The organism is Streptomyces sp. NPDC001549 (assembly GCF_042894025.1).
GTDB classification, from domain to species: domain Bacteria; phylum Actinomycetota; class Actinomycetes; order Streptomycetales; family Streptomycetaceae; genus Streptomyces; species Streptomyces kutzneri.
In genome coordinates this window covers 334,485-444,921 of the sequence record NZ_JBIAVJ010000005.1, presented here as the reverse complement: position 1 = coordinate 444,921, position 110,437 = coordinate 334,485, and the positions used below count along the sequence as shown (strand labels likewise).

Here is a 110,437-nt window from a genome sequence, read left to right as displayed (position 1 = left end):
ACCCTGCGACGCACCGCGGACGTTGCCACAGTCACCACCAGGGCTACGAGCGTCGTCCCGCTGTTCGGGCACGGCGGTCACGGAGCCGGCGACGAGCGGCCCGGTATGACGCTGCCGCGCGGTTCCGCCGGCTCGTGCAGGAACGGGGTTCGGCGTGGTGTGACTGGTGCCTAGGCGACTTCCCCGCGGACGAGGTGGACGTGGACCACGTGCGCCCGCTGTCCCTCGGTGGCGAGGACACCGACGGCAACGTGCAGGTGCTGTGTCACGGCTGCCACCAGTTGAAGACTGCAACGGACTTCGGGGTGCGTCGCCATTGACGCCGCCCTAGACCTGCCTAACCCGGCTCGCCTTGGTGCAGTGTGTAAATGTGCACTCTGCGCTACTCGGGCTCGGTTGGATTACGCCGAATCTCTTGCGCGTGACTAGGTACGCGGCGTATGGCGCTGAGTTAATCCCATAGAACTACCTTGACGGTTACTGAGCTGGGTAGTGGAAGACCTTCGGCTGAGACGATCTCAAAAGCTGCCAAGCGTCCCTCTGTGGTTAGCATGCAGTAGGCGCCCCCGATCTGGTTGCCTACATAAATGCTTACCGCTGCCGGCGTGTTGGCCACACCAGACGACTTTGCGTTCTCGCACGACGCGCGCCGATCAATATCCCCTATGGCATAGGCGACTCGACCGCTCATGACCATGATTTTCGCAGATGAACTGAAGTCGCCTCGGAGGTCATCGCCAGCTGGCACCAACTTCCCCGGATTAGCGCCATCGAGTTCAGCCCCTGCGTTTGAATTCATATTAAGGGAAAAGGGGAGGGTTGCAACCCCCACCCAATGAGCCTTCGGGGCTGCCACCTTGGGTGGAGTGGCCGGATCTGTTGTGGCCGGCCGGCTGACGGGGGGCTCGGACGGGGGCGTCGACCCCCGTGCGCTAGATTCCGTCGTGACTTTAGGGTCTGGGTCTGGTGCTGGGTCCACATCCTTAATTAGAACCCCTGCGAGCGCGATGATAGCCGCAACGATTACGGCCAGCGCACCAATTAGTGCTGCGGCATGGCGACTCGCCCAGCTGTCCCGATCTCCACTAGGTGCGTTCGCTGATGGTTCATTAGGTGGGCTACTCATGAATCCCCCGAGTCGCAATAGAGCGCACCAAGCATAACTCTCTACCCCCCATGCGCAACCCGCATGCAGCGAAGTAGATAGGCCGCCGGTCGGCGAATCGATTCTGCAATCGCCGCATACGCAACTACAGCATCACTGGTTTCACCGCAGGCCGTTGGTTGGCCCCGACTTCATGAGATCCCCCTCCTAGGGAGTTATCCATGCCCCGCAAGCCCCGCCCCCCTTGCTCCATACCCGGGTGCCCGGAGCTGACCGCCCATGGTGGCCGCTGCGTCAAGCACGAGCGCGAGGCGACTGCACAGCGGGTCACACCAGGCACGAGCGCGTACGGGCCTCGATGGCTTTACATCCGGCGCGCGTACCTGTATCGGAATCCGTGGTGTGTGCTGTGCGGGAAGACCGCGACGGTCGCGGACCACTTCCCCGAGTCGCGCCGGTCGCTGCTGGCTCGGGGTGTTGCCGATGCGGACGTTGCCTCTCGTCTGCGTCCGCTGTGCACGTCGTGCCACAGCAGGGAGACCGCGAGGCATCAGCCGGGCGGATTCGCTGCCGAAGCGCGGTCACGGCGTGAAGCGCTGGAACGTCCGCCGTTCTGACCCAGGGGGGTGACCCCTGCCCCTCCCGAGGCCGCACGGCAGGGAGGCAAAAAACTCGCACGGCTGATTAGGCCGTTTCTGTGGATGCCTGACACTGGCCCGGTACTTTGCTCGCTCCTGCGAGAGGTGCCGGGCCTTTCGTCGTCCTGCGGAACGATTCTGCGTCCGCGAATTTGTTCACCGAATAGAGTTCGCGAAGTCGCCTTAGTGGGGCATCAATTGTGAAGGGGTCACCAATCGCGCCCGCTCAAAGAGGTCTCGGGCCGCGCTATTCTTGAGGTAGGGCCGAATGTGACTGTGCATGGCCTTGATGCGCTCGTCTGCTCGACCGGATTGAAGGCTGGGGTAATCTTCCAGTGCGAGAATCCATGTTTCGCACGCCGCCTCAAGGTGACCTAGGTCGAGCTGCCGTTCAGCTAGGGTGCAGCGATGGCGGACACGTGCTCGCCGGTAGACGCTCTGGCGGATTTTGTCCGACTGTTGCATTGCCGAGATTGATCCGGCTACATCACCCAGCTCGAATTTCACCTGGCTCGTGTGGTAGAGCAATGATGACGGGTCGTATGAGCCGAATGCCTTGGATTGTGACTCGGCCTTTTCCATGGCGACTTCAGCTTCGCTCAAATAGGATTGCGCGGAAATTCGGTCCCCGATTTGAGCTGCTGCATGGGCTTGTTGGCCAGCGAGGAAAGCGCGCATTCGTGGGCCCGCTTTCGGTGAGGCGGCGGCAGCGGCATCCGCAAGCCGCATAGCCTCTGCGCCGTGTCCCAAATCGACTGCCTGAACACTCATCCCCCGAAGCGTCGTGCAGAAAGTCAAGTGATCTTCGGAGGCTCCGGCGAGTTCCAATGCCTTGAGGTAATAGCGCTGCGCCAATCCGTGCAGACCCTCGTCTACTGCCATATAGCCAGTGAGGTAGCAGAGATCCGAAACAGCGCCCATCATCGCTTTGCGTACGCTGTCGGGTGCTTCTGCGCGCAGGTATGGGGTCGCAGTGTTCACGAGGAACGCGGCAGCCATGGGGCGCGCAGTTCGTCCGCCGAACTGGTCGTCAAGATCAGAAATTCGCTCGGTCATTGCGGCGACGGTCTGGACGTCCGCCATTCCTATGCGCTGAACGTGGCCCTTCTGGACGGCTTCCATTCGACCCACCACATCTGGCCAGTTGGGAACAGTCAGTGCAACAGCGAATAGGCCGACCCCGAGAATGCTTCGGCGTGATGGGTCCATGTCTTGCCTCCCCAGGTCTAGCAACCCTTCAACCGTACTGGGGTGGTCGGGTTCCTGATCTCCGGGAGCCTGTGGAAAGCCTGCCTCACTGTGCGTGATGGGACGGAGCAGTCTCCGGGCAAGCACTTCGAGAATCAGTGGCCGGACGGATTCCTTCGGCAGGTGGCCGCTCAACCACTGGTGCACCGAGGGCTGTTGGTACTTCAGGGGGGTTCCGCGTTCGGTCCCGATGCGGTTGACCTCTTGGGCGAACTGCCGCAGGGTCCACCCGCTCTCGCGATACAGCCGCTCCAGTCCGGCGTTCGGCTGTCGTGTCGTCACTGGCCCCAACTCCCGTGCTCTGACCGCTTAACGCTCTTAACTCCTGCCCGCTTCCCAACGGTACCGCTGTGCGTGGTCGAGCGGTTGCCTAGTGCGAGCACGGACACCAAGGGATGTGACGAGGGTGGGCGGACTCGGCACCGCGTGACGAACGGGGCGGAGTCGAGCACCCCCACCCAATCGCGAAACACGACCGAAGGAGCACAGCCATGCACACCCTTCCCCATGTTGAGCGCGTTGCGGAGCGCGCACGGGAAATCCTGGCGGCCGTAGAGGCCGACCCCGAGTTCACCGCGTTCAAGGCGGCAAGCCTCCGGTACGACGAGGACTGGACTTGCTTTTCCGGCGGTCCGGTCATCAGCGAGTACGACCAGGCGACCGACGCGGCCCCGCTTTTCACCGAGGGGCTGCGGGCGCTCTGCCTCAAGGCCGCCGTGTTCGAGATGACCGGCGACGAGCGCGCGGCGGAAATCCCTGTCGCCGTGCCCGTGGACGAGATGACGCACGCCATGATCGCTCAGCCGCAGATCCTCGCCCGGATCACGGCCAGGGTCGGCGCGCAGATCATCCACCAGACCGACCAGGAACACACCGACTGGACACGGGACGACTACACCCACCAGGCGTACCGCGCCGCGTGGGGCGAGCCGCCCGCCCGGTACTGGATCACGCATGACGAGGTGGCTCGCCGGCTCGGCATCCTGCGAGCGAAGTACGAGGCGGCGGGATTCCGCCGCATGGGGCTCGCGCACAGCATCACGTTCGAGCCCGTAGCCGCGTAGGGCTACCCGAGTGCCTGCCGCATGATCGCAAGCGGGTCCAGCTCCGGGAAGTGCTGCCGGATCTGCTGCTGTGCCTGAGAGATCAGGTCATCAAGTAGGACCGGGGCCGCGCCGTACAGCACGTCATGCAGGTACGGCGCCACCGCGGAAGGGTCGGGCGGTAGTTGCAACTCGACAGTCAGCGGGGCGTTCTCGCTCTTGTAGCGCCTCGCGGGCAGTCCAACCTTTTCGGGGTGGACACAGACCGGTGTCCCATCGCTCAAGTACCGGTGCCCGTCCGCCTTGTTGAACGGGCATTCCGGTGTTGGGCGCTCGAACACGTCGAACTCGCCAACAACGTGGACGCGGGACGGACAGATACCGCACGCGCGGTGATGTACGTCGCCGTTCACGAAAGGCTCGGGCATGACCGGAGCCTAGCTCTCACCAGCACCACAGACGCCCGTTTCCGACCGCACCGCCCCCTCACGGGGGACGAGCGCCGAAGAACGGGTTGCATGACCCGTTGCCGGGCCGCTGGGCGTGTTCAGCAACGGATGAGGAACCCACCCACGGTGCGCACCGTGCAGGGTTCCGCCCGCCCCGCCCCTGCGCTACCACCGTGGCACATGGGCGGGGCAGTCCTCTGACTCTGACGCAGAAAGATCATCCGTGCGCATTCCTATTCCCTACGTAGCGGCCTACAGCAATGAGTCCGGGCCCTACGTATCTGAGCTGTGCATCGAGGTACCGGCCAACGGAAAGCCGCATCTCGCCTACCGCCATCCCCGACCAGAGGACCGGGACTCACACGGCAACTTGTGGGCCCGGATGACCAACCCGAGCGAGGGCGAGCGGGGGCGCGTCCTCTACGACTGCATGCACCCGCTGCGGCAGCGCGAGTGCATGAACCGGCTCCTGTGTCAGGTGTGCGCGAAGCCGGCAGAGACGAGTACCGGCACGATGTTCCTCGAGTGGCAGCGCCCCGGCGAGGGACCGAAAGATCCGACCCGGATCACCACCGACATGCCGCCCGTGTGCTCGCCGTGCCTCCCCTTGTCGCTGCGACACTGCCCGTTCCTGCCGGATGAGAAGACTGCCGTTCTGCTACTCGTCCGTAAGTCGGTCCTGAGTGGAGTGTCCGGCACCCTCTACCGCATAGGCGCGAACGGGAACGGGTGGACTACCTCAGAGCGCGACGTGTATTCCAGCTTCAACAAGCCCCGCTACCCCGGCATGCTCGCCCAGCGGCTGCACCGCAAGTTGCGAGGGGTAACAGTGATGGATCCCGATTCCCTACCCGCCGAAGTGCACCCGACCCACGACCAACGACGAGTCACCTGAGGACAGCCAGTCGCGCTCACGCGCTGGCAGGAAGTCATCTCGCGCCTCGCCCTAGTGGTCGCCATCGGCAACAAAAGAACCCATGCCGGGTGTGGTCGTGATCCGGCCCGACTCCCGCAGTGCTCGGGTCGCCTTCCGCATGGTGTCTCGGTTCACGCCGAACTCGGCCGCTAGCCGGACTTCGGACAGCTGAAATCCGGGCGGGTACTGCCCGCCGTCAATGCGGCAGGTGATCTCGTCTGCGATCTGCTGCCACTTCGGGCGCCGAGGGTCGAACTCCACGCTCGGACAGTACCCATGAACCCACGAGTACGCACAGCGGCCCATATCCGCCCCGAGGGGTGGACAGGGATGGACAGGATCGCTACTTTCGACAACGAAAACGCCCCGACCAACCGCGGGAACGGTCGGACGGGGCTCCGCCGAACAGCTAGTTGGAGCTGAACGACATGCGCGAGCTTATCGCCCTCACGACAATCGGACTGTCTGTCTTAGCCCTGATTCTCTGCGTGCTGCCGAGCCGGCGAAAGCCCGGAAAGCACGCAGCGGGACGAACCCCCGCCCGCATCCCCGTACCTCTCTCGCCGCGCATCCACATGACCCCGTGGCCTACCCCCGAGCCCGAGCACGTTGCCGCTCGGCGGGCATGGATGAGCGAGGAGCGGACCGACTCGCCCCTGTCGTACCGGGCAGCGTCGGTAACGAATGACCCGTGGGCCGACGGAGCGACCATGGAACTGCGCGCCATCAAGGAGCGTCGGCTAGCCGTGGCGCTCGCGGAACTCGGTATTGACTACCCGTACACGTACGAGAGTGCCCCGTTCGGTGCCGCTGCGTTCGCTGCTGCGGGGGTGTCGGCATGACCGCCGAAACATTCACCAGTGAGCCCGCCGTAAGCACTGTGTGCGGGCACCTGTCCGGCGCCCCGGTGTCCATCCGGCTCATTCCGCGCACCAGCGGAGCCGGGGTGACCCTATACACCTGTCCGGACTGCGTGCACCAGTACAGCCCCGGCCCGCAATGGGACGATGAGCTACCCGCCTACCGCAGAAACTGACCAGCCTGACAGACGAAATTGCCCCGCTCGGCACGTGCCGGACGGGGCTCTTTCCTGCGCTGACCTGGTGTTCTTCCGAGTTCCCAGGGTGTAGGGTCCACCGGGGCGGCGCCCCAGGAAACCCGGCTCCGCCGGGCACCGGGCTCCGCCCGGACCCTCCCCCAGCTATCGCTGGGAGGTGCCCCCTGCTCAAACGCCGGCGAGGCTGAAATGCGGACCGGCGAAGCCGGAATGGGCCCGGCGGGCTACCAGCCCTCCAGGGGTGGGGAGATGCCGCTCGGGGGTGTGGCCCACGGGCGGGTCAGGGAGGCCCACACCGCGAAGGCCACCGCCGCGGCGAAGAGCACGGCCCAGCCGAACCTGCGCAGGGCCCGGCGCCAGCGCAGGAGGCGGTCGCCCCGGGCCGCGGCGCCCGCCGCGAGCCCCGTCGGCACCGGCGGGTACGGGCCCTCCAGGAGCCGTCTGACCTGCGCTTCCTTCCGGTCGGGGAGCCCGCTCACGCCGCCTCCCGGTTCCTCAGCGCCTCCACGGCCCGGTTGCACAGCACCCGTACCCGCTCCACCGGCATCCCGAGCTGCGCCGCCGTGACCTCCTCCGCGACCCCTTCGTAGAGCCGCAGGACGAGTACGAGCCGCTCCGGCGGGCTCAGCCGCGCCAGCACACCGGCGCCACCGTGATGGCGCCAGCCGGTCCGGGCGAAGGCCGTGCACAGCTCCTGGCGGGTGAAGTCGTACGGATCGTCCCCGCGCAGGCGCCGCCAGTTCGCGTACGTACGGGCCAGCGCGCCCGCCAGCAGCCGCCGGGCCGACTCCGGTTCACCGGTCAGCAGAAGCGCGACATGCAGGAGACGCCCGGCCGCGCCCGCGACGAAGGCTTCGAACTCCGCGTAGGAGCCCGCCTGTTGATCAACCACCCGCATAGTCCACATAGTGCGGGCAGCGGGGCCGCCCGGGTCAAGAGGACGGACGGACTCCGCTCAGGAGGCGGGGCCGGCTTCGGCCACGGCCGCCATGAGCTCCGACAGCGACAGGTTGAAGCGCGTCAGCAGACCGGTGAAGGATTCCCGCTCGCCCTCGCTCCAGCCCTCCGTCACCCGGGCCATCAGTTCGCGCCGCGAGGAGCGGACCTCCTCCAGCCGGGCCAGCCCCCGCGGGGACAGCGCGAGCACCACGGCCCGTCCGTCCTCGGGGTGCGAGGTCCGCTTGACCAGACCGCTGTCGACCAGCGGTGCGACCTGCCGGGTCACCGTGGAGGAGTCGATGCCCATGCCGCCGGCGAGCGCCTTCACACCCATCGGGCCTTCCAGGTCGAGCCGGTTCAGCAGCAGGTAGGCGGCGCGGTCCATCGAGTTGCGGGCCTGGCCCACACCGCCCAGACGGGTCTGCTCGGCACGGCGGGCGAAGACCGCCACCTGGTGCTGGAGCGCGTCGAGGAGACCGGCTCCGGCGGGCGCGCCGGGCGCCGCGGGCAGATCGGAATTGGCCGGGGTGGAAGGCATGGCCGTGGGCTCTCTTCGCGTGGGTCCGACAAGGATGGGGGACAGAGTACGCGGCCGTGCGGCGGCTCGTACGCCGCGTACGAGAACTGATGCGGCCGGTTCGGGCCCCCGCCCCGCAGGTGTCCCGGATGGCGAGATATCGCCCCTCGCGCAGGCGCTCCCGCAGGCCCTCCCGCGGCTCCTCCCGCAGGCCCTCCCGCGGCCCGGAGCCGGCTCCCGCCCGGGCTGCGAGACTGGCGGCATGAACTACCGCGTGCCCCAGCCCGTCCCCCAGGTCATCCTCGACGACGTCCGGGGGGCCCAGAAGATGCTGTCCGGCGTCTCGCGGGTCACCGCCATGGAGGGCAGCCGGCACCTCTCCGCGCTCACCGGCTCCCCGGTCCACCTCAAGTGCGAGAACCTCCAGCGCACCGGCTCCTTCAAGCTCCGCGGCGCCTACGTGCGCATCGCCGGCCTGCGCCCCGAGCAGCGGGCCGCCGGTGTCGTCGCCGCGAGCGCGGGCAACCACGCGCAGGGCGTGGCGCTGGCCTCTTCCCTCCTCGGGGTCCGCTCGACCGTGTTCATGCCGGTCGGGGCTCCGCTGCCGAAGGTGGCCGCGACCCAGGAGTACGGCGCCGACGTGCGTCTGCACGGGCAGGTCGTCGACGAGACCTTCCTGGCCGCCCAGGAGTACGCGGACCGCACGGGCGCGGTGTTCATCCACCCCTTCGACCACCGCGACATCATCGCGGGCCAGGGCACGGTCGGCCTGGAGATCCTGGAGCAGTGCCCGGAGGTGCGGACCATCCTCGTCGGGATCGGCGGCGGCGGTCTCGCGGCCGGTGTCGCGGTCGCCGTGAAGGCGCTGCGGCCGGACGTGCGGGTCATCGGGGTGCAGGCGGCGGGCGCGGCCGCGTACCCGCCCTCGCTCAAGGCCGGACATCCGATCTCGATCGACGAACCGGTCACGATGGCCGACGGGATCAAGGTCGGCCGCCCCGGAGACGTCCCCTTCAAAATCATCGCCGAGCTCGTCGACGACGTGCGTACAGTCTCCGAGGACGCCCTCTCCAGTGCCCTGCTGCTCTGCCTGGAGCGGGCCAAACTGGTGGTCGAACCGGCCGGGTGCAGCACGGTCGCGGCCCTGCTCAGCGAGCCCGAACTGTACGGCGGCGGCCCGGTGGTGGCCGTCCTGTCCGGCGGGAACGTCGATCCGCTGCTGCTCCAGCGGATCCTGCGCCACGGCATGGCGGCGGCGGGCCGGTACCTGTCCCTGCGGCTGCGCGTGGCCGACCGGCCCGGCGCCCTGGCCGGGCTCCTGGCGGTGTTGTCAGTGGTGGATGCGAACGTGTTGGACGTGAGCCACGTGCGGACGGACCCGCGGCTGGGGCTCACGGAGGTGGAGGTGGAGCTGCACCTGGAGACGAAGGGCCCGGAGCACTGCGCGGAAGTCGCGCGTTCCCTGCACGGCGCGGGATACAAGGTGATGAGCTAGGCGATGAGCTGGGGGTGTCCCCGGCCGCCCCGGCTGTCCCCGACCGTCCGGTCGCATCCGACCCCCGGACATCCCCCGTTCGGCCGAGCGGGACCTGCCCGGCGCTCATAGGATTTGCGTAGAAATGCCCTGAATATCCTGATTCTACTGGCCCGATTCACTGGGAGAATCCATATGCCAGGCGCTATCTACGCCGAAGGTCTGGTCAAGACCTTCGGCGATGTACGGGCTCTCGACGGCGTGGACCTCGATGTCCCCGAAGGCACCGTCCTGGGTCTCCTCGGCCCGAACGGCGCGGGCAAGACCACGACCGTACGTGTCCTGACCACCTCCTGCGGCCCGACAGCGGCAAGGCCGTCGTCGCCGGCATGGACGTGCTCAGGCACCCCAACGAAGTCCGCCGGTCCATCGGCCTGTCCGGCCAGTTCGCGGCCGTCGACGAGTACCTGACCGGCCGCGAGAACCTCCAGATGGTCGGCCAGCTCTACCAGATGAAGGCCAAGGCGGCCAAAGCCCGGGCCACCGAACTCCTCGAACGCTTCAACCTCTCCGACGCCGCGGACCGCACGGCCAAGACGTACTCCGGAGGCATGCGCAGGCGCCTGGACCTCGCGGCCGCCCTCGTCGTCAGCCCACCCGTGATGTTCATGGACGAGCCGACCACCGGACTCGCCCCCCGCAACCGCCAGCAGCTGTGGGGCATCATCCAGGAACTGGTCGCCGGCGGCACCACCCTGCTCCTCACCACCCAGTACCTGGAGGAGGCCGACCACCTCGCGCACGACATCTGCGTGGTCGACCACGGCAAGGTCATCGCCCGCGGCACCTCCGACCAGCTCAAGGCCCGTACCGGCGGCGAGCGCGTGGAGGTCGTCGTCCACGAGCGGCAGCACATCACCACCGCGCGCGAGGTGCTCGCCGGCTTCGGCAAGGGTGAGACCACGGTCGAGGAGCACACCCGCAAACTGACCGTGTCCGTGTCGGGCGGCGCCAAGCTGCTCGCCGAGGTCATCCGAGAACTCGACGGCCGGGGCATCGAGATCGACGACATAGGCCTGCGCCGCCCCACCCTCGACGACGTGTTCATCTCCCTGACCGGGCACGCCGCCGAACGGGCCGCGGAAGAGAACGGGAACGGCGACGCGCCGGCCGCTCCCGCCGCCGAGGACCGCAAGACGACCCGGAGGGAGGTGGCGACGTGACCCTTACCTCCCCGAACCCGGGCGCCTCCCCGCACCGCGAACTCACGGCGTCCCGTCCGCGCGGCGGCGTCGCCCAGAGCGTGAACGACTCCCTCGTGATCGCCAAGCGGAACGTCATCCGCCTCAGCAGGATTCCCGAGATGCTGATCTTCGGGCTGATCCAGCCCGTCATGTTCGTGGTGCTGTTCAGCTTCGTCTTCGGCGGCTCGATGATGATCGGCGGCTCGACCAGCGCCAGCGACTACCGGAACTTCCTGATGGCCGGCATCTTCGCCCAGACCGTCACCTTCGCCACCGCAGGTGCCGGCGCGGGCATCGCCGACGACATGCACAAGGGGCTGATCGACCGCTTCCGCTCGCTGCCCATGGCGCGCGGCGCCGTCCTGACCGGCCGCACCCTGGCGGACCTGATGCAGACGGCGCTGACCATGGTGGTGCTGGCGATGGTCGCCCTCCTCGTCGGCTGGCGCACCCACACGAGCGCCGGCGAGGTGCTGGCCGGCTTCGCCCTGCTGCTCCTGCTCGGGTACGCGTTCTCCTGGATCGGCGCCCTGATCGGGCTGTCCGTACGCACTCCGGAGGCGGCCACCTCGGGCGGGCTGATCTGGCTGTTCCCCGTCACGTTCATCTCCAACGCGTTCGTCCCCACGGAGAACATGGCGAGCTGGCTCCAGCCCATCGCCGAGTGGAATCCGTTCAGCGCCACCGTCCAGGCCTGCCGCGAGCTCTTCGGGAACCCGGGTGTCTCCCGGTCCGACGCCTGGCCGATGGTCCACCCGGTATGGGCCTCGCTGATCTGGTCGGCCCTGATCATCCTGCTCTTCCGCACACTCGCGGTCCGCAAGTACCGCGGGGCGGACGGCTGAGATCCGGAAGGACGCCCGTACCCGCAGCAACGCGCGATGCCCGGCCGGGAGAGTCCGGCCGGGCATCGCGCGTTGTCACTCAGGAAGAAAACGGTGACCGAGGGTGATCAGCCGGTGAAGGGCTTGACGTCCAGGATCTTGACCGAGGCCTTCTTGCCGTTCGGCAGCTCGTACTCGGCGTCCTCGCCGATCGACTTGCCCAGCACGCCGCTGCCCAGCGGGGACTGCGGGGAGTACGTCTCGAAGTCCGAGGACGCGTACTCGCGCGAGGCCAGCAGGAACTCCATGGTGTCGTCCTCGTCGCCGTCGAAGGCGATCTTCACGAGCGTGCCGGGGGCCACCACGCCGTCGGACGCGGGCGCGGTGCCGACCTTGGCGTTCTCCAGGAGCTGCGTGAGCTGGCGGACCCGGAGCTCCTGCTTGCCCTGCTCCTCCTTCGCCGCGTGGTAACCACCGTTCTCACGCAGGTCGCCCTCCTCGCGGGCGGCTGCGATCTTCGTGGCGATCTCCGTGCGGGCGGGACCAGAGAGGTAGTCCAGCTCCGCCTTCAGCTGGTCGTACGCCGCCTGGGTCAGCCAGGTGACGCTTTCGCTCGTCTGGGTCACGGGTGCTCCTCGTCGGTACAGGGGACTACTGGCCGCCGTCGGCGGACGAAACCACGAGCCTAACAATTCGGGAAGAAAAGGGGGAGGACCCCAGAGGCTCATTGCCTCGTGGGGCGCCACTTCAATCCTCTTCGGACCTCAGTGGGCGGAAGGCGCCGACTGGCAGCCGACCAGCTCGATCATCGTCGCCCGGCCGGTGGTCTTCAGGGTGACGATCTCGTCCACCCGCGACCGGTTCTGCGCGAAGGTGAAGTCCGCGCGGCCCACCTCGGCGTGCTCCGTGTTCTGGGAGCTCAGCGAACAGACCCCGGTGACCGAGGCGTCCTTGCGGACCTCCAGGTGCACCTTCACCTCGGTGTCCGAAATCACCTGGAATTTGATCACCTCGGCGCTCACGCTCTGTCCCGCGACGTAGTCCCAGCCGATCCAGCCGACCACGCCCAGCAGCGCCGCACCCAGCACCGATCCGATGATCTTGAGCTTCCGGTCCGCACGCTCGTCCGCCGACCGGCCGTACCGGCCCTCGGGCAGTCCCTCGCGCACCGCGCTCATGATCGTTCCTCTCGCCGGGGACGGCTCGGTCACCCCTGGAATTTTCCGCCCCCCAGTTCGGTCACTATAGGAGCTGAGTGTCGCGCCGAATCGCAGAGGATCCTGTTTTGACCGAGCAGCTTCGACTGATGGCCGTCCACGCCCACCCCGACGACGAGTCGAGCAAGGGCGCGGCCACCATGGCCAAGTACGTGTCCGAGGGGATTCCCGTGCTGGTCGTCACCTGCACCGGTGGCGAGCGCGGCTCGGTCCTGAACCCCAAGCTCCAGGGCGACAAGTACATCGAGGAGAACATCCACGAGGTACGCGCCAGGGAGATGGACGAGGCGCGCGACATCCTCGGCATCGAGCAGGAATGGCTCGGCTACGTGGACTCCGGCCTCCCCGAGGGCGACCCGCTGCCCCCGCTGCCCGAGGGCTGCTTCGCCCTCGCGGACGCCCACGAGGCCGCCGGCGAGCTGGTGAAGAAGATCCGCGCCTTCAAGCCGCAGGTCATCACCACCTACGACGAGAACGGGGGCTACCCGCACCCCGACCACATCATGACCCACACGATCTCCATGCTGGCCTTCGAGAGCGCGGCCGACACCGAGAAGTACCCGGAGAGCGAGTACGGCCCGGCCTACCAGCCGCAGAAGCTCTACTACAACCAGGGCTTCAACAAGCCGCGCACCGTCGCCCTCCACGAGGCGCTGCTCGCGCGCGGCCTGGAGTCCCCCTACGGGGAGTGGCTGGAGCGGTGGAAGGAGTTCGAGCGCAAGGAGCGGACCCTGACCACCCACGTGCCCTGCGCCGACTTCTTCGAGATCCGTGACAAGGCGCTCATCGCGCACGCCACCCAGATCGACCCGGACGGCGGCTGGTTCCGCGTCCCGATGGACATCCAGAAGGAGGTCTGGCCCACCGAGGAGTACGAGCTCGCGAAGTCGCTCGTCGACACCTCCCTCCCCGAGTCCGACCTCTTCGCGGGCATCCGGGAGAATGCGTAGCTATGAGCGCTACGCAGGCAGCACTGACCCAGCTCCTTCCGCTGGCGGGTGACACCTTCGACAAGAACAAGGTGACGCCCGGCCTCCTCGGCTTCATCGTGTTCGCGGCCCTCGCCGTCGGCGTGTGGGCCCTGATGAAGTCCATGAACCGGCACATGGGCCGGGTGAACTTCGAGGAGGCCCCGGAGCCGGCCGCCTCCGGCGGGGACGGCACCCGGGCCCCGTAAGGCCGGTCCGGGAGCGGTTCGGCGCTGCGGGGGCCTTCGCGTGCATGCCGCCGCCCCGGCCGGGAAGCCGGCGGCCGGGGGCTTCCGCGCGTGCGCGATCCGGCTGCCGGGTCCGCCGCGGGGCGCTTCCCGCGGTTTCCCTCCGCCCCCGGTCCGCTTCCGGCCTGCGGCCCTCGGCGGGTTCCCGCCGCTTCCGGTCCCCGGGCCACCACGGAGCCGCCCGTCGGGCCGGTGGCCGGCCGGGGAGCGCGCCCGGGACGCGCCGTGACCCACCCTGCCCGTCGGGACGCGAGCGTCAGGCCCGCGGGACCCCCATGACCTCCCGCGAGTGCAGGTTCGGGACCAGGCCGAGCCGCCACGCCTGCCAGCCCTCCGCCGGATCCACCCCCCGGCCCAGGATCACCCCGTAGGTCTCCAGGCAGTCCTCCAGCCGGCCGTCCCGCGCCGGATGCGGCGCCTGCGCGAGGCGCCCCAGCTCGGCCCGCGCCTCCTCCGGCGCCGCCGGCACCGCGTACGGCAGCATCGTGCACCGCAGGAAACGCGCCCAGTCCTCCCCGCGCCGGTCCCCGTACGCGATGAACAGCCGCACCGCCTCCTCGCACAGACCCAGCGCCTGCGACAGCCGGCCGTTGCCCGCGTCGATCACCGCCAGCTCCAGACACGTCCACGCCTCGCCGTGCGCCAGCCCGATCCGCCGGAAGTCCGCCCGCGCGTCCACCAGCAGCTGACGGGCGAAGCCGGAGTTCCGCAGGTTCCCCGTCTGCGCCGCCCGCTGGTCCCGCGTCACCCGGCCCGAATGGTGGCGCGCGTACGCCAGCCCGTACACGTCCCGCATCCGCGAGAACATCGTCCGCGCCCGCTCCAGCTCCCGTACCGCCTCGTCGCGCGCGCCGCCCACCTCCAGCGCCTGCCCGAGGTAGTACTGCGTCCACGCCTCCCCCCGCGCGTCCTCCGCCTCCCGGTGCCGGGCCAGCGCCTCCCGCAGCCCGTCCACCGCCGGCCCCGGATCCCCGTCCACCACCCGGGCCCGGCCCAGCTGCGTCAGCGCCCAGGCCTCACCACGGTCGTCGCGGGTACGCCCGTACAGGTCCAGGGCCAGCCGCAGCTCCGCCTCCGCCCGCTCCACGTCCCCGAACCGCAGGTGCACCTGACCCAGCTGGAAATGCGCCCAGGCCTCCCCGTGCACGCTCTCGCTCTCCCGGTGCAGCGCCAGCGAGGTCTCCAGCAGCCGCGCCGCCTCCGCCAGCCGCGCCCGGTCCCGCTCCACCGCCGCCAGCGCGTGCAGCCCCCACGCCCGGTCACCCGCCAGCTCCGGCGGTTCCTGCAGCACCAGCGCCTCGCGGATACGCACCGCCGCCTCCGGAAGATTGCCCTGGTGGTGCAAGGTGATCCCGAGCGAGACCAGGGCCATCGCGGCCGCCGCCTCCTGATCGGCCTCCATGTACTGGTCCACCACCGACGCCAGCGTGGTGCGGGCCTTGTCCAGCTCGCCCAGCTGGCGCGCCGCGATACCCGTACGCCACTGCACCGACCGCACCAGCCGCCCCTGCTGATCCTTCAGTCCGTTCTGGCCCGCCGCCACCACCTGTGTCAGCTCATCGATCTCACCCAGCCGGTACAGGTCCCCGCGCAGCAGACAGAAATCGCACAGCGCACCCAGCAGATCCAGCACCGCCTGCTGATCCACCCCCTCCGAATGCCGCAGCGCCGCCGTGATGAAGCTCGACTCGTCGTCCAGCCAGCGCAGCGCCGCATCCAGCGAGGTGAAACCATGGCCGCCGACCGGCCCCTTGAGGAACGTGTTCGCCCGCGTCGACATCTTCCCGTCGACCATCCGGATCACCGAGTCCGCGAGCCGCGCGTAATCGCGGATCAGCCGCTCGTGCGCCGCCGCGGCCTGCGCCCGGTCCTCGTCCGCCACCGACCGCGCCGCCGCGTACGAACGCACCGCGTCGTGCATCCGGAACCGCTGGCCGCGCACCCGCTCGATCAGCCCGGCCTCCCACAGCTCCTCCAGCGTGCGCAGCGCCGCCGTCTCCGGTACGTCCGCCAGCGCGGCCGCCGCCGCACCGCCCAGCGACGCCCGCCCGGCCAGCGGCAACCGCCGCAGCAGCTGCCGGGCGGGTTCGGCCAGCCGCGCGTCCGCCGCACGCAGCGCCGCCTCCACCGGGTGCGCCGCCGCACCGCCGGCCGGGGCCCGGCCCTCGTCGGCCAGGGCGGCCCGGCCCTCGCCCGCCAGCGGAGCCAGCAACCGCAGCGCGAGCGGCAGCCCGCCGCTCAGCTCCACCACCGCGGCCACGTCCTCCTCCGCGACACCCGGCAGAGCCGCCGCACCCGCCTGCGGCGCCCGGAGCAGCTCCACCGCCTCCTCCGGCGCCAACCGCTCCACCGGCAGCTGGTACACCCACGCCGCCAGATCCGCGGGCAGCTCCAACGGCTCCCGCGCCGTCACCAGCACCAGGCTCTCGGAACGCTCCGGAATCAGCATCCGCACCTGCGCCGCGTCCACCGCGTCGTCCAGCAGCACCGTCACCGGCAGCCCCTGCAGATGCTGGTGGTACAGCTCGCCCAGGCGCCGCACCTGCTGTTCCGCCGACGCGCCCTCGCGGAACAGCAACTGCTCGCGGGGCGCACCCAGCCGGTTCATCAGGTGCAGCAGCGCCTCCCGGGTGGCCAGCGGCGCCTCCCCGGACGCCTCCCCGGCCGAACCGCCGCGCAGGTCCACCACGCACGCACCCCGGAACTGATCCCGCAGACCGTGCGCCGCCCGCAGCGCCAGCGCCGTACGGCCCACCCCCGGCTCACCGTGCAGCACCACCACCACCGGCCGGGTCTCCGTACTGGCCCGGGCCGCCTGAACCCACTGCGCGATCCGCGTCAGCTCGGACCGCCGCCCCGCGAACACCTCCGCCGGAGCCGGCAGCTGCCCGAAGGAATGCTCCAGAGCACTGCGCCGCCGCGCCTCCGCGCTGCGGTCCGCACCCCGCAACCGCGGAGCCGGCCGCGCGGCGGGCGGGGCCGCGGCGGGCCGGGCCGCCCGGGCCGCCGCGGCCACCGCACGCTGCTGCTCCAGGAACGGCCGTATCCCGCGCACCTCCAGCGCCGACAGCCACTGCAGCTTCAACTGCTCCGGCCCGCCCGGCCGGCCCCGCTCCCCGGCCCGCCGGTTCGCGGCCGGCAGGTGCAGCGCCGTCACCTTCACCACCGTCGCCACCGCACCGGAGATCCCCACCACGGCCCCCGCGGTCAGCGCCGTACCGGCCGCGACACCCAGCGACAGGTCCGCTCCCACGGCCGTGGCCGCCGCGACCGCCGTCACCAGCAACGCCGTGGAATGGTTGCCCCGCCGGAAGGCCTCACCGAGCGACTGGTCCCCGGCCGCAGCCTCGTCCAGAGCCCGCACGTACGCCTCGTACTCCGGCGCCGCACTCGCGGCGAGCGCGTCCAGCGCCTCCCGGCCCCGGGCCAGCAGCGTCGCCCGGTCGATGCCCGCACCCGTTCCCCGCTGCGCCGCGTCGTCCACGGCCCGCTCCAACAGCCGCTCGGCCTCACCGCGATGGCTGTCCCGCATCGGCATCCCCCTCAGAGAGCTCCGGCAACGAGCCCCAAGTGTCCTGCGGGACTCCTCCGAGCGCGAGGGAATCTGAGCTAGTTCAGAGGGAACTGCGCACTCTCTCCTACAGTCGGGTCGAAATCAGTCAACTGGCATATTCGGAGGGCAACATGACGCTACGTCGCTTACGCACCGCTCTGGTGTCGGTCCTGTGCGCGACGGCACTGCTGCCGGCTCTGGCCGGATGCGAACCCCAGCCGGCCGCAGGGGGGTTCGTCGCACGCCACGAGAAACCGGCCGCAGCCGACCGCGAGAGCGCCGGCTTCCTGAAGCGGTGGAAGCTCGTCGAGCTCGTCACCGCCGACCTCGACGCCTACCTCGACGTCCCCCACCGGATCACGGTCGTCGCCCGCTCCTGCGCGGGCGAGGGCAGTGGCTACGACCCCGGGACCCACCGGATCGAGCTCTGCTACGACGACCTGACGGAGGACCGGAAGCTGTTCGAGGAAGCCGACCGCCGCCCAGCGGACGAACCCCTCTCCGAGGTCGTCCGGGAGACCCTCCACCACGAGGCGGGCCACGCCCTCATCGACGCCCTCGGCCTCCCCGTCCGCGACGAGGGCCGCGCCGAGGAGGACGCCGCCGACCGCTTCGCGCAGCTGATGCTCCTGCGCGCCCCGGGGGGCGACCACGCCCTGCTGACGGCCGCCCGGGCCTATGACCTCGCGGCTGCGGCCGGCCCCACCCCGGCCCCCGACGACGAACACGCCCCGGACCCGGCCCGCGCGGAGTCCCACCGCTGCGCGGCCTACGGCCACGACCCGGCCCGCCACCCGGACCTCGCGACCCCGGCCCGTGCGGCCTGCCCGGCGACCTGGGCAGCCACCCGCGACACCTGGACCCACGACCTGACACCGCTCCTGCGGTGAGCGGGCGAGGGCCGATACAAAGGCGGGACGGGGCCGGCCGGATTCGAACCGGCGTCCTCCCACATGCGGTGAAGGCGCGACAGCCACTGCGCTACGAGCCCCGTCCCGCTCGCGATGATATGGGCCGCCCGCCCTCCGCCGCCCCCGAATATGCGACGCCCGGCGGGCCGCACCCCCGCATTCGGGCCGGTCCCCACCGGGTGCGCGAGGATGGGGGCATGCCCAACCGACTTGCGCACGCCACGTCCCCGTACCTTCTCCAGCACGCGGACAACCCCGTCGACTGGTGGCAGTGGGAGCCCGCTGCCTTCGACGAGGCGCGCAGGCGCGGCGTGCCCGTATTCCTGAGCGTGGGATACAGCAGCTGCCACTGGTGTCATGTCCTCGCGCACGAGTCCTTCGAGGACGAGCTGACCGCCGAGTACATGAACGAACACTTCGTCAACATCAAGGTGGACCGCGAAGAACGCCCCGACGTGGACGCCGTCTACATGGAGGCCGTGCAGGCAGCCACGGGGCAAGGCGGCTGGCCCATGTCGGTCTTCATGACGGCCGAGGCCGAGCCCTTCTACTTCGGTACCTATTTCCCGCCCGAGCCCCGGCACGGCATGCCCTCCTTCATGCAGGTCCTGGAAGGCGTCCATGCGGCGTGGACCGGTCGTCGCGAAGAGGTGGGAGAGGTCGCGCAGAAGATCACAAGGGACCTGGCCGGCCGCGCGTTCAGTACCGAAGGCACGGGGAGGCCGACCGAGGAGTCCCAGGCCAACGCCCTGCTCGCCCTGACCCGGGACTACGACCCTGCCAGCGGATGGTTCGGAGGCGGTGACACGAAGTTCCCGCCGAGCATGATCGTGGAGTTCCTGCTCCGTCACCATGCCCGGACCGGGGCCGAGGGGGCCCGCGAGATGGCCGAAGGGGCGTGCGGGGCCATGGCCCACGCAAGCTTGTTCGACCAGATTGGAGGCGGGTTCCATCGGTACGTGCTGCGTCAGCATGCCGGTGGCGCTTTGGTACCGCACTTCGAGAAGATGCTCTACGACAACGCGCTGCTGTGCCGGGTGTACGCGCACCTGTGGCGCGCCACCGGGTCCGGTCTCGCGCGCCGGGTCGCGCTGGAGACCGCCGATTTCATGGTCCGGGAGCTGCGCACCGACCAGGGCGGCTTCGCCTCCGCGCTCGACGCCGACAGCGAGGATCCGCTGACCGGGGAGCACGTCGAGGGGGCCTACTACGCCTGGACGCCTGCCCAGCTGCGCGAGGTGCTGGGGGAGGACGACGGGGATCTGGCCGCCGGGTACTTCGGGGTGACCGAGGAGGGGACCTTCGAGCACGGCGCGTCCGTGCTGCAGCTGCCCCAGGACGGGCCCGCGGTGGAGGCGGGCAGGCTCGCCGGGATCAAGGAGCGGCTGCTGGCCGCGCGCGGGCGGCGGCCCGCGCCCGGGCGGGACGACAAGATCGTCGCCGCGTGGAACGGGCTGGCGATCGCCGCGCTCGCCGAGTGCGGGGCGTACTTCGAGCGGCCCGACCTGGTGGAGCGGGCGACCGAGGCGGCCGATCTGCTGGTGCGCGTGCACATGGACGGCCGGGCGCGGCTGTCGCGCACCAGCAAGGACGGGCAGGTCGGCACCAACGACGGGGTGCTGGAGGACTACGGCGACGTCGCGGACGGCTTCCTCGCGCTGGCGTCCGTGACCGGCGAGGGGGTCTGGCTGGAGTTCGCCGGGTTCCTCGTCGACCTGGTCATGGACCGGTTCACCGCCGAGGACGGGTCGCTGTACGACACGGCGCACGACGCGGAGAAGCTCATCCGCAGGCCGCAGGATCCAACGGACACGGCCGCCCCGTCGGGGTGGACGGCCGCCGCGGGCGCGTTGCTCTCGTACGCGGCGCACACCGGATCGGAGGCGCACCGGACGGCGGCGGAGCGGGCGCTCGGGGTGGTGCACGCGCTCGGGCCGCGGGTGCCGCGCTTCATCGGGCACGGGCTGTCGGTCGCCGAGGCGCTCCTCGACGGCCCGCGTGAGGTGGCGGTCGTCGGCCATCCGGAGGATCCGGCGCTGGCGCTGCTGCACCGGACCGCGTTGCTGGGGACGGCTCCCGGGGCGGTGGTGGCGGTCGGTCTTCCGCGTACGGCGGACGGTGCCGGCGGTGAGTTCCCCCTTCTTGCCGAGCGCACACTCGTCCACGACCTTCCGACGGCGTATGTGTGTCGACATTTCGTCTGCGCGCGGCCTACGACGGAACCGGTCGAACTGGCCGAGCAGTTGGGTGGGATTCGCCCCTGAAGTTACCGGAGTACCGTCAATTCCGGTTGCGCGTATATGAGTTGAGAAACGCGCTTTTTATCTGCGATGCAGCTGAGTGTCATGTTCACTGCCTAATCTCTTAGCTTCGGGAGTCACCGAGACGGCGCACTGGGGGGTGCGCGCAAGGGGGAAGCGGGGGCGGCGGGCCGGGGGGCCCGCCGTGAGCCCCCGGGGGGTTTGCTGATCGCCGCCGGGGGGCGGCGGGTCTGTGGGGGGCCTGTTGTACACATCTGTGTTCATCGCTGTCATTTCCCTGGCGCTCTTCTGGATGGCCGCATTCACGCTCTGGTGGCAGATGCACGCGTGGCGGACCCCCGAGGTGCTCGCCTCCACGCGTTTCGACCGCCCCGACGGGGAGGGCCGCCTCGCCTTCTCGCTGCTGCTGCCCGCCCGCCACGAGCAGGCGGTCCTGGAGCACACCATCGACCGGCTGCTGGAGTCGAGCCACACCGACTACGAGATCATCGTGATCGTCGGACACGACGACCCCGAGACGGCCGCCGTCGCCGAACGGGCTGCCGCCCGCGCACCGGCCCGCGTACGGGTCGTGGTCGACCACCACGAGACGAAGAACAAGCCGAAGGCCCTCAACACCGCCCTCCCGTCCTGCCGCGGTGACATCGTCGGAGTCTTCGACGCCGAGGACCAGGTCCACCCCGAGCTGCTCGCCCACGTCGACCACGCCTTCCGCTCCACCGGCGCCGACGTGGTCCAGGGCGGGGTCCAGCTCATCAACTTCCACTCCAGCTGGTACAGCCTGCGCAACTGCCTGGAGTACTTCTTCTGGTTCCGCTCCCGGCTGCACCTGCACGCCGAGAAGGGCTTCATCCCGCTCGGCGGCAACACCGTCTTCGTGCGCACCGAAGTGCTGCGCGAGGCCGGCGGCTGGGACCAGAACTGCCTCGCCGAGGACTGCGACCTCGGGGTGCGGCTGTCGTCGGTCGGCAAGAAGGTGGTCGTCGCCTACGACTCCGACATGGTCACCCGCGAGGAGACGCCCGGCTCGCTGGTGAGCCTGCTCAAGCAGCGCACCCGCTGGAACCAGGGGTTCCTTCAGGTGTACCGGAAGAAGGACTGGCAGCAGCTGCCCGGGCGCGGCCAGCGCTGGCTGGCCCGCTACACACTGATGACGCCCTTCATGCAGGCGGCGTCGGGAGTGATCATTCCGCTCAACTTCGCCGTCGCGGTCCTCCTCGACGTGCCGGTCGGCATCGCGATCATCACCTTCCTCCCCATGATCACGGCGATGGTGACGTTCGTGTTCGAGATCGTCGGCCTGCACGACTTCGGCCGCCAGTACGGTCTGCGCGTCCGTTTCGTGCACTACGTCAAGCTCGTCGTCGGCGGCCCGTTCTACCAGGTGATGCTCGCGGGGGCCGCGATCCGTGCGGTCTGGCGCGAGCAGCGCGGCCGCAACGAGTGGGAGCTGACCAGCCACACCGGCGCCCACCTGACCGCGACCGCCACCGCGACCCCGACCGCCGCCACCGCGACCCCGACCGCCGCCACCGCGACCCCGACCGCCGCCGGCGCGCCCGCGCACGCCACCGCGCCCGTACCCGCCACCGCCGCACCCGGTGCCGTCTCCGCTTCCACCGCGATCCGAGAGGACAGCCGCCGGTGACCGCCACCCTGCCCACGGCCACTGATCCCCAGCCAGAGACCCGCACCGTCCCGGACCGGCGGACGCCCGTCGCCGGCGGCCTCGGGGTGCGCCCGGCCGCGCCCGCCCGGCCGCTCGTGCGCTTCCGCTCCTCCCGCCCCGACCTGCTGCTGTGCGGCGCCCTGCTGCTGGTGATCGTGCTGGTCCAGGGCTGGAACATCACGAACTTCCCGACCCTGAGCGACGACGAGGGCACCTACCTCGCGCAGGCCTGGGCCGTCCAGCAGGGCGACGGCCTCGCCCACTACACGTACTGGTACGACCATCCGCCGCTCGGCTGGATCCAGGTCGCGGGCCTGACGTACCTGCCGTCGCTCTTCGTGCCCGACTGGATGACCGTCGCGCCGATGCGGTTCTCGATGCTCGCCGTCTCCGCCGCCTCCTCCGTGCTGATGTACGTCCTGGCGCGCCGGCTGTGGCTGCCGCGCTGGGCGGCCGGGCTCGCGATGGCCCTCTTCGGGCTGTCGCCGCTCTCCGTGGTCCTCCAGCGGGAGATCTTCCTCGACAACCTCGCCGTGATGTGGATGCTGCTGGCCTTCTGCCTCGCCGCGTCCCCGAGCCGCCACCTGTGGCACCACTTCGGGTCCGGGCTGGCGGCCGCCACCGCCGTCCTGACCAAGGAGACGATGCTGGTGGTGCTCCCGGCGCTGCTGGTGACGATGTGGCGCCACACCCACCGCGACACCCGTAAGTTCGCGGTCACCGGAGCGATCACCGCCTGTGCGCTGATCGGGCTGTCGTACCCGCTGTACGCCCTGCTCAACGGCGAGCTGCTGCCCGGCTCCGGGCACGTGTCGCTCATCGACGGCATCACCTACCAGATGGGCCGCGAGGGCTCCGGCTTCATCCTCACTCCCGGCTCCGGCTCGAACGGCGTCTTCCGGTCCTGGCTCTACTACGACACCGTCCTGCCGCTCGGCGGGCTGGCCGGCGCGGTCCTGCTGCTCGCCACCGTCCGGTGGTCGGTCACCGCCCGGGCACTGGCCGGCCCCGCGCTCGCCGCCGTGATCCTCGCCGCCGTCGCGATGCGGCCCACCGGCTACCTGCCGGCGATGTACGTGATCCAGGCGCTGCCGTTCCTCGCGCTCGTCCTCGCCGGGGGCGCGGCCAGCATCACGCACGCCGTGCTGCGCCGCCGCCGCGGTCCGGGTGAGCGCCGGTCGCGGGTGTGGGCGCGCTGGGCGCTGCTCGGCGTACTCGCCGCGTCGGCCGCCGTGTACGTGCTGCCCCGCTGGTACGACGGCAACCGCACCGCGCTGACGGTGGACGCGAACGCCCCGTACCGGCAGGCCGCGGCCTGGCTCGGCAGCGAGGTCGCCGACCCGGCGAACACCCGGGTGCTGCTGGACGACGCCCTCTGGCTGGACGCGGTGCACCACGGCTTCGAGCCGGGGCTCGGCGCGGTCTGGTTCTACAAGGCGGACCTCGACCCGGCTGTCACCAGGACCCTGCCACAAGGCTGGCAGGACATCGACTACGTGGTCTCCTCGCCCACCGTGCGCCGTGACGCGGTGAACCTGCCCAACGTGAAGGCGGCGCTGGAGCATTCGGCGGTGGTGGCGGTCTTCGGGTCGGGCGAGGACCGCATCGAGATCCGCCGGACCGACAGGGCTGACGGGACCGACGGGACCGACGGGACCGACCGCTTCGGCGGTGCCGACCGTACGAGTGGGAGCTGAGCCACCATGAGCGAGGACCTGTGGCACCTCCATGCCCCGGTCGACCCGGAGCTCACCGCTCCGAAGACCCTGACCGGCAGTGTCACCCTCATCGTCCCGACCTTCAACGAGTCCGGGAACATCGCCGAGTTGCTGCGCCGGCTCGGTGAGGCGCTGCCCGACCACCTGCCCTGCGAGGTGCTGTTCGTGGACGACTCCACGGACGACACCCCCGCCGTCATCGAGAAGGCCGCCGCCGACCACCCCTTCCCGGTGTCTGTCCTGCACCGGGAGACGGCCGACGGCGGGCTCGGCGGCGCCGTCGTCGAAGGGATCAAGCGCGCGGACACCGACTGGATCGTCGTCATGGACGCCGACCTCCAGCACCCGCCCCACCTCGTCCCCGAGCTCGTCGGCGAGGGCGTCCGCACCGGCGCCGACCTCGTCGTCGCCTCCCGCTACATCAGCGGCGGCAGCCGGGCCGGGCTCGCCGGGAGTTACCGCATCGCCGTCTCCCGCGCCGCGACCTGGCTGGCGAAGGGGCTCTTCCCGCGCGCCCTGCGCGGGATCAGCGACCCGATGAGCGGCTTCTTCGCGATGCGCCGCTCCGTCGTCACCGCGGAGGCCCTGAAGCCGCTGGGCTACAAGATCCTGCTGGAGCTGGCGGTGCGCTGCCGCCCCGGCAGGGTCGCCGAGGTGCCGTTCGTCTTCCAGGACCGCTATGCGGGGGAGTCGAAGTCCACCGCCCGCGAGGGCATGCGCTTCCTCGCCCACCTCGCCTCGCTGCGCTCGGCCACCCCGCTGGCCCGCATGATCGGCTTCGGGCTGATCGGGCTCTCCGGCTTCGTCCCGAACCTGGCCGCGCTCTGGCTGCTCACCCATGCCGGGATGCACTACCTGCCGGCCGAGATCGTCGCCAACCAGGCGGGGGTCCTGTGGAACTTCCTCCTCATCGAGACCCTGCTCTTCCGCGACCGGCGCCGGCACCGCCACTGGGCGGACCGGGTGGGGCGGTTCGCGCTGCTCGCCAACGCCGATCTGCTGCTGCGCATACCGCTGATCGCGCTGTTCGTCGCCCGGTTCGGGATGGAGGTGCTGCCGGCCACCGCTCTGGCGCTGGTGACCACCTTCGTCCTGCGGTTCGCGGCCACGGAGGCCCTGGTCTATCTGCCGCGCCGCACCTCGGCCACCTCGGCCACCTCGGCCGCGCCGGCCCACCCGGACGTCCCGTCGGAGGCGGGCCGTCACACCAGGAGTTGAGCCGCACAGAAAGGAACCTTTCCATGCGTCTGACGATCCGGCGGAGGGCCGGGCGGCGGGCCGCCCTGCTTGCCGTCGGGGCGATGACCGCGAGCCTGCTGCTCACCGCACCGCAGCAGGCCACGGCCGGTCCGCCCAATCTGCTCTCCAATCCCGGTTTCGAGACCGCCGGAGCCGCTGGCTCCGACATGCCGTCCTGCTGGTCCAAGTCCGGCTGGGGCGACAACGACTTCACCTTCGCCACCGTCGCCGACGCGCACGGCGGCACCAAGGCGATGAAGGTCTCGCTCACCCGCCGCGTGGACGGCGACCGCAAGGCGCTGGTCACGGAGAACAGCACCTGCGCCCCGACCGTCACGCCGGGCAGGCAGTACGACCTGTCCGCCTGGTACAAGTCGAACACCCCGGACGTGTCGGTGACCGTGTTCCGCCGTGACACGACGGCGGGCTGGCAGTACTGGACCGACCTGCAGAATCCGCCCGTCAGCGCGGCCTGGGCGCGCACGGAGGTCCGTACGCCGGCCGTTCCGCCCAACACCGACAAGATCGCGTGGGGTCTGTCGGTCTACGGGGTGGGCACGGTCACCACCGACGACTACGCGCTGGAGGAGGTGGGCGCCGTCCCGCCGCAGCCGGCCTGTTCGGGGACCGCGGAGGAGTGCGCCAAGGGGAAGTGGCAGGTGATCCCTGCGCAGAACCCGGTGCGTTCGATGCACGCGGTCGTGCTGAACGGGGGCACCTCCCAGGCCGGAGGCTCTGGGGGCGGCAAGGTGCTGCTGATCGCGGGCTCGGGCAACGACATCGCCCAGTTCAACGCGGGTACCTTCACCTCCGCCGTCTACGACCCGGCGAACGGGTCCTTCAAGACGATCCCGACCCCCGTCGACATGTTCTGCGCGGGCCACGTGCAGCTGGCGGACGGCCGCGTGCTGGTGATGAGCGGCAACAAGGGCTACCCGTCGGCCGACGGCTCGATCGGCTACCAGGGGCTGAAGGACTCGTACACCTTCGACCCGGTCACCGAGAAGTACACGAGGACGAACGACATGAACGGCGGGCACTGGTACCCGTCGGCGACGATCCTCGGCAACGGTGACGTGATCTCCTTCGGCGGGCTGAAGGAGGACTCCACGGGCAATGTGACGGCGGAGAAGTTCTCGGCGGCGCAGAACAAGTGGCTGCCGATGAACGAGGTCAACCAGACCTGGTCCTACTGGGGCCTGTACCCCTCGATGATCCTCATGCAGGACGGGCGGCTCTTCTACTCGGGCAGCCACACCTTCGGCAACGGCACCCCGGGCACCGGGGCCTCGATCTACGACTACGACGCCAACACCATCACCGACGTGCCGGGCCTGCGGAACAAGGACGAGCGGGACGAGTCGGCGAGCGTGCTGCTGCCCCCGGCCCAGGACCAGCGGGTGCTGACCATCGGCGGCGGCAACAACGAGCGCAATCCGGCGGCCAACCGGCTCACCGACATCATCGACCTCAAGCAGCCCAGCCCCGCCTACACGGCCGGCCCGCCGATCCCGCAGGGCCTGGTCGACCAGGGCCAGGGCAAGCGGCCGCAGACCGGCGCCGAGGGCAAGATGTTCGTGTCGGCGGTGCTGCTTCCGGACGGCAAGGTGCTGGAGACCGGCGGCGGGCTGCACGACCGGGCCGACCCGGTCTTCGAGGCCTCCTTCTTCGACCCGGCGACCAACACCTACCAGCCGGGTCTCGCCACCGACCCGATCCCGCGGACCTACCACTCGGCGTCGTTCCTGATGCCGGACGGCCGGGTCATGTCGGTCGGCGACAACCCGGGCAACGGGACGTACAACCACAACGTGTCGATCTACACCCCGCCCTATCTCTTCAAGGGCGCCCGCCCGCAGATCACCTCGGTGATCGACACGCAGTGGGTGTACGGGGACATGCAGCGGATCACCGTCAACCGGCCGGTCGCCAAGGCGGAGCTGATCCGTCCGGCAGCGGTCACCCACTCCTCGGACCCGAACCAGCGGTTCGTGGACCTGCCCATGACCGTCGACGGGAACAACATCGACCTGAACGTCACCAGCAACCCCAACCTGGCGCCGCCCGGCTGGTACATGCTCTTCGCGGTCGACGCGAACGGCATCCCGTCGATCGCGACCTGGGTGCACCTCGGCGGCCCGTCCGCGCTGGCGGCCGCCCAGCAGCAGCCCTCCGCGCACGAGCACACCTTCGCCGACAGGCTGGGGCCCGCCAAGGAGCCTGTGTCTGATGAAGAGGGGGCCAAGCGGGACTCCGCCCCGGTCGCGCCGGGCGTGGCCGGCTGCGACCGGCACTACGGCACGGTCAACGTGTGCGTACCGACCCGCTTCCCGGCCGAGGTGCAGGCGACGACGAAGGCCCGCTGCGACTGGCTGGCCTCCCACAAGTACCCGAAGCGCCTCAAGGTCGACGGCAGCGACCCGCTGCGCCTGGACCCCGACCGCGACGGCTACGCCTGCTGAAGCCGGATCCGGCGACGGCGACGGCGACGGACCGGGACCCTGCCGCCCCCCTGGGGCGGCGGGGTCCTGGTTGCGGGCCCTCTTGATCCGCGCACACTGGGGAGGGATGTGGCTGCTGTCACCCGAGCAGGGAGGCCGAACCATGGCAAGTCCGATCAGCGCATCGCAGACCGCGCGCATCGTGCGGCTGGCGGCACGCGTCAGGCCCGAGATGTGGGACGCGATCAATCCGCACGGGCCGGTGTTCGCCGCAGGCGTGGCAGGGGTCCGTTCCCTCGACCGATCCTCCGAAGTCGCCCTCAACCCACAGCCGCTCCCGCCGCGCGAACAGCTGCGGATCGCCGTCCTGCAGACGGTGAAAGGGGTCGCCGAGACGGCGATCGGGGCGCACCAGGGGGGCCGCGACGCCCGGGAGATCCTGCAGGCGGTCGGTGACGACATGTGCCCCACGCCGCCGCATCCGAAGATCCCCTGGCCCAAGAACTGGCCGGGCCCCTGGCCGCCCGGAGAGCCCTTCCCCGTCGACCTCGTCGACCCGCAGTACGCGACGCCCGCCGTCCAGGCGGTGGCCGGGCTGGCGTTCCAGGGGTACGCCGACGGCATCGCCGACGAGAAGCTGAGCGCCGTCTTCGGCGAGCTGGCCGACCGGCTCTTCGGTGCGGCCCTGTACAACTCCGGTTCCGGCTCCGCCTGAGCGCGCGGAACGCGACCGGGGCCGGGGCCGGGGCCGCGACCGCGGCCGGGCCGCCCCTGGATCAGTGCTGGTACGCGGCGAGCGAGATCCCGACGTAGTGGGCCACGAAGGCCGCGAGGGTCAGCGAGTGGAAGACCTCGTGGAAGCCGAAGAAGCGGGGCGAGGGGTTCGGGCGCTTCATGCCGTAGATGACCCCGCCCACGCTGTAGAGGAGGCCGCCGACGATCACCAGGACCAGGACGGCGATCCCGCCGGTGCGCATGAAGTCGGGCAGGAAGAAGACCGCCGCCCAGCCCATGGCGATGTAGCAGGGGGTGTAGAGCCAGCGCGGGGCGCCGACCCAGAAGACCCGGAAGGCGATGCCGGCGGCGGCCGCGATCCACACCGCCCACAGCAGGGTCCGCCCGGTGGAGGGGGGCAGCAGCAGGACGGTCAGCGGGGTGTAGGTGCCCGCGATGATCAGGAAGATGTTGGCGTGGTCGAGCCGCCGCAGGATGGCCTCGCCGCGCGGTCCCCAGGTGCCGCGGTGGTAGACCGCGCTGACGCCGAAGAGCAGGCAGGCCGTGAGGATGTACACCCCGCAGGCGACGCGGGCCCGGGTGGAGTCGGTGAAGGCCATCAGCACCAGGCCGGCGACGACCACGGCGGGGAACATCCCGAGGTGCAGCCAGCCGCGCAACAGCGGCTTTTCCTCCAGGGCGGTCTCCGCCGCCTCCAGGGCCTCGACTACCGGTGTGGCCTCGGCGGCCGGGACGGCGGCGGCATCAGAAGTCATGCGCGCCATGCTACCTACGGGTCCGTAGGTTTCCGTTAGTGGTCTTTACGGAAGATTGACGGACGTGGCAATGCTCACGTGAGAGGCCCTCTGGACATATGCGCACATCCACCGGATGATCAGATGAGTGCGGTCGGCACCGGATGAGCGGAGCGCGAAGCGTCCGGGTCGCAGCCCCCACGGGGCAAACACCAAACACACCCCTCAACAAGGAGCAATCGTGGCGCGCGACAACGCGGCTCCCACCAGTTCGACTCTTCCCACCAATCACGCAGAGCTGATCTCCTGGGTGGACGAGATCGCAGCCCTCACCCAGCCGGACCGCGTCGTCTGGTGCGACGGCTCCGAGGCCGAGTACGAGCGCCTGTGCGAGGAGCTCGTCACCAAGGGCACGTTCAAGAAGCTCGACGAGACGAAGCGCCCGAACTCGTACTACGCCGCCTCCGACCCCTCCGACGTCGCGCGCGTCGAGGACCGGACCTTCATCTGCTCCGAGAAGGAGGAGGACGCGGGCCCGACCAACCACTGGAAGGCCCCCGCCGAGATGAAGGAGATCTTCGCCGGCGGCGAAGGCATCTTCCGCGGCTCCATGAAGGGCCGGACGATGTACGTCGTCCCGTTCTGCATGGGCCCCCTCGGCTCCGAGCTCTCCGCGATCGGCGTCGAGATCACCGACTCCGCCTACGTCGCGGTCGCCATGCGCACCATGACCCGCATGGGCAAGGCCGTCCTCGACGAGCTCGGCACCGACGGGTTCTTCGTCAAGGCCGTCCACACCCTCGGCGCTCCGCTCGCCGAGGGCGAGGCCGACGTGCCGTGGCCCTGCAACACCACCAAGTACATCTCGCACTTCCCGGAGACCCGCGAGATCTGGTCCTACGGATCCGGCTACGGCGGCAACGCCCTCCTCGGCAAGAAGTGCTACGCCCTGCGCATCGCGTCCGTCATGGCCCGCGACGAGGGCTGGCTCGCCGAGCACATGCTGATCCTCAAGCTCACCCCGCCGCAGGGCGAGGGCGAGACCAAATACGTCGCCGCCGCCTTCCCGTCCGCCTGCGGCAAGACCAACCTGGCCATGCTGGAGCCCACGATCTCCGGCTGGACCGTCGAGACCATCGGCGACGACATCGCCTGGATGCGCTTCGGCGAGGACGGTCGCCTCTACGCGATCAACCCCGAGGCCGGCTTCTTCGGCGTCGCCCCCGGCACCGGCGAGCACACCAACGCCAACGCCATGAAGACCATGTACGCGAACACCGTCTTCACCAACGTCGCGCTCACCGACGACGGCGACGTGTGGTGGGAGGGCATGACCGAAGAGGCGCCCGCGCACCTCGTCGACTGGAAGGGCAACGACTGGACTCCGGCCTCGGAGACCCCGGCCGCCCACCCCAACGCCCGCTTCGCCGTCCCGGCCTCGCAGTGCCCGACGATCGCCGCCGAGTGGGAGGACCCCAAGGGCGTCCCGATCTCCGCGATCCTCTTCGGCGGCCGCCGCGCCTCCGCCGTGCCGCTGGTCACCGAGTCCTTCGACTGGAACCACGGCGTCTTCATCGGCTCGAACATCGCCTCCGAGAAGACCGCCGCCGCCGAGGGCAAGGTCGGCGAACTGCGCCGCGACCCCTTCGCCATGCTGCCGTTCTGCGGCTACAACATGGGCGACTACATGGCCCACTGGGTCAAGGTGGCCGCGGACAAGGACCAGGCCAAGCTCCCGAAGATCTACTACGTGAACTGGTTCCGCAAGAACGACGCGGGCAAGTTCGTGTGGCCCGGCTTCGGCGAGAACAGCCGCGTCCTGAAGTGGATCGTCGGCCGCCTCGAAGGCACCGCCGAAGGCGTGGAGACCCCCATCGGCATCCTGCCGACCAAGGACTCCCTCGACCTCGACGGCCTGGACCTCCCGGCCGAGGACCTCGACTTCCTCCTCACCGTCGACAAGGAGGTCTGGCGCGAGGAGGCCGCCTTGGTCCCCGAGCACCTCAACACCTACGGCGACCACACTCCCAAGGAGCTGTGGGACCAGTACCACGCACTCGTGGAGCGCCTGGGCTGAGCCAGGACGCGCCCTGAAGAAGGGCCAATGAACGTGGGAGCCCCCGACCAAGCGGCGTCCCACCGCTGTGGGAGCCCCCGACCAAGCGGCGCCCACCGCAGCACCGGCCTGTCCTGTCAGGAGCGTCCGCGCTCCTCCAGGTAGGCCGTGTGCGTCTGCTGACGGCGGGCCTCCACCTCGTGGAGGCCCGCCGTTACGCGTTGCGCCTCCTCGCGCAGGAGCCCCAGCTGCCGCTCCAGGTGCCGCTCCGGCGACTCGCCGCCGGGCGTCATCCGGCTCCACCAGCGGGTCCGGTTGTACGCGTCCACGCTCTCCGGCACGTCCTGCCGGACCGCCCGCGACACCGCGTGCACCGCCTCCGGATCGGTGACCAGCACATCCGCCACCCACCCCGGCTCCAGCAGCGCCCCGTACAGCTCCAGCAGTTCCGCGAGGGCCTCCCCGGCCCCCGACGGCAGCTCCACCTCGGCGACGTACTCCCGCAGCCGCCCGAAGTCCTCGCGCAGTACGCCGAGCTCCTCACGCGGATCGAACGGCGGCGGCGCCGTCCGCTCCGGCGGTGCGATCAGCGCGCCCGCCCCGTACAGCCCGGCGACCACCACCGGCCAGTACGCACCGGCCACCCCGGCGAGGGTGAGGGCCAGGCCGGCCACGCCGCAGGCGGAGCCGGCCAGGTTCTTCTTCGACTCCAGGTACGTCAGGACCCGGGTCGCCCTACTGGTAGCCACGGATCTCCTCGAAGGCTCCGGCCAGCGAACCGTTCCCGCCGGTGGCGTCGAAGAGCCGCCCGCCGGTCAGTTCGGTGATGTGGGTGAGTTCCTTGCGGTCCGAGTCGCCGAACAGCACCGCGAAGACCGGCGTCTGCTTCTGCGCCGGCGGCAGGGCCGCGTAGAAGGAGTCGAAGTGCTTCGCCCCGACACCCTCGGTGTTCTCGCCGTCCGTCATCAGCACGATCGAGGTGAACGCGTCCGCGCCGCCCTGGCCGAGGTGCTGGTACGCCGCCTCCAGACTGCCGTAGACCGCCGTACCCCCGTCCGGCTCCAGCGACTTCACGTCCCCCCGGATCGCGTCCAGGGCCGGACCCGGATTGCCGGGCTCGACGACGTGCGTCCGCACCTTCTTCACCTTGGACCCGAAGGGCAGCAGCGTCACCTCCTCGCGGTCGCGGAACCGCTGCCCGGTGCCAGAACTCCCCGAGCCCGTCAGATCGGTGAGCGCCGACTTCAGCCGCCCGATCCGGTCCTCCTCGCTCATCGAGCCCGAGGTGTCCAGCACGTACACCGTCCGCGAGGGCCGGCGCAGCTCGTTCTCGTACGAGGCCAGCAGCCCGTCGGCGACCGACCGCGAACCCGGGAAGGGCAGCTCGCGCCGCTTCTCGGCGTCCAGCCCGGCGGCCGGCGCCACCCCGGCCGCGACCGGGCGGCGGAAGGTCTGCCCGGTGATCGCCTTCTGCGCCTCCGGGCCCCGCAGGTAGTCCGTGAGCGCCCGCCCCGCATCACGGGCCCCGGCCGGAGCCGAGGTCAGCAGCGTCAGCGGATAGTGGGCGGTGACGACACCGTCGCGCGGCCGGATCACCGTCAGCGGAGCCCCGGCGTCCTTCGCCTCCCGGTTCATGGACAGCAGCACCGACTCGTAGTTCACCAGCGCGTCCACGTCCCCGCGCTTGCCGTACGCGGTGACGAGCCAGCCCGAGGAGCCCGAGGTCAGTTTCTGCCCGGCGAAGAACTCCTTCAGCCGGGGCGTGGCCGCCTTCACGTCCGCGTCACTCAGCGCCGCCTGCGCGCCCGACAGCCCCGAGGCCACCGACACCAGCGCCGAGAAACCGGAGTTGGAGCGCACCGGGTCCGTCATCCCGTACGTGAGCCTCCCGGCGGCCACGGCCTCGTGCACCGCCGGCCAGGTGACCTCCCCGGGCTTCCAGCCGAGCCGGGCCAGCGCCTCCGGCTTCACGCCGAGGGCGACCGGCGAGGACATCACCGGGGTCTCGCTGGAGAGCTTCCCGGCCGCCTCCGGGCGCAGCCGCAGGTAGTCGTTGGAGGAGAGCCAGATCGCGTCGTACTTGCCGTCCGCCGCCCCCGAGGCGACCTGCTCGGCGGCGTCCAGCGTCCCGGACCAGGTGAGCTTCACGGTGACCCCGGTCGCCTTCCGGGCCTGCTCCAGGACCGGCTCCATGTCCGCGAGCTCACTGGAGGCCAGCACCCGCAGGGTGCCTTCCCTGTACTTCGACTCCTCGGGCTTGGCGGCCCCGTCGGCGGTGCAGCCGCTCGCGCCCACGAGCGAGGCGAGGACCAGGCCGGCGATCCAGCCCCGGCCGGTACGCCCCCTCACAGGGCACCGCCCTCGTCGAGCGCACCGGCGGTCCGCGTCCGCGCGAGGTACGCCGACGCGCCCTGCAGCTCCCCGGCCAGCGACTCCACCGTCGCCGCCATGTTCTCCGTCGCCTGCACCTTGAACGAGTCGATCGCGTCCAGCGTCTTGTAGATCTGCGCGAAGGCCGTCCGCAGCGTCTCCGCGCCCACCGCCGGATCGGCCGCGATCCGCTGGATCTCGCCGCTCTGCGTGGACAGCATCTCCGCGTTGCCCCGGATCAGCTCCTCGGTGGTCCCCTTCAGGGCGTTGACCTGCTCGATCACCTTGCGCTGGTTGTCGAGGGCCGAGGCCAGCATCACGGCGATCCGCAGCGCGGACACGGTGGTGGTGGCGGCCCGGTCCACGCCCTTGATCAGCTCGTCGTTGCTGCGCCGGACCACGTCCATCGCCAGGTAGCCCTGCGCGCAGACGGCCAGCTGCGTCAGCAGGTCCTGGTGCTTCTGCCGGACCGGGAAGAGCACGTCCGCGCGCAGCGCGTCGGCCGCACCCGGATCGGTGTGCTCCGCCTCGGCGACCCGCTGCTCGACGGCGCTGTCCAGGGCCTCGGTCAGGACGGCGTACTCCTGGAGCTTGCCCATCGTCTCCCACAGGCGCGAGCGCTCGGTGTGCAGCGCCGCGTTGTCGCGGCGCAGTTCGTCCTGGCCGCTGCGCAGCGAGCCCACGATCTTGTTGAGGGTGGCCTGCGAGGAGGCGTACTTCGCCACGTGGTCGCGGAACTTGTTGCCGCCCGGCAGCTTCGCGAGCAACTTGCGGGCCCCCCTGGCGGGCGTGTCCCGCGGGTCGAGGTCCTCGACCGTGCGCCGCAGCTCCACCAGGGAGCCGGCGACCCGGGCCTGGGCGTCACCGCCGCCGTCCGGGCCCAGCGAGCGCACGGCCCGCTCCAGCATCCGGTTGGACAGCTGGGCGGCGCTGCGGATGTCGGCCTGGCCGAGGCCGGCTATCTCGCCGATGCGCTGCGCGAACTCGGGGGAGCGGGCATCGATCGCGGCGAGCGAGCCGACGTACTCCCCGGCCCGGCGGGCCATCTCCTCGCGGACGCCGTCCTGCAGCGGGACCAGCCCGGCGGCCTGCTCCTTGCGTACGGGGGCGACGGGCTCCGGAGGACTCAGGTGGAAGGACGTGTCCTCGGGCGGTGTCAGTGTCATGGCGTGTCCCCCTGGCCCTTGGCGCGCTGGGCCAGCGCCATCAGGATCTTGACGGTGGGTGTGCCGACCTGGCGGATACCGGTCAGCCCCGTGTTGAGGTAGGCGGTGTGCGGGGCCGTCGCGGCGGCGAACTCGGCCACGCCCTCCTGCGGGCGGAACCCGCGGAGCACGGCCAGTTCGCGCAGTTTCGGGTCGGTGGCGAGGAGGGCGCCCAGCTCCCTCGCCTTCTCGGTCAGCGGCACGAAGGTGTGCGCCGAGTTGACGGTGGTGTCCGGGTAGAGCACGACCATGTCGCCCGGATCCTGCTTTTGCATCAGCAGCGAGGCCACCTGGGACTCGTACACCAGGATCAGCGGTTCGCCGCTGCCGCTGATGAAGGCCCGGAAGGGGTCGTCGGTGCTGGGCTCCAGCGCGCCCTGGACGGAGATCAGCTTGCGCATCAGCGGCGCGGTGCGGGCGATGCCGGCGTCGTCGGCGACCACGGTGTTGCCGTTCGCCACGTTGGACGTGGCGGCGAGGAAGAGGGCGCCGGAGTTGGAGGACGACGGGTCGGTGGTCTTGATGAACACCGTGCCGGCCAGCTCGACGTGGGCCGCGGAACCGGGCAGCTGCTGCCAGGTGCGGTCCTCACCGGAGGCCTTGAGGAAGGGACCCATCAGCAGGGTCCCCGAGTTCTTGCCGGTCATCCGGGCGAGGCCGTTGTCGGCCAGCACCTTGGCCGCGCCGGGGCGGGCGACGACGACGAGGGGGGAGAAGAACGGCCTGGTCTCCTGGGCCCCCTTGAGCCCGGCGGCGGCCGCGACCTCCTTGGCGGGTTCACTGCTGCTGGGGAAGGCGAAGTCGAACTCCTTGAGGGCGAGCTGGTCCATCGCCCAGGAGCCCGAGGTCTCCGTCTTGACGGTGTAGCCCTTGGCGGCAAGGGCCTTGACGACGTCGGGGTCGCGGAAGAATTCGGACTTCTCCGAGCCGATGACGCCACGCACGGTCTTCGTTGCCGTGGTTTCTGGGTGATCCTGCCCCTGGAATGCGACGACGTAGAGCACGCCGCCGATCAGGAGGAGGCCCAGGACGATTCCTAGGATGCGTCTCACGGGTGCAGAGTGCTCGCGGAAACCCACATTCCGCGCCGATTTGAGTGAACGTCAGGTGTCCAGGCGGTCCCACTTCGAAATGCTGTGTGGGCCCTCGGGTGCTGGTGGGCGGGGCGGCGGCCCGGGAGGATCAGGGCATGGGCGTGAGCACGTTGAAATGGCAGGGCTGGCTGGTCGGCCTGGTGACGGTGGCCGGGCTGCTGGTGTTCGCCCCGCTGGGTCTGTACGTGTGGGCGAGCGGCGGCGATCCGCCGCCGGCGCCGCCGCGGGCGGCGGTGGAGGACGTACGGGTCACCAGGTGCCGAATCGATCCGGCCAGCCGCCGGGTGGTGGCCGCCGTGGAGGCGACGGGGCGGGCCGAGGGCCCCGGCGCGTACGTCGTCACGGTGGAGTTCCGCGACCGCGCCGAAGCGGACCCGCAGGGGCGGGCCGCGCAGGCGCTGGTGAAGATCCCGGGCGTGGCCCCGGGCGCGACCGAGTACGGGGAGGCGGTCGGCCCGGTGTGGCCGGTGGCGACGGTGCCCTGGTGCGGGGTCGCCGGCGCGGAGTTCGCGCGGACGACCTAGAAGGGATCGCGCAGGGAGTCGCCACCGGTCCTCACCGTGGGGCGATCAGCCGTTCTTGTTCACCTTGATCACGACGGTGCTGCACACCTTGTCGGCGAAGGTCTGCTTCTTCTCGTCCCACAGCGGCCACAGGTAGCCGATGTAGCAGGCGGCGCCGTCGAGGAAGTGCGCCAGCTTGCGGACGAACGCCATGCCGAAGCCGACCGTGGCCCCGTCGAGCTCGCGGTGCAGGCTGATGCCGACGATCTTCTTGCCGAACGACTGGCCGGTGGTGCCTTCCTTGTACAGCTGGAAGAAGGCCATGCCGAGGGTGTACAGCATGCCGATCAGGCTGAGGATGCCGGCGATCGTCTCGCCCGCCTCGTCGGTGGCGATGGCCGCGCCGACACCGATCAGCGCGTACATCGGGCCCACGATGATCAGTACGTCGAGCAGGTACGAGCCCACCCGCAGACCCCAGTGGGCCAGCGGCGGCATCCCCGTGCCCGGCATGCCCGGCGCGTGCATCCCCGGCGGCGGGTACGCGCCGTACGGCGGCGGGGTCTGCTGCGGGTAGCCGTACTGAGGGGCGGCGCCCTGCGGCGGCTGCTGCGGGTAGCCGTACTGCGGGGGCACACCCTGCGGGGCCTGCTGCGGGTGGCCGGGCTGGCCCTGCGGGGGCTGCTGGCCGTAGGGGTTGTTCGGGTCGCCGAAGCTCATGGGCGAATCTCTCCAGAATGCTCGAACGGGGACGAAGCGGAGCGGAGGAGATTGACCCTGTGGAGCGGCCTCCCCCGTGCAACCGCGATCTTTCAGCCCTCATCGTGTTCGGAGCACCGGATTCTGTCCAATTTCCGCCCCTGCCGCAGGCCCTCGCGCACGGAGCGTGGCACCCGGTCCGGAGCCTCCGCGGCCCCGGACCGGGGCCGTCTAGAGGGCGCCGGCCAGGTCCGAGGACTTCAGGGCGGCGGCGTGCGCATCCATGCGCTCGGCGGCGAGGATCGCGACGGTGGTGTCGGCGCGGGACGCGGCGACGAGGAGCGCGCGGGCGGCGAGGTCGTGGGCGCGCTGGTGCAGCGCGGCGGCGTCCTCGGCGGAGTGGCGCGGCGCACGGGCGGGCCGGGCCCCGCGCAGCCGTGCGACCTGGGCGGCGATCTCGGCGGCACCCTCGTCGAGCCCGAGTTCGTCGGTGACGGCGAGCAGGGCCGCGAGGTGGCCGGCGAGCTGGATGTCCAGTGCTTCGCCGCGGCTGCTGTGCGGGTAGTCGGCCGGAGTGGCGCCCATGCGGTGGACGACCGGCTTCGTGCGGATCGGCTCGTACATGAGGTGGCCTCCTGCGTGGTCAGGAGACCATCCTACATTGGATTGGTTCTAAAGTTGAGCTGAATCCTGTTGCTGCGGGGTGTGTCTCGCCGGCTGGACTCCGGCGAGTCGCACCGTGCGCCGCTACAGCTGGCTGTAGCCGTCGAGGAAGTTCCCGATCCGGGTCACGGCATCGGCCAGATCCTTGGCGTTCGGGAGGGTCACGATCCGGAAGTGGTCGGGCTCGGGCCAGTTGAAGCCCGTACCGTGCACCACCATGATCTTCTCGGCCCGCAGCAGGTCCAGAACCATCTGCCGGTCGTCCTTGATCTTGTAGACGGACGGGTCCAGCCGCGGGAAGGCGTACAGCGCGCCCTTCGGCTTCACGCAGGTGACGCCCGGGATCTGGGTGAGCAGGTCGTACGCGACGTTGCGCTGCTCCAGGATCCGCCCGCCGGGCAGGACCAGGTCCTCGATCGACTGCCGGCCGCCGAGCGCGGTGGCCACGGCGTACTGCGAGGGCATGTTCGCGCACAGGCGCATGTTCGCCAGGACCGTGAGGCCCTCGATGTAGCAGGCGGCGTGCTTCTTGGGGCCGCAGACCGCCATCCAGCCTGCCCGGTAGCCGGCGACGCGGTAGTTCTTCGAGAGGCCGTTGAACGTCAGCGTCAGCAGGTCCGGGGCGATGGCGGCGGTGTTGTGGTGCACGGCGCCGTCGTACAGGATCCGGTCGTAGATCTCGTCCGAGCAGACGACCAGGTTGTGGCGGCGCGCGATGTCCGTGAGCCCGCGCAGCATCTCTTCGTCGTAGACGGCACCGGTCGGGTTGTTCGGGTTGATGATGACGATCGCCTTGGTGCGATCGGTGACCTTGCGCTCGATGTCGGCGAGGTCGGGCATCCAGTCGGCCTGCTCGTCGCACCGGTAGTGCACGGCCGTACCGCCGGCGAGGGACACGGAGGCGGTCCACAGCGGGTAGTCCGGTGCGGGGACCAGGACCTCGTCGCCGTCGTCGAGCAGCGCCTGCATCGACATCTGGATCAGCTCGGAGACGCCGTTGCCGAGGTAGATGTCCTCGACGTCCAGGTCGATGCCCTTGGTCTGGTAGTGCTGCATGACCGCGCGGCGCGCGGAGAGCAGCCCCTTCGCGTCACCGTAACCGTGGGCGGTGCCCAGGTTGCGGAGCATGTCCTCAAGGATCTCCGGAGGGCACTCGAAGCCGAAGGCCGCGGGGTTGCCCGTGTTGAGCTTGAGGATGCGATGACCTGCTGCTTCGAGCCGCATCGCCTCTTCGAGCACGGGGCCGCGGATCTCGTAACAGACATTGGCGAGTTTGGTTGACTGGATCACCTGCATGACGGGAGCTTACGGGCCCGGGTGCGCGCTTGACGTGTGTTTTCGAAGAGAGGCCCGAGGGGCGGTTTGTCCCACTTCGGGCAATGGGTGGGTGGGGAAGTGGTCCCCCCTTGGAATCCGGGGCCGCGCCCGCGTTCCGGCCTGCGGAATGGGTGGGACGCGGGCGTGTGCGAGCACCTGGTGTTGCGCTCGTCACCCCGGGTGGCCGGCTGGATCGGGCGTGACCGGGTAGGCCGCATGAGTACCCCGGATGAGTACGCGCACTCATGTGGGCGCCGCTGCCGCGGCGGAGGCTGGGTGCATGAACCAGGGCGAGTGGAAGCCGGCGGACTACCGCCGGCGTGCCGAACGGGTCGGCACGGCCGTCGTCGCAGTGGCGGGCGCCTTCATGGCGGCAGGTGCGATCTACATCGGGTCCGTCCTGCTGGTGTACGTGTACAGCGGCAACTGAGGAGCGCGGGACAGTGGTTTTCGTAGTCGGTGACATGGAGATCGCCACGGTCGGCACGGATGGCGACGACCGGGCGATCGAGTTCCTGGTCAGGCCGGAAGGAGTCCTGGAGGAGGCCCGCTTCGCGATCTTCCGCGAACACGACCAGGACTGGGAATCGGCCCGCCTCGCCATCGACCCCCACTCGGGCAGCGTCCCCCTGGCGGCGGTGGAATGGGCGGTGGAGTTCGCCCGCGAGTACCTCTGAGGGGGCGGGAGCCGGCCCGACACGGAGGGACGATGGGACTGACGGGAAACCCCCAAGACCTCTCTGATGCCGCCCGAGCAGATCCCGCCTACCGAAGCCACCGCCCCACCTCCCCGCCCCCACCTCCCCGACCCCGACCCCCACCCCCGCCCACCCGTCCGGTGTCAGTGGTGGTGCGTACCGTTCGAGGTATGAAGCCGCTGAGGATCATTGCCGGGGATGCGACGAGTCCCCAGGCCAAGGGGCCCAAGGTCATCGCGCATGTCTGCAATGACCTCGGGGGGTGGGGGAAGGGCTTCGTGCTGGCCGTTTCGAAGCGGTGGGGTGAGCCTGAGGCCGCCTTCCGGGCCTGGCATCGGGGGCGCAGCGGGAACGACTTCGGGCTGGGCGCCGTGCAGGTGGTGCGGGTGAAGCCCGACGTGTGGGTGGCCAACATGGTCGGTCAGCGCGGCATCCGGACCGGGAGCGGGGGACCGCCCATTCGTTACGACGCCGTGGAGCGGTGCCTCACCGCGCTCGCCGACCATGCCGTCGAGCTCGGGGCGAGTGTCCACATGCCGCGCATCGGGTGCGGGCTCGCGGGCGGTACGTGGTCGCGTGTCGAGCCTCTGATCACCGGGGCGTTGTGTGCGCGCGACGTGGAAGTGACCGTGTACGACCACGGGTGAGTCGCGCGACCTCAGCGTCCGGCGGCCGGTGGGCGGAAGGGCCAGGCCGACGCCGGGATCCGGGGTGCGCGCCGCTTGTGGGCTTCGCGTGCCAGGAAGGCGGCCCCCGAGACGACTGCCGCGAGGAACGGCAGCGCCAGGGCGGCCGGCCGCCAGATGGCCCAGAATCCCAGGGCGCTCACCCACGCCGCCGACGAGGCGGCGGCCAGGACCAGCAGCAGCGTGATCCTGGCCCAGAGCGGCAGCCTGCCGCTCACCGCGACGGTCACGTACCCGAGGACCGCGCTCGCCGTGAGGGTCACGGCAAGGGCCGCGAGCGTGACGGCAAGCCAGAGGGTAAATGCGAGGACAAGCAGGGGCAGGCCCATGTCGTGCCGACCTCCGGACTCGGGGCGACCGGTCGCGAGGGCAGACGGATTCGCATTCCCGCTGTTCCGGCAGGTTCGCCGGAGGCCATACTGCCAGAGCGTTGAACGTGTTCAACACCGCCCCCGGTGTCACCCGTAGGCCCCGGTGTCGGCGGCGTGGTCCGGCCGTGGGGGCGTGGCACGATCGCGGGATGGAGTACCGGTACGCCACCGAGGCCGATGCGCCCGCCATGGCTGAGCTCTTCGCCGCCAACCACCACGACGCGCTGACGGAACGGCAGCGGGCGGAACAGGGTTTCGTGCAGGGCCGCTTCGACGTCGGCCTGCTGCGGGCGATGGCCGGTGCGCGGGAGCTGCTGGTCGCGGACGACGGGGGCCGGATCGCCGGGCTGCTCGCGCTGTCGGCGCCCGCGGCTCCGGCCGACCCGTCGCCGCCGGTCGCGGGCCTGCTCCGGGCCCAGGAGACCCTGGAGTGGCAGGGGCGCCCGCTGGCCGAGGCGCGGTGGCTGCTCTACGGGCCGGTCGTGGTCGCCGCCGCGTACCGGGGGCGGGGTGTGGCCCGGGCGCTGTTCACCATGGCGGTGGCGGCGGCCTCGGAGCGCGCCGACGTCGTGGTCGCCTTCATCGAGGCCGGGAACGTGCCGTCCTGGAAGGTGCACGTCGACGGCTTCGGCATGGTCCCGCTGGGCGACTTCGTCGCGGGCGGGCGCACGTACAGCGCGGTCGCCGCGGCGACGCTCTGACCCGTGTGCGCGGAGTGCTCAGCCCACGCGCTCCAGGATCACCAGCGGGATCTCGCGGGGCCGGGCCGCGGCGCGGTCGTCCTCGAACGGGGGCCACAGGGCCGTCATCATCTCCCAGTACACCTCCCGTTCCTGGGGCGTGGCGGTGCGCGCCCGCGCCGTGAAGGTGGCGGCGCCGACCTGGAGGCGGACCTCCGGGTGGGCGGTGAGGTTCCGGTACCAGTGGGGGTGGTCCGGGGCGCCGTAGGCGGAGGCCAGGACGATGTGGCGGCCCGCGTCCTCGGCGTAGATCAGCGGGGTGCGGACGGCACGGCCGCTGGCGCGGTCGAGCGTGGTCAGCAGGAGGGTGCGGACTCCGTGCCAGAGGTGCCCGTCGGCTCCCGCGGTGCTCACGTAGGCGCGTACGTGGTCGAGCCGTGGGCCGGGTCGCGGGTCGGTGGGGTGGTCCCAGTCGACATCGAGTGCGTGCATTTTCCTGTCCTTAGGGTCGTGTCCCCCTTGCGGCTAACGAGCATTAACGATTCTGGATGCGCCCGACCCGTAGCGCATGCCCACAGGTCTGGACCACCGATGTCCTGGACCATGCGCGGGCTGCGCATGCGGAGGCTCTGGCCAGGTCGGCCGGAGCCGCGGCCCTGCGGGCGGCTGGGTTGCGGCCGGCCGCGCCGTCGCCTGCGCCGTCGCCTGCGGCGTAGCCGCTGCGCGCGGGGCAGGTGCCTGGGCAGGTGCGGCGCCGCCCGGGGGCGCGGCCCCCGGGCCCCCGCGCCTCAAACGCCGGCGGGGCTGGGAAGATCGGGGCTCCGCCCCGGACCCCGCGCCTCAAACGCCGGCGGGGCTGAAGGGGTGCCGGCGCGGCTGAGGTGGTGACGGCGGGGGGTGGAGTGGGGAACGCCCCCGGCGGGGCCGGGGGCGGTTGCGGCAGTCCTCGGGCGCAGTGCCGTGGCTACGGCAGGTAGCGCTCGATGACCTGCGGGCCCTCCTTCTCCATGAGCTTCCGGGCCTTCTCGATCCGCTCCGGAGTCGGGTCGTGGCCGGTCACCATCACGAGGTCCTCGGGGTCGTACGGTCGCTCCCCGCCCGTGAAGAGGCGGTCCGACCGTGTGGGCTGCTCGTCGGGTTCACTGACCATCGCGTACCTCCTACGGTTTCCCCTGGCCCCATCCTCCGGCCGCCGCCCCATGAACGCACCTCGACCGCGCGCGGGCCGCCGGACGGCCCCGGGCATAGCGCCGGGGAAGGGGCCAACCAGCGTCACGTACCCCGAGGGCACCATCTCCGGCGTGACCCGTACGACGGTCTGCGCCGAGCCGGGCGACTCGGGCGGCTCCGGCAACTGCTCCAGCGGCGGGACCACCTTCTTCCAGCCGCTGAAGCCGATCCTGTCCGCGTACGGACTGACCCTCAAGGTCAGCGGCAGCGACCCCGGCCCGGGCCCCGGCCCCGGTGACCCCGAGCCGGGCGGCACCTGGAAGGCGGGCACCGTCTACGCGGCCGGCGCCACCGTCACCCACGGCGGCTCGGCCTACCGATGCCTCCAGGGGCACCAGGCCCAGACGGGCTGGGAGCCGCCGAACGTCCCGGCACTCTGGCAGCGGGTGTAGTCCGTACAGCCGCGCACGCGCGGACCGGTGCCGTGACTGCCAAGGGGGGAGTCACGGCACCTCCGCGTGCGCGCGGATCAGACGAGGACCGCCGCCAGCGTGCCCAGTGCGCCGAAGACGGTGAGCACGGCGCAGATCGACAGGTTCACGATCCGGTGCTCCCAGAAGACCGCGACGAACTCGCGGATGGTGGCGCTCGGCCAGTAGTACTTCGCGGTGGGGGAGCCCAGCACCTGCCCGTTGACGCCGGTCTTGCGGGCCAGCATCGCCGCCCGGAAGGCGTGGAAGTTGTTGGTGACCACCACGCACCGGTAGGCCGGGTCGTGCGCCGTCATGATGTCCCGGCTGAAGAGCATGTTCTCCTCGGTCGTGGTGGAGCGGTCCTCCAGCACCACGTGCTGCTCGGGCACGCCCTGCGCGATCAGCCAGTCCGCCATCGCCCGGGCCTCCGCGACCTTCTCGTCCGAGCCCTTGCCGCCCGAGACGAGGAGGAGCGGCGGCCGGCCGCTCCGGGCCAGCTGGGCCTCGTAGATCTGCTGCCCCTTGCGCAGGCGGGAGGCCAGCAGCGGCGGCACGCGGTCGCCGCCGACCAGGCCCGAGCCCAGCATGACCACGTGGTCGACGTCGACGCGCACCTTGATCCGCCCGTAGAGGAAGGCGTAGCCGAGGAAGCAGAAGAAGACGAAGGAGACGTAGCCGGCGACCACGGTGACCGTTCCGGCGATGCCGCCGAGGAGGGGGGAGCCGACCACACCGACAAGGACCAGCAGCGCGATCAGCGCGAAGATCGTGAGTCCCGCGAGCATCGACAGCAGGTTGGCCGGCCGGAAGCCCTCCTTGCGGATCATGACCATGCCGTTGCGGACGAGGAAGACGCCCAGGGCCAGGGCGGCGAACGCGGGTGAGGCGAAGACGAGCACGACGACCGTGACGGCCGCCCAGGTGGGCAGCTTGCCGACCTGGAGGAACAGCGCGGAGAACGCGCTGAGGAAGGTCAGCCCCAGGAGCACGGCGTTCTGGAAGCGCCGCCGGTCCCGCCGGACGCTTATGCAGAACGCGAGGAAGAGCAGGGCGGCAAGGGCGAAGGCGACCATGCCGCCCATCGTAGATGTCGGATCTACCGAAGATCGCGGGCGGTGCGGCGCACCGCCCGTCCGGCCAGCACGTCCGTCCGGCGCCCGTCGCGCACGACGAAACGCCCGTCGATCAGGACGTGCGGGACACCGGTCGGCAGCACGCGCGGCCGCTCGTACGTGGACCCGGCCGCGACCGTGTCCGGGTCGAAGAGGACGAGGTCGGCGCGGTATCCCACGCGGACCAGGCCCCGGTCGGGCAGCCGCAGGCGCGCCGCTGGGCGGCCGGCCAGGTGGGCCACGCACTCCTCCAGGGAGAGCAGGCCGAGTTCGCGGACGTAGTGCCCGAGGTAGTGGGGGAAGGTGCCGTAGGCGCGCGGGTGCGGTTTCGTGCCCTGGAGGATGCCGTCGGAGCCGCCGGTGTGGACCCGGTGACGCATGATCGCCCGGACGTTCTCCTCGTCCCCGACGTGCTGGAGGATCGTCGGCGCGAGCCGGTCGCCGAGCAGGAGCCCGCGGGCGGTCTCCCAGCCGTCCAGGCGCCTGCCGACGTACGGGCCGTAGGCGGGGTCGGCGGTGCCGGAGATCTCGATCGTCGACCAGTCGACGGGCACCCCGTGGCAGCCGTCGGAGCCCTCGACCTCCAGCGCGTGGCGGATCCGCCCGGCCTCGGTGTCGTCGCGCAGCCGGGCCAGTACTGCCTCCGGGCCGCCCTCGTTCGCCCAACCCGGCAGGAGCGCGACGAGGGTGGTGCAGCCGGGGGTGTACGGGTAGCTGTCGAGGGTGATGTCGGCGCCCTCGGCCAGCGCCGCGTCGAGCAGGGCGAGCAGCTCGCCGGCCCGGCCCCGGTTCTCGCCGAAGTTCATGGTGGCGTGCGCGAGGTGCAGGGCGCAGCCGGCCTCCCGGGCGAGGGCGACCATCTCGGCGTAGGCGGCCAGCGCGTCGTGGCCGTAACTGCGGTGGTGCGGGCAGTAGTAGCCGCCGTACCGGGCCACGACCCGGCACAGCTCGGTCAGTTCGGCCCCGGTGGCGTACATGCCGGGGGTGTAGGTGAGGCCGGAGGAGAGGCCGACGGCGCCCTGGGCCAGGCCGTCGGCGACGAGCTGCCGCATCCGGTCCAGCTCGGCCGCGGTCGCCGGGCGGTCGTCCCAGCCGAGGGCGTACGCGCGGACGGTGCCCTGGGGGACCAGGTAGGCGGCGTTGACCGCCACGCCCTGACCGCCGTGGGCCCCGTCCAGCCGGTCGAGGTACTCGCCGACCGTGCGCCAGTCGAAGTCGATGTCGTCGCCGGGGCCGTTCCAGCCGGCGATGGCGGCCCGCACCTCGCCGAGGGTGCGGTCGTCGGCGGGCGCGTACGACAGGCCGTCCTGGCCGAGGACTTCGAGGGTCACGCCCTGCGCGGCCTTCGCGCTGTGGTCCGGGTCGCGGAGCAGGGCGAGGTCGCTGTGGGCGTGCATGTCGACGAAGCCCGGGGCGAGGACGAGCCCGTGCGCGTCGAGGGTCCGGCGCCCGCCGCCCGGGAGCCTGCCGCCCGGGAGCCTGCCGATCTCGGCGATCCGGCCCTCGTGGACGCCGACGTCGGCGGTGTACGAGGGCCCGCCCGTGCCGTCGACGACGCGGGCCCCCCGGATGACCAGGTCCACCGGCCGGTGCCCAGTGCTGTGACCGGAAAGGTTCACCGGGTCACGGCACTAGAAGAAGGTGCGGACGTAGTCGGTGACGGTGCCGTCGGCCTGCACGACCGGGATCAGCGGCCACTTCTCGAAGATCGTGCAGGGGTGGGACATGCCGAGGGCCACCCAGTCGCCCACCTGAACGTCCTCGGCCGCATCGGTCTCCAGCCAGGCGTGCTGGTCGGACAGCTTCACCACGCGGACGCCGGTGGCGGGGCGCTCCGCGCCGGTGAGGGCGTCTCGGACCAGCTCGGCCTCGGGCAGTCCCAGGTCGTAGGCGATGTCGCGCTTGCCCGCGTTGACGAAGGCCTGGGTGGGGGAGGGACGGGAGACGACCTGGGTCCACAGCCGGAACGCCGGGCGCAGGCCGCCCTCCTCCGGGTGCCGGTTGAAGGGGGTCAGCCGGGTGTACCAGCCGTGGTCGTGGGAGACGTACGCGCCGGAGCGCAGCAGCTTGAGGACCGGGCGGGAGAGCTCCGGGAGCTCGGCGAACACGTCGGCGACCGCGTCGAACCAGGCCGAGCCGCCGGCGCTGACGACGATCTCGTCGAGGTCCGCGGGGAAGCGGCCCGCCTTGTCGAACTCGACGGCGAGCGCGGTGAGCCGGCGCAGGTAGGCGTGGACGGATTCGGGGTCCGCGCCGGGGACCTCGGCCTCGTAGCCGCCCATGCCGACCAGGCGCAGGGTGCCGGTCCGGGCGACGGCGTCGGCGACGGCGCGGCAGTCCTCGTCGCTGCGGGCCCCCGTACGGGCGCCCTCGCCGGCGCCGAGCTCGACGACGACGTCGATGCGGGCCGCCGGTGTGCGGCCCTGGAGGGCGCGGTCCATGAGCTCGACCCCGCGCACGGAGTCGACGTAGCAGACGAAGCGGAAGCCGGGGTCGGCGGCGAGCTCGTCGGCGACCCAGCGCAGGGCGGCGGGATCGACGAGCTCGTTGGCGAGGAAGATCCGCTGGATGCCGAAGGCGCGGTAGACGCGGGCCTGGTGGGGGACGGCGGCGGTGATGCCCCACGCGCCGTGCTCCAGCTGGCGGTCGAAGAGCTGGGGGGACATGCAGGTCTTGCCGTGCGGGGCGAAGGCCAGGTCATGGCGGGCGGCGTAGGCGCCGAGCGCGGCGAGGTTGTGCTCCAGCGCGTCCGCGTCGAGCGTCAGGACGGGGGTGGTGAAGCCGCCGGTGTACAGGTCACGGCGCTCGGCGGCGAGCCGGCCGACGGTGAGGCCGTGCGTCTGGGCGTCCGGGGGGAGGCCTTTGAACCGATGGTCGACCGGCTCGTCGGCGAGGTCCTTGACGGGGTCGCTGTCGCTGGCCATGCGGGGTGCCTCCCGGGGGTTGCGTGTGGTGCAACGGTCGTTGCGTATACCGCTGCACGCTGTCTAACATCCCGGGTGACGGTGGGTCAACGTTGCCCGGTGCGGCGCCGCTGCTGGGGCTCCGCCCCAGACCCCGCGCCTCAATCGCCGGCGGGGCTGGATGGTTCAGCCTCGCCGGCGATTGAGCAGGGGGCACCTCCCAGCGGTAGCTGGGGGAGGGTCCGGGCGGAGCCCGGGGCGCCGGCGGAGCCGGTGTGCGTTGTGACCGTGGGAGAGGGCGAGCGATGAGCCAGTCCGTCGAGAGGGCACTCGGCATCCTGCCCCTGCTCGCGCGAGGCCCGGCCTCGCTCGGCGACGTCGCCGACGAGCTCGGCGTGCACAAGAGCACCGCGCTGCGCCTCCTGCGCACCCTGCACGAGCGCGGCTTCGTCTACCGCCGCCCCGACGGCCGCTACCGTCTCGGCGCGCAGCTCTTCGCGCTCGCCGCCGAGGCCATCGAGAACCTGGACGTCCGGGAGATCGCGCACCCCCACCTCGTCGAGCTGAACCGGGCCACCGGGCACACCGTTCACCTCGCCCTCCACCAGGACGACGAGGTCGTGTACGTCGACAAGGTCGACAGCCGCTACCCGGTCCGCATGTACTCCCGCATCGGCAGGCCCGTGCCGCTCACGGTCGCCGCCGTCGCCAAGCTGCTCCTCGCCGACCTGCCCGAGGCCGAGCTCCGGGCCCTCGCCGGCCGGATCGAGTACCCGCGCTACACCGCCCGTTCGACCCCGGACGCGGCGGCCTTCCTGCGCGAGCTGGAGCTCGTACGGGAGCAGGGCTGGGCCACCGATCTCGGTGGGCACGAGGAGTCCATCAACTGCCTCGGGGCGCCCGTGCACGGGCCGGACGGGCGGGTCGTCGCCGCGCTGTCGGTGTCCGCGCCCGGTGTGGTCGTACCCGCCGAGGGGCTGCTCGAACTGCTGCCGCAGGTGCTGCGTACCGCCGAAGCCATCAGCCAGGACTATTCAGGAGTACAGGAGAGCACGTGAGCGAGAAGAACGTGACCGAGAAGAACGTGACCGAGAAGATCGCCATCACGCCCGGCACCCACACCACCCCGCCCGCGAAGTTCTCGCACGGCGTGCGGAAGGGGAACATCCTCCAGGTCGCCGGCCAGGTCGGCTTCCTTCCGCACGTCGACGGGCAGCCGCCCACCCCCGCCGGGCCGACCCTGCGCGAGCAGACCCTCCAGACGCTGGAGAACGTCCGGTCCGTGCTGGAGGCCGGCGGTGCGGGCTGGGACGACGTGATGATGATCCGCGTCTACCTCACCGACACCGGGCACTTCGCCGAGATGAACGGCATCTACAACGCCTATTTCGAGGAGCAGGGCCTGAAGGAGGCCTCTGCCGCCCGCACCACCGTGTACGTGGGCCTGCCGGCCGGGCTGCTCATCGAGATCGACGCCCTCGCCGTTCTCGGCTGAGTCAGGCCTGCAGACGGACGCGCGGGCGGGGCGCCCCCCTGGCGGTGGGGCGCCCCCTTTCACACGGTCAGCCGGTCACGGCGTCGCGCAGTACTGGGCTTCCTTGCCGATCGAGCGGTACATGCAGTCCGCGTTCTCCAGCAGCTGGAGCACCGCGTCCTTGTTGCGCGCGGTCTCGCGGTCGATGACCTCGTCCGGCGGGTAGAAGCCGCCGCCGCCGCTCTCCGGGTACATCTCGAAGGTGTAGGAGAAGATCTTCTGGTTGCCCCACAGCCAGTCGTCGATCGTCCCGTCCGTGATGTACAGGTCGCTCGACTGCTCCGGCGTGTAGCCGTTGCTCGCCGCCATGCTGGTGCCGATCTTCTTGTAGACGGCGAGGTCGTCGGCGGTCAGGCCCGGGGCGGTGTCGTTGTAGGTGTAGCCGAAGGGCCACAGGACGAGCTCGCTGTAGGTGTGGAAGTCGATGGCGGCCTTGATCTGCTGCTTGCCACCGATGACCCGGCTGCGGACGAAGTCCGCGACGACCTTCACCTCGGGCGCCGACTCGGCGGAGGCGCCCCGGTAGGTTTCGGAGCTCTTGCTGCTGCTGGAGCCGCCGCAGCAGCCGAACTTGTAGTTCCAGTTGCGGTTCTCGTCCGTGCCGACGTAGGAGGAGCCGGAGTTCGGCTGGCGGTTCTTGCGCCAGGAGCGGTAGGAGCCGGTGGCGATGTCGTACTCGCCGCCGTCCGGGTTGAGGTCCGGGACGATCCAGATCTCGCGGCCGTTGACGGCGCCCGTGACCCGGGAGTCGGTGCCGTACTTGGAGGTGAACTCCTTGAGCAGGTACAGGGCCATCTCGACGGTCAGGTGCTCACGGGCGTGCTGGTGGGCGGTGAAGAGCACCTCGGGCTCGGCCTCGTCCGTCGCGACGTTGTCGCTGATCTTGATGGCGAACATGTCGCGGCCTTGGTACGACTTTCCGATCACCCGCTTGCTCACGATCGCCGGGTACTGCGCGACGAGCTGGTTGATCTCCGCCGTCGCCTCGGCGTAGTTGTGGTACTTCGAGTCCGCCGAGGGGAAGTCCATCGGGCTCGCCGCGATGCCGGGCAGCGAGCGGTCCGGGGGTCCGGGCAGGGCGGTCAGCTTGTAGCCGAGCTCCTTGAGCTTCTTGGCCTGCATGGTGTCGGCGCTGACCACGACGGTGTGGTCGTCCACCTCGTCGATCGAGACGCCCGTACGGAGCAGGGCGGTGCGGTCGGCGGCGGTGGAGGGGCCGTGGATCCGGTACTGGACGATCGCCTCGTCCTGGGTGGCGGTCGAAGGGGCGGGCGGAGGGGAAGCCGTCGCGCTCATGCCGTAGGCGGGTGCGCCCAGCGCGAGCGCCAGCAGGGCCGCCGTGAGGGCGGCCCTCCGGCGGGTATGGAGCCGCATGCGTTCTCCTGGGTCGGGAGTGTGGGGGTAGCCGTGCGGACGCGCACAGCGTGCTCTCGTGGCATGTCCCGGTCAAGGACACGCGGTGCAGGCCGTACCGATCCGGCCACCCCCACACGTACCGCCTACGGGAGCCCGTGGACCTTGGGACCCACCGAGTTCGACCAAGCACTACCCGCCTTGGCGTCCCAGTTGGTCGACCAGGTCATCGCGCCGCGCAGCCCCGGGTAGGTCTTCGACGGCTTGAAGGAGCCGCAGTTCGTTCCCCTGGTCAGGCAGTCCAGGGCGTTGTTGACGATCGTCGGGGACACGTAGCCGCTGCCCGCGCCGCTGGGCGAGGCCGGGACGCCGATTCCCACCTGTGAGGGGTCGAGGCCGCCCTCCAGCTGGATGCAGGCGAGCGCGGTGAGGAAGTCCACCGAGCCCTGGGAGTAGACCTTGCCGTCGCAGCCGTTCATCGAGCCGCTGTTGTAGTACTGCATGTTGACGACGGTGAGGATGTCCTTGATGTTCAGCGCCGTCCTGAAGTAGCCGCCCTGCGTGGACTGCATGTCGATCGTCTGCGGGGCCATGGTGATGACGAGCGAGGAGCCGGCCTTCGACGACAGCGAGCGCAGGGCCTGCGTCATGTAGGTGGGGTTCAGGCCGTTCTCGAGGTCGATGTCGATCCCGGTGAACCCGTACTCCTGCATCAGGGCGTACGCGGAGTTCGCGAGGTTGTTCGCCGAGGTCGAGTCGTTGACCGTGATGGTCCCCTTCTCGCCGCCGACGGAGAGGATGACCGACTTGCCGGCCGCCTTCTTCGCGGCGATGTCGGCCTTGAACTGGGCGACCGTGTAGCCGCCGAGGCCGGCCGAGTCGAGGTTGAAGGTGATGGCGCCGGGCGTGGTGGTGGCGTCCGCGAAGGAGACGGCGATGATGTCGTACTGCGCCGAGACGTCGGAGATCTTCTGGACCGTCGCGCCGTTGTTGAAGTTCTGCCAGTAGCCGGTCAGGGCGTGCCTGGGGACGCCCGGGCCGGGGCCCGGACCCGGGTCGGTGCCGGTGGTGGTGCCGGTCACCGGGGCGGACTTCGGGCCCTCGCCCGCCGCGTTGTACGCGCTCACCTGGAAGGAGTACGAGGTCGAGGCCGCGAGCCCGGTGATCTGGGTGGAGGCGGCGCCGCCGGTCACGGCCTTGACGCGGACGCCGTCCTGATACACGTAGTAGCCGGTGGCCGAGCCGACCGCGTTCCACGAAAGGGTGAGGGCGTTCGCGCTCTGGCCGGAAACGGCCGCCCCGGCCGGGGCGCCGGGGACCGAAGGGCCGGGGTCGGTGCCGCCCCCGCCGTCCGGGCCGAAGACGCTGAACTCGTCGACGACGTAGGCCGGCTGGCCGTACCAGCCGTGCGTGTAGACGGTGACCTGGGTGGTGCCGGGGCCGGTGGTGAAGGTGGTGGAGAGCTTCTGCCAGCCGGCGCCCGACCCGGGCGTCCAGGTGGAGACGTCCTGGGTGCCGGTCCCGGTCGCGCCGAGGTAGACGTAGCTGCCCTGGACCTGTGTGCTCAGCGTGTACGTCGAGTTCGGCTTGACCGTGACGGTCTGGCTGCAGCGGGCGTTGTCCTGGCCCGCCGGGGTGGCCTTCAGGGCGCCGGATCCGGCGTAGACGGGCGAGGAGACGGAGGTGCCGGTTCCGCCGGTGCAGGACCAGTTGGCGAGACCCGACTCGAAGCCGCCGTTGCGGGCCACGTTCACGTCGGCGGCCTGTGCGGTACCGGCGGCGAGGGCGGACAGGGCGCCCGCCGCCAGGGTGACGGCGATGGGGAGGGCGAGGGAGCGTATGCGGTTCACGTGGGCTCCGGTGGGGGGAGGAAGAGAGGTGTGGGGAGAGGCGGACCGAGTGGGGTGGGTCCGACTCAAGGCGTTGGCTGCCAAGTTGGTCCAGACCAATCCCCGTGTCAAGAGTCTTCGCGATGTGGCTTGAAATGGCCCGCTATGCGATCCCTGTTGTCCGGGTTTCCGCCACCTGTGACATGTGCTGGTAGCACGGGAATCTTCAAGGCCCTGCCCCGCCAGGGGTGACGCGGATATGGTGCTGGAGCAAGGGGGGAGCGGGTCGATCGGATGCGGTCGCGCAGTGCGGGCGCGGACGCGAAAAATCCGTGCCGAATCCGCGTCGAGCCCGCGTCAGGTCCGTGCCGAGCGCACGTCAGGCACGTGTAAGTGCCCGCGACGTACAGGGCGTACAGGGGTGTACGTGGGGGAACGGGGGAATGCGCGTGCCGACCGCCATCGCTGTCACCAGCGCCGATCTGGTACTTCCGGCCCCTGACCGGCATACGCCCGGGGCCGCCTTACTGCACCCGCCCGAGCAGCTCGACCTGGAGTCCGCGCTCGCCGAGACGGGCGCCCTGCTGGAGCGGCACGGCCACCTCGTGGCCCTCGTACCGCCCTGGCTCCCGCGCTCCACCGTCCAGCGCCTGCACACCGTACGCGCCATCCTGGAAACCGACCGGATCGCGCTCCTCGGCATCGATCTGCCGCCGCTGGGAACGGCCCTGCTGGTACGTCAGCTGCGCCAGCTCAGCGTCTGCGACTTCAGCCCCGGAATCATCGCCTCCGCGGCCCGGCTGCTGTCCCACTACATCTACGCGGGCGCCCTGCTGGGCTCGGTCGCCAGACTCGACCGGGTCCGGGTCCCGGTCGGACTGGGGGCGCACGCCAGATCCTGGTCGCCGAGCGCGCAGTTCGCCGTCATGGCCCACCCGAAACCGCACCTCGCGAAACTGAGCGGCGGCGGATCCCAGGGCGGCGCCCATGGCCCCCGCGGCGCGGCCCTGCCGGCCGGCCCCGAGTTCGCCACGCACCTCATCTTCGCCCGCGGCCAGCTCACCTCCGACTGGGTCACGGCCGAACTGGCCCCCGCCTGGCAGGTCCAGGGCGTCCTGGAGAACCCGCTGCCCGCCGCGTCCCCCGGCTGGTGGGGGACCCCGAAACTCGTCGAGTTCGCCGCCGGCATCCCGGACCTGTCCGTGCTCTACCAGCTCGTCGCCTCGGTCCGCCGGGAGGAGTGCCGCTGGTGCGGCCTCGAACTCATCGGCGACCGCTGCGGCTTCTGCGCGGCACCGCTCACCGCACCGCCGCCGCCCGCGAGCACCGCCCGTTCCAGACCCTGATCACTCGAACGCACGAATGAATGAAGAACGGCGAGGTAGGTAAGGCCCATGAACTCACGCCAGCGCCGCGGCGTCATCCTGCTGCTCCTGTCGGTCCTGTGCGCCCTGGGGGCCTTCGCCGGAGTCCTCGTGGTGATCGGCGACGTCAACTCCAAGGTCGGCGCCGAGGTCGTCGCGTACCGGGCCAAGGGCGACATAGCCCCGTACAGCCCGCTGGCGGCCGGGCAGTTCGAGGAGGTCAGGATCCCCAAGCGGTGGCTCTCCGGCACCGCCGTCACGGACCTCGGCGCGCTCAAGGACAAGATCGCCCTCACCACGCTGAAGAAGGGCTCGCTGCTCCAGGCGGACATGTTCGTCGACCGGCCGCAGCTGCAGCCCGGTGAGCAGGAGATCGCCATCATGATCGACGCGGCCACGGGCGTGGCCGGGAAGATCACCTCCGGCGCCAAGGTCAACATCCTCGCCACCTTCAAGGGCGCCAAGGACACCGACCCCTCGCGCTCGGTGATCATCGTCGCCAACGCCCGGGTCCTGGGCGTCGGCAAGCTCACCGCCCTGGACAAGGACAGCGACCGCAAGGGCCCCGCCGAGGCCGTCCCGATCACCTTCGCCCTGAGCACCAAGGACACCCAGCGCGTCGCGTACGCCGAGTCCTTCGCGGAGCACGTACGCCTGGCCCTCGTGGCCCCCGGCACCGACTCGGCGCCCACCCCGGGCGACCGCACGTACACCCTCGACGGGGACAGGTGAGGCCCGGATGACCACCCGAATCCTCCCCGCGGTCGGCGACCCGGACGCCGCGCGCGCCATCGTGACCCTGCTCAGCCAGCTCCCGGCCGCCGAGCCGGCCGTCCCCGTCCCCGACGCGACCACGCTCCTGGACACCCTCGCCCGCCTCGCCGCCGAGTCCATCGACGAACTCCCCGAGGTCGTCCTCGTCCACGAGCGGATCGGCCCGGTGCCCGCCCTGGAGCTCATCCGGGAGGTCGCCCTGCGCTTCCCGGCGGTGGGCGTCGTCCTGGTCTCCTCGGACGCCGGCCCGGGGCTCTTCTCCGCCGCCATGGACTCGGGCGCGCGCGGCCTGATCGGCCTCCCGCTCTCCTACGAGGAACTCGCCGCCCGCGTCCAGGCCGCCGCCCAGTGGTCCGTGGGCGTACGCCGCCACCTGGGCGGGGGCGCCGCCGCCGACGTGTTCACGGGACCGGGCGGCCGGGTGGTCACCGTCACAGGAGCCAAGGGCGGCGTGGGCACCACCTTCACCGCCGTGCAGTTCGCGCTGGCCGCGGCCGCCTCGGGACGGCGTACCGCACTGGTGGACCTGGACCTCCAGGCCGGCGACGTGGGCTCGTACCTCGACGTGCAGTTCCGGCGCTCCATCGCCGACCTCGCCGGGATCCAGGACATCTCCCCGCGGGTCCTCCAGGACGCCGTCTACGACGACGCCTCGGGCCTCGCGCTGCTCCTCGCCCCGGCGGACGGGGAACGCGGCGAGGAGGTCGACGACCGGGCCGCCCGGCACATCGTCGGAGCCCTGCGCAGCCGCTACGAACTCGTCGTCGTCGACTGCGGCACCCAGGTCACCGGGGCCAACGCGGCGGCCGTGGAGATGGCGGACGTGGCGGTGCTGGTCACCACCCCGGACGTGGTCGCCGTGCGGGCGGCCAAGCGCATGGTCCGGATGTGGGAACGGCTCCAGGTGCGCAAGGCGGAGGACACCGCGATGGTCGTCAACCGCTGGAGCAAGCACACCGAGATCCAGCCCGCCCTGATCGAGAAGATCACCAAGACCCGCGCCACCCGCACCCCGGTCCCGGCCGCGTTCAAGGAACTCCAGGCCGTGGTCGACGCGGGCCGCGTCCAGGACCTCGACAACCGCTCGACGGTCAAACAGGCCCTGTGGACCCTGGCCGGCGAACTCGGCCTCCTGTCGACCCCGGACACCGCCCCGTCCGCCGCCACCGCCCCGGGCGCCTCGCTCGCGGTCCGCGCGACGGGCCCGGTGGCCCGCCTGCGCCGCGGCCGGGAGGGCTGACGCATGCCCGCCCGCAGACCGGGGCGCGGGGACCGGGGCCAGGTGGCGATCGAGTTCGTGGGCACGGTGCCGCTGATCCTGCTGCTCGTGGCGGCGGTGTGGGAGTGCGTACTGATCGGCTACGCCTTCTCGCTGGCGGGCAACGCGGCGGACGAGGCGGCGCGGGCGGGGGCGGTGCACGGGGATGCCGCCTGTAGGGAGGCGGCGCGGGAACACATCGGGGAGGCGTGGTACATGCCGCCTGCCGAATGCGGCAAGTCGGGCGACATCTACAAGGCGAAGGTCACCCTGGGCATTCCGGTCTTCTTCCCGGGCCTCGACTTCGGCCAGATCCACGGCACCGGCGGCGCCGCGTTGGAGAAGGAGGCCGAGTGACATGAGGCGGCGCATCCGTTCCGACCAGGGCCAAGTGGCCCTGGAGTACATCGGCTTCGTGCCGATCCTGCTGTTCGTCGCCCTCTGCGGGATCCAGCTGGGCTGGGTGGGGTACGTCCACGAACAGGCCGACACGGCGGCGCGTACGGCGGCGCGGGTGGAGGCCCAGCACCGGGGCCGGGGGGTGGCCGCCGGATACGCCGCAATCCGCGAGGGGCTCCCGGCGACCGTCCATGTGGACTCAGGAGGCGACGCGGTGACGGCGACCGTGACCATCCGGATCAACTCGATCATTCCCGGGCTGGATCCCGAACCGGCCAAGGCGACGGCCATCATGCCCAACGACGACCCGAAGGTGACCGGACCATGAGCCTGCGTTCCCGGGTCAACACCCCCGACGACCGGCACAGCCCGCGCGAGGACGGCCGGCTCGTCTCCTCCTACCGCGCCAAGCTGCTGGAGGAGATCGACCTCGCCGAGATGTCCGCGCTCGCACCCGCCGAGCGCCGGGCACGCCTGGAGCGCGTACTCGGCCACATCATCAGCCGGGAAGGGCCCGTCCTCTCCACGGTCGAGCGCGCCCAGCTGATCCGCCGCGTCGTCGACGAGGCCCTCGGGCTCGGCGTGCTCGAACCGCTCCTCGAAGACGCCTCGATCTCCGAAATCATGGTCAACGGCCCCGACCACATCTACGTGGAACGCGCCGGCCGGGTCGAACAGCTCCCCATCCGCTTCGCCTCGCACGAGCAGCTGATGCAGACCATCGAGCGCATCGTCTCCACCGTCAACCGGCGGGTGGACGAGGCCAATCCGATGGTCGACGCCCGCCTCCCCAGCGGCGAGCGCGTCAACGTCATCATCCCGCCGCTCTCCCTGACCGGCGCCACCCTCACCATCCGCCGCTTCCCGCGCGCCTTCACCCTGCACGAGATGATCGCCCTCGGCTCGCTCGACGAGCAGATGCTCCTCCTGCTCTCCGGCCTGGTCGCGGCGAAGATGAACGTGATCGTCTCCGGAGCCACCGGCACCGGCAAGACCACCCTCCTCAACGCCCTCTCCGGCCTGATCCCGGAGGGCGAACGCATCATCACCATCGAGGACTCGGCCGAACTCCAGCTCCAGCAGGCCCACGTCATCCGCCTCGAATCCCGCCCCGCGAACGTGGAGGGCAAGGGCCAGATCACCATCCGCGACCTGGTCCGCAACTCCCTGCGCATGCGCCCCGACCGCATCATCGTCGGCGAGGTCCGCGGCGGCGAGACCCTCGACATGCTCCAGGCGATGTCCACCGGCCACGACGGCTCCCTGGCCACCGTCCACGCCAATAGCTCCTCGGACGCCCTGATGCGCCTGCAGACCCTCGCCTCCATGTCGGAGGTCGAGATCCCCTTCGAGGCCCTGCAGGACCAGATCAACAGTGCGGTGAACGTCATCGTCCAGCTCACCCGCTTCGGCGACGGCTCGCGCCGCATCACCGAGATCTCCGTCCTCGAATCGCACGGCCGCGAGCCCTTCCGGATCACCACGGTCTGCCGCTTCGGGGCCCAGCCGATGGGGGCGGACGGGCGCGTCCGCGGCTACTTCGAGTACTACCCGCTGCCCCGCCGGATCGCCGAACGCCTCTACATGAACAATCAGCCCATCCCGCAGGCCTTCGGCGTCGCACCGGAAGACCCCCTGACCGCCCGCATCACCCGGACCGCCCTGTGAACCCACTGATCCTCGCCACCCTCGGCGCCACACTGCTCACCTGCGTCCTGGTCGTCGCCGGCCTCCAGGCGTACATGGCCGGCCGCGCCCAGCGCGCCGCCCTCATCGAGCGCCTCTCGGCGAGTGGTGCCCCGGAGCCCGTCGGCCGGCGCCGCCGCTTCCCAGGGGTGGACCGGCGACTGCGGAAGACGAAGCCGGGCCGCCGCATCGAGACCAAGCTGGCGACCACCGGCCTGGACCTCACCCCCGGCGAGTTCTTCGTCTACATGCTGGGTTCGATCGCGGGGGTCTGGCTGATCGCCTCCTCCCTCCTCGCACCGTTCTTCGGCCCGGTGGCGGGCGCCATCGGCATCTGGGCGGCGAACGCCTTCCTCAACTGGCAGCGGGCGCGGCGTACGGAACGGTTCATCAACCAGCTCCCCGACCTGGCCCGCATCCTCGCCAACGCCACCCAGGCCGGGCTGGCGCTGCGTACGGCCATCGGCCTCGCCGCCGAGGAGCTGGAGGCACCGGCCGGCGAGGAACTGGCACGCGTCGCCGACCGCCTCGCCGTCGGCCACTCGATCGACGACTCCCTCGGCGAACTCACCGAGCGCCTGCCGTCCCGGGAACTGGTCGTCCTGGTCTCCACGCTCGTCCTGTCCGCCCGCGCGGGCGGGGCGATCGTGGACAGCCTGCGCAACCTCACGGTGACGCTGGAGCAGCGCAAGGAGACCCGCAGGGAGATCCGTACCCAGCTGTCCCAGGTGACGGTGACGGCGTACCTCGTCCCCGCGATCGGCCTCGGGTCCCTGCTGCTGGTCGACCTGATGATGCCGGGCGCGCTGGACCGGATGACGGGCGCGCTCATCGGCCAGACGGCCGTGCTCATCTCCCTCGGCCTCTTCGCCCTGGGGTTCATCCTCATCCGCCGCCTGTCGAAGATCGACGTGTGAGGGGGCGGACGGGACGATGATCGGACTCCTTCTCGCACTGGCCGTGGCCCTGTCGGTCCTCGGCGCGTTCCACGGCATCCGCCTCTACCGCGCGGACGTGAAGCTGCCCACGGACCTCGCGCTCGCCCTGGAGGTCGGTGCCACCCGTACGACGGCGGTCGGCTCCCTGGTGGACCGGATGGGCATCCGCTGGGCCCCGGCGGTGCTGCGCCTGATGGGGCCGGCGCGGGTGGCCCGCAAGCGCCGCCAGATCGACATGGCGGGCAACCCGGCCGGCCTCACGATCGACCGCTACGCGGCCCGGCGGGCGGTGTACGGGGCTCTGGGCGCCCTCGGCGCCTTCTCGATGCTGATCAACGGTCAGCTGGTCGCCGCACTCCTCATGGTGGCCTTCGGACTGTTCTGGATCGAGGCCGGCCTGTGGTCGGCGATCCGGGTCCGCCGGGACCACATCGAGCGGACCCTGCCGGACTTCCTGGACGTACTCGCGGTCGTCGTCAGCGCCGGGCTGGGCTTCCGGCAGGCGCTGGAGCGGGTGGCGGACAAGTACGAAGGCCCCTGGGCCGACGAAATCCGCATCACACTGCAGCAGATGAACATGGGCGTCAGCCGCCGCCAGGCCTTCGACGAACTGCGCCGCCGCAATGACAGCGAACAGGTCGCGCAGTTCGTGACGGCGCTGCAGCAGGGCGAGGAGCTCGGCTCGCCGATCGTCGAGACCCTGATCGCGATCGCCGAGGACATGCGCCGCACGGACGCCCAGAACGCCCGCCGCCGCGCGGCCCGGGCCGTCCCCAAGGCGACGTTCGCCGTGACCATGTTCATGCTGCCCGGCACGCTGATCCTGCTCGTCTGCGGTTTCGTGTACGGCGCGAACGTCGACTTCGACGCGCTGTTCGGGGGTGGCTGAGCCATGGCCCGGCTGAGCGTGCTCATCGCCGACGGCAACCCGGTCATCCGGGCGGGCCTGGCGGCCATCCTGCGCACGGCGGAGGACCTCGACGTCATAGCCCAGGCGGCGGACGGCCGCGAAGCCCTGAGCCTGACCCGCCGGCACGCCCCGGACGTGATCCTGCTGGACGTCCGGATGCCGGGCGTGGACGGGATCTCCGCGCTGCCGCACCTGGTGCGGCTGGCTCCCGTACTGATGCTGACGTACAGCAGGGAAGCCGAAATCATCTGCGAGGCCCTGTCGCTGGGTGCGGGCGGCTACCTCGTACACGGCGAGTTCACGACGGACGACCTGCTGAGGGCGGTACGCGACGTCCCGCTGGGCCGCCCCCACTTCACCCCGACGGCGGCGAGCGCACTGCTCGCGGAGCTTCGGGCCTCTTCGCATCCGCAACGAGTTGTGGCACAGTCTTCTGAGCGGATGCACAACTCTGTTGTCTTCGGGCTGAGTTCCCGGGAGGTGGAGATCATGGATCTGATCGCGTCCGGGATGAGCAACCAGCGGATCGCGGCGGCCTGCTTCATCAGCGAGAAGACGGTCAAGAACCACATCAACCGCATCTTCGCGAAGCTCCAGAGCGCCACGCGCAGCGAGGCGATAGCCCGCTGGCTGGGAACCGCCCGTCCAGGAGTGACCGGTCATGGGTAGACAGAGTGCGCAGTGGGTCCGTAATTGGGCCCCGGGACCCTTGGTGACGACTGGTGACTCGCCGTACCGTCCGCAGATCGACACCGGTACCGGCCCGGGAGGGAACCCCCATGTCACAGAACACGCTGCTGAAGGCCGCCGTGGAGGCACGGATCAGGGTGAACGGCTGGGCGGACACGGCCACGACGAGGCTCCGCAAGCGCCACGCGAACCTCGACCGCGGCCAGACCGCCTTCGAATACCTGGGCATCATCCTGGTGGTTGTGGTGATCATCGGCGCGATCGTCGGTACGGGTATCGGTACGGCGATCACGGACAGGATCGCGGCAGCGGTCCAAGCCGTCACGGCCGGCGGCGGAGGGAAATGACCTCAGGTCGCCGCAGCGACCGAGGGCAGGCGTTTCCCATCTACATTGTGGTGATTGCGGGTCTGCTCTTTGCCGCGCTCGCGTTCTTTGTCGTCGGTCGAGCCGCCATCACTCGAAGTGACGCTCAGGGTGCTGCGGATGCTGCGGCCCTGGCAGCTGGGCGGGAAGCCAGAGACGCTGTGCTGCTCAATCTCGATCTTGCCGCGCTGAAGCCTGCGGACTGGGAGAAGATCGTTGATGGGGAACTCTTCAAACGCGACGAGGCTTGCGCGGCTGCAGACGCATTTGCGGCGAAGAATGACGGAAAAGTAACACTGTGTGATCCCGCCCCTCCGCGATTTACCGTCTCTGTGGAGACGAATGCGACAGTCGGTGATTCGGTGATTCCTGAGACGGGCAGTCGGCATGGAACCGCCACCGCCACCGCCTTGGTGCAGGCGAAGTGTTCCCTGAGCGCGGCCCCCACTCCTAGCCCCACTCTCACAGCGCCGGCTGAGGGTAGCTCGCCCGCTCCCACGCCTCCTCCGTCGACGGTGGCTTTCACTTGTGGCGGAGAGCTGGTCAAGCTCGATCCGCTGAAGCCGGGATCGCTGAGTGCATTGACCCGAAAGCTGTTCAGCGTGCGACTCGTCGGCTGACAGGAACGAGAGACAAGGAAGAGTTCATAGATGAGCATTCGGCGCATGGTGAAGGTCCGTGGGGGAGTGGCTGTTGCAGGTGCGGCGGTCATGGCCCTCACGCTGGCCGGGTGCGGTGGAGACGGCGCCAAGGAGCCGAAGGCCGACGAGAAGGCGTCCACTGCACAGCCGCAGGGTGGCAGCTCGAACAAGTCGGCGACCCCCAAGGGGAGCCCAAGTCCCCAGCCGACCGAGGTACTCGCTACGGCGAACGGTGATCCCGGCATTGTTCTCACGATCAACTCGGCTGTACGTGATCCTGATGGCTTTGTCACTGTCAGCGGAGAGATCAAGAATGGCGGAAGCGGGGTCTTCACTAAGGTCACGGCCTGGCGTGGTGACGAGAAAGGCGCCAGCGGTGCGTCCGTTGCGGGCGCGACCTTGATCGACAAGGTCGGCAAGAAGCGGTATTACGTGCTTCGGGACAGCGAGAATTGCCTCTGCACGACAGGAATCACCCGAATCGATGCCGGTACATCAATCCCCTTCTTCGTGCAGTTCCCCGCACCGCCTGCCAGTTCCACCGAGGTCGACTTCACGCTACCCACCTTCGCCACGGCAACTATCAGGATCTCCGGGTGACGCCATGATTGCAGTGACCTATCGTCATCGTGTAGCCGCTGCGACTGCCGCCGTCGGCCTTGTCGTTGCTGGAGGGCACTTCATCGGCGCGAGTGCCGCGTATGCCGACGACGTCAAACCATCAGTCCCCCCCGGCACCGAGCCATCCGCCTCCGCGCCCGTGCAGATCGACTCCAACGCGCCCGGGCTGAAGATCCCGCAGGGTGGGACGCTCGCGCCGGTCAAGGTGCTGGACATCGCCGAGGTCGTCGAAGACCTCGGTGGGGAGCAGCGGCGGCAGGAGACCAATCAGACCGTCATGATGGCGCTGCAGTCGGAGGTGTTGTTCCCGGAGAACAGCGCCGTGTTCAACGCGCAGGCCGCAGCCCGGATCCAGGCCATCGCCAACGAGATCAACACGCAGAAAGCGACCCGCATCCGCGTCTTCGGGTTCACCGACGACCAGGGCAGTTACGAGCACGGCAAGGAGCTGTCCAAGCAGCGCGCTGATGCCGTGCAGGCCGAGCTGGCCAAGACCGTCACCAATCCCAGCGTCGTCTTCGACGTCCGTGGCTACAGCGAGGACTACCCGATCGCCGACAACAGCACGGAGGAAGGCCGCAAGAAGAACCGCCGCGTCGAGATCACCTTCCCCCGCAGCACGGGCGGTGGCTAAGGGGCCGGCGGCTTCCCGATGTCCCCCTCGATCGCGGCCCAGAGGTAGATCCGCGTGGCGCCGGGCTGGAACTCGTGCGCGTAGATCTTCGCGCAGAGACCCAGGGCCTTGCTCTCGGGCGTCTGCGCGTCACCGTGACAGACGGACCGGTGACGCATTCCCTCGGTGAAGGTCTCGGGCTCGGGGAGTCCGAGGTGGGTGAAGCCGTCGCTGCGGGTGTACCCCGGAGCCTTCGGATCAAGGTTGGGGAGCATCTTCTTACCCGGCGGCACCAGCGGCTGCAGGAAGCTGTCGGCCTCAGCCGTCGTCACCGTGAAGGAGAGCAGCCCGACGTCGTACTGCGAGCTGGTCTTGAACCCGGCCCGGCGGTCCGTGGCCGCCTGTGGCACCTGGAACCCCATCACCCCGGCCATCCACTCGGGTGTGGCGTTCTCCTCCCAGCAGCACTTCGTGTCGTGCTCCATCAGACGCTGCCAGGTGATCATGCCCAGTACGAGCAGGACGGCATACCCGAGGCCGCACAGCCCGGCGAACACACCCGCACCTACGGCGAGACGTCGCCTCCAGGACCATGTCTGCTTCCGGGGCCCGACCTGGGCAAGGGAATCGTTCATCGTCCGAGTTCTCCTTCCCCGTCCCGCGCATGGCGACCTGGATCGCTGCGCTCACCTGTCCGCCCGGGGTCGCCGGGTCCGGGCACATCTGATCCGCTTGCCTGCAGCTCGTAGTGCTTGACCGAACTGCTTCCCGCCATGTTGAACTCCTGGGCCAGGCCGACCTTGTGCTGTTGGCCCATCTCGCCATCGGGAATGTGGATCGGGCCGACGTCGACGCCCTTGCCCTCGTCCCAGTTGTACCGGTCCCAGACGTTGACCTGGTAGTCCAGGCCGACCACCGGCTGTCCGTCGGCCCCTGATGTGACGGTCACCACACCCGTCACGTTCGACCGGGCGGAGCCGACCGCGTAGAACCAGTTCGGATCCGTCTCCTTGGTGAAGGAGTAGTCCTCGCCGCTCGGTGTCTCGACCGGTATCGCGACGGGGCGCCCGCCGTTCCTCTGGGACTCTGCCAGAGACGGTCCGTATCGCCACGGACGGCCGTTCGGTGCCGTGGATCGCGCGGGGCGGGTCGTGGGGGCCGCGGCCTGGTGAGGCCGGGCCGGGCTCAGTCGGCCAGCAGGTGGTCGGCCTTGCCCGCCTTGATGTCCCGGATCAGCTGGCGGAGGGCGTCGGCGGTGTCGGTGAGGTAAGTGGCTTCCGCGCCCGCGACGGCGATGTAGCTGTTGCCGTCCCCGTCCACCCCTATTCGGTAGCAGTTGTTTCCTTCCCCGCAGTACGGGTCTTCCCAGGTGACGTCGGCCATATGTGGCTCCTCAAAGGTCGCGGGCGATCGTGTGGATGAAGTCGCGGGACGCGTCCTCGGACAGCGCGTGCTGGTCCATCCAACGGAGATGGGAACGGTACTTCGCGAGCTGTGACGCGTCGTGGGTGAAATCCGGGCCGTGCGCCGAGTCCAGCTGCACCGTGTCGAGCAGGCGCACGGGGCCCTCGGCGTAGAGCATCGCGTGGCCGGCGCCGGGGAAGGCCCCAGCCTCTACGGACAGCACGCGCAGCGTGATGTTGTCCCGCTCCGACACCGTGCACAGGTGTTCCAGCTGCTCCCGGGTGGCCCGGCGGCCGCCGAACTGCATACGCAGGGCGGCCTCGTGTACGTACCCCGTGTACGGCCGGGCGCCGTCGCCTTCGAGTACCTGCTGCCGCTGCATGCGGTGGGCCACCCGCAGTTCGACCTCGGACGCAGGGAGCGCCGGGATCACGGAGCCGAACACGGCTCGGGCGTAGGCGCCTTGGTGCAGCAGCCCTGGAAGGTGCACCGTCTGTACGGTGTGCAGGCGCGTGGCGTGCCATTCCAGCTCGGAGACGTCCAGCAGCCCGGCCGGGATCGTTCCCCGGTAGGCCTCCCACCAACCGCGTTCCGGCGGATGCGCCAGAGCGGCCAGGCCGGCGACGTACACCTCGTCCGTCATGCCGCAGTGGCTCGCGAGGGTGTGCAGCCGCTCCGTGCTGACGGCCCGTAGGCCTTGTTCGATCGCGGACAGCTGTGAGCGGCTGACGTTGAGCACCCCGGCGGCCGACTCGGCGGAGACGTCTGCCGCGGCGCGCATGCGGCGCAACTCCGAGCCCACACGCCGCTGTCGTGCCGTCGGGGAAGTCCTGGCTGTCATGCCTGCAGTCTGCCGGTTGCGGTGCCACCTGACGAAGGTCCGGCAATTTTCGCGACTAGGGGTGCAATTGTGCCCGCATCGCCTACATTAAGTGATGCACCGCTCACGCAACGGGAGTTGAAGTGCATCGCCGCAGCATGCCTCGGGCCTCGGCGACGAGCCACGCTCCCAGGCCCCGCGTCAGCCATCCGTGCGCGTCGAACTCGCCGTAGTCACCTCCGACCTCAGGGAGTCCGCGATGTCCACCCACCCCTTCATCGTCTGTCCGGTGTCCCCGCCCGAGCCCGCCGGGGACGGGCCGCCCGCGCTCGACACGCTCACGTGCAGCCTCACCGTGCCCGGGTCCGCACAGCGCCCAGATCGCGCGGGCCGCCGTAGGGTCCGTCCTGCACGCGTACCGGCTCGATCCGCTGGTGCCCGCCGCCGGGCAAGTCACCGGGGAACTGGTCGCCGCCGCCTGGATGTTGGATCCGGGGCGGAGTCTCTACCTGTCCGTCCGCTATCGGGACGAATCGCTCCGGCTGACCGTCTACGACGGCCACGCGCCCCATGCCCACCCTCGCCTCGCCGCCCACTGCGAGGCCCGGCGGCGGACGGCGCTGCAGCTCATGGGTGCGGTGGTCCGGGAGTGCGGCGGGGCCTGGGGTTTCGGGGAGTCCCGCGAGCCCGGCGGCGGTACCCGGACCTGGGCGAGCTTGCCGAGGTCCGGGACCGCTGCGTACCTCGCCGGCTGACCGGCACGGGGTGCGCATCAAGAGGCAGTCAAGAAGATCCGCCGGCCCCCGGTCGTGGGTGCGGGTGGGTCCGACTAGCCGGTCGGACTACGGGGGTTGCCGCGCCGGAGGCGGCCGCGGGAGGCCTCCACGATCGTTCCGAGGACGAGCGACTGGGCCAGTACGCAGAGGACGAGTTCGGTGATGAAGAGCCACGCCGCGGGTTGGCCATCCCCGGGGGCCGTGCCATGGGCCAGTCCCACGAGGAGGAACAGCGGGAACGCGCACAGGGCGGGCAGCACCCATACGAAGCCGGGGTCCTGGGCGAACAGCGTGACGGCCGTCGCGAAGGCCACGGCGACGCCGACGAGGCCCAGGTAGATCAGCGAAGCGGGGTTGGCGAAGGTCAGGCGGACGAGCGTGCGAGCGGTCATGGATTCCCCCAGGCTGTGTGGACTCCCTCCATGATCGGAAGTACGTGGGGGCTTGTCGTGAGTACCCCTACCCAGAACGGTGCGCACGGTCCGGCCCCTCCCCTGTCGGGGCCGGACAGCGGCAGCTCCGGTGCGCGGGATCAGCCGAACTGGCCCGGCTGGTAGTCGCCCGCCGGCTGCTGGACGATGACGTTCATCCGGTTGTACGCGTTGATCAGTGCGATGAGGGTGACCAGTGCGGCCAGCTGGTCCTCGTCGTAGTACTTGGCGGCGTCGGCCCAGGCCTCGTCCGTGACGCCGCCGGCCGCGTCGGCGATGCGGGTGCCCTGCTCGGCCAGTTCCAGGGCCGCCCGCTCGGCGTCGGTGAACACCTTCGCCTCGCGCCAGGCCGCGACCAGGTTCAGCCGTACCGGGTCCTCCCCGGCGTGCGAGGCGTCCTTGAAGTGCATGTCGGTGCAGAACCCGCAGCCGTTGATCTGGCTGGCCCGGAGCTTCACGAGTTCCTGCGTGGCGTGCGGCAGGGTCGAGTCCGAGATGACCTTGCCCGCGGAGTTGATGTACCGGGCGAACTTGGTCGCGACCGCGTTGCCGTAGAAGTTGAGGCGCGCTTCCATCGTGATCTCCTTGCTGTGTCGACCGTTACACAGCTCTGACGGAAAACGCGGCCCGGATGTGACAGCCCTACGGGACGAGGTGACGTGACCTGCGTCACTCCCCCATGAGGAGCTCCGCGATCTCCCGGGCCCGGCGGGCCGGCTCCGGGCCGGGAGAGAGGGCGGCCACCGCCGTCGCCCCCTCGGTCAGGATCAGGAGCCGGTCGGCGAGGGCGGGGTCGGCGGTCAGGTCGGCCAGTAGCGCGTGGAGTTCCGCCTTGTGGATGCGGACGATCTCCGGGGCCGCCGCCCCCAGTTCCCCGTACGCGTTGAGGAACGCGCAGCCCCGGAAGTCGGGCTCGGTGAACCAGTCCGCCAGCCAGTCGAAGACCGCGAGCACGCGTGCCCGCGGCTGCGCCGGGGCGAGGGCCGCGGTGCGCAGGGAGTCCAGCCAGCGCCGGTCGCGGCGTTCCAGGTAGGCCGTGACCAGCGAGTCCTTGGCCGGGAAGACCCGGTAGAGGCGCTTGAGGGGGACCCCCGACTGGGTGCGGATGCGGTCCATGCCGACGGCCTGGATGCCGTGCCGGTAGAACAGCTCCTCCGCCGCGTCCAGCAGTCGGGTCCGTGCCTCTTCATCGTCCATGAGGGCAGGGTAGCCCGTTTCCCCTTGCGGCGAGAACGTGCGTTCTCGTACGGTGGGTGGCGAGGAGAACGTTCGTTCTCACTCCTCTCGCCCTTCCCCCCTCCGGAGGATCCGCCGTGACACGTCCGCCCCTGCCGCCCTTCACCGAAGAGTCCGCCCGTGCCAAGGTCCAGGCCGCCGAGGACGCCTGGAACAGCCGCGATCCCGAGCGCGTCGCCCTCGCGTACACAGAGGACTCGGTCTGGCGGAACCGCGACCGCTTCCTCACCGGCCGCGCCGAGATCCGCACGTTCCTCGCCGGCAAGTGGGAGCGCGAACTCGACTACCGGCTCCGCAAGGAGCTGTGGGCCTTCACCGGCAACCGCATCTCCGTCCGCTTCGAGTACGAGTGGCACGACGCCGCCGGCCAGTGGTTCCGCAGCCACGGCAACGAGCAGTGGGAGTTCGACGACGACGGCCTGATGAGGCGGCGCGAGGCGAGCGTCAACGACGTCCCGATCGCCGCCGAGGACCGCCGCCTCGTCTGATCCGTCCGCGCCCCCGGCGCCGGTCCGGTGCTGCGTACGTCCGCTCCTCGGCCGTCCCGGCAGGGGCCGCCATCTCGATGGCCAGGCTCCTGCGCGGGTTCACCCGGAGGCCGGGTCGGGCGACTCTCCGCGCAGCTCGGTGGGTGCCGACGGGGCCGGCAGGCGCGGGTCCCCGTTGCCGTCCAGGGGGGTACCCGGCGGGTAGCGGGCGCAGTCGGCGTGCGCGGAGACTTCGAGGCGGTCGCCGGGGTACGTCGTGAGCGAGATGGTCCGGCCGGCGCCGGGGAGTTCGAGGCGCAACCCGGCCTGGGGGAGGTGGGGCGAGTTCTCGTAGTCCGTGACCTTCCAGCCCTGCTGCGTCAGGGCCTTCCTCACCCGCTCGAGCGCGGGCTCCGCCTCGGCGCGCGGGACACCCCTCAGCCCCCATGTGTCGCTCACCGTGACGACACCAGGGGCTTCCGGCGGATAGGCGATCCCGCGCTGGGACCAGTGGCGCATGCCCCGGAGGTGGCAGTCGTCGCCCTCGGCCACCAGGCCGGCGCCGGGCCAGTCGGCCAGTTCGGCGCGCGGCAGGCCGAGCGCGGTGTACGCCGACTGCGTGTGGCCTTCCAGCTCCCGGGCCGTCGCGGCGGGATCGGCGACCGGATACGGAGTTCCGTCCCAGATCGGCGCGAACCACCGGGCGAAACCCACCGTGCCGCCCACCACGGCGGCCAGGGCCAGCCCGGCAGCCGACGCCGCGCGGATCTTCCGGCGCCGCGCGGGGGCGGAGGTGGGGGCGGGGCCGTGGGGTCGCTGAGTCATGCCGACACCTTCCACCGGGCGTCGGGAGGAGGGCATGAGTAGCCGCACTCAACCGCCACCTCGCCCGTACTCAGGTGCTCGGCGCGTGCCGCGGAGTGCGCACCGCGCCGCCCCCTATGCCTGGTGGTGAGCCTGGGTGATGAGGTCCGTGGCGACCTCCAGGGCGGCCAGGCGGGTCTCCTCCGGGTTGCCCTCGACGTGCTGGAGGAACATCATCCCGGCGTGCAGCGTGAACAGCGCGCTGACGCAGCGGACCTGGTCCGTCAGCGGGCCGTCCTGCGTGCGGAGCAGTTCCACCAGGGTGAAGAGCCGCTTCTTCACCGTCTCGCCGATGCTGAGCTCGCGCGTCGTCGCCTGGTTCTCCTGCATGAACCGGTACAGCACGGCGCCCGCCGCCATCGCCTCGCTGTAGCGGCGCAGCACCTCGCGCTTGGTCTCCAGGGTGCGCGGCTGGCCCTCCGCCCATGTGATCAGCTCGTCGATGGGCCGTGTCAGGTCCTCGAAGATGCTGATGATGATGTCTTCCTTGGTCTTGAAGTGGTAGTACAGCGCCGCCTTCGTGACCTCCAGCCGCTCCGCGATCTCGCGCAGCGACGTCTTCTCGTACCCCTGCTCGGCGAAGAGCTCCAGTGCGACGTCCTGGATGCGCTGGCGCGTGTCGCCACGGCGTCGCTGCGGACTGCTGCTGGACATGGCTCTCCCAATTACTTACTTGACGCCCGGCTAGTTGCGGGTCTACCGTCCCCATTGTAGTGAACTAGCCGGGCGGCAAGTAAGTGCCGGTGCGGGACGTAGTGCGAGCGGTAGGGCCAGGGGAGTGGACATGGTGGACAAAGTCAAGCCTGCGGGGACTTCGGAGGAGGTGAAGCCGCGCAGCGTACGGGTCGTCCTCATGGCACTCATGATCGCGATGCTGCTGGCGATGCTCGACAACATGATCATCGGCACCGCGATGCCGACGATCGTCGGCGAGCTCGGCGGCCTGGAGCACCTGTCATGGGTGGTCACCGCGTACACGCTGGCCACCGCGGCCTCCACCCCCATCTGGGGCAAGATCGGCGACATGTACGGGCGGAAGGGCGCCTTCCTCACCTCGATCGTCATCTTCCTCATCGGCTCCGTGCTCAGCGGCATGGCCCAGGACATGGGCCAGCTGATCGGCTTCCGTGCGATCCAGGGCCTCGGCGCCGGCGGTCTGATGGTCGGCGTCATGGCGATCATCGGCGACCTGATCCCGCCGCGTGAGCGCGGCAAGTACCAGGGCATGATGGCCGGCGTGATGGCCCTCGCCATGATCGGCGGCCCGCTGGTCGGCGGCACCATCACCGACCACATGGGCTGGCGCTGGTCCTTCTACATCAACCTGCCGCTCGGCGCGGTCGCGCTGGCCATGGTCACCGCCGTGCTGCACCTGCCCAAGAAGCGGTCGCAGGGCAAGATCGACTACCTCGGCGCCGCGCTGCTGACCGTCGCCATCACCTCCACCGTCCTCGTGACGACCTGGGGCGGCACCGAGTACGCGTGGGGCTCCGCCGAGATCCTGGCCCTCATCGTCGTCGGCGTCCTGTCGACCGCCGCGTTCCTCTACGCGGAGACCAAGGCCGCCGAGCCGGTCATGCCGCTGCACATCTTCCGCAGCCGCAACTTCACCCTCATGTCGGTGATCGGCTTCCTCGTCGGCTTCGCGATGTTCGGCGGCGTGCTCTACCTCCCGCTGTTCCAGCAGTCGGTGCAGGGCGCCTCCGCCACCAACTCGGGCCTGCTGCTCCTGCCCATGCTGCTCTCGATGATGGTCGTCTCGCTGATCGCGGGCCGCGTCACCACCAGCAGCGGCAAGTACAAGATCTTCCCGATCGCCGGCGGCGCGCTCATGGTCGTCGGGATGTTCCTGCTCGCGACCATGGACACCGGCACCACCCGCCTCGTGTCGGGCCTCTACATGGCCGTCCTCGGCGCCGGTCTCGGCTTCCTGATGCAGATCACCATGCTGGTCGCGCAGAACAGCGTCGAGATGAAGGACATGGGCGTCGCCTCCTCCTCGGCGACCCTCTTCCGTACGCTCGGCGGCTCCTTCGGTGTGGCCCTGATGGGCTCCCTCTTCACCACCCGGGTCACGGACACCATGGCCGAGCGCCTGGGTCCGGAGGCCGCCGGAGCCGCGGGCTCCGCCCAGCTGGACGCCGCGAGCCTGGCCAAGCTGCCCGAAGCGGTACGCGACGCCTACCAGCACGCGGTGGCCGCCGGTACGCACTCCGCGTTCCTGCTCGGCGCGGCCATCGCCGTACTGGGCTTCGCGGCGGCCTGGTTCGTCAAGGAGGTCCCCCTCCGCGGCGCGGGCCCGGCAGCCCCGGCCGGTACCGCGGACGGCGAGAAGGCGGCCCCGGCCGCACAGGAGTCGCTCGCGCACTGACCGGGCGCGCACCGCACCGGCATCAGCACCGGAATCAGCACCGGCGCAGACGCCGCCAGGGAGGCGGCACCCCCGGGACGACCGGGGGTGCCGCCTCCCGGCACGTCCGGGCCCCGAAAGATCCGAAAGGCGCGGCTACCTGGGGTCGTCCGTCTCCCAGGGGTGGGTGAAGGCGCCGGGGCGCAGGCCCCACGCGGCGAGCACGGTGAGCAGGCCGGCCTCGTCCGCCGGGTCCGCGGACGCGACGAGGACCGCGCCGATGTCGTGGTCGAAGCCGTCGAGGCGGTCGCCGTCGTACTCCCAGTGCTCCAGACGGAAGCGGCGGTCCGTGTCGCCGCGCACCCAGCCCTCGTCCCGGGCCCGGTGGTCGGCCCGGTTCCGGGCGGGGGCTATGTCCACGAACGCCCGCCGCCCCGGACGGGATGCCGGGACTTCCGTCACCAGTCTGCGGCCCAGCCGGAGCGTGGTCAGTTTGTCCGGAGGCCAGTCGGGTCCGTCATGCATGCGGCCCATTCTCGTCCGGCCCGCCGCCCCGGGTGCCGGTGAACCGCCTTGGCTGCGGGAGGACTTGGGACCGGGCGGAGCGGAGTCCGGGGATCGGCCCGTTTCGGGCGTGTTCGCGCGGGCAGGTATGCAACTCCATGGAGGACTAAAGTCCCATCGGCCCCAACAGTCCCATAACAGGGAATTTATGGGCTATTTGGCTGGAACTCCTCGGCGGCGATGAACGTCCTGATCCACAGAACGCTCACAAAGCGGATGGGGAGTGGACAGTTCATGAGTTTCTTGGCGCGTGCGAACAAGAAGAGCGTCCGGGCCGGTGCCGCCGTCGTGGCCTCGGCCGCCGCCGTGGCGGCGACCGTGTGGGGCGTGGCGGCCCTGGTCGGACCGGACGGAACCGCCGCCTCCCAGCAGAACGTGGCCCGGCCGGGCGCCACCGACAAATCCGGCCGCGGCGACGACGGCCGGCCCGGGCAGCAGCCGCAGGGGATACCCGAGGGCATAGCCCACGCATCCGAGAGCGGCGGCAACGCCGTCAACATCACCATCGACGACGGCCCCGACCCCCGCTGGACCCCGAAGGTGCTGGACGTCCTGCGGCAGCACGACGTCAAGGCGACCTTCTGCATGGTCGGGCCGCAGGCCAAGGCCCACCCCGACCTGGTGAAGAAGGTGGTCGCAGCCGGACACCGGCTCTGCGACCACACCATGAGCCACGACACGGCCATGGACAAGAAGCCCGTCGCCTACCAGGAACAGCAGATCCTGGAGGCGAAGAAGCTGATCGAGGAAGCCGCGGGCGGCGGCGCCGAGGTCGAGTACTACCGGGCCCCCGGCGGCGCGTTCACCCCCGACAGCCGGCGCATCGCCGCCGCGCACGGCATGCGGCCGCTCGGCTGGAACGTCGACACCAAGGACTTCGACAAGCCGGGCACGGCCGCCATCGTGAGCGCCGTCAAGCGCGAGATCGGCAACGGCCCGACGGTGCTCTTCCACGACGGCGGCGGCAACCGCGCCCAGACCGTCGACGCCCTCGACCAGGTGCTGACCTGGCTGAAGGAGCAGGGCCGGCCCACCGGCTTCCCCGTCCGCACCGCCCCGGACACCCCCGACGCGGCAGGCGCTCCCGCCACCCCCGGCGCCTCCTGACACGCCGTCCGCCGCGCGAACGGGTGACGGTCGACGACGCGGACCTGCCCGCGTTGTTCCCTGGTCGGGCACGGACGAACGTACGCCCGACCAGGAGGCTCCTGTGGCCATCGCCCCCGCCAGACTGTCCGACCCGGTGGTCGGCGCCCTCGTCGCCGCCGTCAACGCGCACGACAAGGACGCCTTCCTCGGGGTCCTGACCGCCGACGCGACCATGTCCGACGACGGATCCGACCGCGATCTGCACGACTGGATCGACCGCGAGATCTTCGACTCCGGCGGCCACATGGACGTCCAGTCCGAGTCCGACGGCGGCCGCACCCTGCTCGTCAACTACCGCAACGACACCTGGGGCGAGATGCGCACCACCTGGCGCTTCGTGATCGCCCCCGGCGGCGGCCGGATCAGCCGCTTCGAGACCGGTCAGGCCTGAGCGGACTCCTGAACGGACTCCCCGGCGGACTTTCCGGCGGACTCCGGCCCGCGCGCCACGCCCAGCACCGCCGCCGTCAGGCGGTCGTTCTCCGGGGCGCGCCCGCCCGGGAAGCCGAAGCGGCGGCGCGTGTAGCCGTACGCGATCCCCGTGACCGGGTCGGCGAAGCCCTGGGCGCCCGCCGCGCCGGAGTGCCCGAAGGCCCCGGGGCCCACCGCGGGCTGCTGCTCGAAGCCGAGCCCGAAGTGGTCCGGCTCCGCGGTCACCGCGTCCGGGCCCGGCGTGTGCAGCCGCGCGAACTCGGCGGCCGTGTCCGGAGCCAGCAGCGGAGCCCGGCCGTCCACCACGCCGATCGCCGCCGCGTACAGGGCCGCGACCCCGCGCGCCGAGCCGATGCCGCCCGCCGAGGCCGGGCCGAGCGCGCGGGTCTTGGGGTGGTTGGCGTGGGCGACCAGGTCCATCGGCGGCTCGCGGTGCGCGTTGAAGGCGACCGCCAGCAGCTTCGGCGGCGGCCCGCCCGCCTCCCGCGCCGCCCGCTGCCCGGGCGTCGGCAGCATCTCCAGCACCGGCTTCCACCGGCCCTCCTGCGAGGCCGGCAGGCCCATGTAGAGGTCCAGCCCGTACGGGGCGCGCACGCGCTCCTCGTACAGCTCCTGGATCGACCGGCCGGTCGCCCGCCGGACCACCTCGCCGGTCAGCGCGCCGATCACGAAGGCGTGGTAGCCGTAGGCCTCGCCCGGCTCCCAGAACGGCTTCTGCGCGGCCAGCCGGGCCGCGATCAGCGCGTCGTCCGCGATCTCGTCGTAGTCGAAGCCCTCGTCCGTGCCGATCAGCCCCGACCGGTGGGCCAGCAGCTGGCGCAGCGTCAGCCGCTCCTTGCCGTCCCCGGTGAACTCCGGCCAGTACGAGGACACCAGGCGCTCCAGGTCCAGTACGCCGTCCTGCACGAGCAGCGCCACCACGAGGTGCGCCGCGCCCTTGGTGATGGAGAAGACCCCGCTGACGGTGTCCCCGCCGGTGTCCTCGCCCGCCCACAGGTCGACCACGCGCCGGCCCCGGTGGTGCACCACGAGCTGGGCCTCGGGGGAGTGCGGCTCGGCCGCCACGAAGGCCGCGAACTCCTCCCGCACCGGCTCCCAGCCCGCCGCCACCGTGCCGCCCACGCCACCGCCCACGCCACCGCCCACGCCACCGCCCACGCCGCCGTCCGCGTACTCGCCCACCGGATCCCCCGTCGATCGTCGCATCGTCATATCTCCTGACCGGCAACGGGAGTTGATCACCGGGTATTCCGCGGCCACCGGAACCGGGCGCTCCCGTACGGGTGAAAGCGCGCCCGGCGTCGTTCCGGCCCGCCGGAGGGTCCCGTTGGTCCGGGCATGAAGCGCACCCGCATCGCCGCTCTCGCCCTCGCCACCGCCTCGGCGGCCCTCGCGCCCCTCCTGGGCCAGGCCGCCACCGCCGCGGAGGGAACGGCGTACCTCCAGGACCCGGCAGGCGGCGAGAAGACCATGAAGTCGATGTGGACCAAGGACGAGATGCACAAGGTGGAGGCGCAGTTCCGCTTCCACCCCGGGGTCCAGTACAGGACGGTCACCCGCCCCGGCCCCTCGGGCGCGCCGGACTACGAGCGCAAGGTCGCCGACCCCAAGACCCTGGCGTGGCTGCCCGGGTACGAGTTCGCCTGGTCGGTGTCGGATTCGACGGTGGTGAAGAAGGCGGTGACGGTGAAGGAGGGCGAGCACCCGATCGTCGTGCACGCCGTACTGCGCTCCGCAGACCGGGCCAAGGTCGCGGAAGTGCGCAAGGAGCTGACCGGGAAGCCGCCGACCGGGCGGGAGAAGGTCGCGGGCGACAAGCGGATCGCGTGCGACACCGGGGAGTACACGGTGGAGTGGTCGGTCACGCGCTCGGGATACGGAACGCTGGCGGGGACGCTGCGCTGGAACTCCAGCTGCGAGCAGTACCGGACGGCGTTCGCCGCGGACCACGGGCAGCAGCGCTGAGGGTCCGGGTGGAGGCCGGCCGCCCCGTGCACCTTGTGAGTGCTCGTCGGGCGACTGGGCCGAGGCCTTGGATCAAGTGCCGTAGTGGCCATGGTGCCGCACGGGGTGGTCTGCGGCATGGGTCGAAGGTCCCGTGTCGAGGAATTTCTCAGTGCTTCTTGGAGGCCTGGGCGGCCTGTCCGGCGATGTCCTCCAGCACGCCCTTCGGGCTGCCGGTCGGTTCCACGGCACGTCCGATGTTGCGCTTGATGGTGTCGCTGACCGTCAGCCAGGACGGGTCGTTGACCGGGTAGAGCTGGGCGCCGCGCAGCGCGTTCAGGAACTGCGTGTCGTTCTTGTCCAGGCCGCCCCCGGCCGGGGTGCGCGAGGCGGTGACGGTGGACGGCAGCAGGTGGTAGCGGCCGGCGAAGTCCGACAGGTTCTTGTCCTGGTAGATGAACTCCAGGAACTTGCCGATCTCCGCGCGCTTGCCGTTCTGCTTGAAGGCCATCATCCAGTCGGCGACACCGACGGTGGGCGGCGGCACCCCGGTGCCGAGGTTGTCCGAGACGGGCATGGAGGTGGTCGAGACACCGATGCCCTTGGCGCGCGCCTCGTGGGCGAGCGAGGGATAGCCGTTGACCATGCCGACCTCACCGCGCAGGAAGGCCGCGAAGGCGTCGGCGCGGTTCAGCTGGGACGGCGGGGTCGGGCCGGTGAACCCGGCACCGACCATCTCCTTCTTGACCCAGTCCCAGGTCGCGATGTTCTGCTCGGAGGCCAGGCTGTAGTTGCCGCTGCTGTCGGCGTAGCCACCGCCGTTGGCGAGCTCCCAGATCAGCGCCTCGGCGTGCGCCTCCTCCGGGCCGAGCGGCAGGGCGTAGGGGTACTTCACGCCCTTGTCCTTGAGCGCCTTGGCGTCGGCCTTGAGGTCGGACCAGGTCTTCGGGGGCTCCTTGATGCCGGCCTTGGCGAAGAGCGCCTCGTTGTAGAAGAGGAGACGGCTGCTCGCCACGAAGGGCAGGCCGTAGAGGGTGTTGCCGACGGAGCCCGCGTCGGCGAGCGGCTGGAGGAAATTCGCCTCGGCGGTGACCGAGAGGAGTTCGTCCGCGGGATACAGCTTCCCCTGGGCCGCGAAGTCCGAGTAAGACCCCATCAGCGCCACATCCGGCGCCTTGCCGGCCTTGACCATACGGGAGACCTCGCGGTCGATGTCGGTCCACGGCAGGAGCTTGACGTCGAGCTTGATTCCGGGGTTCGCCTCGTTGAAATCGGCCGCCATCTTCTCCCAGAAGGGCTTGGAACTGGTGGCCGGGCTGTCGCCGTATTCGGCGGCGACCAGATGCAGCGTACCGCTGTCACCTGCATCGTCTCCGGACCCACCGCATCCGGCCAGTGGTATCAGCAGACCGAGCACGGCCGTGGTGGCGGTCGTGCCGGAAATTCTTCGTCGCACGGGTGTATTCCCCTGATTTTCTTTTGGATCCCGTTATTACTTATGAGTTGCTCCGGGTTGAGGTGTCCCTCGATGGCCCGTTGGCCGGAATTCTCTCCTGAGGGAGGGGTGGTTGATTCCATTGGGGGCGCACTTGTGGTCAATGCTCCAAGTGGGGGTTTTCCCTATGGTGTTTTCCGATATGTGATCCAAATACTGGACGCGCGTAGACATGCCGAAAAGCCCGTTTCCGGTCTCGGAACGGGCTCTACGGGCTTTGCGGGTTGCGCGGGTTTTGCGGGCTCTTCGGGTACGGGCTAGTCGGCGAACTCGCCCGCGTACGGGTCGGGCTCGCCCGTCTCCGGGTTGCGGCCCTCCTGCCAGCGCCGCTGGGCCTTGCGCCAGTGCACGAAGCTGAGGTGGCCGCCGTCCCAGAAGGTGATGCTGACGGGGCTCACGTCGAACTCGTCGGAGCACAGCCGGTAGAGGAACTCGGCCATGCCGTACGGATAGACCGCGAAGGAGTCGGCGGTGTGCCGCCCGCAGACCAGGACCGGCCACCGGTCCGGGTCGGGGTCGGAGGTGAGCCAGCACAGGATGTCCGACCCGCCGGTGACGCCCCAGGCGATGATCGACTCGGGGTCCACGTCGAAGGCGGAGCGGCCGCCCTCCGCCTTCCAGGTCTGGCGGGCGTTGTCGGTCTCCTCGGCCATCCCGGCCGGGTCCCACTGGAGTCCGGGCTTGGGCAGCGGCAGCAGGATGCTGGCCTCGCCGTTGATGGAGCCCGCGCCGAAGCGGCCCATGAACGCGACGAAATCGGCCGGGAATCGGGTCCCCCAGACGGCCTCCACCGCCGGCCAGTCGATGTCCTCGTCGGCGCCGTGCGTCGCCGGCATGATCTGCTCCAGCGCCTTGATCCGCGCGTTCTCCGTCATGCCGCTCCCCTGATGCCCCAGCTCAACCGCCCCAACCTACTGCCAGCGAGGGGCCTCGCCTAGCAGCGAGTGAGACGCCCTGGTACGTCCACCTTGATGAGGGTTCCGGCCCGCAGACCCCAGCCCGCCATCGCACCGGCCGCCGACTCCAGGACGTGCCGGGAGCGCAGTCGCGGCAGCCCGAGCCGGCCCGGCCCCATGGTGACCACGGCGAGCACACCGAGGCCGCGGTCGAGGTACGCCACGTCGATCGCGAACCGCATCCGGAAGGTGTGCACGCTCGCCGCGGGGGTCAGCAGCATCGCGCCGTCGATCCCGTCCCGCCCGAGCAGCCCGCGGGTCCGCGCCCCGTACGAGGCGGCGATCTCCAGCGGGATCTCCGTAGGGTCCGCGCCGACCCGCAGCACGGCCCGGCCGTCTTGCCAGTGCGCCATGGCGGTCACCTTAGGGGGTGTTCTACCTTCGCCGGATGACGGGTGTGCTGGTGATCGTTCTCGCCGCCGGGTACGGCGTGGCCGCCGGGCTCCTGCTGCCGCGCCCCGCCTACCGCCTCGCCGTCGAGCCGGGGGACCCCTGGCAGGGCAGCTGCCCGCAGGGGCACCGGCTGGCGGGCCGGCTGGGCGGCTGGCTGGGCCCGGCCCGCTGCCGGCCGCCGGCGCAGCCGCCCGGGCCCCCGCACGCGTACGGGCGGCGGGCCGCGCCCCTGGCCCTGCTCACCGCGGCGGTCTGCGCCCTGCTCGCGGCCGCCGTCGGGGCGCGCCCGGAGCTGGTGGCCTACGTGGGCCTCGCCCCGCTGCTCGTGCTGCTCGCCCTCGTCGACCGCGCCGTGCACCGGCTGCCGGACGTACTGACCCTGCCGCTCGCCGCCGCGGTCGCCGCGCTGCTCGGGGCGGCCGCCCTCGCGCCCGGCTCCGCCGGGTCATGGCGGCTCGCGCTGCTGGGCGGCGGCGCGCTCGGAGCGGCGTACCTGCTGCTCCATCTGATCAACCCGGCCGGAATGGGCTTCGGCGACGTCAAGCTGGCGCTCTCGCTGGGGGTCGCTCTTGGGTGGTACGGGTGGGGGGTATGGTCCGCCGGGGCGTTCCTCGGCCTGCTCTACGGGGCCCTGTACGGGCTGATCCTGCTGCTGCGCGGCTCCGACGAGCGGAATCAGGGCTACGCGTTCGGCCCCTTCATGGCGGCCGGAGCACTCACCGGAGTGCTGCTGGGTGGTTTCGGAGCGTAATCATCGTGCGCCAATGCACGCAGCATGCTTTACGAAGGGTTATGGTGGAACCCCCCCCTCGGGCCGGTCCGTATCCCCCCCACGGACCGGCCCGTTTTTTGTTTTCCGGCTTCTCGACCGTGCTGCGCGGTAAATGCGCAGGTCAGCCGCGTTGGGCCCAGATGTTGGTGCCGGGGGTGGAGACGGCGAGGGAGTCGATCTCCTTCAACTCGGCCTCTCCGAGCGGCGCGGACGCCAGCGCGGCCACGTTTTCCTCCAGCTGCGGCACGCTCGACGCACCGATCAGGGCCGAGGTCATCCGTTCGTCGCGGAGCACCCACTTGAGCGCCAGCTGGGCGAGCGACTGCCCGCGGCGGGCCGCGATCTCGTTCAGACCGGTCAGCCGGCGGAGCACCTCGTCCGAGAGCAGGTCCGGGTTCAGGGACTTGCCCTGCGCGGCGCGCGAGTCCGCCGGGATCCCCTTCAGGTACTTGCCGGTCAGCATGCCCTGCGCGAGCGGCGCGAAGGAGATACAGCCCATGCCGGCGTCCTCCAGGGTGTCCAGCAGCCCGTCCTCCTCCGTCCAGCGGTTGATCATGGAGTAGGAGGGCTGGTGGATGAGCGGGCGCACCCCCATCCCGCGCAGGATCCGCACGGCCTCGGCCGTCTGCTCCGCCGTGTAGGAGGAGACGCCCACGTACAGGGCCTTGCCCTGCTGGACCGCGGACGCGAGGGCGCCCATGGTCTCCTCCAGCGGGGTCTGCGGGTCGAATCGGTGCGAGTAGAAGATGTCGACGTAGTCCACGCCCATCCGCTTCAGCGAGGCGTCGAGCGAGCCGAGCAGGTACTTGCGGCTGCCCCACTCGCCGTACGGCCCGGGGTGCATCAGGTAACCGGCCTTGGTCGACAGGATCAGCTCGTCGCGGTAGGGCGCGAAGTCCTGCGAAAAGATCTTGCCGAAGTTCACCTCGGCCGAGCCGGGCGGCGGGCCGTAGTTGTTCGCCAGGTCGAAGTGGGTGATGCCGAGGTCGAAGGCCCGGCGGAGGATCGCCCGCTGGGACTCCAGGGACCTGTCGTCGCCGAAGTTGTGCCAGAGGCCGAGGGAGATGGCAGGGAGCTTGAGGCCGCTGTGGCCGGTGCGCCGGTACTCCATGGAGTCGTAGCGCGAGGGCTCTGCCCGATAGGGATTGGTATCAGTCACGTTGTCCTCCCTATCACGGAGTTGTGACAGACCGAGTTGGGTACCCGATCCCACCGCGCAGTAATGTGGCGGACTCGGGGGAGGGACCGCATTTCGCACGGGGGCAAGGCACGGAGGGGCTGGAAGATCGTGAAGCTGCGCGACCTGGTGTACAGGCTTTATGCACGCCGGGTGGAAGGCCGCCTCGACCATGATGCGGCGCCCAAGCACATCGGCGTCATCCTGGACGGAAACCGCCGCTGGGCGAAGGCGTCCGGAGGAACGACGGAGCAGGGCCACCAGGCCGGCGCCGACAAGATCTCCGAGATGCTGGGCTGGTGCACCGAGACGGACGTCGAGGTCGTCACCCTGTGGATGCTCTCCACGGACAACCTGGACCGGCCCGAGGTCGAGCTCCGCCCGTTGCTCAACATCATCGAGAACACCGTGCGGGGTCTCGCCGCGGACGGCCGCTGGCGCGTCCACCACGTCGGCAACCTCGACATCCTGCCCGCCCGGACGCAGACCGTGCTCAAGGAGGCCGAGCAGGCCACCCACGACGTCGACGGGATACTCGTCAACGTCGCCGTCGGCTACGGCGGCCGCCAGGAGATCGCCGACGCGGTCCGCTCGCTGCTGCTGGAGCACGCACGCAAGGGCACTTCCTTCGAGGAGCTCGCCGAGATCCTCGACATCGACCACATCGCCGAGCACCTCTACACGCGCGGCCAGCCGGACCCGGACCTCGTCATCCGCACCAGCGGCGAACAGCGGCTGTCCGGATTCATGCTGTGGCAGAGCGCCCACAGCGAGTACTACTTCTGCGAAGTCTTCTGGCCGGCCTTCCGCAAGGTCGACTTCCTGCGGGCCCTGCGCGACTACGCGGCCCGTCACCGGCGCTACGGCACCTGATTCCCGTAGGTCCCGCCACCCCCTCCCCTCGAAGCCTTCACCAGGGATTCACCGAGCGTCCGTCATATGCCATGGCATGGCCTGGCCTGTTCGGGGAATATCCCTTTCAGGTCGATGCCCGATCCACGGGTGTCGAGTCTCAGCGGACGGCATGGGGTCGTCCGCCCGGGAGGCCCTTTGCACCAGGACGCACGTGCGGTTCGCACGGACGGAGTGGAGGGCCGGAAATCGGCCCTGGCATGGGTGCCGATGACCGGTCCGGTCTTCATGGCCCGACCTCTTCCGAGGGGGTACGTCCTTCCGTGGTGACCAGCACAAAGAGCCGCCTGCCCGACAGGCGGACCTACGTCCTCGACACCAGCGTCCTGCTGGCAGACCCCAATGCGATCTCCCGCTTCGACGAGCACGAGGTCGTGCTCCCGATCGTGGTGATCACCGAGCTGGAGGCAAAGAGGCACCATCCCGAACTCGGCTACTTCGCGCGCCAGGCCCTGCGCCTGCTCGACGACTTCCGGGTTCGCAACGGTCGCCTGGACGCCCCCATCCCGCTGGGCGATCTGGGCGGCACCCTGCGCGTCGAGCTCAACCACTCCGACACGAGCGTCCTGCCCGCCGGCTTCAGGTTGGGGGACAACGACTCGCGGATCCTCGCGGTCGCCCGCAACCTCCAGGCCGAGGGCTACGACGTCACGGTGGTTTCGAAGGATCTCCCACTGCGCATCAAGGCCTCCTCCGTGGGGCTGATCGCCGAGGAGTACCGCGCGGAACTCGCGATCACCGACGCCGGCTGGACGGGCATGAGCGACCTCGCCCTCTCCGGGGAACAGGTGGACCTCCTCTACTCGGAGGACCGCCTCTACGTGCCGGAAGCCGCGGAACTGCCCGTGCACACCGGACTGATCCTGCAGTCCGAGCGCGGCAAGGCCCTCGGCCGGGTCACGGCGGACGGCAACGTGAAGCTCGTACGCGGCGACCGCGAGGCCTTCGGGCTGCACGGCCGCAGCGCCGAGCAGCGCATCGCGCTGGACCTCCTCCTCGACCCCGAGATCGGGATCATCTCGATGGGCGGCCGGGCCGGCACCGGTAAGTCGGCGCTGGCGCTCTGCGCGGGGCTGGAAGCGGTCCTGGAACGCAGGCAGCACCAGAAGGTGATGGTCTTCCGGCCGCTGTACGCGGTGGGCGGCCAGGACCTCGGCTATCTGCCCGGGGACGCCTCCGAGAAGATGAGCCCCTGGGCGCAGGCGGTCTTCGACACCCTCTCGGCGGTCGCCGGGCGCGAGGTCATCGAGGAGGTGCTGAACCGCGGGATGCTGGAGGTCCTGCCGCTCACGCACATCCGCGGCCGCTCGCTGCACGACGCCTTCGTGATCGTGGACGAGGCGCAGTCGCTGGAGCGCAATGTCCTGCTGACCGTTCTGTCCCGAATTGGAGCTAATTCGCGGGTCGTTCTGACCCATGATGTCGCCCAGCGGGACAACCTGCGGGTCGGCCGGTACGACGGAGTGGTCGCCGTGGTCGAGAAGTTGAAGGGCCACCCGCTCTTCGCCCACATCACGCTGACGCGCTCGGAGCGCTCCCCGATCGCGGCACTGGTCACCGAGATGCTGGAGAACCTCTGAGGTCAGATCGGTCAAAAACCCCATAGCGGGAAGGTGAGTTGGCGCCGCCCGGCAAAGGCCCGAGAGCCTAGCCGGGCGGCGCCGTGCTGCACAGGTCTTTTCTCAAATCGGCGGCGACATGCCAGGTGTGACCTTTCACACGCAGCGGAGAATTGCCTTGCGGTGTGGCGTTCCGGCAGAGTCTGGTTTCCGTCAGGCCCCGCATACGGCACACCTGTATCTCCCGTGAGGTACGCGCAGCACCACAACTCCACAGCCGATCGCCGTATGCCGCCCGGAGTTTCACGCGGCAGCCTCCGCAGGGGGGTTGCCCACGGGCCCGCGCCTCCAGTGACCGTAGAACCACGGAGGCCAGAGTCGAGGGCACTTTTGCGCCCGCGCGGTCACTGCGGACGCTGCTGGAAGGACACCGTGTGAGCCGGATCTCGGTCCGGGGGTTCGCCGTGGCTTCGGCCACCGCGGTCACCACCGTCGGCGCAGTCGTAGGCGTTGCCACCGGCGACCCCACGAACGATCTCGAGACGACCGCGTCCGGCGCGACTCTCCTTGCCGACATCCCGGTCGGCGACCAGGCACAGGTCCAGAGCGCGTCCCTGACGCAGCAGGCCGATGCCATCGCCCACGCCGCCGATGCCGACGCCAAGCGTTCCGCCGAGGAGGCCGCGCGCGTCCAGGCCGCCGAGGACGCCAAGTCCAAGAAGGCGGAGGCCGAGAAGGAGAAGGCCGAGGCCGAGGCGAAGCAGAAGAAGGAACGCGAGGAGAAGGAGGAGGTCGCCAGCCGCTCCGCCGCCCGCGACGCCGGGGACTTCGCCCCCCAGAGCTCCTACACGGTCGCTCAGGTCAAGGCCATCGCCCAGCAGATGGTCCCGGCCGGGCAGTTCCAGTGCTTCTCGAACATCATCAACCAGGAATCCACCTGGAACTACAAGGCCGTCAACTCCTCCTCGGGTGCTTACGGTCTCGTCCAGGCCCTGCCCGGTACGAAGATGGCCTCGGCCGGCGCGGACTGGCGCACCAACCCCGCCACGCAGATCAAGTGGGGTCTGAACTACATGGAAGACCGCTACGGCAGCCCCTGCGCCGCCTGGAGCTTCCACCAGGCCAACGGCTGGTACTAGCCGGCCCGCGCCGCCGCAGGCGCCGCAGCACCGCACAACCCGGGGGAGCCCCGCACCGTCCTACGGTGCGGGGCTCCTCGCGTGTACGGTCTTCGAGGTGAGCCCGCAGACCGGGGGCGGGGGAAGGAAAGCGACATGGCGAAGAGGGAAGGCTGGCTCGGCCGGCTCGGGAACAAGCTGAACCGGATGGAGGCGCGGCTCAACGAGCGGCGTGCCGAGGTCGAAGCCGAGACCAGGGGCGACCTGCCGGGCTCCGCCGGGCCCGGGCGGACAGCGGCGGCCGCGGCCTCCGAGGCGTCCGCCGCCGCGAGCGCCACCGCGACGACCGTTCCCGCCCCGCCCGCCTACCCGCCCGTGGTTCCCGCGCCCCACCTCGCCGCCCCGGCCGCGCCCGTGCGCCCCGACCCGGCGAGCGTCGTCCCCTGGGGGATGCGCGTCGCCGCCGAGGCCAGCTGGCGGCTGCTGCTCCTCGCCGGGATGCTCTGGGTGCTGATGAAGGTGATCAGCGAAGTCCGCCTGGTCGTCCTCGCCTTCGCCGCCGCCATGCTCGTCACCGCGATGCTCCAGCCCTTCGTGGTCCGGCTGCGCAGACTGGGCCTGCCGCGCGGTCTGGCCACCGCCGTCACGGCGATCCTCGGCTTCGTGGTCATCGGGCTCGTCGGCTGGTTCGTGGTCTGGCAGGTCATGGAGAACCTCGACGACCTCTCCGACCGGGTCCGCGACGGCATCAACGAGCTCAAGCTCTGGGCACTGGACAGTCCGTTCCACGTGACCGAGAAGCAGATCAACGACATCGCGAAGAACCTCAGCGAGACCATCGGCACCAACACCGAGCAGATCACCTCCGCCGGACTGCAGGGCGTCACGGTGCTCGTCGAGGTCCTGACGGGCATCCTGCTCGCGATGTTCTCCACGCTCTTCCTGCTCTACGACGGCAAGCGCATCTGGAACTGGGCGCTGGGCCTGGTCCCGTCCGCCGCCCGGGCCGGTGTCGCCGGCGCCGGTCCGCGCGCCTGGCGCACGCTGACCGCGTACGTGCGCGGCACGGTCATCGTCGCCCTCATCGACGCCATCTTCATCGGCCTCGGCATCTACTTCCTGGACGTGCCGATGGCGGTGCCGCTGGCCGTATTCATCTTCCTGTTCGCCTTCATCCCGCTGGTCGGCGCCGTGGTGTCGGGCGCCCTCGCGGTGGTCGTGGCGCTCGTGACCCAGGGCGTGTTCACCGCCCTGATGGTGCTGCTGGTGGTGCTGGCGGTGCAGCAGATCGAGGGCCACGTGCTCCAGCCCTTCATCCTCGGCCGGGCCGTACGGGTGCACCCGCTCGCGGTGGTGCTCTCGGTGGCCGCAGGCGGCATGATCGCGGGCATCGGCGGAGCGGTCGTGGCCGTGCCGCTGGTCGCCGTCACCAACACGGTGGTGGGCTACCTGAAGGCGTACTCGCGCGAGCAGCACCACCTCGGATCCGGAATGATCGGCCCGGCCCCGCACGGTTCGACGGCCCTGAGCGTGGCCCCCGAGGGCGAGGGGCACGTCACACCCTGACCGTCCCCCCGGAAGCAGATATTCCGGCGATCGAGGCTGCGATGATCGACTTGCTTCGCGTGCCGACGGCATCGCTGAGGAACCAACGGACCCTGGGGGACAGACATGATCACCGATCCGGAGCTCGGCGAGGGGTGGAAGACCGAGGCTTTGGAGCCGGCCCCTTCGGCGGACCGGCCCGCTCCGCGCGAGCGGGCGGCCGGCGGTCCGGGCCCGCGGTCGTGGCTGTGGGCGCTGGGCGGCGCCGTGGCCGCGTCGGCGGTGTGGGCGGGCGGGCTGTACGCCTTCGGGGACCGGATGGCCGAGCCGGAGATCTCGTACCGGGCGTCGAAGAACCTCTGCCAGGACTTCAAGGCCCGGGCGCTGAGCGGGATCACCGGAAACATGCACACGAAGAAGCCGGTGAACCACGAGAGCGACCAACCGGCCGTGTACGTGGCACGGTGTGGCCTGGAGAACGCCGGGAAGGAGGGGGTGGCCTCGGACTTCGCGGTGGTTGCCCAGGTCGGCCTGCACAAGAAGACGGATCCCTCGCCCGAGTTCGACGCACCGGATCTCCGCGTCCTCGCCTACGCGGGCGCCGTGCGCACGGCAGCGGTGCCGGACCTCGGAGAGCGTGCCGTGATGAACGTGATGTCCGGCGATCGGTGGCTGATCCTCAAGGTGCTGGACGGCGGAGTGGTGTTCACCGTCGAAGCGGGCGCTGACACCCTCGCCGAGACGAACGGCCGGCCCGCCACCGACGTCGACGCGGTCCAGGCGGCGATGATCGAGGACATGCGTGAGCTGATGTCGGCGCTGAAGAAGTAGGGCGGGGATGATCACAGAGCCGGAGTTAGACGGGGAGTGGGAGTCGGCGCGACCGGCCGAGGTCGTACAGGACACCGAGGTGCGCGAGGCACGGGCGCCGCGCCCGCCGCGCCCGCCGTGGCAGTGGGTCGCTGCGGCGGTCGTGGCCACCTCCGCGCTGTGGACGGGCGGACTGTACGCCCTCGGGGACCGGCTCGCCGAGCCGGAGATCCGCTACCGGGTCACGGACGACCTGTGCGGCCAGTTCAAGGCCCCGGCCCTGGAAGGGCTGCTGGGCGGCCTTCCGGACACCGCGCCGGAGACGGGCGGCAGGCATCCGGCACTGGACTGGGCGGCGTGCTCCCGCAACAGCGACAGGCCGGCCTCCACCGGGACCTTCGACACGACGGCCACGGTCGAACTGCACAAGAAGACCGATCCGGCGGCCGAGTTCGCGCTCGACACCCCGATCAGCCGGCTGTTCGTGGCCGACGGCGGCGGGTGGGAGTCGGTGCCCGGTCTCGGGGAGGAGGCCCTCGTCACCCGTCCCGGGAACGAGATCAGGACGACCGGCCTCCGGCTGCGGGTCCGTGACGGCGGCGCGGTGTTCACGATCGACGTGTCGATCTTCGACGTGAGGGGCGAGGGCGGCTCCGACCCCCGGGTGGATCCCCTGCCGGCCCCCGACCGGGATGCCCTGGTGGCCGCGGCGGTCGAGGACGCGCGGGCGCTGATGGCCGCACTGCGCACGAGCTGACGGCACAGGGCCCCGCGACCGTTTCCGGTCGCGGGGCCCTGTGCCGTCGTACGGGGTGCCGTTATTCGGCGGCGAGGGCGGCCTCGGCGTCGAGCGTGACGGCGACGGCCTGGATCACGGAGGCGATCTTGAAGGCCTCCTGGATCGTCTCGCGGTCGACGCCCGCCTTGCGCAGGACCTGCTCGTGCGAGTCCAGGCACTGGCCGCAGCCGTTGATCGCGGAGACCGCGAGCGACCACAGCTCGAAGTCGACCTTCTCCACGCCCGGGTTGCCGATGACGTTCATCCGCAGGCCCGCGCGCAGCGTGCCGTACTCGGGGTCGGAGAGCAGGTGCCGGGTGCGGTAGAAGACGTTGTTCATCGCCATGACCGCGGCGGCGGACTTGGCGGCGGTGTACGCCTCCGGCGAGAGGTTCGCCTTCGCCTCGGGCTCCAGCTCACGCAGGACGATGGCCGAGCGGGCGGCGATCGCGCAGGACAGGACTGTGCCCCACAGCTGCTGCTGCGGGAGGTCGCTGTTGCCGATGACCGAACCGAGGTTCAGCTTCAGGTCCTTGGCGAAGTCCGGTATGGCCGACTTCAGGGAGTCGAGGGACATCCGTCACTCACCGGCCAGCAGCGCGCCGGCGTCGATGGTGCTGTCACCCTTGTTCCAGTTGCACGGGCACAGCTCGTCGGTCTGCAGGGCGTCGAGGACCCGCAGGACCTCCTTGGGGTTACGGCCCACGGAACCGGCGGTCACCATCGAGAACTGGATCTCGTTGTTCGGGTCCACGATGAAGACGGCGCGCATCGGGAGGCCGTCCTCGCCCAGGATGCCCAGCTCGGTCGACAGCTCGCGCTTGATGTCGGACATCATCGGGAAGGGCAGGTCACGCAGGTCGGCGTGGTCCTTGCGCCAGGCGTGGTGCACGTACTCGGAGTCGAGCGAGAAGCCGAGGATCTGCGCGTCGCGGTCGGCGAACTCCTCGTTCAGCTTGCCGAAGGCGGCGATCTCGGTCGGGCACACGAAGGTGAAGTCCAGCGGCCACGCGAAGATGACCTTCCACTTGCCCTCGTAGGTCTTGTGGTCGATCTGCGCGAACTCGCTGCCGGCCTCGAGCGAGACACAGGCGGTCAGGTCGAAGGCGGGGAACTTGTCACCAACAGTGAGCACGCGCTCTCCTTATGCAGTGGAAAATAACCCTTTTGGGGGTTTTCCGATGGGGTTGGACGTATCTCACATGCTGACACACCTGCATTGATTACAGAAATAGCTACTCTTGTGCCGGGTGATCGGAGGTACCTATCAGTGGCTGTCAGTAGTAGGGGAGCGAAGCAACCGACGCTCGCGCAGCTGCGCGCCTTCGCGGCGGTCGCCGAGCACCTGCACTTCCGGGACGCCGCCGCGGCCATCGGCATGAGCCAGCCCGCGCTCTCCGGAGCCGTCTCCGCCCTGGAGGAGGCCCTCGGGGTGCAGCTGCTGGAGCGCACCACCCGCAAGGTGCTGCTCTCCCCGGCGGGCGAGCGGATCGCGGCGCGGGCGCAGGTGGTCCTCGACGCCATGGGCGGACTGCTGGAGGAGGCCGAGGCGGTACGGGCACCCTTCACCGGGGTCCTGCGGCTCGGGGTGATCCCCACGGTGGCGCCGTACCTGCTGCCGACCGTGCTCGGACTGTTCCACCGGCGCTACCCGCGCATGGACCTCCAGGTGCACGAGGAGCAGACCGCCTCGCTGCTGGAGGGCCTCGGCGGCGGACGCCTGGACCTGCTCCTGCTGGCGGTGCCGCTCGGCGTTCCCGGAGTGACCGAACTGCCGGTCTTCGACGAGGACTTCGTCCTGCTCGCACCCCGGGAGCACGCGCTGGCCGGGCGCCGGGACATCCCGCTGGAGGAACTGCGCGGACTGCAGCTGCTGCTGCTCGACGAGGGGCACTGCCTGCGGGACCAGGCCCTCGACATCTGCCGGGAGGCGGGCCGGACGACCGGTGCGGACGTCACGACGACCGCCGCCGGGCTGTCCACCCTCGTACAACTGGTCGCCGGGGGACTGGGGGTGACGCTGTTGCCGCGCACCGCGCTGCGCCTGGAGACCGCCCGCAACGAGTACCTGTCCACCGGGTACTTCGCCGAGCCCGCCCCCTCCCGGCGGATCGCCCTGGCCATGCGCTCCGGGACCGCCCGGCAGGAGGAGTTCAGGGCGATCGCCGCGGCCCTGCGCGAAGCCGTACGCCCGCTCCCGGTCTGGCCCACCGACTAGGGGGTGTCCTGCCGGTCAGGGCGGATCAGGGAGCGGGCGTACGGGGTCCGGGGGTCACAGCGTGAAGGTCACTCCGTGCGCAGGCCGTCCGGGCGCATCAGCCGCAGCAGCGGCGGCAGGCTGAGCAGGGTCACCACGACCACCACACCCGCGCCGGCCGCCGTCATCCCGAGCACCGACGCCCAGTCGATCCGGACCGGCTGGGCAGCCATGCCCATCAGGACGGCGCCCAGCCCCACGCCGACCCCGGCCGCCAGCACCAGGCCGAGCGCGATCGGCACGGCCGTCTGCCACAGCACCGACAGGCTCAGCGTGGAGCGCCTGGTGCCGAAGGCGACCAGGGAGGACAGCAGCCGCCGGCGCTCGCGCAACTGCTCCAGCTGGGAGACGAGCAGGCTTACGCCGATCAGGACCAGTACGGCGGTGGCGCCGAAGAACAGCCCCGTGCGGATCGAGGAGTAGCCGGCGGCCTCCTTGGTGTCCCGCAGTCTCATCGCCGTGACGAACGGGTCCGCCTTGAAGACGGCGTTGCGCGCCCGGTCCAGGGCGTCCGGACGGGACTCGTCGACCTGGACGTAGATCCGCGCGTCCGGGAAGTCGCCGATCTCCTTCGGCGCGGCCGACGGGGTGACCAGCAGGCCGCTGCGCAGCTCCCCGGTGGGGTCCGGCCGGCTGGGGACCGTGCGGGCGGCCGCCGGGACCTTCCACTTCACCGGACCGGGCCTGTCGGCCGTCCCGGACGCGGCCCCCCTGACGTTGCCGACGAACAGCTCGTCACCGGGCTTCGCCGTGTCCCCGTAGATGCCCGGTGAGTCCTGCGAGACCGGTGCGGGGGAGCCGGTCAGCACGAAGGCGTCGCCGTCCTTGCAGGAGTCGAGCGTCGCGACCTCACCGAGCGCGTCGCAGGTGCCGATGGTCAGCTCGACCGTCCCCTCCGCCGCGGGTACCTGGTGGGCGGCCTGCGCGGAGGTCAGCGGAACGGCGTGGGTGACGTCCTGCACGGCGGAGATCCGCTGCGCGAGGTCGTCGATGCGCGTCTGCGTATCGCGGTTCACCATGACCGCGACGGCGGCCCTGGCGGGATCCTGGCCGGTCGGCTTGGTGTAGTCGCCCTCGACGCCCGCGAAGAGCATCTGGAGGGCGATGGCGCCCGCTACGGCCACGGCGATGCCGTTGACGAGGCGGGCGGCGGCGCCGCTGTTGACCTGGAGCCGGCGCACGGCCAGCTGCCAGGAGACCGGGCCGCCGGACACCTTCGCGACGAACCGTTCGAGCAGCCAGGGCAGCAGCACGGTGATCCCGACCAGCAGCAGCACCACGCCTCCGGAGACCTGCCACTGGTTGAACCGGCCGTGGTCGTTGCCGCGGCCGCCCATGGGCACGAGCAGGCCGACCCCGACCAGCGGGAGCAGCAGCCGCCACCAGATGCGGCGCCGGGAGGGCTTGGCCGTACGGACGACGCCCAGCGGCTCGATGACCACACCGCGCAGCGCGAACAGGGTCACGGCCACCGCCGCCGCGGGCACCGCGAGGGCGACCAGGACGGCGAGCCAGGGCGCAGGGTCGAGGTCGGCGGGGAAGACGCTGCGCTGCTGGAGGCTGACGCTGCCGACCAGGGAGCGGCCGACGGCGAAGAAGCCGGTGCCCAGCACCAGTCCGACCAGAGAGCCGGCCAGCGCCTCGCCGGCCGCGATCCGGCGCACCATCCTGCCGTCGGCGCCGACCAGCCGCAGGGCGGCGAGCCGCCGGTCGCGCCGCTCCCCGCCGAAGCGGACGGCGGTGGCGATGAACACGGCGACCGGCATCAGCAGGGCGACGAACGTCAGGACCACCATCAGCATGAGCACGGGGTCGAGGCCCTCGCGGTCCGTGTCGTGGCCGAAGCCGGTGACGCGCTGGACGCGGTAGTCCTCGGGGCCGTTCTTCCGGAGGGTGTCGCTGCCCAGGTAGAAGAGCAGTTCGCCGGGGCCGACCAGCCCCGGGGCGCCGACGATCTCACTGACGCGCGCGTCGAGCCGCTCGCGCAGCAGGGCGCCGTCGGAGGACTTCAGCAACGCGTCGAGGGCGGGGGAGAGGGCGATCTCGCCCGGGCCGGGGATCCGCTTCAGACCGGGCGGCAGCGGGGCGTCCGGGCCCTCGGCCCGGACCATGTGCCCGTCGATGTCCTTGTGGTGGTACGTCTGGCCGATGCGGGCGATCAGCAGGGTTTCGGGCCCGGGGTCGTCGGCCCGCTCGGAGTTCAACGTCGACCGTGCGTCGCCGCGCTCGTACCGCTGGGCGAGGGCGCCGGGGATGGCGGTGCTGATCAGCAGCAGGGCGACGCCGAGACCGACGCCGACGCCGGTGAGCAGGGTGCGGATCCACCCTTCGCGGCCGCCGCCGAAGGCGAAGCGGGCGCCCATGCCGAGGTCGCGGGTCCAGACCTGGAGCCGGCTCATACGATCCGCTCCATGTCGCGGGATTTGCCGTCGCGTACGACGATCTCGCGGTCGGAGTAGGCGGCCACGCGCGTCTCGTGCGTCACCAGCACGACGGCCGCGTTCGCGGACCGGGCGGCCTCGGTGAGCAGTTGCATGACGAGTTCGCCGTTGAGGGAGTCGAGGGCTCCGGTGGGCTCGTCGGCGAAGATCACCCGGGGGCCGGTGACGAGGGCGCGGGCGACGGCCACGCGCTGCCCCTGGCCGCCGGATATCTCGCCGGGCCGCTTGGCTCCGAGGTCCTCCACCTGGAGCTGTTCCATCCAGCGCAGGGCGGTGCGTTCGGCCTCCTTGCGCTTGACGCCGGTCAGGCGCAGCGGGAGGGCGACGTTCTCCACACAGGTCAGCTCCGGTACGAGCTGGCCGAACTGGAAGACGAAGCCGAACTCGGTGCGGCGCAGCTCGCTGCGCTCGGCGTCGCTCATGGAGGTGAGCTCGCGGCCGGCGTAGGTGACGGAGCCGGAGTCGGGCGGGACGATGCCCGCGAGGCAGTGCAGCAGGGTCGACTTGCCCGAGCCGGAGGGGCCCATGACGGCGACGACCTCGCCGGCGTGGATGGAGAACTCGGCGCCGTCGAGGGCGTTGGTGGTCCCGTACGCCTTGCGCAGGTCCGTGGCCGCGAGCAGCGAGCCGGCCGGGGTCATCGGCGTACCTCCCGGGCGAGCTGGTCGAGGCGGGCCGCGGTGAGCTCCAGCCACCGCAGATCCGCCTCCAGGTGGAAGAGGGCGTGGTCGCACACGAGCTGGTCGGCGATGTCCCCCTTGCGCTTGCGCTGGGTGAGGATGCGCATGAGGCGCAGGTGCTCGGCGCGCTGGGTGTCCAGCAGCTCGTCGGCGCGGCGGCCGGTGAGCAGGGCGAGGACGACCTTGGTGTAGAGGGTCGAGTGGAGGTACGGCTCGGGCTTCTCGGGCTGCGCGAGCCAGGCCCCGACGTCGGTGATGCCGGCGTCGGTGATGGCGTACCGCTTGCGGTCGGGACCGCCGCCGCTCTCTATCCCGTCGACCTCGACGAGGCCGTTCTTCAGGAGGCGGGACATGGTCGAGTAGACCTGCCCGTACGCGAGGGGGCGGTCGTGGCCGAACTTCTCGTCGAAGGTGCGCTTGAGGTCGTAGCCGTGGCGCGGGCCGGCCTCGAGGAGGCCCAGGAGGGTGTGACCGATGGACATGGCACGACTCTACACCGTGTGTATACGCGGAGTGTATAGAAGGCGGGCGAGGGCCGGATGAGGGCCGTTCGCGGGGGATCGGGGGGATCAGGGGGATCGGCGCCCGGTCGGCGCCGGGCCCCGGAACGCCGCACGCCCGGTGGGGCCGGAGAACCGGCCCCACCGGGCGTGCGGGTCATTCCGAGGGCTTCGGGGGGCGTCCCCGGCGCGGGATGGGGCCGGGCGCCGAGGGGAGGCGTCCGGCCTCGGCGAGGGCCCGGCGGAGCAGGAACTCGATCTGCGCGTTGGCGCTGCGCAGTTCCTCGCCCGCCCAGCGGGCCAGCGCGTCGTACACCTGCGGGTCGAGCCGCAGCAGCACCTGCTTGCGCGCCTGCCGGCCCGCCGGCTTCTCCTCGCCGCCGGGGGTCACTGGTAGAGGGTTCCCGTGTTGACCACCGGCTGGGCGGCGCGGTCGCCGCACAGGACGACCATCAGGTTCGAGACCATGGCCGCCTTGCGCTCCGGGTCCAGGTCCACGATGTCCTGCTCCGCCAGCCGGGTCAGTGCCAGTTCCACCATGCCCACCGCGCCCTCCACGATCTGCTTGCGGGCCGCCACGACCGCGCCCGCCTGCTGGCGCTGGAGCATCGCGGAGGCGATCTCCGGAGCGTACGCGAGGTGCGTGAAGCGGGACTCGATGATGTGCACCCCGGCCGCGTCGACGCGCTCGCGCAGTTCGACCGCCAGCTTCTCGGTGATCTCCTCGGCGTTGCCGCGCAGCGACAGGCCGCCCTCGTCGTGCGCGTCGTAGGGGTACTCGATGGCGATGTGCCGGACCGCCGCCTCGGTCTGGGTCTCGACGAACTCCGTGAAGTCCTCGACCTCGAAGGTGGCCCGGGCCGTGTCCTCGACCCGCCACACCACGACCGCCGCCAGCTCGATCGGGTTGCCGTAGGCGTCGTTGACCTTCAGGACGGCCGTCTCGTGGTTGCGCACCCGGGTGGAGATCCGCTCGCGGGAGGTCAGCGGGTTGACCCAGCGCAGCCCGTCGGCGCGGACGGTGCCCTTGTAACGGCCGAACAGCTGGACGACCCGGGCCTCGCCCGGCGCCACCGTGTTCAGCCCGCACATCGCGAACGTGGAGACGAGGCCGAGGAGTACGCCGAGCGCTATCAGGGCCGCCTTGGCCGCGACGGCCGCGGATATCGAGCCGGCCACGATCAGGCCCGCACCCGCCAGCAGACCCAGCAGACCGAGCAGCAGTGCCAGTCCGCCGCCGACGCTGCGCGCGGTGAACTCCCGTACTCCGTCAGGGGTTGCGTTTTCGTTCGTCATGGTTTGCCCCGTTTCTCAGCTCACGGCCGGTCGGGCCGCCTAGCAAAGTGATATCACTTTTTTGCGCTACGGCAACCCTTCGGCTTAGGTGGGCGTCGGTTCCAATGACGCGGGTGCTGATTCTCACGTCCGAAATGACCGAAATTAGTCATGGTTGGCCAACTTTTGACACAGCCTGCGGTGTTAGCTTTCTGAGCTGACGTCGGGGGGGTAATCGAGCGGAGCGGGAGCGATGGGCCGAGCAGAAGTGCGTAAGGCGCAGCAGCAGCGCGGTGCGCGGCGTGCGCCGAGCGGACGCGCGCAGGGCACCGAGGGAAGCGGAAGTACCGGCAAACGCACCGGCATACGCCGCTTCTTCACCTGGAAGAAGATCCTGGGCACGTTCTTCGGGCTGGCCCTGCTCGGCATGGGCGCGCTGGTCGCCCTCTACTTCTACGTGGAAGAGCCGGACCCCAACAATCAGGCGCTCCAGCAGAGCAACGTCTACAAGTACTCAGACGGCACGATCATGGCCAGCAAGGGCAAGGTCAACCGCGAGATCCTGGCGATCGACAAGATCCCGATGGACGTGCAGGAGGCGTTCATTGCGATCGAGAACAAGTCCTTCCGCAACGACCAGGGTGTGGACTTCAAGGGTCTGGCCCGCGGTCTGTGGAACACGGCCACCGGGCGCGGCAAGGCCGGTGGCTCCACGATCACCCAGCAGTACGTCAAGAACTACTACTTGACGCAGGATCAGACGGCGAGCCGCAAGCTTAAGGAGCTGGTGATCTCCCTCAAGGTCGACCAGCGCATGAAGAAGCCCGAGATCCTCGCGGGCTACCTGAACACCAGCTACTTCGGGCGCGGCGCGTACGGCATCCAGGCGGCCGCCCAGGCCTACTACGGCGTCGACGTCGGTCAGCTGACGCTGGAACAGGGCGCGTACCTCGCCACCCTCGTCCAGGCGCCCAGCCAGTACGACTGGTCGACCGCCAGCGATGACACCAAGAAGCGGATCATGATCCGCTACGAGGCCACCTTCGTGAACATGGTCGAGAACGGCAAGCTGGACGAGGCCAAGCGCAAGACGCTGAAGTTCGCGGAGCCGATCCCGCCGCAGCCTCCGATGGGCATGGACGGCCAGAAGGGCTACTTGGTCCAGGCCGCCGAGGCCGAGCTCAACGCCCAGGGCGTCGAGAGGAAGCTGATCGACGCCGGCGGCTGGACGTTCACGCTGAACATCGACCCGAAGAAGCAGGAAGCGCTGGAGAAGGCCGTCCAGGACGAGCTGGAGTCCAAGCTCGACCGCAAGGACACCAAGGGCAAGCCCCAGGACCAGAGCGTGCAGGCCGGTGCCACCTCCGTGGACCCGAAGACCGGCGCGATCGTCGCGATGTACGGCGGTACGAGCCTGAAGGACCACTGGTCGAGCAACGCCCTGCGCAAGGACTACCAGCCGGGCTCGACCTTCAAGCCGGTCGTGCTCGCCTCCGCGCTGGAGAACGGGGCGAAGACCCAGGACGGCAAGCCGATCACGCCGAACGCGCTCTACGACGGCACCAGCAAGCGCGCGGTCGTCGGCAGCGACATCCCGTTCGCCCCGCAGAACCAGGAAGACCGCAACTTCGGCACCCCGATGATGACGGTCCAGGAGGCGACCAACTTCTCGGTCAACTCCGTCTACGCGCAGATGATCGTGGACGTCGAGCCGCGCAACGTGAAGAAGACGGCCCTGGCCCTCGGCATGAAGGACCGTGAGGGCTGGCCCGAGGACAAGCCGGCCATGTCGCTCGGCACCATGAGCGCCAACACCGTCGAGATGGCGGGCGTCTACGCCACCTTCGACAACCACGGCAAGAAGGTCACGCCGACCATCATCAAGAAGGCCGAGCACAAGGACCGCGAGGTCGCGCCCGCCCAGCCCGTCGGTTCCCAGGCCATCAGCCGCAAGACCGCCGACACCGTCACCAAGGTGCTCACGGGCGTAGTCAACGACGAGGGCGGCTCCGGCAACAAGGTCCGCAGCAGCTCCTACGAGGCCGCCGGCAAGACCGGTACCACCGAGAACAACGTCTCCGGCTGGTTCTCCGGGTTCACCCCGGAGCTGGTCACCGTCGTCGCGATCTTCGGTGAGGAGCCCGCCACCGCCAAGCAGGTCACCCTGACCGGTACGGCCGGCCTCGGACGACTGGGCGGCTCCAGCTTTCCGGCCTCGATCTGGAAGGCGTACACGGTCGCCGTCCTCAAGGGCAACGCGGGCAAGTTCCAGCTGAGCGAGGCGGAGATGGGCGCCGTCCAGACGCCGTCCCGCAGCGCCTCGCCGACACCGTCGGCGTCGCCGTCCTCCAGCGCCCCGGCGGCCAGCAGCAGCCCGCCGGCGTCCCCGACGCCGACCCCGACGCCCACGGCGACCAAGACGACCACGACGTCGCCGACCCCGACGACGCCGACCCCGACGCCCACGGCGACCAAGACCAACGGTCCCAAGCCGCCGGACCCGCCGCTGGTGCCCGAGCGCTAGGCCCTGCCGGCCCACGACAGACCGCCGCCCCGCAGCCTTCCAAGGCTGCGGGGCGGCGGTCTTCGCCTTCTTCTCGCCGTCCCGCGATCAGCGCCGCTCGGGCGTCCCCGGCAGCGACAGCTCGAACCAGACGACCTTTCCGCTGCTGAGCCGCGTCGCACCCCAGCGGCGGGCCATCCGGTTGACCAGGAACAGGCCGCGGCCGCCCTCGTCGGTGTCCCGCGCCCGGCGCTGGCGCGGCAGCTGCGGCGAGTCGTCGCCGACCTCGCAGCGCAGTACGTCCGTACGCAGCAGGCGCAGGGTCACGGGCCGCTCCGCGTACCGGACGGCATTGGTGACCACCTCGCTGACCAGCAGCTCCAGCGAGTCGCTCAGCTCCTCCAGGCCCCACCGGGTCAGGGCGCGGCGGGCGAACCGGCGGGCCCGGCCCGGGGCGGTCTCCTCCGGGTCCAGGAACCAGTACGCGACGTCGCTGGGCGCGATCCCGTCGAACCGGGCCGCGAGCAGCGCGATGTCGTCGTCCCGGTCACCCGGGCCGAGCATGTCCAGGACGTCGTCGCAGAGCGCCTCCAGCGGCGGCGGGTGGTCCAGGCCGGTCAGCTGGGCGGTGGTGGCGAGGCGCTCGCGGAGCTGCTCGATGCCGGTCCACACGTCCCGCAGGCGCGATTCCACCAGTCCGTCGGTGTAGAGCAGCAGGGTGCCCCGGCGGGCGCGTCCAGCTCCACGGCCTCGAAGTCCACGCCGCCGACGCCGATGGGGGCGCCCGGGGGTACGCGGAGCACCTCGGCGCGGCCGCCCAGGTGCAGCAGCACCGGCGGCGGATGGCCCGCGTTGGCGATGGTGATCCGGTGCGCGACGGGATCGTAGACGGCGTACAGGCAGGTGGCCATGCGGTCGGAGCCGAGGCGCTGCGCCTGCTCGTCCAGGTGGTGCAGGACCTCGGCGGGCGGCAGGTCCAGCTGTGCCAGGGTCTGTGCGGTGGTGCGCAGCTGGCCCATGATCGCGGCGGAGGTCATGGAGTGGCCCATGACGTCGCCGACGACGAGCGCGACGCGGCTGCCGGGCAGCGGTATGGCGTCGTACCAGTCGCCGCCGACCCGGGCCGTCTCGGCGGCGGGCAGATAACGCGAGGCGAGCCGCACCCCGGTGGGCTGCGGGAGGCTGTCGGGCAGCATGGTGCGCTGCAACTCGTCGGCGATGTAGGCCTCGCGGCCGTACAGCACCGCCTTGTCGATGCCGAGCGCGGTGTGGGTGGCCAGCTGGGCGGCGACCAGGAGGTCGTTCTGCTCGAAGGCGGGACGCTCGGGGCTGCGCAGGAAGACGGCGGCGCCGATCACCCGGCGGCGGCCGCGCAGGGGCGCGAGGACGGCCCGGTTGCCGCGCGGCAGCGGGTGGTCCACGCCGAGCAGCTCCGGCAGTGCGGCCCGGGCGGCGGCGGAGGACCCGAAGACGGGCCGTACGCCGCGCAGCACCTCGGCGAGCGCGCCGCCGGGCCGGATCTCGCACAGCTCGGCCGCGGGCAGGTCACCCTGCGGGCCGACCAGCGGCAACTGGCTGAAGTCGAGCTCGCCGGTGGCCCCCGCGGCCCCGGCGAGGTCCATCCCCGCGCCGATGGTGCTGCTGATGTCGGTCAGGTCGTCGATCGGCCGGAGCCGGTCGGTGCGCCGGAGCCTTAAAACGACCGGGCCGACGGGCCGCTCGTCGCCGACCGGGAGCGGGTCGCGCAGGTAGACGAGGATGGCGTCCGAGAAGGTCGGCACAGTGGCCCGGCACAGACCCAGCACGATCTCGTCGAGGTCGATGCCGCGGGCGATCCGCCGGGTGGCGGCGCCGACGAAGCGCAGCCGGTCCCCCTCGCGGCGTGCGGCGGTCACCTCTCCGGCGGGTACGGCGGCCCCGCCACCCCCGTGGCGTCCGGCTCCGCCGTCACCGCTCATGAGCGGGCCGGCCGCGAGGCCGTCGTCGTCATCGGTCATGTCGTCACTCCCGCCGCGCGGGCGTGGGGCCTCGGCGGGACCGTCGTGCCCGGTCGCGCCGATCGACGCGTCGAAGGCGCTCGCACCGGGCCGGGGACGGGCCGCGCCCTGGCCGGGTTCGGCCGCGGCCGGTACCTCGCCGGGGGCGGCCGCGTTGCGGCGGGGCCGGGGGAGCCCGGCGGAACCGCCCGCGCCCGCCGCCGAGCGGGCCGCGCGCGCGTCGGAGGCCGCCGCGGCAGCCGCACCGTCCGGCTCCGCCGCCGGGCCGGTACCGGCGCTCGCGGCATGCGTGCGTACGGCCTCGGTGGCGGCGATGGGCGCCTTGCCGTGGCCGGCCTCGTCCGTACCTCCGCCGGAGGCGACGGGCTGCGGGCCCTCCTGGGAGGTGGGGTACTCCGTCACGCGTGGATTTCCGTCCGTTTGCGCTCGATGTGCGCTGCACTCAACTCGGTCAGTCGCGGTATACCCGCTCAGCGGCCCGGGCACCATCACCCCGAGGTTCCTGCCCCAAACTTCTCTCCCAACCTCCGGCCGGGAGGTGCCCCTGACGGACCCCCGCCCCCTCGTCGCCTCTCGTCGTGCGTCCGACCTCCGGTCAGATCCTGTGCGCGGAGCGACACTTGCACAACGGTGCATCCACCGCACCGTCCCGCGCGCGTGATCTCGTGGAGGACGATCCTACGTTTGAACCCTGGGGGCGCATCAAGGGTCTCATGACGTCATATGCGCCGGGGTTCGGTCCCAGTCCTCCGGAAGGGCCGGAATCCTCCAGGCCGGATCCGGCCGCCAGTCCTCCCAGCCGCCGGAGAACGGGGCTCCCCATTCGCTGATCACCTCGACCGCCGCGCGGCCTGCCTCCCTTACCCGGTCGGCCTGCTCACGGTCCATCAGGCCGCACCGCTGCGCCTGCGCGAACTCGTCCTCGTCCAGCCACTTCCAACTGCGGTCCGGGTAGACGGCGATGTCCAGGAAGTGGTCCACGGAATCCACCCCGCCGGCCCAGCGCGAGCGCGGCTCCTCCAGGTTCACGTACCAGTTCTCGAACTGCCAGCCGGGGCCCCAGAACAACCACACCGACCAGGAGTCCCCCGGCCGGGCCAGTTTCAGGACACCACCGCCGAACCAGCGCGACCGTACGGTCGTCCGCGGCGCCGTGTAGCGGGTGGCGAGCGGTTCCTGGTGGACGGAGGTGCCGTCGGCGAGGACCGGCTTGACGCACTCGGTGCCGGGGGCCATCCACACCGCCAGCAGCTCGTCCGTGTCCTGGACCACGGTCACCGGGCGGCAGATGTGGACCGGGCCCTTCAGCCCCGGGGCGTGATCGCGGTAGCGCCAGAGGATCTGCTCCCCGGGTGCCCAGCGCGGGCCCTGCGCGGGGCTCCGCGGCGCGCTCCGCGCCGCGGAGTTCCCGGGCTTGAAAGTACCTGTCATGCGCAGATCTTAGGGCGGGGGTCCCCGCGCCCGCTGCGGCGCAGGTCACCGGGGGGTTCGGCGATGAGAATCGACCGGATCCGGCCCCCGCCCGCGGGTGCGGCCGGACGGGTCAGGGGTGCGTCATGCGCAGCACGTCGAGGGCCTCGTCGAGCTGCTCCAGGGTGAGGGCGCCGCGCTCCACGTAACCGGACTCCAGGACCACCTCCCTGATCGTCTTGCGCTCGGCGAGGGACCTCTTGGCGACCTTGGCCGCCTCCTCGTAGCCGATGTAGCGGTTGAGCGGGGTGACCACGGAGGGCGAGGACTCGGCGTATTCCCTGGCCCGGGCCTCGTTGGCGGTGATCCCGTCGATCGTGCGGTCGGCCAGCAGGCGGCTCACGCTGCCGAGCAGCCGGATCGATTCGAGGAGGTTCCTGGCCATCACCGGGAGCATCACATTGAGCTCGAAATTGCCGGCCGCGCCCGACACGGCGACGGCCGCGTCGTTCCCCATGACCTGTGCGGCGACCATCAGGACGGCCTCCGGGACCACCGGATTGACCTTCCCGGGCATGATCGAGGAGCCCGGCTGGAGATCCGGGAGATTGATTTCGGCCAAACCGGTGCGCGGTCCGGAAGCCATCCAGCGAAGGTCGTTGGAGATCTTGGTGAGGGAGACGGCGATCGTGCGGAGCATTCCGGAGGTTTCCACGAGGGCGTCCCGGGCCCCCTGCGCCTCGAAGTGGTCGCGGGCCTCGGTCAGCGGCAGCCCGGTCGTGGCGGCGACCTCGGCGATCACCGCTGCGGAGAACCCGGGCGGGGTGTTGATGCCGGTGCCCACCGCGGTGCCGCCCAGCGGCAGTTCGGCCAGCCGCGGCAGGGCCGCCCGCAGCCGCTCGACGCCGTAGCGGATCTGGACGGCGTACCCGCCGAACTCCTGGCCGAGCGTGACCGGGGTGGCGTCCATCAGGTGGGTCCGCCCGGCCTTGACGACCTGCGCGAACTCGGCGGCCTTGCGCTCCAGCGCGGCCGCCAGGTGTTCCAGGGCCGGGATCAGCTCGCCGGTGACGGCGGCGGTGGCGGCGATGTGGATGGACGAGGGGAACACGTCGTTGGAGCTCTGCGAGGCGTTGACGTGGTCGTTGGGGTGGACCTCGCGGCCCAGGCGCTCGGTGGCGAGGGTGGCGATCACCTCGTTGGTGTTCATGTTGGACGAGGTTCCGGAGCCGGTCTGGAAGACGTCCACGGGGAAGTGTTCGTCCCAGCGGCCGTCCGCGACCTCGGCGGCGGCGGAGCGGATCGCGTCGGCGACGTCCTGGTCCACCACGCCGAGCTTCGCGTTCACCACGGCCGCGGCCGCCTTGATCCGGGCGAGTGCCTCGATGTGGGCGCGCTCCAACCGCTGCCCGGAGATGGGGAAGTTCTCGACCGCGCGCTGGGTCTGGGCACGCCATTTGGCGTGCCGGGGCACCCGTACGTCGCCCATGGAGTCGTGCTCGATCCGGAACGCGTCGGCCTGCTGGTCATCCGTCATGTCTGTGGCCTCCTCAAAAAGTTGAGCAATTGTCTTGTTCGAAGTGTTCCCAACTCCCCTACCGGCCAGTAAATACCGGGGGTAACACCCACTTCCGGGGAGGCGTTCCATGGCACGTGCCCGTACGGGACCCATGCTCAGATCTACCTTCGCCGCCGCCGCGGCGATCGCGGCCGCCCTGGGGGGTGTCACCGCCATCACCCCCATGGCCCAGGCGGCGCCCGCCTCCGGGGCCGTCGCCGTGCCGCTGTCGCCCGAGCTTGAGGCCATCCGGGCGGCGGAGGCCACCAAGATCTACGGCGACCCGGCCGTACGTCCGCTGAACGAGCGCAAAACCGGCCTGATCTCGCTGGGCGACAGCGAGATTTCGGGCGAGGGCGTCGGCAACTACGACCCCGCGACCAACACGCCGGACAACCAGTGCCACCGTTCGCCGGACGCGGCCGTCCACCGCACCGGCATACCGGCCGACCTGACCTTCAACGTCGCCTGCTCCGGCGGCTACACCGGCAACATCAGGATCGGCGGCAGCAGGCAGTACGCCGACGAGCTGGTGCAGAGCGACAACCTGGCCGTCAAGGCGCGCAACACGAAGATCAAGATGGTCCTGCTGGTCGCCGGGGCCAACGACGACCTCCAGTTCGGCCCGGTCATGACGGACTGCGTGACCCGCTGGGTGCTCAGCCAGGGTACCTGCGAGCCCAAGTACGGGCCCGGCTGGCAGGCGCGCGTCGACGGCCTGAAGCCCAAGGTGGAGGCCACGGTCGGGGACCTCAGGACCGTCATGCGCGACGCCGGCTACGCCGACTCCGACTACAGGCTCGTCGTGATGGGCTACCCCAGCCCCATCGGGCCCGACTTCTACGACAACCCGAACTTCCCCGGCAAGCTGCCCGGCGGCTGTGCCGGCTACGACTCCGACGCCGCCTGGGGCCGCAACTACGCGGTGCCCGCCTTCGAGAAGGGCATGCGCGCGGCGGCCCTCGCCTCCGGCGCGGTGTACCTGGACAACTCGCGGCTCTTCCACGGCCACGAGGTCTGTATGGAGGACACCTGGGCGCGCGGCCTCTACCTGGACCTCGGGGACCACTTCCCGTGGGACGAGAACACCGCCCGTCAGTCCTTCCACCCCAACTACCGCGGCCACGGCGCCTTCGCGTCGTGTCTGACCCAGCTCTACAACTCGGGCCTGCGCGAGGCCTCCTGCGCCGATCCCGCGAGCACCGGGACGCCCGTCCTGCAGGCCGGGGCCTGGGACGACAAGTTCAAGGCCGTCAAGAACGAGGCGACCGGCAACTGTCTCGACTCCTTCGGCGGCTCCAGCGCCGATGAAACCAAGATCGTCGGATGGGACTGCCACGGCGGCCGCAACCAGGGCTGGTGGTACGACAGCGTCCGCAGGTCCGTCCACATCGAACTGACCCAGGACCGCTGCCTCGACGCCCCCGGCGCCAACTACGGCTCCGGCACCGGCCTGATCATCTGGAACTGCCACGGCGGCGCGAACCAGCAGTTCGTTCGCGACGGCGCCACCTTCCGCCCCGCCGCCGCCCCGGGCATGTGCCTGACGGTGGCCGCCGCCCACGAGCCGCTGCGCCTGCAGACCTGCAACGGGTCCGCCAGCCAGCGCTTCGTGTAACCGCCCCGCACCCGCAGACCCCCCACGCCCGGCCGGCGCACCCCGGCCGGGTGTTTCCATGCCGGGCCGGGTGCCCTGCGGAGCGTTCTCGTGTTCGGCGAACGCATGTCCGCTGCTCAGAGGGGGTGTTGTGGCAGGGTGACCGTGGCCCCCCGCCCTCCGGCGGGCGCCGACCTGATGCCTCGTTTCCACGTAAGGGTGAGTCCGATCCTCGTAGCAGCCGCAGCTCTCCTCCTGGCCCTCCCGGCCGGGGCCTTCCTCCTCGCCAAGGTGGTGCACCTGCCGGCGACCCGAAGGCCGGGCATGAGCCGCGGCGCCGTCGGCCCCTGGGTGGAATGGGCCGCCGCCTGCCTGTGCGTCGCCGTCCTCGCCTTCGCCCTGGGCGGCCTCAGCGGCTTCGACTCCCGCCCCACGCGGCCCTGCCTCGCGGAACGCGCCGAACAGTTCGGCCCCCAGTCCCACCGGACGCCCGACGGCGACATAAAGATCACCTCACGGTACTTCCCCCAGTCGAAGGTGTGCGCGTTCCCCGACGGCACCAGCGTCGAGCTCGTCCCGGGCTGGACCAATCCCCTGCTCGTGATCGCGCTGGCCGGCGTCGCCGCCTGCGGCGTCGCCGCCTGCGGCGTTGGCGCCGTGCGCGCCGGCTCCTCGTCGAGGTCCCCGCGCACCGCGGGGCGGCGGGCCTGACCGGTCCCGCCGCCGGGCCGCGCCTCAGCGGCTCTCCAGCTGCTCCCGTACCTGCCTGGGCCGGTTGGTGATGATCGTGTCCACGCCGAGCCGCAGGCACAGCTCCACGTCCTGCGGCTCGTCCACCGTCCACACCCGCACCGACAGCCCCTTCGCCTTCAGCCGGGCCACCAGCCCCGGGTCCCGGCGTACGAGGTCGATGCCCGGGCCCGCGTGGGTCGCGTACGGCGGGCGCACCGGGCGCAGCCGCCGCTCCATCAGGTAGACGGCGGGCAGGCCGGGCACGAGGCGGTGCAGCCGGGTCAGGGCGCTGCGCGAGAAGCTCATCACCTCGACCAGCCCGGCCGCGCCGTCGGCCAGCCCGTACTCCCGGAGCATCCGCACCAGCTCGGCCTCCAGCCGGCCGCCGGCCCGGGTCGGGTGCTTGGTCTCGACGGCGAGCCCGACCGGCCGGGGCGCGGCCAGCGCCTCCCGGAGCAGGTCCTCGAAGAGCAGCACCCGGGCCCCGGCGTGCCCGGACCCCTTCCACGCCCCGAAGTCGAGCGCGGACAGCTGCTCGTAGGTCATCTCGGAGACCACCCCGCGCCCGTCCGAGGTCCGCTCCACCCGCCGGTCGTGCACACACACCAGCTTGTGGTCGGCGGTGAGGCGTACGTCGCATTCGAGCGCGTCGGCCCCGTCGGCGATGGCCTGCCGGTAGGCGGCGAGGGTGTGCTCGGGGTGCTCTTCGGAGGCCCCGCGGTGGGCGACCACCCGAACGGTGCGGGCGGTGGCGGGGAGCATGGACTGCCGGTTCATGGCACAGACGTTATCCGGATGCGGTGACCGGCCCGCTGCCGCATGCTGCCCGGAAGCCGGAACAGGAGATGTACGTCGTCCTGCACTGCGAGCCGTGCGGGGAGTGCGTCGATGACGACCGTCAGTCCATCGAGGACGGGCAGCTGTGCTGGGCGTCGTCCTACGTCTGCCCGCGGTACGCCGTCCAGTGGCGCGACCGCGGCCGGGGCGTACCGCCGCCGTGGATCCGGGAGCGCATCGTGGCCCGGGAGGGCGCGGTCCACCTGCCGGCCGGCGGCCTTGACGGGGTGCCGGTCGCCGTGCTGCGCCGGGTGTACGGGCTGACGATCGCCGAGGTGACGGCCGCGCGGAAGTCGGGGCACCGGGCCACCCCCGTTGAGGCCCGGTACCTGTCGGATCCGACGCCGTGACGACGACTACGACTACGACTACGACTACGACGACGGCTTCGGCCGCGGGGCCAGGGGCGCCGGGGTGACCTTGAACCCGCCCTTGGTGACCTCGGTGAAGGGGGCCGGGGCCATGCACGTGCCCACACGGGGCTCGGACACCGATCCGTCGGCCTTCACGTCGGCGTTGGCGATGCCCCACGAGAAGCCCACCCGGTCGGGCCCGCCGCGTTCCCCGTCCTGGACGCTGATCCCGATCCGCTTGCCCTCCCAGCCGACGTTCGAGGACGTGACCACCGCGGTGATCGTGGCCGTTTTGCCGCCGGTGACCATGCAGTCCACCTCCGCCTCGGCGACGCCGGTGAAGTTCGCGTCGGGCATGGCGTGGTAGACGGTCACCTTGCCGCGCGCGTCGACCGGCATGCCCTGTTCCCCGCCCGGGGCCGGGAAGGGCCTGCTCCACGGGGCGGCGTCGGCGTCGACGGTGAAGCGGATGTCGTGCTCCTTCGGGACGTAGGGGTAGGACACCGTCCCGCCGCCGTGCACCGAGGCGAGCTTCGGCGCGGCCGGGGCCGCGGGGGCCGGAGCCGCGCCGATCAGCGTCGCCACCAGGGCGGCGGCGGTTCCGGCCAGGATGAGTGCGCGCTTGCGGTTCTTCATCGTGAACTCCCGTTGAAAGTGAGGCCGTTCGGCTACGGGAAAAGCCTCGCCGGGAGCCCGCCGGCCTGCCATCTGCCGATGGGCGGATATGCCTGAGGGCCTCTCCCCCGAACGGGGGAGAGGACCTCAGGCGGGGCAAGAGCCCCCGGCGCGGGGCGCCAGGGGCTCTTGGCGTAAGTGCCGGCTACGCCAGACCCGGACCGCGGACCGGGATGTGGGTGAACGTCGGCTCCGGGGCCGGGTTCTGGAAGAAGTCGTTGCCCTTGTCGTCGACCACGATGAAGGCCGGGAAGTCCTCGACCTCGATCTTCCAGACCGCCTCCATGCCGAGCTCCTCGTACTCCAGGACCTCGACCTTCTTGATGCAGTCCTGGGCCAGGCGCGCCGCCGGGCCGCCGATCGAGCCCAGGTAGAAGCCGCCGTGGGCACCGCACGCGTCCGTCACCTGCTGGGAGCGGTTGCCCTTGGCCAGCATGACCTTGGAACCGCCCGCCGCCTGGAACTGCTCGACGTAGGAGTCCATGCGGCCGGCCGTGGTCGGGCCGAAGGAGCCCGACGCGTAGCCCTCGGGGGTCTTCGCGGGACCCGCGTAGTAGACCGGGTGGTCCTTCAGGTACTGCGGCATCTCCGCGCCGGAGTCCAGCAGCTCCTTGATCTTGGCGTGCGCGATGTCGCGCGCCACGACCAGCGGGCCGGTGAGGGAGAGGCGGGTCTTCACCGGGTGCCTGGTCAGGGTCGCCAGGATGTCGTCCATCGGCTGGTTCAGGTCGATCTTGACGACGTCCGCCGAGTCGTTCAGGTGCTCGTCCGTGGTGTCCGGCAGGAAGCGCGCCGGGTCCGTCTCCAGCTGCTCCAGGAAGACGCCCTCGGCGGTGATCTTCGCGGTGGCCTGGCGGTCCGCCGAGCAGGACACGGCGATGGCGACCGGCAGGGACGCGCCGTGCCGGGGGAGGCGCACGACGCGCACGTCGTGGCAGAAGTACTTGCCGCCGAACTGCGCGCCGATGCCGATCTTCTGGGTCAGCTCGAAGACCTGCTGCTCCAGGGCCTCGTCGCGGAAGCCGTGGCCCAGCGGGGAGCCCTCGCGGGGCAGCTCGTCCAGGTAGTGCGCCGAGGCGTACTTGGCGGTCTTCAGCGCGTGCTCGGCGGAGGTGCCGCCGACCACGATCGCCAGGTGGTAGGGCGGGCAGGCCGCCGTACCGAGCGAGCGGATCTTCTCCTCCAGGAACTTCATCATGGAGGCCTCGTTGAGGACCGCCTTGGTCTCCTGGTAGAGGAAGGACTTGTTGGCCGAGCCGCCGCCCTTGGCCATGAAGAGGAACTTGTACGCGCCGCCGTCGGTCGCGTACAGCTCGATCTGCGCGGGCAGGTTCGAGCCGGTGTTCTTCTCCTCCCACATGGTGAGCGGCGCCATCTGCGAGTAGCGCAGGTTGAGGCGGGTGTACGCGTCGTAGATGCCGCGGGAGAGGGCCGCCTCGTCACCGCCCTCGGTCAGTACGTTCTGGCCGCGCTTGCCCATGACGATTGCCGTGCCCGTGTCCTGGCACATCGGCAGGACGCCAGCCGCCGCGATGTTCGCGTTCTTGAGGAGGTCGAGGGCGACGAACTTGTCGTTCGAGGAGGCCTCGGGGTCGTCGATGATGCGGCGCAGCTGCGCGAGGTGCGCGGGGCGCAGGAAGTGCTGGATGTCGTGGATGGCCTCTTCGGCGAGCTTGCGCAGCGCCTCCGGCTCCACCTTGAGGAACGTACGGCCGTCCGCCTCGAAGGTGGACACGCCCTCGGCGGTCACCAGCCGGTACGGGGTGGTGTCCTCGCCCAGGGGCAGCAGGTCGGTGTACGCAAACTCTGGCATGACGGCAGTCATTCCTCACTCGGCAGACGGCGCTGGCGACCAATTGGCAGCGCGGTTAACCAGCGTAGGACCTCTCCCCGGGGGCGTGTCTGTGAGGTAAGGCTCACTCGGCAGTATCGCGATCTATCGTGTCTGGCTATGCTGGGCGTCGTGGACCTGGAAAAGCACCCCGCCGCCCCCGCCCCCGCACCCGCTCCCGAGACGGCCGCCCCCGCCGGGCTGCGCGCCTCCGACGCGGACCGGGACCGGATCGCGCAGATCCTCGGCGACGCCCTCGCCGAAGGCCGGCTGACGGCCGAGGAGCATTCCGACCGCCTGGACACGCTCTACGCGGTCAAGACCGTCGGCGAGCTGGAAGTGCTCGTACGGGATCTGCCCGCGCCCGGTGGCGTCCATGCCGCGCCCGCCTTCGCGGGCCCCTCCACCGCCCCGGGCGGCCCCGCCGAGACCATAGTGGCCGTGTGCAGCAGCTCGGCCCGCAAGGGCCGCTGGCGGCCGGGCGCGCACACCCGCGCGATCTCGGTCATGGGCGACATCAACATCGACCTCACCGAGGCGGTCTTCGAACAGCAGGTCACCGAGATCAACGTGACCTGTGTCCTCGGCAACGTCGAGGTCCTGGTCCCGGAGAACGTCACCCTGCGCGGCTACGGCAGCGGGGTCCTCGGCAACTTCGAGGTGCGCGGCGAAGGCCGGGGCGAGAGCGACCCGCAGGCACCGGTCGTGATCGTGCGGGGCTTCGCCCTGCTGGGCAACATCGAGGCGCGGCCCAAGCCCGGCGCCCGCCTGGTGGACCTGGCCCGCAAGCTGCGCAAGCGCCTGGACGGCTGAGCCCTGAGCCGTGAGCCCTGAGCCCGCACGGCCCGGCGCGCCTCGGGTCCGGCGAAATCCGGCCGACGGTCCACCAGGGCACCCCCTGACGACAACCAAGCGGGAACTGCCCGACCGGGCGTACGCGACCCTGCGCGAGGCCGTCGCGGGGTACCCGACTGCGCCGCGGCGCACCCGCCGGCCTTCCCCGGGCGGGATCCCCGATGGGCCGCACCCGCGGCGTGACGGCCCGCCAGGCGGGGTCTCGTTTCGGACGAACCCCCCGCGGCCCATGGCGCACGGTGCATAGGGGCGCGTACAGCGGGTAGGGACAGGTGCGTCGTCTCTCGCTCACGTATACGTCGTCAGGAGTAGACCGTGCCGCATCCGCCGCATCAGTCCTTGCAGGTAGCCGCCGTCCAGAGTTTTCCGGGGCGCGCGGCGGCCGTGCCGAAGCCGCGGGTGCCGGCGAGGGCGGAGGACGGCCCATGGCATGCGGAGGCGGTGTGCCGCCGAGACGAGGCGGGGCTCTTCTTCGCGCCGTCCAAGGAGCCGACCGCGTCCCGGCTCTCCCGCGAGGAGGCCGCCAAGCGCGTCTGCGCCCGCTGCCCGGTGATGGTCGCCTGCCGCGAGCACGCACTGCTCCAGCCCGAGCCGTACGGGGTGTGGGGCGGGCTCACCGCGGCCGAGCGCCGGGTGGTGCTGGCGCGGATGCGGCGCAGGGCCGCCGAGCTGCGCCAGGCCCCGGGGGCCGGGCCGATCGCCGCGGCGGGCTGAGCCGGTCGCCGGTCGCGGGTCGCCCGCGGGTCACCCGTGGCCGACCGCCGGGGCGCCGGATGCCGGACTGCGGAGCCGGACGCCGGAGCCGGACGTGGATGTGCGAGAGGGGCGGTCCCGCCGCACGCGGTGACCGCCCCTCTCGCTTCCTCACGCCGGTGACTAGTGCGCGCGGTCGAAGTCGATCGCGCTGTACGCACGCAGCTTCGACAGGCGGTGCGTGGAGTCGATCCGCCGGATCGTGCCCGACTTCGAGCGCATGACCAGCGAGGACGTCGTCGCGGTCTCCGAGCGGTAGTGGACACCGCGCAGCAGCTCGCCGTCGGTGATGCCGGTGGCGACGAAGAAGACGTTCTCGCCGGACACCAGGTCGTTCGTGGTCAGGACGCGGTCGAGGTCGTGACCGGCGTCGAGCGCGCGCTGGCGCTCGGCCTCGTCCTTCGGCCAGAGCTTGCCCTGGATGGTGCCGCCGAGGCACTTTATGGCGCACGCCGAGATGATGCCCTCGGGGGTGCCGCCGATGCCGAGGAGCAGGTCGACGCCGGTGCCCTCGCGCACGGCCATGACCGAGCCCGCGACGTCGCCGTCGGAGATGAACTTGATCCGGGCGCCGGTCTCGCGGATCTCCTTGACGATGCCCTCGTGGCGGGGGCGGTCCAGGATGACCACGGTGACGTCCTCGACGGCCATGTTCTTGGCCTTGGCGACCCGGCGGATGTTCACCGAGACGGGTGCGTTGATGTCGACGAAGTCGGCGGCCTCGGGACCGGTGACCAGCTTCTCCATGTAGAACACCGCGGACGGGTCGAACATGGTGCCGCGGTCGGCGGCCGCCAGGACGGCGATGGCGTTCGGCATGCCCTTGGCGTTCAGGGTGGTGCCGTCGATCGGGTCGACGGCGATGTCGACCTCGGCGCCCGTGCCGTCGCCGACCCGCTCGCCGTTGAAGAGCATGGGGGCCTCGTCCTTCTCCCCCTCGCCGATGACGACGACGCCGTTCATCGAGACGGTGGAGATGAGGGTGCGCATCGCGTTGACCGCGGCACCGTCCGCGCCGATCTTGTCACCGCGTCCGACCCACCGGCCCGCGGCCATGGCGGCGGCCTCGGTGACCCGTACGAGTTCGAGTGCGAGGTTGCGGTCGGGGGCCTCCGGAGAGACTTCGAGCTGGGGCGGCAGGTTGTGCTCGGTCATCGGAGCGCACCTTTCTGTACGGCGACGGCCGGGAAGTGAGGGTGCTGGAACTCTATCGGTACATCGACATATTGAGCAGGGCGGGTCACGTATGAGCGGCGTATCGGTCAGCCGATTGTCCTGAGCGGACGTCTTGCGGTCCTCCAGGTCTTTCCGGGAGCCCCGGGACTCTCCGGGACTCTCCAGGGTCCGCCGACGCGCGCCGCACCGCGACCCCGGCGGTGATCGCCGCCCCGTGATGCGGGACGATGGGTCCCGTGGCAGGTATGAAAGGCAAGCAGACGGTCTGGGACATGGTCCGGTCGCTGGGGGTGATCGGCATCGTCGTCGCCGGGATCTACCTCTTCGTCCCGCATGACGAGAAGGCCGATCCGACGCGCACGGTCGACTACCGGGTGGAAACCCTGACGGCCCGGCGCGCGGCCCCGTATCCGGTGGCGGCCCCCGTGGGGCTCCAGGAGCAGTGGCGGGCGACCTCGGTGACGTACGAGCGCAAGAACGCCAACGCCTGGCACCTGGGCTTCCTCGACCCGGATCAGCAGTACGCGGCGGTGGAGCAGTCCACGGACACCTCGGCGAAGTACCTCGCCAAGGTCACCCAGCACGCGACGGCCACCGGGCAGACGCAGCAGGTCGGCGACCTGACCTGGGAGCGCTGGGACGGCGAGAAGTACGACGCCCTCGTCCGGCAGGAGCAGGGCCACGTCACGGTGGTGACCGGCACGGCCTCCTTCGAGCAGCTCGGTGCGCTGGCGGCGGCACTGGAGTTCAAGCAGGGCAAGTAGCCCTTGCAGGGCGCGCAGGGCCTCGCGCACCTGCGCGGAACGCGTACGCGAGAAGGGGCGGGGGGGGGGGGGGGGGGGGGGGGGGGGGGCGCCGGGCGGGGGGGGGGGGGGGGGGGGGGGGGGGGGGGGGGGGGGGGGGGGGGGGGGGGGGGCCGCGGCGCGGGGGGT

The 110,437-nt window shown here is 70.8% G+C and carries 110 protein-coding genes, 1 tRNA gene and 3 pseudogenes (1 of these 114 running past the window's edge); 59 read left to right on the top strand and 55 right to left on the bottom strand.

Annotated elements, in window-relative coordinates:
• Positions 1–320, top strand: partial view of an HNH endonuclease gene (locus ACFY04_RS12225; RefSeq protein WP_389116014.1) — the 3' portion only. The gene continues 22 nt to the left of window position 1, outside the view; 320 of the gene's 342 nt are visible here — the last part of the coding sequence; the start codon falls outside the window, past its left edge; the stop codon is at positions 318–320.
• A gap of 1,606 nt (positions 321–1,926) precedes the next feature.
• Here ACFY04_RS12225 and ACFY04_RS12220 read toward each other — a convergent pair.
• Positions 1,927–3,273: a tetratricopeptide repeat protein gene (locus tag ACFY04_RS12220; protein ID WP_389116013.1), complete on the bottom strand. Its 1,347-nt coding sequence runs from the start codon at positions 3,271–3,273 to the stop codon at positions 1,927–1,929.
• Positions 3,274–3,482: 209 nt separating this feature from the next.
• Between ACFY04_RS12220 and ACFY04_RS12215 the strand changes: the two genes are divergently transcribed.
• A complete protein-coding gene (locus ACFY04_RS12215; protein ID WP_389116011.1) occupies positions 3,483–4,055 on the top strand; it encodes a hypothetical protein in 573 nt (190 codons plus the stop codon).
• Positions 4,056–4,057: 2 nt separating this feature from the next.
• Here ACFY04_RS12215 and ACFY04_RS12210 read toward each other — a convergent pair whose 3' ends face one another.
• Positions 4,058–4,462, bottom strand: a complete 405-nt coding sequence (locus ACFY04_RS12210; RefSeq protein WP_389116010.1) for a hypothetical protein — start codon at positions 4,460–4,462, stop codon at positions 4,058–4,060.
• Between the two features lie 403 nt (positions 4,463–4,865).
• Between ACFY04_RS12210 and ACFY04_RS12205 the strand changes: the two genes are divergently transcribed.
• A complete protein-coding gene (locus tag ACFY04_RS12205; RefSeq protein ID WP_389116009.1) occupies positions 4,866–5,378 on the top strand; it encodes a hypothetical protein in 513 nt (170 codons plus the stop codon).
• A gap of 51 nt (positions 5,379–5,429) precedes the next feature.
• Here ACFY04_RS12205 and ACFY04_RS12200 read toward each other — a convergent pair whose 3' ends face one another.
• Positions 5,430–5,660 carry a GntR family transcriptional regulator gene (locus tag ACFY04_RS12200; protein ID WP_389116007.1) on the bottom strand — a complete coding sequence of 77 codons (231 nt, stop codon included), beginning with the start codon at positions 5,658–5,660 and terminating at the stop codon, positions 5,430–5,432.
• Positions 5,661–6,109: 449 nt separating this feature from the next.
• Here ACFY04_RS12200 and ACFY04_RS12195 point away from each other — a divergent pair, with 449 nt between their 5' ends.
• Positions 6,110–6,241, top strand: a complete 132-nt coding sequence (locus ACFY04_RS12195) for a hypothetical protein (protein ID WP_389116005.1) — start codon at positions 6,110–6,112, stop codon at positions 6,239–6,241.
• 439 nt (positions 6,242–6,680) lie between these two features.
• Here ACFY04_RS12195 and ACFY04_RS12190 read toward each other — a convergent pair whose 3' ends face one another.
• The 3 genes from ACFY04_RS12190 to ACFY04_RS12180 are packed head-to-tail and all read right to left on the bottom strand — an operon-like array spanning position 6,681 to position 7,933.
• Positions 6,681–6,935, bottom strand: coding sequence for a hypothetical protein (locus tag ACFY04_RS12190; protein ID WP_389116004.1), 255 nt, complete (start codon positions 6,933–6,935; stop codon positions 6,681–6,683).
• Positions 6,932–7,354: a sigma factor-like helix-turn-helix DNA-binding protein gene (locus ACFY04_RS12185; protein WP_373040776.1), complete on the bottom strand. Its 423-nt coding sequence runs from the start codon at positions 7,352–7,354 to the stop codon at positions 6,932–6,934. The genes ACFY04_RS12190 and ACFY04_RS12185 overlap by 4 nt, the downstream gene beginning before the upstream one ends.
• A gap of 57 nt (positions 7,355–7,411) precedes the next feature.
• On the bottom strand, positions 7,412–7,933 hold the full coding sequence (locus tag ACFY04_RS12180; RefSeq protein ID WP_382542500.1) for a MarR family winged helix-turn-helix transcriptional regulator: 522 nt from the start codon (positions 7,931–7,933) through the stop codon (positions 7,412–7,414).
• Between the two features lie 241 nt (positions 7,934–8,174).
• On the opposite strand from ACFY04_RS12180, the gene ilvA reads away from it, so the two are divergent.
• The 3 genes and pseudogenes from ilvA (at position 8,175) to ACFY04_RS12165 (ending at position 11,475) form a co-directional block, all read left to right on the top strand.
• A complete protein-coding gene (gene ilvA / locus ACFY04_RS12175; RefSeq protein WP_389116002.1) occupies positions 8,175–9,407 on the top strand; it encodes a threonine ammonia-lyase in 1,233 nt (410 codons plus the stop codon).
• Positions 9,408–9,581: 174 nt separating this feature from the next.
• Positions 9,582–10,609 (top strand): annotated as a pseudogene (locus ACFY04_RS12170) (ATP-binding cassette domain-containing protein).
• Complete coding sequence (locus tag ACFY04_RS12165; RefSeq protein WP_389115999.1) at positions 10,606–11,475, top strand: ABC transporter permease; 870 nt, start codon at positions 10,606–10,608, stop codon at positions 11,473–11,475. The pseudogene ACFY04_RS12170 and the gene ACFY04_RS12165 overlap by 4 nt, the downstream one beginning before the upstream one ends.
• A 107-nt stretch (positions 11,476–11,582) precedes the next feature.
• Here ACFY04_RS12165 and greA read toward each other — a convergent pair whose 3' ends face one another.
• On the bottom strand, positions 11,583–12,080 hold the full coding sequence (greA, locus tag ACFY04_RS12160; protein WP_314254598.1) for a transcription elongation factor GreA: 498 nt from the start codon (positions 12,078–12,080) through the stop codon (positions 11,583–11,585).
• Positions 12,081–12,218: 138 nt separating this feature from the next.
• Positions 12,219–12,632 carry a DUF4307 domain-containing protein gene (locus ACFY04_RS12155; protein WP_389115997.1) on the bottom strand — a complete coding sequence of 138 codons (414 nt, stop codon included), beginning with the start codon at positions 12,630–12,632 and terminating at the stop codon, positions 12,219–12,221.
• A 107-nt stretch (positions 12,633–12,739) separates the two neighbouring features.
• Here ACFY04_RS12155 and mca point away from each other — a divergent pair, with 107 nt between their 5' ends.
• Together mca and ACFY04_RS12145 are read left to right on the top strand one after the other, a co-directional pair.
• Complete coding sequence (gene mca, locus ACFY04_RS12150; protein WP_314254596.1) at positions 12,740–13,621, top strand: mycothiol conjugate amidase Mca; 882 nt, start codon at positions 12,740–12,742, stop codon at positions 13,619–13,621.
• 2 nt (positions 13,622–13,623) lie between these two features.
• The gene (locus tag ACFY04_RS12145) at positions 13,624–13,848 is read left to right on the top strand and encodes a hypothetical protein (protein WP_389115996.1); all 225 of its coding nucleotides are present in this window, start codon (positions 13,624–13,626) and stop codon (positions 13,846–13,848) included.
• A gap of 295 nt (positions 13,849–14,143) precedes the next feature.
• Here the strand turns inward: ACFY04_RS12145 and ACFY04_RS12140 are convergent, their stop codons facing one another.
• The gene (locus tag ACFY04_RS12140; protein WP_389115994.1) at positions 14,144–17,419 is read right to left on the bottom strand and encodes a tetratricopeptide repeat protein; all 3,276 of its coding nucleotides are present in this window, start codon (positions 17,417–17,419) and stop codon (positions 14,144–14,146) included.
• A gap of 152 nt (positions 17,420–17,571) precedes the next feature.
• Between ACFY04_RS12140 and ACFY04_RS12135 the strand changes: the two genes are divergently transcribed.
• Positions 17,572–18,330, top strand: coding sequence for a DUF4344 domain-containing metallopeptidase (locus ACFY04_RS12135; protein ID WP_389115993.1), 759 nt, complete (start codon positions 17,572–17,574; stop codon positions 18,328–18,330).
• 28 nt (positions 18,331–18,358) lie between these two features.
• Here ACFY04_RS12135 and ACFY04_RS12130 read toward each other — a convergent pair.
• Positions 18,359–18,432, bottom strand: a tRNA-Ala gene (locus tag ACFY04_RS12130).
• A gap of 116 nt (positions 18,433–18,548) precedes the next feature.
• Between ACFY04_RS12130 and ACFY04_RS12125 the strand changes: the two genes are divergently transcribed.
• The 6 genes from ACFY04_RS12125 (at position 18,549) to ACFY04_RS12100 (ending at position 28,394) form a co-directional block, all read left to right on the top strand.
• Positions 18,549–20,615 carry a thioredoxin domain-containing protein gene (locus tag ACFY04_RS12125; RefSeq protein ID WP_389115990.1) on the top strand — a complete coding sequence of 689 codons (2,067 nt, stop codon included), beginning with the start codon at positions 18,549–18,551 and terminating at the stop codon, positions 20,613–20,615.
• A gap of 241 nt (positions 20,616–20,856) precedes the next feature.
• Positions 20,857–22,260 (top strand): glycosyltransferase, encoded by a 1,404-nt coding sequence (locus ACFY04_RS12120; protein WP_389115988.1) that lies wholly within the window; start codon positions 20,857–20,859, stop codon positions 22,258–22,260.
• Positions 22,257–23,978 (top strand): ArnT family glycosyltransferase, encoded by a 1,722-nt coding sequence (locus tag ACFY04_RS12115; protein ID WP_389115987.1) that lies wholly within the window; start codon positions 22,257–22,259, stop codon positions 23,976–23,978. The genes ACFY04_RS12120 and ACFY04_RS12115 overlap by 4 nt, the downstream gene beginning before the upstream one ends.
• Before the next feature lie 6 nt (positions 23,979–23,984).
• On the top strand, positions 23,985–25,217 hold the full coding sequence (locus ACFY04_RS12110) for a glycosyltransferase (protein ID WP_389115985.1): 1,233 nt from the start codon (positions 23,985–23,987) through the stop codon (positions 25,215–25,217).
• A 23-nt stretch (positions 25,218–25,240) separates the two neighbouring features.
• Positions 25,241–27,700, top strand: a complete 2,460-nt coding sequence (locus ACFY04_RS12105) for a galactose oxidase-like domain-containing protein (protein ID WP_389115983.1) — start codon at positions 25,241–25,243, stop codon at positions 27,698–27,700.
• A 142-nt stretch (positions 27,701–27,842) separates the two neighbouring features.
• Positions 27,843–28,394: a hypothetical protein gene (locus ACFY04_RS12100; protein ID WP_389115982.1), complete on the top strand. Its 552-nt coding sequence runs from the start codon at positions 27,843–27,845 to the stop codon at positions 28,392–28,394.
• Between the two features lie 61 nt (positions 28,395–28,455).
• Here ACFY04_RS12100 and ACFY04_RS12095 read toward each other — a convergent pair whose 3' ends face one another.
• On the bottom strand, positions 28,456–29,169 hold the full coding sequence (locus tag ACFY04_RS12095) for a hemolysin III family protein (protein ID WP_030765123.1): 714 nt from the start codon (positions 29,167–29,169) through the stop codon (positions 28,456–28,458).
• 220 nt (positions 29,170–29,389) lie between these two features.
• Between ACFY04_RS12095 and ACFY04_RS12090 the strand changes: the two genes are divergently transcribed.
• Positions 29,390–31,225, top strand: a complete 1,836-nt coding sequence (locus ACFY04_RS12090) for a phosphoenolpyruvate carboxykinase (GTP) (RefSeq protein ID WP_389115980.1) — start codon at positions 29,390–29,392, stop codon at positions 31,223–31,225.
• A 116-nt stretch (positions 31,226–31,341) separates the two neighbouring features.
• On the opposite strand, the gene ACFY04_RS12085 is transcribed toward ACFY04_RS12090, so the two are convergent.
• The 4 genes from ACFY04_RS12085 to ACFY04_RS12070 are packed head-to-tail and all read right to left on the bottom strand — an operon-like array spanning position 31,342 to position 35,831.
• Entirely contained in the window at positions 31,342–31,953 is a 612-nt protein-coding gene (locus ACFY04_RS12085) for a hypothetical protein (protein WP_389115978.1), read from the bottom strand.
• Positions 31,940–33,553 carry a substrate-binding domain-containing protein gene (locus ACFY04_RS12080; RefSeq protein ID WP_389115976.1) on the bottom strand — a complete coding sequence of 538 codons (1,614 nt, stop codon included), beginning with the start codon at positions 33,551–33,553 and terminating at the stop codon, positions 31,940–31,942. Before ACFY04_RS12080 ends, ACFY04_RS12085 begins: the two co-directional genes overlap by 14 nt.
• Positions 33,550–34,740 carry a toxic anion resistance protein gene (locus ACFY04_RS12075; protein WP_389115974.1) on the bottom strand — a complete coding sequence of 397 codons (1,191 nt, stop codon included), beginning with the start codon at positions 34,738–34,740 and terminating at the stop codon, positions 33,550–33,552. Before ACFY04_RS12075 ends, ACFY04_RS12080 begins: the two co-directional genes overlap by 4 nt.
• Positions 34,737–35,831: a hypothetical protein gene (locus ACFY04_RS12070; RefSeq protein WP_389115972.1), complete on the bottom strand. Its 1,095-nt coding sequence runs from the start codon at positions 35,829–35,831 to the stop codon at positions 34,737–34,739. Before ACFY04_RS12070 ends, ACFY04_RS12075 begins: the two co-directional genes overlap by 4 nt.
• A gap of 143 nt (positions 35,832–35,974) precedes the next feature.
• Here ACFY04_RS12070 and ACFY04_RS12065 point away from each other — a divergent pair, with 143 nt between their 5' ends.
• Positions 35,975–36,397: a hypothetical protein gene (locus ACFY04_RS12065; RefSeq protein WP_389115971.1), complete on the top strand. Its 423-nt coding sequence runs from the start codon at positions 35,975–35,977 to the stop codon at positions 36,395–36,397.
• A gap of 45 nt (positions 36,398–36,442) precedes the next feature.
• Here the strand turns inward: ACFY04_RS12065 and ACFY04_RS12060 are convergent, their stop codons facing one another.
• The 3 genes from ACFY04_RS12060 to ACFY04_RS12050 all read right to left on the bottom strand — a co-directional run bounded on the left by ACFY04_RS12060 (position 36,443) and on the right by ACFY04_RS12050 (position 39,034).
• Positions 36,443–37,096, bottom strand: a complete 654-nt coding sequence (locus ACFY04_RS12060; RefSeq protein ID WP_389115970.1) for an RDD family protein — start codon at positions 37,094–37,096, stop codon at positions 36,443–36,445.
• Between the two features lie 210 nt (positions 37,097–37,306).
• Positions 37,307–37,699 carry a hypothetical protein gene (locus tag ACFY04_RS12055; RefSeq protein ID WP_389115968.1) on the bottom strand — a complete coding sequence of 131 codons (393 nt, stop codon included), beginning with the start codon at positions 37,697–37,699 and terminating at the stop codon, positions 37,307–37,309.
• Between the two features lie 123 nt (positions 37,700–37,822).
• Positions 37,823–39,034 (bottom strand): pyridoxal phosphate-dependent aminotransferase, encoded by a 1,212-nt coding sequence (locus ACFY04_RS12050; RefSeq protein WP_327383556.1) that lies wholly within the window; start codon positions 39,032–39,034, stop codon positions 37,823–37,825.
• Positions 39,035–39,335: 301 nt separating this feature from the next.
• On the opposite strand from ACFY04_RS12050, the gene ACFY04_RS12045 reads away from it, so the two are divergent.
• The 3 genes from ACFY04_RS12045 (at position 39,336) to ACFY04_RS12035 (ending at position 40,400) form a co-directional block, all read left to right on the top strand.
• Positions 39,336–39,485: a hypothetical protein gene (locus tag ACFY04_RS12045; protein WP_389115966.1), complete on the top strand. Its 150-nt coding sequence runs from the start codon at positions 39,336–39,338 to the stop codon at positions 39,483–39,485.
• Positions 39,486–39,498: 13 nt separating this feature from the next.
• The gene (locus ACFY04_RS12040; protein WP_266353139.1) at positions 39,499–39,732 is read left to right on the top strand and encodes a hypothetical protein; all 234 of its coding nucleotides are present in this window, start codon (positions 39,499–39,501) and stop codon (positions 39,730–39,732) included.
• Positions 39,733–39,923: 191 nt separating this feature from the next.
• A complete protein-coding gene (locus ACFY04_RS12035) occupies positions 39,924–40,400 on the top strand; it encodes a macro domain-containing protein (protein WP_389115965.1) in 477 nt (158 codons plus the stop codon).
• 11 nt (positions 40,401–40,411) lie between these two features.
• Here the strand turns inward: ACFY04_RS12035 and ACFY04_RS12030 are convergent, their stop codons facing one another.
• The gene (locus ACFY04_RS12030; protein ID WP_389115962.1) at positions 40,412–40,768 is read right to left on the bottom strand and encodes a hypothetical protein; all 357 of its coding nucleotides are present in this window, start codon (positions 40,766–40,768) and stop codon (positions 40,412–40,414) included.
• A gap of 191 nt (positions 40,769–40,959) precedes the next feature.
• Here ACFY04_RS12030 and ACFY04_RS12025 point away from each other — a divergent pair, with 191 nt between their 5' ends.
• Positions 40,960–41,511, top strand: coding sequence for a GNAT family N-acetyltransferase (locus ACFY04_RS12025; RefSeq protein WP_389115961.1), 552 nt, complete (start codon positions 40,960–40,962; stop codon positions 41,509–41,511).
• Between the two features lie 18 nt (positions 41,512–41,529).
• Here ACFY04_RS12025 and ACFY04_RS12020 read toward each other — a convergent pair whose 3' ends face one another.
• Together ACFY04_RS12020 and ACFY04_RS12015 are read right to left on the bottom strand one after the other, a co-directional pair.
• Positions 41,530–41,982 (bottom strand): nitroreductase/quinone reductase family protein, encoded by a 453-nt coding sequence (locus ACFY04_RS12020; RefSeq protein WP_389115960.1) that lies wholly within the window; start codon positions 41,980–41,982, stop codon positions 41,530–41,532.
• Between the two features lie 472 nt (positions 41,983–42,454).
• A complete protein-coding gene (locus ACFY04_RS12015) occupies positions 42,455–42,640 on the bottom strand; it encodes a hypothetical protein (RefSeq protein ID WP_030013293.1) in 186 nt (61 codons plus the stop codon).
• A 115-nt stretch (positions 42,641–42,755) separates the two neighbouring features.
• Here ACFY04_RS12015 and ACFY04_RS12010 point away from each other — a divergent pair.
• Positions 42,756–43,112, top strand: a pseudogene (locus tag ACFY04_RS12010) (carbohydrate-binding protein); the annotation flags it as partial.
• A 77-nt stretch (positions 43,113–43,189) separates the two neighbouring features.
• Here the strand turns inward: ACFY04_RS12010 and ACFY04_RS12005 are convergent.
• From ACFY04_RS12005 to ACFY04_RS11995, 3 genes are read right to left on the bottom strand one after another with little or no spacing between them, the layout of a single operon-like run.
• Positions 43,190–44,206, bottom strand: coding sequence for a YdcF family protein (locus ACFY04_RS12005; RefSeq protein ID WP_389115959.1), 1,017 nt, complete (start codon positions 44,204–44,206; stop codon positions 43,190–43,192).
• Between the two features lie 23 nt (positions 44,207–44,229).
• On the bottom strand, positions 44,230–45,828 hold the full coding sequence (locus ACFY04_RS12000) for an amidohydrolase family protein (RefSeq protein ID WP_389116036.1): 1,599 nt from the start codon (positions 45,826–45,828) through the stop codon (positions 44,230–44,232).
• Between the two features lie 48 nt (positions 45,829–45,876).
• Positions 45,877–47,169 carry an amino acid deaminase gene (locus tag ACFY04_RS11995; protein ID WP_389115958.1) on the bottom strand — a complete coding sequence of 431 codons (1,293 nt, stop codon included), beginning with the start codon at positions 47,167–47,169 and terminating at the stop codon, positions 45,877–45,879.
• Between the two features lie 284 nt (positions 47,170–47,453).
• Here ACFY04_RS11995 and ACFY04_RS11990 point away from each other — a divergent pair, with 284 nt between their 5' ends.
• Both ACFY04_RS11990 and ACFY04_RS11985 read left to right on the top strand, forming a co-directional pair.
• Positions 47,454–48,206: an IclR family transcriptional regulator gene (locus ACFY04_RS11990; protein ID WP_389115956.1), complete on the top strand. Its 753-nt coding sequence runs from the start codon at positions 47,454–47,456 to the stop codon at positions 48,204–48,206.
• A gap of 26 nt (positions 48,207–48,232) precedes the next feature.
• Positions 48,233–48,643, top strand: a complete 411-nt coding sequence (locus ACFY04_RS11985) for a RidA family protein (RefSeq protein WP_389116034.1) — start codon at positions 48,233–48,235, stop codon at positions 48,641–48,643.
• A gap of 75 nt (positions 48,644–48,718) precedes the next feature.
• Here ACFY04_RS11985 and ACFY04_RS11980 read toward each other — a convergent pair whose 3' ends face one another.
• Together ACFY04_RS11980 and ACFY04_RS11975 are read right to left on the bottom strand one after the other, a co-directional pair.
• Positions 48,719–50,056, bottom strand: a complete 1,338-nt coding sequence (locus ACFY04_RS11980; RefSeq protein WP_389115954.1) for a M14 family metallopeptidase — start codon at positions 50,054–50,056, stop codon at positions 48,719–48,721.
• A 125-nt stretch (positions 50,057–50,181) separates the two neighbouring features.
• Positions 50,182–51,885 (bottom strand): chitinase, encoded by a 1,704-nt coding sequence (locus tag ACFY04_RS11975; protein ID WP_389115953.1) that lies wholly within the window; start codon positions 51,883–51,885, stop codon positions 50,182–50,184.
• Between the two features lie 422 nt (positions 51,886–52,307).
• Between ACFY04_RS11975 and ACFY04_RS11970 the strand changes: the two genes are divergently transcribed.
• The 13 genes from ACFY04_RS11970 (at position 52,308) to ACFY04_RS11910 (ending at position 62,144) form a co-directional block, all read left to right on the top strand.
• Positions 52,308–53,210, top strand: coding sequence for a hypothetical protein (locus ACFY04_RS11970; RefSeq protein WP_389115951.1), 903 nt, complete (start codon positions 52,308–52,310; stop codon positions 53,208–53,210).
• Between the two features lie 48 nt (positions 53,211–53,258).
• The gene (cpaB, locus tag ACFY04_RS11965; RefSeq protein WP_389115950.1) at positions 53,259–53,960 is read left to right on the top strand and encodes a Flp pilus assembly protein CpaB; all 702 of its coding nucleotides are present in this window, start codon (positions 53,259–53,261) and stop codon (positions 53,958–53,960) included.
• Between the two features lie 7 nt (positions 53,961–53,967).
• Positions 53,968–55,242 (top strand): CpaE family protein, encoded by a 1,275-nt coding sequence (locus tag ACFY04_RS11960; RefSeq protein WP_389115949.1) that lies wholly within the window; start codon positions 53,968–53,970, stop codon positions 55,240–55,242.
• A 3-nt stretch (positions 55,243–55,245) separates the two neighbouring features.
• Positions 55,246–55,617 carry a TadE/TadG family type IV pilus assembly protein gene (locus ACFY04_RS11955; protein ID WP_389115948.1) on the top strand — a complete coding sequence of 124 codons (372 nt, stop codon included), beginning with the start codon at positions 55,246–55,248 and terminating at the stop codon, positions 55,615–55,617.
• A gap of 1 nt (position 55,618) precedes the next feature.
• On the top strand, positions 55,619–55,987 hold the full coding sequence (locus ACFY04_RS11950) for a TadE/TadG family type IV pilus assembly protein (RefSeq protein WP_389115946.1): 369 nt from the start codon (positions 55,619–55,621) through the stop codon (positions 55,985–55,987).
• Entirely contained in the window at positions 55,984–57,327 is a 1,344-nt protein-coding gene (locus ACFY04_RS11945) for a CpaF family protein (RefSeq protein ID WP_301366960.1), read from the top strand. Before ACFY04_RS11950 ends, ACFY04_RS11945 begins: the two co-directional genes overlap by 4 nt.
• Complete coding sequence (locus tag ACFY04_RS11940) at positions 57,324–58,262, top strand: type II secretion system F family protein (RefSeq protein WP_389115944.1); 939 nt, start codon at positions 57,324–57,326, stop codon at positions 58,260–58,262. Before ACFY04_RS11945 ends, ACFY04_RS11940 begins: the two co-directional genes overlap by 4 nt.
• Positions 58,263–58,281: 19 nt before the next feature.
• Positions 58,282–59,172 carry a DUF5936 domain-containing protein gene (locus tag ACFY04_RS11935; RefSeq protein WP_301374512.1) on the top strand — a complete coding sequence of 297 codons (891 nt, stop codon included), beginning with the start codon at positions 58,282–58,284 and terminating at the stop codon, positions 59,170–59,172.
• 3 nt (positions 59,173–59,175) lie between these two features.
• Positions 59,176–59,862 carry a response regulator transcription factor gene (locus ACFY04_RS11930; RefSeq protein ID WP_314253602.1) on the top strand — a complete coding sequence of 229 codons (687 nt, stop codon included), beginning with the start codon at positions 59,176–59,178 and terminating at the stop codon, positions 59,860–59,862.
• 110 nt (positions 59,863–59,972) lie between these two features.
• Positions 59,973–60,230: a hypothetical protein gene (locus tag ACFY04_RS11925; protein WP_389115942.1), complete on the top strand. Its 258-nt coding sequence runs from the start codon at positions 59,973–59,975 to the stop codon at positions 60,228–60,230.
• Positions 60,227–60,868, top strand: coding sequence for a pilus assembly protein TadG-related protein (locus tag ACFY04_RS11920; RefSeq protein WP_389115940.1), 642 nt, complete (start codon positions 60,227–60,229; stop codon positions 60,866–60,868). The genes ACFY04_RS11925 and ACFY04_RS11920 overlap by 4 nt, the downstream gene beginning before the upstream one ends.
• Positions 60,869–60,898: 30 nt before the next feature.
• Positions 60,899–61,489 (top strand): hypothetical protein, encoded by a 591-nt coding sequence (locus ACFY04_RS11915; protein ID WP_389115939.1) that lies wholly within the window; start codon positions 60,899–60,901, stop codon positions 61,487–61,489.
• 4 nt (positions 61,490–61,493) lie between these two features.
• Entirely contained in the window at positions 61,494–62,144 is a 651-nt protein-coding gene (locus ACFY04_RS11910) for an OmpA family protein (protein ID WP_389115937.1), read from the top strand.
• On the opposite strand, the gene ACFY04_RS11905 is transcribed toward ACFY04_RS11910, so the two are convergent.
• The 4 genes from ACFY04_RS11905 to ACFY04_RS11890 form a co-directional block, all read right to left on the bottom strand.
• A complete protein-coding gene (locus ACFY04_RS11905; protein ID WP_389115936.1) occupies positions 62,141–62,758 on the bottom strand; it encodes a hypothetical protein in 618 nt (205 codons plus the stop codon). The two genes, ACFY04_RS11910 and ACFY04_RS11905, sit on opposite strands and share 4 nt — an antisense overlap.
• Complete coding sequence (locus tag ACFY04_RS11900; RefSeq protein WP_389115935.1) at positions 62,755–63,075, bottom strand: hypothetical protein; 321 nt, start codon at positions 63,073–63,075, stop codon at positions 62,755–62,757. Before ACFY04_RS11900 ends, ACFY04_RS11905 begins: the two co-directional genes overlap by 4 nt.
• Before the next feature lie 233 nt (positions 63,076–63,308).
• A complete protein-coding gene (locus ACFY04_RS11895; RefSeq protein WP_389115934.1) occupies positions 63,309–63,506 on the bottom strand; it encodes a hypothetical protein in 198 nt (65 codons plus the stop codon).
• A 10-nt stretch (positions 63,507–63,516) separates the two neighbouring features.
• A complete protein-coding gene (locus ACFY04_RS11890; protein ID WP_389115933.1) occupies positions 63,517–64,368 on the bottom strand; it encodes a helix-turn-helix domain-containing protein in 852 nt (283 codons plus the stop codon).
• 413 nt (positions 64,369–64,781) lie between these two features.
• Between ACFY04_RS11890 and ACFY04_RS11885 the strand changes: the two genes are divergently transcribed.
• Positions 64,782–65,102 carry a hypothetical protein gene (locus ACFY04_RS11885; protein WP_389115932.1) on the top strand — a complete coding sequence of 107 codons (321 nt, stop codon included), beginning with the start codon at positions 64,782–64,784 and terminating at the stop codon, positions 65,100–65,102.
• A gap of 74 nt (positions 65,103–65,176) precedes the next feature.
• Here the strand turns inward: ACFY04_RS11885 and ACFY04_RS11880 are convergent, their stop codons facing one another.
• The 3 genes from ACFY04_RS11880 to ACFY04_RS11870 form a co-directional block, all read right to left on the bottom strand.
• Complete coding sequence (locus tag ACFY04_RS11880) at positions 65,177–65,515, bottom strand: SCO4225 family membrane protein (protein ID WP_389115931.1); 339 nt, start codon at positions 65,513–65,515, stop codon at positions 65,177–65,179.
• 140 nt (positions 65,516–65,655) lie between these two features.
• Positions 65,656–66,129 (bottom strand): carboxymuconolactone decarboxylase family protein, encoded by a 474-nt coding sequence (locus ACFY04_RS11875; protein ID WP_369475537.1) that lies wholly within the window; start codon positions 66,127–66,129, stop codon positions 65,656–65,658.
• Positions 66,130–66,223: 94 nt separating this feature from the next.
• The gene (locus tag ACFY04_RS11870) at positions 66,224–66,751 is read right to left on the bottom strand and encodes a TetR/AcrR family transcriptional regulator (RefSeq protein WP_389115929.1); all 528 of its coding nucleotides are present in this window, start codon (positions 66,749–66,751) and stop codon (positions 66,224–66,226) included.
• A 116-nt stretch (positions 66,752–66,867) separates the two neighbouring features.
• Here ACFY04_RS11870 and ACFY04_RS11865 point away from each other — a divergent pair, with 116 nt between their 5' ends.
• A complete protein-coding gene (locus tag ACFY04_RS11865; RefSeq protein WP_389115928.1) occupies positions 66,868–67,278 on the top strand; it encodes a DUF1348 family protein in 411 nt (136 codons plus the stop codon).
• A 99-nt stretch (positions 67,279–67,377) separates the two neighbouring features.
• Here the strand turns inward: ACFY04_RS11865 and ACFY04_RS11860 are convergent, their stop codons facing one another.
• Together ACFY04_RS11860 and ACFY04_RS11855 are read right to left on the bottom strand one after the other, a co-directional pair.
• Positions 67,378–68,082, bottom strand: a complete 705-nt coding sequence (locus tag ACFY04_RS11860; protein ID WP_389115927.1) for a hypothetical protein — start codon at positions 68,080–68,082, stop codon at positions 67,378–67,380.
• 114 nt (positions 68,083–68,196) lie between these two features.
• Positions 68,197–68,775: a TetR/AcrR family transcriptional regulator gene (locus tag ACFY04_RS11855; protein WP_389115925.1), complete on the bottom strand. Its 579-nt coding sequence runs from the start codon at positions 68,773–68,775 to the stop codon at positions 68,197–68,199.
• A gap of 130 nt (positions 68,776–68,905) precedes the next feature.
• Between ACFY04_RS11855 and ACFY04_RS11850 the strand changes: the two genes are divergently transcribed.
• Complete coding sequence (locus ACFY04_RS11850; RefSeq protein ID WP_389115923.1) at positions 68,906–70,492, top strand: MDR family MFS transporter; 1,587 nt, start codon at positions 68,906–68,908, stop codon at positions 70,490–70,492.
• Between the two features lie 135 nt (positions 70,493–70,627).
• Here ACFY04_RS11850 and ACFY04_RS11845 read toward each other — a convergent pair whose 3' ends face one another.
• Positions 70,628–70,996: a hypothetical protein gene (locus ACFY04_RS11845; protein ID WP_389115922.1), complete on the bottom strand. Its 369-nt coding sequence runs from the start codon at positions 70,994–70,996 to the stop codon at positions 70,628–70,630.
• 273 nt (positions 70,997–71,269) lie between these two features.
• Between ACFY04_RS11845 and ACFY04_RS11840 the strand changes: the two genes are divergently transcribed.
• A complete protein-coding gene (locus ACFY04_RS11840; RefSeq protein ID WP_389115920.1) occupies positions 71,270–72,142 on the top strand; it encodes a polysaccharide deacetylase family protein in 873 nt (290 codons plus the stop codon).
• A 103-nt stretch (positions 72,143–72,245) separates the two neighbouring features.
• Entirely contained in the window at positions 72,246–72,575 is a 330-nt protein-coding gene (locus ACFY04_RS11835; protein ID WP_389115918.1) for a nuclear transport factor 2 family protein, read from the top strand.
• Here ACFY04_RS11835 and ACFY04_RS11830 read toward each other — a convergent pair.
• Positions 72,566–73,822, bottom strand: coding sequence for a serine hydrolase domain-containing protein (locus tag ACFY04_RS11830; protein ID WP_389115917.1), 1,257 nt, complete (start codon positions 73,820–73,822; stop codon positions 72,566–72,568). The genes ACFY04_RS11835 and ACFY04_RS11830 overlap by 10 nt on opposite strands.
• A gap of 132 nt (positions 73,823–73,954) precedes the next feature.
• On the opposite strand from ACFY04_RS11830, the gene ACFY04_RS11825 reads away from it, so the two are divergent.
• Entirely contained in the window at positions 73,955–74,581 is a 627-nt protein-coding gene (locus tag ACFY04_RS11825; protein WP_389115915.1) for a hypothetical protein, read from the top strand.
• A gap of 148 nt (positions 74,582–74,729) precedes the next feature.
• Here the strand turns inward: ACFY04_RS11825 and ACFY04_RS11820 are convergent, their stop codons facing one another.
• The 3 genes from ACFY04_RS11820 to ACFY04_RS11810 all read right to left on the bottom strand — a co-directional run bounded on the left by ACFY04_RS11820 (position 74,730) and on the right by ACFY04_RS11810 (position 77,364).
• On the bottom strand, positions 74,730–76,016 hold the full coding sequence (locus tag ACFY04_RS11820; protein ID WP_389115913.1) for an extracellular solute-binding protein: 1,287 nt from the start codon (positions 76,014–76,016) through the stop codon (positions 74,730–74,732).
• 296 nt (positions 76,017–76,312) lie between these two features.
• Entirely contained in the window at positions 76,313–76,930 is a 618-nt protein-coding gene (locus tag ACFY04_RS11815; RefSeq protein WP_389115911.1) for an SMI1/KNR4 family protein, read from the bottom strand.
• Positions 76,931–76,989: 59 nt separating this feature from the next.
• Positions 76,990–77,364 (bottom strand): DUF192 domain-containing protein, encoded by a 375-nt coding sequence (locus tag ACFY04_RS11810; protein ID WP_389115910.1) that lies wholly within the window; start codon positions 77,362–77,364, stop codon positions 76,990–76,992.
• 35 nt (positions 77,365–77,399) lie between these two features.
• On the opposite strand from ACFY04_RS11810, the gene ACFY04_RS11805 reads away from it, so the two are divergent.
• A complete protein-coding gene (locus tag ACFY04_RS11805; protein ID WP_389115908.1) occupies positions 77,400–78,155 on the top strand; it encodes a prepilin peptidase in 756 nt (251 codons plus the stop codon).
• A 142-nt stretch (positions 78,156–78,297) separates the two neighbouring features.
• Here ACFY04_RS11805 and mgrA read toward each other — a convergent pair whose 3' ends face one another.
• A complete protein-coding gene (gene mgrA, locus ACFY04_RS11800; RefSeq protein ID WP_389115907.1) occupies positions 78,298–79,335 on the bottom strand; it encodes an L-glyceraldehyde 3-phosphate reductase in 1,038 nt (345 codons plus the stop codon).
• Between the two features lie 129 nt (positions 79,336–79,464).
• Between mgrA and ACFY04_RS11795 the strand changes: the two genes are divergently transcribed.
• The 6 genes from ACFY04_RS11795 (at position 79,465) to ACFY04_RS11770 (ending at position 86,054) form a co-directional block, all read left to right on the top strand.
• Complete coding sequence (locus ACFY04_RS11795; RefSeq protein WP_030385783.1) at positions 79,465–80,226, top strand: isoprenyl transferase; 762 nt, start codon at positions 79,465–79,467, stop codon at positions 80,224–80,226.
• 302 nt (positions 80,227–80,528) lie between these two features.
• Positions 80,529–81,845: a PhoH family protein gene (locus ACFY04_RS11790; RefSeq protein WP_389115905.1), complete on the top strand. Its 1,317-nt coding sequence runs from the start codon at positions 80,529–80,531 to the stop codon at positions 81,843–81,845.
• A gap of 395 nt (positions 81,846–82,240) precedes the next feature.
• Positions 82,241–82,963, top strand: coding sequence for a transglycosylase SLT domain-containing protein (locus tag ACFY04_RS11785; protein ID WP_389116032.1), 723 nt, complete (start codon positions 82,241–82,243; stop codon positions 82,961–82,963).
• A gap of 135 nt (positions 82,964–83,098) precedes the next feature.
• Positions 83,099–84,508, top strand: a complete 1,410-nt coding sequence (locus ACFY04_RS11780) for an AI-2E family transporter (protein ID WP_389115903.1) — start codon at positions 83,099–83,101, stop codon at positions 84,506–84,508.
• Positions 84,509–84,613: 105 nt separating this feature from the next.
• Positions 84,614–85,318, top strand: coding sequence for a hypothetical protein (locus tag ACFY04_RS11775; protein ID WP_389115901.1), 705 nt, complete (start codon positions 84,614–84,616; stop codon positions 85,316–85,318).
• 7 nt (positions 85,319–85,325) lie between these two features.
• Positions 85,326–86,054 carry a hypothetical protein gene (locus tag ACFY04_RS11770; protein WP_389115899.1) on the top strand — a complete coding sequence of 243 codons (729 nt, stop codon included), beginning with the start codon at positions 85,326–85,328 and terminating at the stop codon, positions 86,052–86,054.
• 61 nt (positions 86,055–86,115) lie between these two features.
• Here the strand turns inward: ACFY04_RS11770 and ACFY04_RS11765 are convergent, their stop codons facing one another.
• Positions 86,116–86,652 (bottom strand): alkyl hydroperoxide reductase, encoded by a 537-nt coding sequence (locus ACFY04_RS11765; protein ID WP_202199938.1) that lies wholly within the window; start codon positions 86,650–86,652, stop codon positions 86,116–86,118.
• A 3-nt stretch (positions 86,653–86,655) separates the two neighbouring features.
• Entirely contained in the window at positions 86,656–87,210 is a 555-nt protein-coding gene (locus tag ACFY04_RS11760) for a peroxiredoxin (protein ID WP_389115896.1), read from the bottom strand.
• Between the two features lie 135 nt (positions 87,211–87,345).
• Here ACFY04_RS11760 and ACFY04_RS11755 point away from each other — a divergent pair, with 135 nt between their 5' ends.
• Positions 87,346–88,293, top strand: a complete 948-nt coding sequence (locus ACFY04_RS11755; protein WP_389115895.1) for a hydrogen peroxide-inducible genes activator — start codon at positions 87,346–87,348, stop codon at positions 88,291–88,293.
• A 68-nt stretch (positions 88,294–88,361) separates the two neighbouring features.
• On the opposite strand, the gene ACFY04_RS11750 is transcribed toward ACFY04_RS11755, so the two are convergent.
• The 5 genes from ACFY04_RS11750 to ACFY04_RS11730 all read right to left on the bottom strand — a co-directional run bounded on the left by ACFY04_RS11750 (position 88,362) and on the right by ACFY04_RS11730 (position 93,249).
• Positions 88,362–90,731 carry an FtsX-like permease family protein gene (locus ACFY04_RS11750; protein ID WP_389115892.1) on the bottom strand — a complete coding sequence of 790 codons (2,370 nt, stop codon included), beginning with the start codon at positions 90,729–90,731 and terminating at the stop codon, positions 88,362–88,364.
• A complete protein-coding gene (locus ACFY04_RS11745) occupies positions 90,728–91,414 on the bottom strand; it encodes an ABC transporter ATP-binding protein (RefSeq protein WP_389115890.1) in 687 nt (228 codons plus the stop codon). Before ACFY04_RS11745 ends, ACFY04_RS11750 begins: the two co-directional genes overlap by 4 nt.
• Positions 91,411–91,935, bottom strand: coding sequence for a PadR family transcriptional regulator (locus ACFY04_RS11740; RefSeq protein ID WP_389115887.1), 525 nt, complete (start codon positions 91,933–91,935; stop codon positions 91,411–91,413). Before ACFY04_RS11740 ends, ACFY04_RS11745 begins: the two co-directional genes overlap by 4 nt.
• A 175-nt stretch (positions 91,936–92,110) precedes the next feature.
• Entirely contained in the window at positions 92,111–92,395 is a 285-nt protein-coding gene (locus tag ACFY04_RS11735) for a hypothetical protein (protein WP_382551162.1), read from the bottom strand.
• Entirely contained in the window at positions 92,341–93,249 is a 909-nt protein-coding gene (locus ACFY04_RS11730) for an SPFH domain-containing protein (RefSeq protein ID WP_389115884.1), read from the bottom strand. The genes ACFY04_RS11735 and ACFY04_RS11730 overlap by 55 nt, the downstream gene beginning before the upstream one ends.
• Positions 93,250–93,481: 232 nt before the next feature.
• Here ACFY04_RS11730 and ACFY04_RS11725 point away from each other — a divergent pair, with 232 nt between their 5' ends.
• Positions 93,482–95,752, top strand: coding sequence for a transglycosylase domain-containing protein (locus tag ACFY04_RS11725; protein WP_389115882.1), 2,271 nt, complete (start codon positions 93,482–93,484; stop codon positions 95,750–95,752).
• A gap of 87 nt (positions 95,753–95,839) precedes the next feature.
• On the opposite strand, the pseudogene ACFY04_RS11720 reads toward ACFY04_RS11725, so the two are convergent.
• The 3 genes and pseudogenes from ACFY04_RS11720 to ACFY04_RS11710 all read right to left on the bottom strand — a co-directional run bounded on the left by ACFY04_RS11720 (position 95,840) and on the right by ACFY04_RS11710 (position 100,675).
• Positions 95,840–97,689: pseudogene (locus ACFY04_RS11720) on the bottom strand (SpoIIE family protein phosphatase).
• A gap of 750 nt (positions 97,690–98,439) precedes the next feature.
• Entirely contained in the window at positions 98,440–99,159 is a 720-nt protein-coding gene (locus tag ACFY04_RS11715; RefSeq protein WP_389115880.1) for a DUF402 domain-containing protein, read from the bottom strand.
• 112 nt (positions 99,160–99,271) lie between these two features.
• Positions 99,272–100,675 (bottom strand): class II fumarate hydratase, encoded by a 1,404-nt coding sequence (locus tag ACFY04_RS11710; protein ID WP_389115877.1) that lies wholly within the window; start codon positions 100,673–100,675, stop codon positions 99,272–99,274.
• A 109-nt stretch (positions 100,676–100,784) separates the two neighbouring features.
• Between ACFY04_RS11710 and ACFY04_RS11705 the strand changes: the two genes are divergently transcribed.
• The gene (locus ACFY04_RS11705) at positions 100,785–102,314 is read left to right on the top strand and encodes a ricin-type beta-trefoil lectin domain protein (protein ID WP_389115874.1); all 1,530 of its coding nucleotides are present in this window, start codon (positions 100,785–100,787) and stop codon (positions 102,312–102,314) included.
• 198 nt (positions 102,315–102,512) lie between these two features.
• Positions 102,513–103,004, top strand: a complete 492-nt coding sequence (locus tag ACFY04_RS11700) for a hypothetical protein (protein WP_389115873.1) — start codon at positions 102,513–102,515, stop codon at positions 103,002–103,004.
• Positions 103,005–103,028: 24 nt separating this feature from the next.
• On the opposite strand, the gene ACFY04_RS11695 is transcribed toward ACFY04_RS11700, so the two are convergent.
• Complete coding sequence (locus tag ACFY04_RS11695; protein ID WP_314253667.1) at positions 103,029–103,802, bottom strand: glycerophosphodiester phosphodiesterase family protein; 774 nt, start codon at positions 103,800–103,802, stop codon at positions 103,029–103,031.
• A 23-nt stretch (positions 103,803–103,825) separates the two neighbouring features.
• On the opposite strand from ACFY04_RS11695, the gene ACFY04_RS11690 reads away from it, so the two are divergent.
• Positions 103,826–104,212 carry a hypothetical protein gene (locus ACFY04_RS11690; protein ID WP_389115870.1) on the top strand — a complete coding sequence of 129 codons (387 nt, stop codon included), beginning with the start codon at positions 103,826–103,828 and terminating at the stop codon, positions 104,210–104,212.
• 24 nt (positions 104,213–104,236) lie between these two features.
• On the opposite strand, the gene ACFY04_RS11685 is transcribed toward ACFY04_RS11690, so the two are convergent.
• Both ACFY04_RS11685 and ACFY04_RS11680 read right to left on the bottom strand, forming a co-directional pair.
• Positions 104,237–104,851: a hypothetical protein gene (locus ACFY04_RS11685; RefSeq protein ID WP_389115868.1), complete on the bottom strand. Its 615-nt coding sequence runs from the start codon at positions 104,849–104,851 to the stop codon at positions 104,237–104,239.
• A 184-nt stretch (positions 104,852–105,035) separates the two neighbouring features.
• Positions 105,036–106,703, bottom strand: coding sequence for a fumarate hydratase (locus ACFY04_RS11680; RefSeq protein WP_389115866.1), 1,668 nt, complete (start codon positions 106,701–106,703; stop codon positions 105,036–105,038).
• Between the two features lie 150 nt (positions 106,704–106,853).
• Here ACFY04_RS11680 and ACFY04_RS11675 point away from each other — a divergent pair, with 150 nt between their 5' ends.
• The gene (locus ACFY04_RS11675) at positions 106,854–107,534 is read left to right on the top strand and encodes a DUF1707 domain-containing protein (RefSeq protein WP_389115865.1); all 681 of its coding nucleotides are present in this window, start codon (positions 106,854–106,856) and stop codon (positions 107,532–107,534) included.
• Positions 107,535–107,891: 357 nt separating this feature from the next.
• The gene (locus tag ACFY04_RS11670) at positions 107,892–108,290 is read left to right on the top strand and encodes a WhiB family transcriptional regulator (RefSeq protein ID WP_389115862.1); all 399 of its coding nucleotides are present in this window, start codon (positions 107,892–107,894) and stop codon (positions 108,288–108,290) included.
• 162 nt (positions 108,291–108,452) lie between these two features.
• Here ACFY04_RS11670 and glpX read toward each other — a convergent pair whose 3' ends face one another.
• Positions 108,453–109,484: a class II fructose-bisphosphatase gene (glpX, locus tag ACFY04_RS11665; RefSeq protein ID WP_030011229.1), complete on the bottom strand. Its 1,032-nt coding sequence runs from the start codon at positions 109,482–109,484 to the stop codon at positions 108,453–108,455.
• Positions 109,485–109,750: 266 nt separating this feature from the next.
• On the opposite strand from glpX, the gene ACFY04_RS11660 reads away from it, so the two are divergent.
• A complete protein-coding gene (locus ACFY04_RS11660; RefSeq protein WP_389116030.1) occupies positions 109,751–110,269 on the top strand; it encodes a DUF4245 domain-containing protein in 519 nt (172 codons plus the stop codon).
• Positions 110,270–110,437: the final 168 nt, after the last annotated feature.

Excerpts from the sequence above, each read along its gene's own strand:
- ACFY04_RS12215 (WP_389116011.1), top strand. The coding sequence starts at position 3,483 with ATGCACACCCTTCCCCATGTTGAGCGCGTTGCGGAGCGCGCACGGGAA.
- ACFY04_RS12210 (WP_389116010.1), bottom strand. The coding sequence starts at position 4,462 with ATGCCCGAGCCTTTCGTGAACGGCGACGTACATCACCGCGCGTGCGGT.
- ACFY04_RS12205 (WP_389116009.1), top strand. The coding sequence starts at position 4,866 with ATGACCAACCCGAGCGAGGGCGAGCGGGGGCGCGTCCTCTACGACTGC.
- ACFY04_RS12195 (WP_389116005.1), top strand. The coding sequence starts at position 6,110 with ATGGAACTGCGCGCCATCAAGGAGCGTCGGCTAGCCGTGGCGCTCGCG.
- ACFY04_RS12185 (WP_373040776.1), bottom strand. The coding sequence starts at position 7,354 with ATGCGGGTGGTTGATCAACAGGCGGGCTCCTACGCGGAGTTCGAAGCC.
- ACFY04_RS12180 (WP_382542500.1), bottom strand. The coding sequence starts at position 7,933 with ATGCCTTCCACCCCGGCCAATTCCGATCTGCCCGCGGCGCCCGGCGCG.
- ilvA (WP_389116002.1), top strand. The coding sequence starts at position 8,175 with ATGAACTACCGCGTGCCCCAGCCCGTCCCCCAGGTCATCCTCGACGAC.
- ACFY04_RS12155 (WP_389115997.1), bottom strand. The coding sequence starts at position 12,632 with ATGAGCGCGGTGCGCGAGGGACTGCCCGAGGGCCGGTACGGCCGGTCG.
- ACFY04_RS12145 (WP_389115996.1), top strand. The coding sequence starts at position 13,624 with ATGAGCGCTACGCAGGCAGCACTGACCCAGCTCCTTCCGCTGGCGGGT.
- ACFY04_RS12140 (WP_389115994.1), bottom strand. The coding sequence starts at position 17,419 with ATGCGGGACAGCCATCGCGGTGAGGCCGAGCGGCTGTTGGAGCGGGCC.
- ACFY04_RS12135 (WP_389115993.1), top strand. The coding sequence starts at position 17,572 with ATGACGCTACGTCGCTTACGCACCGCTCTGGTGTCGGTCCTGTGCGCG.
- ACFY04_RS12125 (WP_389115990.1), top strand. The coding sequence starts at position 18,549 with ATGCCCAACCGACTTGCGCACGCCACGTCCCCGTACCTTCTCCAGCAC.
- ACFY04_RS12110 (WP_389115985.1), top strand. The coding sequence starts at position 23,985 with ATGAGCGAGGACCTGTGGCACCTCCATGCCCCGGTCGACCCGGAGCTC.
- ACFY04_RS12105 (WP_389115983.1), top strand. The coding sequence starts at position 25,241 with ATGCGTCTGACGATCCGGCGGAGGGCCGGGCGGCGGGCCGCCCTGCTT.
- ACFY04_RS12100 (WP_389115982.1), top strand. The coding sequence starts at position 27,843 with ATGGCAAGTCCGATCAGCGCATCGCAGACCGCGCGCATCGTGCGGCTG.
- ACFY04_RS12095 (WP_030765123.1), bottom strand. The coding sequence starts at position 29,169 with ATGACTTCTGATGCCGCCGCCGTCCCGGCCGCCGAGGCCACACCGGTA.
- ACFY04_RS12075 (WP_389115974.1), bottom strand. The coding sequence starts at position 34,740 with ATGACACTGACACCGCCCGAGGACACGTCCTTCCACCTGAGTCCTCCG.
- ACFY04_RS12060 (WP_389115970.1), bottom strand. The coding sequence starts at position 37,096 with ATGAGCTTCGGCGACCCGAACAACCCCTACGGCCAGCAGCCCCCGCAG.
- ACFY04_RS12055 (WP_389115968.1), bottom strand. The coding sequence starts at position 37,699 with ATGTACGAGCCGATCCGCACGAAGCCGGTCGTCCACCGCATGGGCGCC.
- ACFY04_RS12050 (WP_327383556.1), bottom strand. The coding sequence starts at position 39,034 with ATGCAGGTGATCCAGTCAACCAAACTCGCCAATGTCTGTTACGAGATC.
- ACFY04_RS12045 (WP_389115966.1), top strand. The coding sequence starts at position 39,336 with ATGAACCAGGGCGAGTGGAAGCCGGCGGACTACCGCCGGCGTGCCGAA.
- ACFY04_RS12035 (WP_389115965.1), top strand. The coding sequence starts at position 39,924 with ATGAAGCCGCTGAGGATCATTGCCGGGGATGCGACGAGTCCCCAGGCC.
- ACFY04_RS12030 (WP_389115962.1), bottom strand. The coding sequence starts at position 40,768 with ATGGGCCTGCCCCTGCTTGTCCTCGCATTTACCCTCTGGCTTGCCGTC.
- ACFY04_RS12025 (WP_389115961.1), top strand. The coding sequence starts at position 40,960 with ATGGAGTACCGGTACGCCACCGAGGCCGATGCGCCCGCCATGGCTGAG.
- ACFY04_RS12020 (WP_389115960.1), bottom strand. The coding sequence starts at position 41,982 with ATGCACGCACTCGATGTCGACTGGGACCACCCCACCGACCCGCGACCC.
- ACFY04_RS12015 (WP_030013293.1), bottom strand. The coding sequence starts at position 42,640 with ATGGTCAGTGAACCCGACGAGCAGCCCACACGGTCGGACCGCCTCTTC.
- ACFY04_RS12005 (WP_389115959.1), bottom strand. The coding sequence starts at position 44,206 with ATGGTCGCCTTCGCCCTTGCCGCCCTGCTCTTCCTCGCGTTCTGCATA.
- ACFY04_RS11995 (WP_389115958.1), bottom strand. The coding sequence starts at position 47,169 with ATGGCCAGCGACAGCGACCCCGTCAAGGACCTCGCCGACGAGCCGGTC.
- ACFY04_RS11990 (WP_389115956.1), top strand. The coding sequence starts at position 47,454 with ATGAGCCAGTCCGTCGAGAGGGCACTCGGCATCCTGCCCCTGCTCGCG.
- ACFY04_RS11980 (WP_389115954.1), bottom strand. The coding sequence starts at position 50,056 with ATGCGGCTCCATACCCGCCGGAGGGCCGCCCTCACGGCGGCCCTGCTG.
- ACFY04_RS11970 (WP_389115951.1), top strand. The coding sequence starts at position 52,308 with ATGCGCGTGCCGACCGCCATCGCTGTCACCAGCGCCGATCTGGTACTT.
- cpaB (WP_389115950.1), top strand. The coding sequence starts at position 53,259 with ATGAACTCACGCCAGCGCCGCGGCGTCATCCTGCTGCTCCTGTCGGTC.
- ACFY04_RS11960 (WP_389115949.1), top strand. The coding sequence starts at position 53,968 with ATGACCACCCGAATCCTCCCCGCGGTCGGCGACCCGGACGCCGCGCGC.
- ACFY04_RS11955 (WP_389115948.1), top strand. The coding sequence starts at position 55,246 with ATGCCCGCCCGCAGACCGGGGCGCGGGGACCGGGGCCAGGTGGCGATC.
- ACFY04_RS11950 (WP_389115946.1), top strand. The coding sequence starts at position 55,619 with ATGAGGCGGCGCATCCGTTCCGACCAGGGCCAAGTGGCCCTGGAGTAC.
- ACFY04_RS11945 (WP_301366960.1), top strand. The coding sequence starts at position 55,984 with ATGAGCCTGCGTTCCCGGGTCAACACCCCCGACGACCGGCACAGCCCG.
- ACFY04_RS11930 (WP_314253602.1), top strand. The coding sequence starts at position 59,176 with ATGGCCCGGCTGAGCGTGCTCATCGCCGACGGCAACCCGGTCATCCGG.
- ACFY04_RS11925 (WP_389115942.1), top strand. The coding sequence starts at position 59,973 with ATGTCACAGAACACGCTGCTGAAGGCCGCCGTGGAGGCACGGATCAGG.
- ACFY04_RS11920 (WP_389115940.1), top strand. The coding sequence starts at position 60,227 with ATGACCTCAGGTCGCCGCAGCGACCGAGGGCAGGCGTTTCCCATCTAC.
- ACFY04_RS11915 (WP_389115939.1), top strand. The coding sequence starts at position 60,899 with ATGAGCATTCGGCGCATGGTGAAGGTCCGTGGGGGAGTGGCTGTTGCA.
- ACFY04_RS11910 (WP_389115937.1), top strand. The coding sequence starts at position 61,494 with ATGATTGCAGTGACCTATCGTCATCGTGTAGCCGCTGCGACTGCCGCC.
- ACFY04_RS11905 (WP_389115936.1), bottom strand. The coding sequence starts at position 62,758 with ATGAACGATTCCCTTGCCCAGGTCGGGCCCCGGAAGCAGACATGGTCC.
- ACFY04_RS11895 (WP_389115934.1), bottom strand. The coding sequence starts at position 63,506 with ATGGCCGACGTCACCTGGGAAGACCCGTACTGCGGGGAAGGAAACAAC.
- ACFY04_RS11890 (WP_389115933.1), bottom strand. The coding sequence starts at position 64,368 with ATGACAGCCAGGACTTCCCCGACGGCACGACAGCGGCGTGTGGGCTCG.
- ACFY04_RS11880 (WP_389115931.1), bottom strand. The coding sequence starts at position 65,515 with ATGACCGCTCGCACGCTCGTCCGCCTGACCTTCGCCAACCCCGCTTCG.
- ACFY04_RS11875 (WP_369475537.1), bottom strand. The coding sequence starts at position 66,129 with ATGGAAGCGCGCCTCAACTTCTACGGCAACGCGGTCGCGACCAAGTTC.
- ACFY04_RS11870 (WP_389115929.1), bottom strand. The coding sequence starts at position 66,751 with ATGGACGATGAAGAGGCACGGACCCGACTGCTGGACGCGGCGGAGGAG.
- ACFY04_RS11860 (WP_389115927.1), bottom strand. The coding sequence starts at position 68,082 with ATGACTCAGCGACCCCACGGCCCCGCCCCCACCTCCGCCCCCGCGCGG.
- ACFY04_RS11855 (WP_389115925.1), bottom strand. The coding sequence starts at position 68,775 with ATGTCCAGCAGCAGTCCGCAGCGACGCCGTGGCGACACGCGCCAGCGC.
- ACFY04_RS11850 (WP_389115923.1), top strand. The coding sequence starts at position 68,906 with ATGGTGGACAAAGTCAAGCCTGCGGGGACTTCGGAGGAGGTGAAGCCG.
- ACFY04_RS11845 (WP_389115922.1), bottom strand. The coding sequence starts at position 70,996 with ATGCATGACGGACCCGACTGGCCTCCGGACAAACTGACCACGCTCCGG.
- ACFY04_RS11840 (WP_389115920.1), top strand. The coding sequence starts at position 71,270 with ATGAGTTTCTTGGCGCGTGCGAACAAGAAGAGCGTCCGGGCCGGTGCC.
- ACFY04_RS11830 (WP_389115917.1), bottom strand. The coding sequence starts at position 73,822 with ATGCGACGATCGACGGGGGATCCGGTGGGCGAGTACGCGGACGGCGGC.
- ACFY04_RS11825 (WP_389115915.1), top strand. The coding sequence starts at position 73,955 with ATGAAGCGCACCCGCATCGCCGCTCTCGCCCTCGCCACCGCCTCGGCG.
- ACFY04_RS11815 (WP_389115911.1), bottom strand. The coding sequence starts at position 76,930 with ATGACGGAGAACGCGCGGATCAAGGCGCTGGAGCAGATCATGCCGGCG.
- ACFY04_RS11810 (WP_389115910.1), bottom strand. The coding sequence starts at position 77,364 with ATGGCGCACTGGCAAGACGGCCGGGCCGTGCTGCGGGTCGGCGCGGAC.
- ACFY04_RS11805 (WP_389115908.1), top strand. The coding sequence starts at position 77,400 with ATGACGGGTGTGCTGGTGATCGTTCTCGCCGCCGGGTACGGCGTGGCC.
- ACFY04_RS11780 (WP_389115903.1), top strand. The coding sequence starts at position 83,099 with ATGGCGAAGAGGGAAGGCTGGCTCGGCCGGCTCGGGAACAAGCTGAAC.
- ACFY04_RS11775 (WP_389115901.1), top strand. The coding sequence starts at position 84,614 with ATGATCACCGATCCGGAGCTCGGCGAGGGGTGGAAGACCGAGGCTTTG.
- ACFY04_RS11770 (WP_389115899.1), top strand. The coding sequence starts at position 85,326 with ATGATCACAGAGCCGGAGTTAGACGGGGAGTGGGAGTCGGCGCGACCG.
- ACFY04_RS11765 (WP_202199938.1), bottom strand. The coding sequence starts at position 86,652 with ATGTCCCTCGACTCCCTGAAGTCGGCCATACCGGACTTCGCCAAGGAC.
- ACFY04_RS11750 (WP_389115892.1), bottom strand. The coding sequence starts at position 90,731 with ATGAGCCGGCTCCAGGTCTGGACCCGCGACCTCGGCATGGGCGCCCGC.
- ACFY04_RS11745 (WP_389115890.1), bottom strand. The coding sequence starts at position 91,414 with ATGACCCCGGCCGGCTCGCTGCTCGCGGCCACGGACCTGCGCAAGGCG.
- ACFY04_RS11740 (WP_389115887.1), bottom strand. The coding sequence starts at position 91,935 with ATGTCCATCGGTCACACCCTCCTGGGCCTCCTCGAGGCCGGCCCGCGC.
- ACFY04_RS11730 (WP_389115884.1), bottom strand. The coding sequence starts at position 93,249 with ATGACGAACGAAAACGCAACCCCTGACGGAGTACGGGAGTTCACCGCG.
- ACFY04_RS11725 (WP_389115882.1), top strand. The coding sequence starts at position 93,482 with ATGGGCCGAGCAGAAGTGCGTAAGGCGCAGCAGCAGCGCGGTGCGCGG.
- ACFY04_RS11715 (WP_389115880.1), bottom strand. The coding sequence starts at position 99,159 with ATGACAGGTACTTTCAAGCCCGGGAACTCCGCGGCGCGGAGCGCGCCG.
- ACFY04_RS11710 (WP_389115877.1), bottom strand. The coding sequence starts at position 100,675 with ATGACGGATGACCAGCAGGCCGACGCGTTCCGGATCGAGCACGACTCC.
- ACFY04_RS11705 (WP_389115874.1), top strand. The coding sequence starts at position 100,785 with ATGGCACGTGCCCGTACGGGACCCATGCTCAGATCTACCTTCGCCGCC.
- ACFY04_RS11695 (WP_314253667.1), bottom strand. The coding sequence starts at position 103,802 with ATGAACCGGCAGTCCATGCTCCCCGCCACCGCCCGCACCGTTCGGGTG.
- ACFY04_RS11685 (WP_389115868.1), bottom strand. The coding sequence starts at position 104,851 with ATGAAGAACCGCAAGCGCGCACTCATCCTGGCCGGAACCGCCGCCGCC.
- ACFY04_RS11680 (WP_389115866.1), bottom strand. The coding sequence starts at position 106,703 with ATGCCAGAGTTTGCGTACACCGACCTGCTGCCCCTGGGCGAGGACACC.
- glpX (WP_030011229.1), bottom strand. The coding sequence starts at position 109,484 with ATGACCGAGCACAACCTGCCGCCCCAGCTCGAAGTCTCTCCGGAGGCC.
- ACFY04_RS11660 (WP_389116030.1), top strand. The coding sequence starts at position 109,751 with ATGAAAGGCAAGCAGACGGTCTGGGACATGGTCCGGTCGCTGGGGGTG.